Genomic DNA, 112628 nt, shown 5'->3' with positions numbered 1-112628 from the left:
CAAGATCGGCCCGTCCGACCGGCCGGTCGCCACGCTGGTCAGGGGGGCCGCGCGGCCCCCCACCGGGCCCCACCTGGCCAAGCCCCGGTGGGGCCGCAGCACGCGCCGGTAGACTTTGGGCTGGTCCGCCCGGCCGTGCGCACGTCCTCGTGCCCCCGTGCCGAGCGGCGCAACCCGCGACCGGAGGAGTGCAGTGGCAGCCAAGGACGGGGCATCAGCACCCGGGAAGTCCGGCGCGAGCTCCAGGCACGACGCCCTCATGCGCGCCTCGCTGAGCGCGGTCGCACCTGGTCAGCCGCTGCGCGACGGCCTTGAGCGGATCGTGCGGGGCAACACCGGCGGCCTCATCGTCCTGGGCATGGACAAGGCCGTCGAGGCGATGTGCACGGGCGGCTTCGTGCTGGACGTGGAGTTCACCGCGACCAGACTGCGCGAGCTGTGCAAGCTCGACGGCGCGCTCATCCTCGACAAGGACCTCACCAAGATCCTGCGCGCCGGTGTGCAGCTCGTGCCGGACGCCTCGATCCCCACGGAGGAGACGGGCACGCGCCACCGCACGGCCGACCGCGTGTCGAAGCAGTGCGGCTTCCCGGTGGTGTCGGTGTCGCAGTCGATGCGGCTGATCGCACTGTACGTGGACGGGGAGCGGCGGGTCCTGGAGGAGTCCGGAGCGATCCTCTCCCGGGCGAATCAGGCGCTGGCCACGCTGGAGCGGTACAAGCTGCGCCTGGACGAGGTCGCGGGCACGCTGTCGGCGCTGGAGATCGAGGACCTGGTCACGGTGCGTGACGTGACGGCGGTCGCGCAGCGGCTGGAAATGGTCCGCCGGATCGCGACGGAAATCGCCGAGTACGTGGTCGAACTGGGCACGGACGGGCGTCTGCTGTCCCTCCAGTTGGACGAGCTGACGGTGGGGATCGAGCAGGAGCGCGAGCTGGTCATCCGCGACTACGTGCCGGAGCCGACGGCGAAGCGTTCCCGCACGGTGGACGAGGCGCTGGCGGAGCTGGACGCGCTGACCCACCCGGAGCTGCTGGAACTGCCCATCGTGGCGCGGGCGCTGGGATACACGGGCTCGCCCGAGACGCTGGACTCGGCGGTGTCGCCCCGCGGTTACCGGCTGCTGGCGAAGGTGCCGAGGCTGCCGGGCGCGATCATCGAGCGGTTGGTGGAGCACTTCGGCGGTCTGCAGAAGCTGCTCGCGGCGAGCGTCGACGACCTGCAGGCGGTGGACGGGGTGGGCGAGGCCCGCGCACGGAGCGTCCGCGAGGGCCTGTCCCGCCTGGCCGAATCGTCCATCCTGGAGCGCTACGTCTAGGCCGCGCCCTGGCGCGGGTGACCGCGATGGCCTGCCGGGCCGCGGCGTCCGGTGCGGCGCGGGGCCGAGCGGAGGGCCACGGCCGGTACAGGAAGAACGCCGCTGGTCGGCGCCGGTCAGTCCTGCTTGAGGACGAACGAGGTGCGGGCCACCGGCATGCCGGGGGACTTGACCTCGACCACGTAGGTGTCCGGGGGCGCGGAACCCGCCGGGGGCGACTGGCACTGGCCGGCCGCGCTGAACCTGCGGTCCCAGTCCAGCGAATGCTTCGTCTCGCCCTGTGCGGGAAGCCGGAAGAAGACGTTGCCGGCACCCGTCGGGCAGTCCGCCGAGGACCACACCGCCTTGTTGCCACTGGCCTGAAGGATGGTCAGGACGGCCTGCTTCGGGCCGAGATCGACCTTGCAGGTGGTTCCGGAGATGTTGCGGGCGACCAGTTCGAGGCGGGGCTTCTCGTTCGCCTCGTACTCGTTCTTCGCGCTCCTGACCTCCCACTGGAGCGCGGACGTCGCGCACGTGGGGAGCGGGGAGTCCGCGGGGACCGCCGCCGGGCCGCCCGCGCCGCCGCCGGAGGAGCCCGAACCCCCGCCCGTGGCGCTGCCGCTGCCCGGCTCGCCGTTCTTGCCCGCGCCGCCGCCCGGGCCGCCCTCGGAGCCGGTGGTCCCACCACCGCCCGACTCGGGCCGTCCGCCCGGGGCCGCGCTGATGGCGGGGCCGGTGCCGGCCGGGCCCGGGGTGATGGAGGTGACGGGATCGGGGCGCCCCCCGCCCTTTCCGTTCGTACTCGTCTTCCCCCCGCCGGAACTGACGGTCCATACGGCGAGGAGCGCGAGGAGCGCGACGACGGACGCCAGCACAGCCCTCCGTCGCCAGTAGATGGAGGAGGGGAGCGGCCCGACCGGATTGCGCAGAGATCCCACGAACGGAACCTTACAAAGGTTCGCGGCCCGATCAGTGCCCCACATGCCGCGCAGCGGACTTGATTTGCCGATGATCATCCTGCGGGCCCAACCGGAACGGGCGGGAACCGGCCAAAGGGCTTACATGGAGATGAGTCCGGTTTCGGTACGTTCGGTACCCATGGACACCTCCGGCCTCTACCGCACCGTCACCGGCTTCGCCCACTCCGCGCCCCTGTGGGTGCAGCGGGCCTTCGAACTCTGGACGGGGTACGGCCTCTGGCTCTTCGGGGCGCTCCTCGCCGCCCTCTGGTGGCGGGCGCGCGGCCGGGGCGACGCCCGGGCGGTGGCACTGGCCCTCCTCGCGCCGACGGCCACCGTCGTCGCCTACGCCGCCTCTGAGGCCGTGAAGGCCACCGTGGACGAGGAGCGTCCGTGCCGCGCGGTCGCCGGCGCGGCGGCTTCACTGGTCGGGTGCCCGCCGCCGGGCGACGGGTCCTTCCCCAGCAACCACGCGGCCATCGCGGGCGCCGCGGCCGTGGCCCTGGTCATGGCCGCGCGCCGGCTCGCGCCGCTGGTGGTGCCGCTCGCCCTGCTGATGGCCTTCTCCCGGGTCTTCGTCGGTGTCCACTACCCGCACGACGTGGCCCTGGGCCTGCTGCTGGGCGGTTCGGTCGCCGCCCTCGTCGTCCTGGCGCTGACCGGTTCGGCGGCCGCGGGCGTCCGCGCGGTGCGGGCGGGCGGGATGCGGGCCGGTGTCCTGCTGACCGGGCCGGGACCGAGCGGTGAGTCCTCCCCCGGGGTCCGAAACGTGCCAGGATGCCGTCTGCCATGACTGCATCCCCTCCTTCCTCCCCCGACGTGTCGCCGGACCTGTCCCCCGAGGACTCCCGCGACGTGCCCGCCGGCACCTCCCACCCGCTGCACTCCCCCGTCATCTCGTGGTTCGAGGAGCACGCCCGCGACCTGCCCTGGCGCCGCCCCGAGGCCGGCCCCTGGGGCGTCATGGTCAGCGAGTTCATGCTCCAGCAGACCCCGGTCAGCCGGGTGCTACCGGTCTACGAGCAGTGGCTCGCCCGCTGGCCCCGCCCCGCCGACCTGGCCGCCGAGGCCCCCGGTGAGGCCGTACGGGCCTGGGGACGGCTCGGCTACCCGCGCCGGGCCCTGCGGCTGCACGGCGCGGCCGCCGCGATAACGGAGCGGCACGGGGGCGACGTACCGCGGGAGCACGCACAGCTCCTCGCACTGCCCGGGGTGGGCGAGTACACCGCGGCGGCGGTGGCCTCCTTCGCGTACGGGCAGCGGCACGCCGTCCTCGACACCAACGTCCGGCGGGTCTTCGCGCGCGCCGCCACCGGGGTCGAGTACCCGCCGAACGCGACCACGGCCGCCGAGCGGCGCCTGGCCCGCGAACTGCTGCCGCAGGACGAGACCACCGCGGCCCGCTGGGCGGCGGCCTCGATGGAGCTCGGCGCGCTCGTGTGCACCGCGAAGAGTCCGGACTGCACGCGCTGCCCGGTAGCCGGACAGTGCGCGTGGCGTCTGGCCGGGAAGCCGGCGCACGACGGGCCGCCGCGGCGCGGGCAGACGTACGCCGGGACCGACCGGCAGGTGCGCGGCAAACTCCTGGCGGTCCTGCGGGAGGCGGTGGGCCCCGTTCCGCAGGCCGTGCTCGACACTGTCTGGAACGAGCCGGTGCAGCGGGCCCGCGCGCTCGACGGGCTGGTGTCCGACGGGCTGGTGGAGCCGCTCGGCGGCGGCCTGTACCGGCTGCCGCAGACGCGCCCGCAGCCCTGACCGCAGAGGTGCCCGCAGAGGTGGCGGACGGCGCACGGGACGGTTCGCGAACGGACCGTGCACCGGTCCGCCACCCCCCGTAGCCGCCCTCGAAGCTGAGTCGGCAATTCCGCTTGTTGCCGGGAAACCCCAGCTCACAGGCACTGTTACACAACCTATGGGTGTCCGTGTTCCCACCGCAGGCTGGCTCGCACAGGCCCGTGACAACCCCTCCGTACCGTCGTCCCCGTAAGACAGCGGTGGAGTGGTGGGACGGAACGGGAGGCGGTCCAAGATGGCGCAGGCGCAGGGCGAGGTGCTCGGGTTCGAGGAGTACGTACGCACGCGGCAGGACGCGCTGCTGCGCAGTGCCCGGCGGCTGGTTCCGGACCCCACCGACGCCCAGGACCTCCTCCAGACGGCCCTCGTGCGCACCTACGGCCGCTGGGACGGGATCGCCGACAAGTCTCTGGCCGACGCCTACCTCCGCCGGGTCATGATCAACACTCGTACCGAGTGGTGGCGCGCCCGCAAGCTCGAAGAGGTCCCCACCGAGCAGCTCCCCGACGCGTCCGTCGAGGACGGTTCCGACCAGCGCGCCGACCGCGCCCTGCTGATGGACATCCTGAAGGTGCTCGCGCCCAAGCAGCGCAGTGTGGTCGTCCTGCGACACTGGGAGCAGATGAGCACCGAGGAGACGGCCGCGGCGCTCGGAATGTCGGCGGGAACCGTGAAGAGCACTCTGCACCGCGCCCTGGCCCGGCTCCGGCAGGAGCTGGAGAGCCGGGACCTGGACCTGCGTGCGCTGGAGCGCGGTGACCACACCATGAGGTACGAGGGGCGTGAGCGGTGCGCGGCCTGAACGGCCAAGATCTGAAGGGCAGAAGCTCTCCCCCCGTGTTCGGGGGAAGGGGAAGTCTGGTGCTGATGTCGGCGGGGACCATCATCCTCGTCGGCACAGCCGTGTTCGCGGTCGGCTGCGCCACCGGCGGCACCGGTCTGCGTGACGGCGGCCCCGCCCGCACCGACACCATCTCCAGGACCGCGCCGTCCGGCCCCTCCTCGGGCACCTCTCCGGCCTCCGCGTCCGGCACCCCCTTCAAGAAGGTGGATCCGGTCGCGCTGCTCATGGCGGACCCCAAGGTCAGCTCCGAGGTCAAGCGGGACCTCAAGCCCTGCACGGGCAAGGAGTACCCGGTGGACGTCAGCTACGGGAAGGTCACCGGCGGTCCCGTCGCGGACATCGTCGTGAACGTGCTGTCCTGCGTCGACGCCCTGGGCCGCGGCTCCTACGTGTACCGGGCGGACGGCGGCACGTACGAGAATGTGTTCGCGGACGAACAGCCCCCCGTCTACGCGGAGATCGACCGGGGCGATCTGGTGGTCACGAAGCAGGTCTACGGGAAGAGCGACGCGCTCGCCTATCCGTCCGGCGAGGACGTGGTCACGTACCGCTGGAACGGAGAGGAGTTCACCGAGCAGGACCGGGTGCACTCGGAGTACAGCAACGTGGTCGACGGCGGAGCCCAGCCCGCCCCGGCCACGAGTCAGAAGAACTGAGCACTGAGCAAGAAGAACGAGGCGAGGCTTGCGCATGGCCGAGACCCATGTCCTGTTCGTGGAGGACGACGACGTCATCCGTGAGGCCACGACCCTGGCGCTGGAGCGCGACGGGTTCACGGTCACGGCCATGCCCGACGGCCTGTCGGGCCTGGAGTCGTTTCGCGCTCGCCGGCCCGACATCGCCCTGCTGGACGTGATGGTCCCCGGCATGGACGGCGTGAGCCTGTGCCGCCGCATCCGTGACGAGTCCACCGTCCCGGTCATCATGCTGTCGGCGCGCGCCGACAGCATCGACGTCGTGCTGGGCCTGGAGGCGGGCGCCGACGACTACGTCACCAAGCCCTTCGACGGTTCGGTGCTCGTCGCCCGCATCCGCGCCGTGCTGCGCCGCTTCGACCATTCGGGAGGCCCGCACAACGGCGCCGGCGGCGGCTCCGACCACGACCCGGACGCGGAGCGCGGGGTGCTCTCCTTCGGCGACCTGGAAGTGGACACCGAGGGCATGGAGGTGCGCAGGTCGGGCGCCCCCGTGGCGCTGACGCCGACGGAGATGCGGCTGCTGCTGGAGTTCTCCTCGGCGCCCGGCACCGTCCTGTCGCGGGACCGGCTCCTGGAGCGGGTCTGGGACTACGACTGGGGCGGCGACACGCGCGTCGTGGACGTCCACGTCCAGCGCCTGCGCACCAAGATCGGACAGGACCGGATCGAAACGGTCCGGGGCTTCGGATACAAGCTGAAAGCATGAGACGGTTCACCCTCCGTACGGGGATCCGCTGGAAGATCACGCTCGCCATCGCCGCCGTGGGCGCCCTCGTCACGATCGCACTGAGTCTGGTGGTGCACAGCGCGGCCCGTGTCTCGATGCTGGAGAGCGCGCGCGATGTCCAGCTGGAGCGCGTGCAGTTCATCTCCCGCAACGCCGAAGCCGGGCGCAAGCCCCCCATGGGGGCCAAGCTCAATGACCCCGAACTGCCCGCCGAGCTGCGGCAGAAGGCGCAGTCGGGGCGGCGCGGGACCTATATCCAGGAGCATCCGCACGGGCTGCCCGAGGTGTGGGCCGCCGTACCGCTCGGGAACGGCATGGTGCTGTCGCTGCACACGCCCTTCCGGGAGAGCACGAACCTGCTCAACGACCTGGACCGGGCCCTGGTCATCGGTGGTCTGTCGGCCGTGGTCGCCGGTTCGGCGCTCGGCGTGCTGATCGGCGGCCAGATCTCGCGCCGGCTGCGCAAGGCCGCGGCGGCCTCCCAGCGGGTGGCGCACGGCGATCCCGACGTACGGGTGCGGGACGCGGTCGGCGGCGTCGTCCGCGACGAGACGGACGACCTCGCGCGGGCCGTGGACGCCATGGCGGACGCGCTCCAGCAGCGGCTGGAGGCCGAGCGGCGGGTGACCGCGGACATCGCGCACGAGCTGCGGACACCGGTGACGGGCCTGCTCACCGCCGCCGAACTGCTGCCCCCGGGGCGGCCGACGGAGCTGGTCCGGGACCGTGCCCAGGCGCTGCGCGCGCTGGTCGAGGACGTGCTGGAGGTGGCCCGGCTGGACAGCGCCTCGGAGCGGGCGGAGCTCCAGGAGGTGGCACTGGGCGAGTTCGTGAGCCGGCGCGTGAAGGCGCTGATGCCGGAGGCGACCGTACGGATCGTCGCGGACGAGGTCGTCAGCACCGACCCTCGGCGGCTGGAGCGGATCCTGGGCAACCTGCTCGCCAACGCCGCCCGGTACGGAAGGCAGCCGATCCAGGTCGACGTCGAAGGGCGGGTGGTACGGGTCCGCGACCACGGGCCGGGCTTCCCCGAGGCGCTGCTGCGCGAGGGGCCGAGCCGGTTCCGCACCGGGTCGACGGACCGCGCGGGTGTCGGGCACGGGCTGGGCCTGACCATCGCGGAGGGCCAGGCACGGGTGCTGGGCGCCCGGTTGACGTTCCGCAACGTGGCGGCTCCGGGCGTCCTGGACCGCTCGGTGACGGCGCCGGGCACGCCCGACGGCGGGGCGGCCGGAGCCGTCGCGGTGCTGTGGCTGCCGGAGCACGCGCCGACGGCGACGGGCAGCTTCCCGGTCCTGAAGCTGCCGCCGGGCTGAGGGAGGGGCACCGGGCCGTACCCGCCCGAGGTGCGTGTCCTAGGCTTCCCTGCCATGACCGACGGCACGAATCCCCCGAGCAGCCCTCAGCCCGATCCCGCCCCCGGCAGCGGTTACGGGTTCCCGCCGGGACCGCCCGCCCGGGACGGTTACGGCTACCCGGCCGGCGGCGGCTACGGCCATCCGGCCGGCAGCGGCGGCTACGGCTATCCGCACCCCGGGCAGCAGCCGAACCCCTACCAGCAGGACCCGGGCGGTCAGCAGTGGCAGCCCGCGGGCACTCCGAGCCAGCCCGAGCAGCCCGGCCCGCCGGGGTTCACGAGGCTGGCCGGCCCGGACATACCCGGTGCGGCGCAGCAGCCGGACTGGGAGGCCATGGCCGAGCGCTCCGATGCCGAGCGGCGCCGGAAGAAGCTGTGGATGCTGGGTGGCACGGTGACCGTGCTGGCGCTCCTCGCCGGTGGTGGAACGTTCTTCCTGATGCGCGGCGACGACGCGCAGGACGCCCAGCCCTCGGCCTCGGTCTCGGTCTCGCCCGAGCCGGAGGACTCCAAGTCACCGACCGCGTACACCGCCACCGTGGCGGGTGACGACACCCTGCTGCGCGACAGCTACGGCCAGACCGGCATCCGGTTGGGCTCCGACCTGAAGGTCGGCGCGCTGGGCAAGCGCTTCCAGGTCGTCGGCAGGGGCAACGGGAACTCCTGGGGCCAGTCCGCCGAGCCGGTGGTCGACGTCACCAAGAGCTTCACGCTCACGGCCCGCGCCTACAGCTCCGCGACCAAGGGATCGCGGATCGTCATGAGCCAGGGCGACGGGGAGTCCTTCTCCTTCGAGCTGGGCGTCAACGAGGTGAAGGGCAAGAAGGCCTGGATCTTCCGTGTCCAGACGGGCGACAAGGGCGCGGCCGCGACCACGCGGACGGTGACGGCGGAGGGGCTGGAGGTCTTCAAGACGCCCACCCTGCTGATGGCCACGTACGACGCGGAGAAGAAGGCGATCGCCCTCTACGTGGACGGCAAGAAGGCCGGTGAGACCGAGGTGCCGCCCATCTGGCAGGCGCCCGGCCCGCTCCAGCTCGGCCGGTCCCGACACCACAACATCTGGACCGGGCCGTGGCAGGGCGGCCTGCACAACGTCAAGGTCTACGACATGGCGTTCACGGAGGAGCAGGCCGCCGGCTACAAGCAGGGCAAGCTCTCGCCGGCGCCGAAGCCGACCCACGGCTGGCTGCTCACCTGACCTGCCCTGACCTGCCCGGACCTGCCCGGACACGGCGACGCCGACCGGCCTCACGGGCCGGTCGGCGTGGTCACGACGTGTTCGGTACGGGTCAGATGGTGACGCCGTTGGTGCGCAGGAAGGCCACCGGGTTGAGGGCGGAACCGTAGTTCGGGGTGGTCCGGATCTCGAAGTGCAGGTGCGGACCGCTGGAGTTGCCGGTGTTGCCGGACAGGGCGATGCGCTGCTTGACGGCGACCTTCTGGCCGACCTTGACCTGGATCTTCGACAGGTGCGCGTACTGCGAGTACGTGTTGTTGGCGTGCTTGATGACGATGGCGTTGCCGTAGGCGGGACCGTCACCGCCGCCGTTCGGGCCGGCCTTGACGACCACACCGGCGGCCGCGGCCTTCACCGGGGTGCCGACCGGGACGGCGAAGTCCTGGCCGGAGTGCTTGCGGGCCCACATGCTGCCGCCCTTGCCGAAGGTCGCGGACAGCGTGTACTTCTCCAGCGGCTTGTCCCACAGCCCGGCCTTCTTCTTCGCCGCCGCGGCGGCGTCGGCACCGGCGGCGGGAGCCGCCTGCGGGGCGTCGGCGAAGGCGGCGGTCGTCCCGGCCCCGAGAGCCAGCACAGCACCGAGGGTTGCGCCGACGGTGATACGGGTAGAACGGGCGATGACGCGCTTCGCGGACATAGAGCAGACCTCCGGTGCCGGGGACAGGGGCGTTCACGCCCGTCTCGGGCATGAAGTGACCCGGCACGCTCAGCCATGTGCCGGGTGGGCTCATCTTTGGTAACCCGGATGTCCGGAGTTCCCCAAACGTCCTCGTTTACTACCGGGGCTCGTAGGCGCGCCAGGGTGACGTGTCCCGTTGACGGGGTTCTCCAGGGGCTCGACCCCTCCGGAAGGGCCTTATCGATCTACGAAACCCCGTAGTATGTCCGATTTGCCCTGTGCGGCTTGTCACCGGCCGCGCCCCCGGACCCGCGCCCCTGACGTGGCCGGACGTGACGGGCACCACGCACCGGGCCGGCGGACGTCGTGCGGGCCGCCGGGCGGGGTCCGGCGGTGGACGCCTGCGCCGGGTCCTCCGCCGACCGCCCGCCGCCGGGAGGCTCCCCGGCGGCGGGCGGTCGTCCGACATCAGGAGGCGCAGCCGGTGCGCTCCTCGGCCGTCATCGCTCGGGAGCGGGCGATGAGCAGGTCGTTCTTCCCGGTGGGCGCGCTGAAGACACTGTTCTTGACGACGACATGCCGGTACCTCTTCTTGGTACCGCTCCTGATCTTGGTGTCCGCCTCGAAGTCGAGCCGCAGGTCACCGGTGGCAGTGCCCATCTCCGCCGCCCTGCTGAACCAGCCCACGTTGCAGGCCGGAACCGGCAGGCTGTTCGTCTGCGAGGCGGTGCTCGACCGCGTCCACGTCTTGGTGTACTTGGCGGTCACCGCGACCTCCGCCGCGCCCCAGACGGCGGACTTCACCGACGAGCTCACCTCGAAGCTGTCCGAGCTCGTGACCGTGTCCGACCAGGCCAGGGTGTGGGTGACCGTGGTGGACGCGTAGTTGAGGACGCGGTCGCCCACCTGGTGCTCCGGCCCGGGGGCGGCCTGGTAGGAGGAGGGGGCGTAGCTGATCCTGCAGTCGTTCTCGTAGTAGGGCATCGGCGAGATCTGGTGCACGTCGTAGCAGATCTGCAAGGCCTTCGCCGCCAGCGGGTCACTGGCCTCCAGCGTCAGGGTGCGGCTCTGGGCCGCCGCGGCCGGTGTCGCGGCCAGTACCAGCATCCCGGCCGCGATCCCCGCAAGAACCGGTACCCGTCCGATTAATGGCATGCGCGTGTTTCCTTCCAGTGGTCGTCGAAGAGGAGGGCCGGCGGGCGTCGTCCGTACCCGCGACAGCGGTGGTGCGCCGGCTCGACGGCCATTCTGGGGCGCCGCCGCCCCCGTACGTGAGTGCTAGAACATGCACATGCCGCAAGAATCCTTCCACGGTCCCGCGGGGTCGCGCCCGCACCGGGTGGCGGTCCTCGTGGACGAGAACACCAATCCGTTCGAACTGGGCTGTGCCACCGAACTCTTCGGCCTGCCCCGGCCCGAACTGGGGCGCGACCTCTACGCGTTCGCGCTCTGCACGCCGGGCGACCGCGCGGTGATGCGAGGCCGCTTCTTCACCCTCACCGAGACGGCAGGCCTCGAAGCCGCCGAGGCCGCCGACACCCTCATCGTCCCGAGCAGACCGGACGTCACCCGCCCCCGCCACCCCGCCGTGCTGGACGCCATACGCCGCGCCCACGCGCGCGGCGCCCGACTGGTCTCCTTCTGCACCGGCGCGTTCGCCCTGGCCGAGGCCGGCGTACTCGACGGCCGCCGGGCCACCACGCACTGGCAGTGCGCGGAACTCCTGCGCTCCCGCTACCCCGACGTCCACGTACAGCCCGACGTCCTCTTCGTCGACGACGGCAGCATCCTCACCTCCGCGGGCAGCGCCGCCGCACTCGACCTCGGCCTGCACATCATCCGCCGCGACCACGGCGCGGAGACCGCCAACACCATCAGCCGCCGCCTGGTCTTCCCCGCCCATCGCGACGGCGGGCAGCAGCAGTTCATCGAGCGCCCCATGCCCGAGTTGCCCGACGAGTCACTGGCACCCCTGCTGGCCTGGGCACAGGAGCGGCTGGACGCCCCGCTCAGCGTCGCGGACCTCGCGGCCGAGGCTTCCGTCAGCACCACCACCCTGCACCGGCGATTCCGCACCCAACTGGGCACCACCCCGCGCGCATGGCTGACCGCGCAGCGCGTCACCCTCGCCCGCCGGCTCCTCGAACACGGGGTCACCCACGTCGACGCCGTCGCCCGCCGCAGTGGACTCGGCACCCCGGCCAACCTCCGCACCGTGCTGCGCCGCGAGACCGGGCTCACGCCGTCGGCTTACCGCCAGCGCTTCGGCCCGGGGACCCGGTAGCCCCGGGCGCCCCCGCCCGGTCCGGTCCGCCCCGCCCACTCCCGCGCGCCCGGTGCGGAGGCGCCCCCGCGGGCAACCGCGCCAAAGGGGCGGCCCCGGAACCGTGAGGTTCCGGGGCCGCCCCTTGTGTGGTGCTCGGTCGCACCTACGCGTTACGCGCCCTTCGACAGGTCCGGTCCGGAACCCGTGGCCTCGATCGGAGGCAGGTCCGGCAGGGCCGACTTCTCCTCGCCGCGGAAGGTGAACTTGGCTTCCTCGCCCTCACCCTCCTTGCCGACGACCACGATGTGACCGGGCCGCAGCTCGCCGAAGAGGATCTTCTCCGACAGCACGTCCTCGATCTCGCGCTGGATGGTCCGGCGCAGCGGCCGGGCACCCAGGATCGGGTCGTAGCCGCGCTTGGCGAGCAGGAGCTTGGCGTCGCCGCTCAGCTCGATGCCCATGTCGCGGTCCTTGAGGCGCTCGTCGACCTTCGCGATCATCAGGTCGACGATCTGGATGATGTCTTCCTCGGTGAGCTGGTGGAAGACGACCGTGTCGTCGACACGGTTCAGGAACTCGGGCCGGAAGTGCTGCTTGAGCTCTTCGTTGACCTTCGCCTTCATCCGGTCGTAGCCGGTCTTCGTGTCGCCCTGCGCCGCGAAGCCCAGGTTGAAGCCCTTCGAGATGTCCCGGGTACCCAGGTTGGTCGTCATGATGATGACCGTGTTCTTGAAGTCCACGACCCGGCCCTGGGAGTCGGTCAGGCGACCGTCCTCCAGGATCTGGAGAAGGGAATTGAAGATATCCGGGTGGGCCTTCTCGACCTCGTCGAAGAGGACGACGGAGAACGGCTTCCGGCGCACCTTCTCGGTGAGCTGGCCGCCCTCTTCGTAGCCCACGTAACCGGGGGGCGAGCCGAAGAGTCGGGAAACCGTGTGCTTCTCGCTGAACTCCGACATGTCGAGGGAGATCAGCGCGTCCTCGTCGCCGAAGAGGAATTCGGCGAGCGTCTTGGAGAGCTCGGTCTTACCGACACCGGACGGACCGGCGAAGATGAACGAGCCGCCCGGGCGCTTCGGGTCCTTCAGACCGGCACGGGTACGGCGGATCGCCTGGGAGAGCGCCTTGATGGCGTCCTTCTGGCCGATGACCCGACGGTGGAGCTCGTCCTCCATGCGGAGCAGTCGCGAGGACTCCTCCTCGGTGAGCTTGAAGACGGGAATGCCGGTCGCGGTCGCGAGGACCTCGGCGATGAGCTCGCCGTCGACCTCGGCGACGACGTCCATGTCGCCGGCCTTCCATTCCTTCTCGCGCTTGGTCTTCGCCGTGAGCAGCTGCTTCTCCTTGTCGCGGAGAGAAGCCGCCTTCTCGAAGTCCTGGGAGTCGATGGCCGACTCCTTGTCCCGGCGCACGGCCGCGATCTTCTCGTCGAACTCGCGGAGGTCCGGCGGCGCGGTCATCCGGCGGATGCGCATCCGGGAGCCGGCCTCGTCGATCAGGTCGATCGCCTTGTCCGGGAGGAAGCGGTCCGAGATGTAGCGGTCCGCCAGCGTCGCCGCCTGGACGAGAGCCTCGTCCGTGATGGAGACGCGGTGGTGGGCCTCGTAGCGGTCGCGCAGGCCCTTGAGGATCTCGATCGTGTGGGGGAGGGAAGGCTCCGCCACCTGGATCGGCTGGAAGCGGCGTTCGAGGGCCGCGTCCTTCTCAAGGTGCTTGCGGTACTCGTCGAGCGTCGTGGCACCGATGGTCTGGAGCTCACCACGGGCCAGCATGGGCTTGAGGATGCTGGCGGCGTCGATCGCGCCCTCGGCGGCGCCCGCACCCACGAGGGTGTGGAGCTCGTCGATGAACAGGATGATGTCGCCGCGGGTGCGGATCTCCTTGAGCACCTTCTTCAGGCGCTCCTCGAAGTCACCGCGGTAGCGGGAGCCGGCGACCAGGGCGCCGAGGTCAAGCGTGTAGAGGTGCTTGTCCTTGAGGGTCTCGGGGACCTCGCCCTTGACGATCGCCTGCGCCAGTCCCTCGACGACGGCGGTCTTGCCGACGCCGGGCTCGCCGATGAGGACCGGGTTGTTCTTCGTACGGCGGGAGAGCACCTGCATGACCCGCTCGATCTCCTTCTCGCGCCCGATGACCGGGTCGAGCTTGGATTCGCGGGCAGCCTGGGTGAGGTTGCGGCCGAACTGGTCCAGGACGAGCGAGGTCGAGGGCGTGCCCTCGGCCGGGCCGCCGGCCGTGGCCGACTCCTTGCCTCCGCCGGTGTAGCCGGAGAGCAGCTGGATGACCTGCTGCCGGACTCGGTTGAGATCGGCGCCCAGCTTCACGAGGACCTGGGCGGCGACGCCCTCGCCCTCGCGGATCAGGCCGAGCAGGATGTGCTCGGTGCCGATGTAGTTGTGGCCGAGCTGGAGGGCCTCTCGGAGCGAAAGCTCCAGGACCTTCTTCGCCCGCGGGGTGAAGGGGATGTGGCCGGACGGGGCCTGCTGGCCCTGACCGATGATCTCCTCAACCTGCTGGCGAACAGCCTCGAGCGAAATCCCGAGGCTCTCCAGGGCCTTAGCGGCGACACCCTCACCCTCGTGGATCAAGCCCAGGAGGATGTGCTCGGTGCCGATGTAGTTGTGGTTGAGCATCCGGGCTTCTTCCTGAGCCAGGACGACAACCCGCCGCGCGCGGTCGGTGAACCTCTCGAACATCGTTTATCGCTCCTCAGAGCGGTCGGGCAGTTCGGGGTCGGTCCCCGCCCTGTCCTTCCGCATGCTAGTCCCGTGGGGCGGGACAGCTCATTCCAACTGCCGACATCCGTCCACGGCTCACCCCTGCATCAGCGGGAAAACCGGCTTGAAGAGCCGACAACTGCTCCAACTCGATGGTGCGAGACGATGTTCCCGCAGGCCAGGCAGATACCCGTCATGCGTGTACGCCGACGGCGAACGGAAGCCGGTCAAATCAGCGTGTCGCCCCGATCCACTAGGAATGTCTTACCCGTACGGGCCGACACTCCATGCCGGTGACGCCGGTTCCCTCCGCTGAGGGCGAACAGAGTTTCGTCTCGAATGTGGGACTCCACCGCCGCGAACGTTTACTTTCCGCACATCCGTGAGTGCGGAACGTCACATCCACCGTAACCCCGAAGCGTTTCTGCAGTTGCTCCGGACATGCCCGTAACCGTGCTGCCGACCGTCCCGCCGCCCCGTGTCGCGCCCGGGGAGGACGCGTACGCCGCCTGGTACGGCAGGGTGCTCGGGTGGACCGTGACGGGCGGGCCGCCGGTCCAGCTCGTGACCGGCGTCGGCTTCGACGTGCTGGAGCTGCCGTCGGACGCGGGGGCGGCGCTGTTGCGCCGGCCGGTCGCCACGGGTCCGGTGGCCGTGATGGGTCGCCGGATGCGGTTCCTGGTGGCTCCGGGGAGCGCAGAGGAGCTCGACGGGCTGCTCGACTGGCTGGAGTGGGGCGGGGTCGCCCTGGATCTGACCGCCCTGGGTGAGGGCGGGCGGATCACCGCCCCGGCACCCCCGGGGCCGCCCCCCGGAGGAAGCCCCCGGGGGGCCGCTGTGTGGCTGCGACCCCCCGAGCAGGGGTGTGAGGCGCTGCTGCCGGCCCTGCCGGGCCCCGGGCGGCCCGCAGGGCCCGCTCGCCGGCCCGATCTCGTACGCCTGGTCGCGGCGGCGGCGACGGAGTGCCACCGGGCGCGCCTGGGGCGGCGTACGCAAGGGGTCCGTCAGCCCTTGGCCTTCTCGTAGGCCTCGCGGATCTCGGCCGGGACGCGTCCGCGGTCGTTCACGTTGTAGCCGTTTTCCTTGGCCCAAGCGCGGATCTCGGCCGTGTCCGGGTTCCCGGTCGCCGCGGAGGCGCGGCCCTTGGCGCGGGCCGCGGTGGCGCGGCCACCGGTGCGGCGGCCGCCCTTGGTGTACGGGTCGAGCAGACCGCGGAGCTTTTCAGCGTTGGCGGTGGTGAGGTCGATCTCGTAGGTCTTGCCATCCAGAGCGAACGTCACGGTCTCGTCCGCCTCGCCGCCGTCGAGGTCGTCGACAAGAAGGACCTGAACCTTCTGTGCCACCGGGATTTCCTTTCATCGAAAAGCAGTACGCGGAAAGGAAACCGCTTTTCCCTGGAAAACACAAACCCCCCGGGAGAGGTTCAGGACCGCAACGAGGCGGGAAACGTGCGCGATTCGGACATAGGCCTCAGGACCGCGGAGCGCCGGAAAAGCTGAGGCCATCGATCAGAGGTGCAGAAGCATCCGACTGTTGCCCAAGGTGTTCGGCTTCACTCGTTCGAGACCGAGGAACTCGGCGACGCCCTCGTCATAGGAACGCAACAGCTCCATGTAGACATCGGTGTCGACCGGGGTCTCGCCGATCTCGACGAAGCCGTGCTTCGCGAAGAACTCGACTTCGAAGGTCAGGCAGAAAACCCGGCTCACCCCGAGCGTGCGGGCGGTGCTCAACAACTGCCGGAGCACCTGGTGGCCGACGCCGGCGCCCTTCAAGTCGCGGTCGACGGCGAGAGTGCGCACCTCGGCCAGGTCTTCCCACATCACATGGAGTGCACCGCAGCCCACTACCTGTGCGTCGGAGTCGCGTTCCGCGACCCAGAACTCCTGGATGTCCTCGTAAAGGACGACCGGCGCTTTGTCGAGCAGGATCCGCTGCTGCACGTACTGGTCGAGGAGGCGGCGCAGCGCGGGAACATCGCGTGTGCGGGCACGGCGGATCGTCACTGTTTCTGCATGTGCAGAGGAAAACTCTCCCATGGCTGCGGACGCTATCGCCCCGCCGGACCCGGGTGCTCGGCGGACTCCTCTTGGCCTTCTGCCGGAGCGGGGTCGCCTTCCGCCGGAGCGGGATCGCCGTCCGCCGGCGCGGCGGGTTCGGCGGACGGTTCGAGGGGAGCTTCCGCGCGCGGTTGCGCCGGGGCTTCGGCGCCGGACTCGTCGTCGTACTGGACGACCCGGACGGCGTCCCGGAGGGCTTCGCGCTGTTCCGCGGACATCATGCCGAAGAAGGCGACGAGAGCGGCGGCGGGGTTGTCGCTCGTCGACCAGGCTTCGTTCATCAGTGCGGCCGAGTAGGCGGCGCGGGTGGAGACCGCGGTATACCGATAGGCGCGGCCCTCGGCTTCCCGCCGGACCCAGCCCTTCTGATGGAGATTGTCCATAACGGTCATGACCGTGGTGTACGCGATGGACCGTTCCTGCTGGAGGTCTTCCAGGACTTCCCGAACGGTGACCGGGCGGTTCCACTGCCACACCCGCGTCATGACGGCGTCTTCGAGTTCTCCCAAGGGGCGAGGCACAACAGCACGATAGTGCGGGTTGTGCGGAATTGCCCGACCATTCACCCGGCAACGCGCGGCAGAAATCGGGCGCACGGCCCATACGGGCGCATGCCCGCGCGGAGGCGCTCCGCGCCCGGAGCGCCCCGGAACGTGTCCTATGGGTCAGGCGACGGGCCGCGCCGGATCAAGGCGCATCGGACCGCACCGCGGGCTCAACCGGCACGACCTGAAAGAGACGGCCTAGTTCTGCTGCTGGCGGGCGGCTTCGGCCCGGGCGATCACGGCGTCGACCGCCGCGTCCTCCTTGGACTTGTTGGAGCCGCCCTGGCTCTTCACGATCGTCACGACGAGGGCGATGAAGAACGCGGCCATCACGAAGGGGGGCACGAGCGCGGAGACGTAGTCCATGCCCCCAGCGTAGCCACACTCAGCCCGGCCGGGCGGGGTGGGTGAGGGGTGCACCCCCGCCACCCCGGGCCGCCGCCCCGCGGCCCGCTCCGGCCGGACGCGCTCACACGACGGCGAGCCCGGACGCCGGGGGCGGGGTGGGCTTGCGGCGTGGCGGGAAGACCTCGCCGGGAGTGGGGACGGGCCGTTCGGGGCGCGGCCGCTCCTTGGGCGGCGCGGGAGCCGGTCGCGGCGGCTCCTCCCGGCCGCCCGCCAGGGACAGCCGGCGGGCGCGTGGTGCGCGGGCCGTGGCCAGACGTCGCCGTACGGAACGCTCTGCGACGGCCCGGGCCCGTTGCAGCAGTGCGGCGGCAGCCGGATCGGACCGGAGCGCGCGCAGGGCGGCGAGGTCGTCGGGGACCGGCTCGTAGCCGCCGGCGAGGGCCTCCCGGAGCAGCTCCAGGTAGCCGGAGAGACTGCCGGGCAGAGCGTTCCGGTAGCGGGCCAGATCGTCCAGGACGAAGGCTCTGAGCCGGCCCGCCTCCCGGGCCGCTTCGTCCACCGCCTGCGCGAGGCGCAGGCAGTCCTGGACCTCCTCGGCCGCCAAGGGGGCCGAGGAGGACTGAAGGGCGTGGGCGAGCGAACGCCTGAGCACGTGCAGCTCAGCAGCGCTGAACGCCATGCCGCCGCGGGATCCGTAGGGCGTGGGCATGGGGCCGAAGATACGCGCTAATCGGACAAAATCCCCTCAGGAGGGGTGGGTGCGGCGCGGCGCGGCCGGATGTCGGCACCGGCCTCAGCCGGTCTCCTTGACCGCGCGCAGGAAGTCCGCCCAGGCGGCCTGGGTGGTGGCGAGGACCAGGTGGGCGGGGTCGACGCGGTCGGCGACCTTCACGAGGGCGCCGGGGGCGACGGCGACGTAGACGCAGGCGTCGCCGGCACCGCAGAACGAGGACTTCCGCCACGCGGGCTGAGCAGTCATGGTGTCTCCTCCGGGCACGGTGGCCGGTAATTGCGGTCAAAGGACGGTAACGCCGCGGCCGGTCCTCACCGGCGACTTTCACGCAACTCGGCGTTTCGCCGCTGCCCCGAGAGGGTCCGGATGGTACGGCTCCGCGCAGTCGGGGCCGATTCGCCCGACCCCGGCAGGGAAGCGTTCCAGGCCCCGGCAAGGGCCGTTCCCGGCCGCGGCGGGAGCCGCTTCCGGCCGCGGCCGGGCGGCGTCAGATCCGGGCCACGAAGGCCGAGACCGCCTCGTGGACCTCGGACTCCGTCCAGGACAGGCCCGGCTCGGTGACCTCCAGCTCGGTCACCGCAAGGCCCGGCGGCCCCCCGGCCGACCAGCGGCGGAAGAAGACCGTGCCGGTCTCCTCCGCCTGCCGCAGGCCCGCTTCCGTCAGCCGGTCCGGGTCGTGGGGCAGCCATACCTGGAACTGGTGGGTGTGCGGCTCCTCGGGGTGGACACGCGCCCAGGGGACGCCGGCCTTCCCGAGGGCCTCGCGCAGAGCCCGGGCGACCATTCGTGCCTGGGCCACGTACGCCGGCAGCCGCGGGAGCTCCCGTTCGAGTCCGGCCAGCGCGGCCAGGGCCTGCGGGAACTGTCGGAAGATCTGGCCCCCGTAGCGGTGGCGCCAGACCCTGGTCTCCTCCACGAAATCCGACGGCCCGGCCAGGGCCGCCCCGCTCAGGCCGCCGAGCGACTTGTAGAACGAGACGTACACCGAGTCGGCCAGCCCGGCGATCTCCGGAAGCGGGCGGCCGAAGCGGACGGTGGACTCCCACAGCCGGGCGCCGTCGAAGTGGATCACCGCCTCCCGCTCCCGTCCCGCCTCCACCACCGCCCGCAGCTCCTCCCAGGTGGGCAGCAGGAACCCGGCCTCGCGCAGCGGCAGCTCCAGCATCAGCGTGCCGAAGGGCTCGCGGACCTCTTCGACCTCCTGCGCGGTCGGCTGGCGCGCCTCGGTCGTCGGGTGCACCACCCGCAGCCCGGAGACCACCGACAGGGCCTCGCCCTCCCACATCTCCGGGTGGCTCATCGGGTGCAGCGCGACGACCGGGTTCCCGGTCCGGCCGGCCCAGCAGCGCAGCGCGACCTGCTGCGCCATCGTGCCGCTGGGGAAGAAGGCGGCGTCCTGCGTCCCGAGCAGCTCCGCGACCCGCCGCTCCAGTTCCTCGACGATCCCGTCGCCGTAGAGGTCGGCCGGCGCGTCCATGTCGTGGTCGTACGGGCCCTGGGCGAGCCGCGCCAGCGACTCACCCAGCGTCGCCTCGCGCGGACTGCGGGTCAGGGTCCGGTCGGCCGCCCGCCAGGCGGCCACGAGCCGGGCCGTGCGTCGCGTTTCGTCGTCGCTGTCGCTCATGGCCCCTGATCCTCGCCCCTCGTCCCCGACCGGCCAAGAGCCCCACGGGCTAGCATGGCGGCGTAACGTCCGGTACCCCTGCGGACTGGAACGGAAGGCATTCCCCGCGTGAATCCATCACAGCAGCCACGCCCTGCCCGGCTGGCCGTCGGCGTCGTCGGGGCGGGCCGGGTCGGCCCCGCGCTGGCCCGTGCGCTCCAGCAGGCGGGCCACCGTCCCGTCGCCGTGTCGGGCGTCTCCGACGCATCCGTGCGCCGTGCCGCGCGCATGCTGCCCGACGTTCCGCTGGTGCCGCCCGCCCAGGTGCTGGAACTGGCCGACCTGGTCCTGCTGACCGTCCCCGACGACGCGCTCCCCGCGCTCGTGGAGGGACTCGCGGAGACCGGAGCGGTCCGGCCCGGCCAGCTCCTCGTGCACACCTCGGGCCGGTACGGGACCTCCGTGCTCGACCCGGCGCGCCGCGCGGGCGCCCTGCCGCTGGCCCTGCACCCCGCGATGACCTTCACCGGAACCGAGGTCGACGTGCAGCGGCTGGCCGGCTGCTCCTTCGGCGTCACCGCCCCCGACGAGTTGCGGCTGGCCGCCGAGGCCCTGGTCATCGAGATGGGCGGGGAGCCCGAGTGGGTCGCGGAGGAGAGCCGCGCGCTGTACCACGCGGCCCTCGCCCTCGGTGCGAACCACCTGGTCACGCTGGTCGCCCAGTCGCTGGAGCTGCTGCGCAAGGCGGGGGTCGCGCACCCCGACCGGATGCTCGGCCCGCTGCTCGGCGCGGCCCTCGACAACGCCCTGCGCTCCGGCGACGCGGCCCTGACCGGGCCGGTGGCCCGCGGTGACGCGGGGACGGTCGCCGCGCACGTAGCGGAGCTGCGCCGGCACGCGCCGGGCACGCTCGCCGGATACCTGGCCATGGCCCGCACCACTGCCGACCGGGCCCTCGCGCACGGTCTGCTCAAGCCCGAACTCGCCGAGGACCTGCTCGGCGTTCTCGCCGACACGGACCCTGACGGGGGCGATCAGTGACCGAGCTGCTGCTGCACACCGCCGACGAGCTGCACAAGCTGCCGCGCACCGGGCGGCGGGCCGTGGTGATGACCATGGGCGCCCTCCACGAGGGTCACGCCACCCTGATCCGCGCGGCCCGGGAGCAGGCCGGGCCCGAGGGGCAGGTCGTCGTCACCGTCTTCGTCAACCCGCTGCAGTTCGGGGCGGGTGAGGACCTCGACCGCTACCCCCGCACCCTCGACGCGGATCTGGCGCTCGCCGAAGAGGCGGGCGCCGACGCGGTGTTCGCCCCCGCGGTCGACGAGGTCTACCCGGGCGGCGACCCGCAGGTGCGGATCAGCGCCGGCCCGATGGGCGAGCGGCTCGAAGGGGCCACCCGCCCGGGCCACTTCGACGGGATGCTGACCGTCGTCGCCAAACTGCTCCACCTGACCCGCCCCGACCTGGCCCTCTTCGGCCAGAAGGACGCGCAGCAACTGGCGCTGATCCGGCGGATGGTGACCGACCTGAACTTTCCCGTCGAGGTGGTCGGTGTACCGACCGTCCGCGAGGAGGACGGCTTGGCGCTGTCGTCCCGCAACCGCTATCTCTCCCCCGCGGACCGGCAGACCGCCCTGGCGCTGTCCCGGGCGCTGTTCGCCGGCCGCGACCGGCTCGCCGCGCAGGCGGCGCTGAGGGCCCGTGCCGAGGCCGCCCCGGCCACCGACGAGCGCGCCACCGCTCTGGCCCGGCTGGGCGAGATCCGCGCCTCGGCCGACGCCCACGCCGTCTCGGCGGCCTGCGCGGGCCTGCCGGACGCGGTCCGGGCCGCGGCCAGCCACGTGCTGGACGACGCGGCCCGCTCGGAGCCGCCGCTCGTGCTGGACTACCTGGCGCTGGTGGACCCGCAGGACTTCACCGAGGCCGGTCCCGACTTCACCGGGCGGGCCGTGCTGGCCGTCGCCGCGAAGGTCGGCACGACCCGGCTGATCGACAACATCCCATTGGAATTCGGAGCACACTCGTGAGCACCCCTGCCAGAGGCCCCGTCGGCAGCACCGGCATACGGCTGCACGCGCCGGCGCCCGGCTGGTCCCTCGACGCCGACGTCGTGGTCGTCGGCTCCGGTGTGGCGGGTCTGACCGCCGCGCTGCGCTGCGCGGCCGCGGGCCGCCGTACCGTCGTGGTCACCAAGGCCCGGCTCGACGACGGCTCCACCCGCTGGGCCCAGGGCGGCATCGCCGCGGCCCTCGGCGAGGGCGACAGCCCCGAGCAGCACCTCGACGACACCCTGGTCGCGGGCGCCGGCCTGTGCGACGAGGGGGCCGTACGACTGCTCGTCACCGAAGGCCCGGACGCGGTACGCCGGTTGATCGACACCGGTGCGGTCTTCGACACCTCCGCCGAGACCGGTGAGATCGAGCTGACCCGGGAGGGCGGCCACCACCGCAGGCGGATCGCGCACGCGGGCGGCGACGCCACCGGCGCCGAGATCTCGCGGGCGCTGGTCGAGGCCGTGCACGCCGCGGGCATAGAGACGGTGGAGAACGCGCTCGTCCTCGACCTCCTCCAGGACGCGCAGGGCCGTACGGCCGGTGTCACCCTGCACGTCATGGGCGAGGGCCAGCACGACGGCGTCGGCGCCGTCCATGCGCCCGCCGTGATCCTCGCGACGGGCGGCATGGGCCAGGTCTTCTCCGCCACGACGAACCCTTCGGTGTCCACGGGCGACGGTGTGGCGCTCGCGCTGCGCGCCGGGGCCGAGGTCTCCGACCTGGAGTTCGTGCAGTTCCACCCGACGGTGCTGTTCCTGGGCCCGGACGCCGAGGGCCAGCAGCCGCTGGTCTCGGAGGCCGTCCGCGGCGAGGGCGCCCACCTCGTCGACGCCGACGGCGTGCGCTTCATGGTCGGTCAGCACGAGCTGGCCGAGCTGGCCCCGCGCGACATCGTCGCCAAGGGCATCATGCGCCGCATGCAGGAGCAGGGCGCACAGCACATGTACCTGGACGCCCGGCATTTCGGTGCGCGGATGTGGGAGCAGCGCTTCCCGACGATCCTGGCCGCCTGCCGCGCGCACGGCATCGACCCGGTGACCGAGCCGATCCCGGTGGCGCCCGCCGCGCACTACGCCTCCGGCGGCGTCCGGACCGACCTGCACGGCCGCACGACCGTCCCCGGCCTGTACGCCTGCGGCGAGGTCGCCTGCACGGGCGTGCACGGCGCGAACCGGCTGGCCTCCAACTCCCTGCTGGAGGGGCTGGTCTTCGCCGAGCGGATCGCCGAGGACATCGCCGCGCAGGAGTACGGCGGCGGCGGCCCCGGCGTCCCGGTGCCCTCGACCGGTCCGCTGCAGCCCGCCGGGGCCCGGTACGAGGTCCAGCGGATCATGACGGACGGCGCGGGCGTGCTCCGCTCCGCCCGCTCGCTGGCGGCGGCGGCCGAGGCCCTCGAAGGGCTGTACGCCACCGCCCTGAACGATCTCGAAGCACACGGCAAGACCGCCGAACCCGGTGTGGACACCTGGGAGGCCACGAACCTGCTGTGCGTGGCGCGGGTCCTGGTCGCCGCCGCACGGCGCCGCGAGGAGACCCGCGGCTGCCACTGGCGCGAGGACCACCCGGACCGGGACGATGCCCGGTGGCGCCGCCACCTCGTGGTCCGGCTCTCGGACACCGAGAAGCGGGCCCTGGTCGTCGTACCCACCGACTCCGCGGACTTCCCGTCCGCGCACCCCCTGAGCACCCCGAGCCTGGAGCAGTGACCGTGAGCACCCCCGAACTTCCCCTCATCGACCAGAACGACGGCGGCTGCGGCGACGACTGCGCCTGCGGCGACGGCGAGGAGAGCGGCCTCGACCCGGCGCTGGCCCAGCTGCTCGCGGACGCGGGCCTGGACCCGATCGAGGTCGAGGACATCGCCCACATGGCGCTCTCCGAGGACCTCGACGGAGGCGTGGACGTCACCACCGTGGCCACGGTCCCCGAGGACGCCGAGGCCATCGCCGACTTCGTCGCCCGCGAGGACGGCGTCGTGGCGGGCCTGCGCATCGCCGAGGCGGTGTTCTCCGTGGTGTGCACGGAGGCCTTCGAGGTGGAACGGCACGCGGAGGACGGTGACACCGTCAAGGCCGGCGAGGTGCTGCTGTCGGTCCGCGCCCGCACCCGAGACCTGCTGACGGCCGAGCGGAGCGCGCTGAACATCCTGTGCCGGCTCTCGGGCATCGCGACGGCCACCCGCCGCTGGGCGGACGTCCTGGAGGGCACGCAGGCCAGGGTCCGCGACACCCGCAAGACCACGCCGGGCCTGCGCTCGCTGGAGAAGTACGCGGTCCGCTGCGGCGGCGGCGTCAACCACCGCATGTCCCTCTCGGACGCGGCGCTGGTCAAGGACAACCACGTGGTCGCCGCGGGCGGCGTCGCGCAGGCCTTCACCGCGGTGCGCGAGGCGTTCCCGGAGGTCCCGATCGAGGTCGAGGTCGACACGATGCACCAGGTACGCGAGGTCCTGGACGCGGGCGCGGACCTGATCCTGCTGGACAACTTCACGGTCCCGGAGACCGAGGAGGCCGTCACGCTGGTGGCCGGCCGCGCGGTGCTGGAGTCCTCGGGCCGGCTGACCCTGGACACCGCCCGGGCGTACGCGGAGACCGGGGTGGACTACCTGGCGGTCGGCGGGCTGACCCACTCCTCGCCGATCCTGGACATCGGTCTCGATCTGCGCGAGGCGGTGTAACCGGTGCTCCTCACCATCGATGTGGGCAACACCCATACGGTCCTGGGCCTGTTCGACGGTGACGAGATCGTCGAGCACTGGCGCATCTCGACCGACCCGCGGCGCACGGCCGACGAGATGGCCGTGCTGATGCAGGGCCTGATGGGCATGCACCCGATGCTCGGCAGCGAGCTCGGCGACGGGATCCACGGCATCGCGATCTGCGCGACGGTGCCGTCGGTCCTGCACGAGCTGCGCGAGGTCACCCGGCGCTACTACGGCGACGTGCCGGCGGTGTTGGTGGAGCCGGGCATCAAGACGGGCGTGCCGATCCTGATGGACAACCCGAAGGAGGTCGGCGCGGACCGCATCATCAACGCGGTCGCGGCGGTCGAGCTCTACGGCGGGCCGGCGATCGTCGTCGACTTCGGTACGGCGACCACCTTCGACGCGGTGTCCGCCAAGGGTGAGTACGTGGGCGGGGTGATCGCCCCGGGGATAGAGATCTCGATGGAGGCACTCGGCGTACGGGGCGCCCAGCTGCGCAAGATCGAGCTGGCCCGGCCGCGCCACGTGATCGGCAAGTCCACGGTCGAGGCGATGCAGTCGGGCGTGATCTACGGCTTCGCGGGCCAGGTCGACGGGGTCGTGGCCCGGATGGCCAAAGAGCTGGCCGGGCCACACGGGGATCCGGAGGACGTCCGGGTCATCGCGACCGGCGGCCTGGCCCCGATGGTGCTGGGCGAGTCGTCGGTGATCGACGACCACGAGCCGTGGCTGACGCTGATCGGGCTGCGGCTGGTCTACCAGCGCAACGCACCGAACTTCCAATGACGCTGCCGGGACCGGGGCCGTACCCCGTGGGTGCGGTCCCGGTCCCGTCAGGCGTGGACCTCGACCCACAGCAGCTTCCCCCCTGCCTTCCCGTACAGCCCCGTCCCGCCGAGCGGATAGCCGCCCCAGTTGGCGGCGTACGCCCGCACGAGGAACAGCCCGCGCCCCCGTTCGGCGCCCGGCCGCGGCGCCGCGACGGGTGAGTCCGCCCCGAAGGGCGGAGGGATGTGGGGATTGCTGTCCCAGACGCTGACCCGCAGCCGGGCGGACCCCATGGCCCGGAGCCGGAGGGTGTACGGGCCGTCCGAGTAGAGGTAGGCGTTGGCCAGCAGCTCACCGGCCAAGAGCTCGGCCCTCTCCACGAGCGCGCTCATCGCGTGCGTCCGGAGCACGGAGCGCAGGGTCTGGCGGGCGAGGCCGGGGGCGCGGGGATCTTGCGGGAGTTGCAGGCTGTAGGCCCACGACGGAGATACGGTGGCAGGCATGGAAGTCTCCGATCACGGAGGGGTGTTGGTCGCTTTGCGCTTGCTGCCCGGTGACCGTGCCGCTCCGTCGAGCGGGGTACTTCCGGGCGGGGTGGCCTGCGTTCCAGACTAGACGCCACCAAAGATTCTTTGCGCGAATCTAAGGTCTTCGATCCGGAATTCCCTCGTGTGAGTGAGGAGTGAAACATGGTCGCCCGCCCCGTACCAACGGCCCGTCGCGCCCGGCTCGCCGCTGAACTGCGCAAACTCCGCGAGCGGGCCGGTATGACCGCCACCGAGGCCGCGGCCGCGATCGGCACCAGCTCGGGTCAGCTGAGCAACGTGGAAACCGCCAGGTTCGGAGTGAGCCCCGACCGCGTCCGTGCCATGGCACGCGTGTACTCGGTCTGCGACGCACAACTCGTGGACGCGCTCGCCTCGATGGCCGCCGACCGTACGAACGGCTGGTGGGAGCAGTACCGAGAGGTACTTCCGCCCAGCCTCCTGGACCTGGCCGAGCTTGAACACCACTCGTTGGCACTGCGCGCCGCCTATACAGCCCACGTCCCAGGCCTTCTACAGACGGCGGACCACGCGCGGGAAGTCTTCCGGCAGGTGGTCCCGGAACTGACCCCTCCCGAGGTCGAGCACCGGGTTTCCCACCGGATCAAGCGGCAGGACGTGCTCTACCGCAGCGATCCCATCCCCTATACGGCGATCATCCACGAGGCGGCCCTGCGGATGCGGTTCGGCGGACACGCCGTCGTCAAGGGACAGCTCGTCCATCTCATCGAGATGGCACAGCGAAGCCAAGTCCGCATCCTGGTGATCCCCTTCGAGGCGGGATCATTCCCCGGTGCCGGCCAGTCGATCTACTACGCGCACGGTCCCGTGCCACAGCTCGACACAGTCCACCTCGACCAGTCACACGGTCCGGCGCTGGTGGACGCCGAGGCCCGGTTGGACGGATACCGGCTCCTCCTTGGCCGCATGGAGACCATGGCCCTCAACCGCGAGAAGAGCAGCGAGTTCATCCACAACATCCTGCGCACCCTGTGAAGGGAAGACCTCAATGTCCGTGCTCAGCTGGCATAAGTCGTCCTACTGCGGCACCGGCGAAGCCTGCGTCCACGTAGCGGCGGCCGCCCGCGACGGGGCCGTGAGGGTGGCCGGCAGCGACGCCCCCGGCGAGGACCACCTCATCGTCTCGCCGGCCGCCTGGTCCGCCTTCCTCCGAGCGGTCAAAGCCGCGCCGGGGGTGCGGGAGGGCGGGCGGCGGTAGCCGGCGAGCGTGCGAGAAGGGCCGGGCTCCGGCACCGCGAAGCCCGGCTGACGTACTCCGCACCGGCGGCCCGTACAGTTTCGGGCGCATCCGGGGAACGAGGAAAGCAGGACGTGCACGTGGGAACACAGGACCGCAGGCCGGGACACCGTCTGCGCGTGGCAGCGGTGGCACTGCTGGCGCTGGGCGGGGTCGTGGGCGGTGTCGGGGGCCTCGGCGGATACTTCTTCATACCGACCAGGGTCATTCCGTCGGACCACATGCGGCCTACCCATCCGGCAGGCGGATCGATGGACTTCAACACGCTCGCCACCGGTGTGGACCGCGGCGATGTGGTGCTCTTCGACGCCGCGGCCTGGGGCGAACGGCATCTGTCGATCGAACGCGTGATCGCGGTGGGCGGCGACCGCATCGCCTACACCCCCGGGGAGCGGACACTGACCCTGAACGGGAAGCCGCTGGACGAGCCCTACGTCCTGAACGGCGATCCGGTGGCGGGATCGCCCGGCGCGTTCGACGTCACCGTGCCCGAGGGCCGTCTCTTCCTCCTGGGCGACAACCGCGGCAACTCCGCCGACTCCCGGTACCGGTCCGAGGCGTCGGAGGGAGGCACGGTTCCCCGGGAGGCGGTGAGGGCCACGTTCATCGACGAGGGCGCCCTGCTGGTCGTCGGCCTCCGGTCAGCCGCGCTCGCAGGCGCCGGGGTGCTGTTCGCGGGTGCGGGGCTCGGCCTCGCCGCACGGCGGTCGCGCCGCAGGGCGACGGTTGCGCCACCGACCGCGGAAGCGGTGCCGGGAGTCTGAGGTCCGGGCACGGCGGCGGCTCCGGCGGGGCGGGTAGGACGCGCCGGCGCCGCCGACGGAGAGCCTGACCGCTCCGATCGCCACCGCGGAGACACCGCCCCCGCGGCTCAGCACGGGTGCGGGCGGCTCAGCATCCGCCGCAGGGCGGCCCGCCAGGGGTGGCGGGCCTCGCCGCCGTCCAGGACGGCCCGGAACTGCTGGTAGGAGCGGGCCGCGCGAACGACGGCGACATCGTCGCGCCCCGGCGGCGGGGGCATGGGGGTGCCGTGCTGGGACGCGCGGTAGGTGTCGATGAGGTACTGCTCTATCGCTGTCATGACTCCACCCTCACCCCGTCGGCCCCGTCGCGCACGACGGTTGACGGTCCACGTCAATCGTCCGGCCGCCGGGGCCCGCGGGGCGGCCGTGGGGCGGTCCTCCCGGCGCCCGCGATCACTCGTCCGGCGGCCGCGCCGAGGCCATGGCGGCCACCCGTACGGAGGCGCCGGGACGCCGGGGCGGACTTCCCCGCCGTGCGGACACGGACAGAATGGCCCGATGAGCGTCACCATCGACATCGCCGGGCTCCCCCACGAGCGGATCACCTTCGCGCCCTCCCCGCTGGCCGAGCTCAGCATGGCCCTGCACGCTCTCTCCCAGCCGTCGCACCACCCGCGGCTCGCCTCCTGGACCGCCGCCACCTCCGCCTCGCTCGATCCGTGCCTCGCGGACCGTCTGCTGGAGGCCGACTTCCTGTGGCGCACCTGCTTCTCCGACATCTTCATGGCCTTCGCCGGGATCCCCGGCGAGTCCGGGCGCCCGGCGGCGACGCTGGCCGAAGAGCTCGACGTACTCGACCGGCTGGACGACGAGCGGTTCGTGGGGGCCGCCCTGGAGCACTGCCATCCGGCGCTCTACAACGCGGGCGGCGGGCCCTCGCCGCTGGAGAACCCGGCGGCCCGCGCCAGGGCGCTGGAGGCGGCCGCCGCCCGCGGCCCGCGCCAGCTGGACTTCTCCGTACGGCTGCTGGATGACACCGCGGCCGTGCGGACGTGGCTCAGGCGGCTCCTGGAGGACTGCGACGAAGCGTTCTTCGCCCGGACGTGGGAGCGTCTGGAGCCCGGCCAGAGCGCCGACGCCCGGCACAAGGCCGAGCTGCTGCGCCGCAAGGGCCTGCCGGCCGCGCTGAAGGACGTCTCTGCGGCCCTGAGCATCGACGAGGGCCTCACCACCATCACCGCCGACAAGATGGTCCACGGGACGACCACGGCCACCGATCCCCGAATAGGCAGCGGCCTCGTCCTCGTGCCGACCAACTTCGGGTGGCCGCACCTGCTGGTGCTGCACGCACCGCGGTGGCGGCCGGTGGTCCACTACCCGCTGGACACCCATGGGCCGACCGCCGAGCCGGGCTCGGTGGAACTGCTCCAGCGGCGGATGGAGGCACTGGCGCACCCGATGCGGATGATGCTGTGCCGGAGTCTGGCCCGGGCCCCGTTCACGACGAGCGAGCTGGCGAAGGTGTACGGGATCACTCCGCCGGAGGTGTCGCGGCACCTGGCCGTCCTGAAAAGGGCCGGTCTGATGCATACACGGAGGCAGGGCCGATATGCCCAGCACCAGTTGGATCTGAGCGCTGTTGCGCGCATCGGTTCCGACTTCATCGAGGGCATCCTCCGATAGCCCGTCCGACAGGGCCAACCGGCAGGTGGATGGCTGGATTTGACCGGCCCAGAGTCACCGATATACGGAATTCATGAACCGAAATCAGCGAAAACTCTGGCCATGATGGCCACTTGCTGTCTAACGTGCGCTCACTGTTCCCCCACGTAACGCGCACCGCGTCCGCAGAACCGGTCCGCCGTGCTCCGCCGCGCTGTGCCCTGCTCCGCCTGCACTGCTCCGCCTGCCCTGCTCGCCTGTCGTGGAAGGATCTTCATGCCCTCACGCCGTATAGCCGCAGCAACCGCCGCCCTGGCAGCCGCGGCGCTCGTCTCGCCCCTGCTGCTCGCCGGACCGGCCGGTGCCACCGGGAGCCCGCGGAGCGACGCCGCCAAGGCGGACGCGCTGGCCCGGAAGCTGGTCAAGGACGCGACCGGCAAGGGAGCCTTCAACCACCTCAGGGTCCTGCAGTCGATCGCCGACTACAACAACGGCAACCGGGCGGCCGGTTCCAAGGGCCACGAGCAGTCGGCCAAGTACGTCGAGGCCGTGATGAAGGCGGCCGGCTACAAGGTCACGCGCAACGCGTTCGACTTCGTGTACGTCGAGACCCTCGCCGAGAAGCTCACGGTGAACGGCGCCACCGGGCGTGACGTCCCGATGCACCTGATGACGTACACGACGAGCACCCCCGAGGGCGGCGTGACGGCCGAGGTCGCCGTCGCCCCGGTCGACGCGGACGGGACGAACGGCTGCGAGCCGGGCGACTTCGCCGCCGGCGGCTTCACCGGCAAGATCGCCCTGATCAAGCGCGGCGGCTGCACCTTCGCGGCCAAGCAGGCCAACGCCGCCGCGGCCGGCGCGGTCGGCGCGGTCGTCTACAACAACACCGCGGGCGCCCTGAACGGCACCCTGGGCGACCCCACCGTCGGCAAGGTCCCGACCGGTGGCATCACCCAGGAAGACGGCGAGAAGCTGGCCGCCGAGGCCGCCGCCGGTCCGGTCGAGATCACCCTCGACATCCGCGAGCTCCGCGAGAACCGGACGACGTTCAACGTCATCGCCGAGACCAGGGGCGGCGACGAGAACAACACCGTCTTCCTCGGCGCGCACCTCGACTCGGTCGCGGCCGGCCCCGGCATCAACGACAACGGATCCGGCTCGGCCGGCATCCTCCAGGTCGCCCAGCGGCTCGCGAGCGAGCAGAAGAAGATCAAGAACAAGGTCAAGTTCGCCTGGTGGTCCGCGGAGGAGTTCGGCCTGCTCGGCTCGGAGGCGTACGTCGCCGGCCTGACGGACGAGCAGAAGAAGCAGATCAGGCTCTACCTCAACTTCGACATGATCGCCTCGCCGAACGCGGCGTACTTCGTGTACGACGGCGACGACTCCGACGGCGTCGGCGCGGGCCCCGGCCCGGAGGGCTCCGCCCAGTTGGAGAAGGGGATCACCGACTTCCTCGACTCCAAGAACATCCCGCACGCGGGCACGGACTTCTCCGGCCGCTCGGACTACGGCCCGTTCATCGAGGTCGGCATCCCGTCCGGCGGCACCTTCACCGGTGCCGAGGGCATCAAGACGCCGGAGGAGGCCGCGAAGTTCGGCGGTCAGGCCGGTGTCGCCTACGACGTGAACTACCACGGCAAGGGTGACGACATCACCAACATCGACCAGAAGGCGCTCGACATCAACGTCGACGTCATCGCGGACGCGGTCGGCCACTACGCCTACGACCTCGCCCCGCTGTCGAAGCCGGTCGTCTCGCAGCCGACCCCCGGCGGCAGCGGCGGTGGCGGCGGTCTGCACACCGGCCACGACGCGGTCGAGCAGTAGGAACCCACGCCGAAGGGGCGCGATCCCGCGGGGATCGCGCCCCTTCGGCGTGGGCCGGTCAGTCCGGTGCGGGCCACGCCCGCACCGCCACCGGCTGGACCAGCCAGCCGAAAGCGCCCAGGCCGGACCGGGAGGTGAGCTCCGCCGCCTCACCGGCCGAGGCCAGGGCCCGTACGTAGGCCGCCGGGTCGGAGGAGGCCAGGGCCAGCGGGGGCCGGGCGCCCGAGACCCCGAGGGCGGTCAGGGCCTCGCGCTGGGTCAGCAGGACCGCTCCCGGTCCGGCGCAGGCGTCCAGCGCCACGTGGGCGGTGATGTCGCAGCCGCCGCCCGGAACCGGTGCGACCTCCCGGCCTCCCCGGAAGCCCGTCAGGGTGCCGAACGGGGGCCTCGCCCGCCGGGTGTGGGCGTAGTCCACCGCCACCGCCAGGCCCCGCTCCAGGTTCCCGGTGGCCGCCGCCCAGGCCTCGTCGCGCGGGCGGCCGATCTCCACCCGGCCGCCGCCCGGCCACCACCGCGCCAGCCAGGCCCGGTCGGCGTCCTCCAGCGGGCCGCCCCGGCTCTCCGTGCCGTCCGGCGCGACCAGGACGTAGTGCCCGTCCTCGGCGACGTCGAGCGGGACGTTGTCCAGCCATTCGTTGGCGAAGAGCAGCCCGGTTACCCCCCGGGGCACCTCGCCGGTCCAGCGGATCCGCGCGTCGAGCCCCTCGGGCCGCTCCGCGCGCTCCACCGCGTACGGGCGCACGCGGGCCGCCGTCTCCGGGTCCAGCGCGGCGAGCACGCCGGTCAGCAGCTCGGCCCGCCCGGCCCCCACGTCGACGAGGTCGAGCTCCCGCGGGTGGCCGAGCTCCGCATCCACCCATCGCAGCAACCGGGCCACGGCGCCCGCGTACAGCGGGGAGGCGTGCACGGAGGTCCGGAAGTGGCCGGCCGGGCCGGGTCCGGCGGGGCGGACGTAGAAACCGCCGGGACCATAGAGCGCGGCCTCCATCGCGCTGCGCCACCGGACCGACGCTGCGGGTTCACCAGGAGTGCTCATCACCGAAGGCTATGCGCACCCTCCACCTTGGGGAGTACGCCCCCGCTGTCAGGTTCGGACCTCTGGTTGACTCCAGCACCTATCACCGTTCCCTACGCTGGGTTACGTGCAGCGCCTCTACGACTTCCTCCGCAGACACCCGACGGGCGTCGACAGCTTCTGGGCTGTGCTCTTCTTCGGGGTCTCGATGCTGAACGTCACGGGCGAGCCCGACATCAGCCGGACCCTGAAGATCACCGCCGTGCCGGTGGTGATCGCGCTGAGCACGGCCCTGGCTCTGCGCCGCAGGTGGACGCAGGCGATGTTCTGGCTCACCCTCGGGGCGGGCCTGCTCCAGCTGGTCGTGGGGATCGTCGCGGGGTTCTACGACATCGCCATGTTCGTGATCCTCTACACGGTGGCGGCGAGCGAGGTCCCGCGCTGGGTCTCGCGCACGGCGCTGGGCTGGGGGCTGGTGGCCGCGCCGCTCTACTTCCTGCGGTACGGCGTGGACAAGGGCGCCAACGACGTCGACAACCTCCTCTTCGCCATCTTCATGATCGTCCCGTTCGTCCTGGCCTGGGTGCTGGGCGACTCGCTGCGCACCCGGCGGGCCTATTACGCCCAGCTGGTCGAGCGCAACCAGCGGCTGGAGAAGGAGCGCGAGGCGCAGTCCAAGGTGGCCGTGGCCGCCGAGCGCGCCCGGATCGCCCGCGAACTGCACGATGTCGTCGCGCACAACGTCTCGGTGATGGTGGTCCAAGCGGACGGTGCCGCCTACGTCATGGACGTGGCTCCCGAGCAGGCCAAGGAGGCCCTCCAGACCATCTCCGGCACCGGCCGGCAGGCCCTGGCCGAGATGCGCCGGCTGCTCGGCGTCCTGCGCACCGGCGAGCCGCAGGAGTCCGAGGACTACGTGCCGCAGCCGGACGTGGAGCAGATCGAGGTCCTGGTCGAGCAGGTGCGGGCGGCCGGGCTCACGGTGGACTTCGCGGTCGAGGGCGCCCCGCGGCCGCTGCCCAGCGGCGTCGAGCTGACGGCGTACCGGATCGTGCAGGAAGCCCTGACCAACACCCGCAAGCACGGCGGACCCGACGCGAAGGCCAGCGTCCGGCTGGTCTACTTCGACGACGGGCTCGGCCTGCTCGTCGAGGACGACGGCCGCGGCGCGGCCCACGAGCTGTACGAGGACGGCGGCGCGGACGGCGCCGGGCACGGGCTGATCGGCATGCGCGAGCGGATCGGTATGGTCGGCGGAACCCTGGACGCGGGGCCGCGGCCCGGTGGCGGCTTCCGGATCAGCGCACTGCTGCCCCTGAAGAAGAGATGACGAGGACGAGGTAACTGATGTCCATCCGAGTGATGCTGGTCGACGACCAGGTCCTGCTGCGCACCGGCTTCCGCATGGTGCTCGCGGCCCAGCCGGACATGGAGGTCGTCGCCGAGGCGGGTGACGGCCTGGAGGCACTGGAGGTGCTGCGGGCCACGAAGGTGGACGTGGTGCTGATGGACGTCCGCATGCCGCGACTCGACGGCGTCGAGGCGACGCGGCGGATCTGTGAGCCGGCGGAGCACCCGAAGGTGATCATCCTGACCACCTTCGACCTGGACGAGTACGCCTTCTCGGGCCTGAAGGCGGGTGCGAGCGGCTTCATGCTGAAGGACGTGCCGCCGGCCGAACTGCTGGGCGCCATCCGCTCGGTGCACAGCGGGGACGCGGTCGTGGCCCCGTCCACGACACGGCGCCTGCTGGACCGGTTCGCGCCGATGCTGCCGACGACGGCGCAGGAGCCGGAGAACAAGGAGATCGAGCGGCTGACGGAGCGCGAACGCGAGGTCATGCTGCTGGTGGCGCAGGGGCTGTCGAACGGCGAGATCGCGGCGCGGCTGGTGCTGTCGGAGGCGACGGTCAAGACGCACGTGGGCCGCATCCTGACCAAGCTGAGCCTGCGCGACCGGGTCCAGGTGGTGGTCCTGGCCTACGAGACGGGCCTGGTCCGCGCGGGCGGCGGGGCCGGGTAGCCGTGCCCGCCGCCCGGCCCGGCCCGGGCAGTCGGCCCGGCCGGGGCAGTCGGCCCGCCGCGGGCGGTCAGCTGCCGGGGTCGACCGGCCGCTTGTAGTAGCGCCACGGAAACCACCCCGCACCAACCGGAATCCATCCTTCGGACTCCATCCGCCGGTGCCGCGCGGCGGACGGGAGCGTGATCCGGCAGTGCTCCCAGGGCTGCCCGGAGGCCTCCACCTCGTGGAAGAAGGGGCCGTAGCCCACCATGTGCCAGCCGTCGCGGCCGGCCTCTTCCAGGGCGGCCATCTCGTTGAACGCGGACAGCCCGCCGAGCGTGCGGCGCTCCGGGCCGTCCGGCCCGGAGCCGGCCGGCGGCGTGGGGTGCGCGACCGCGCCCTTGCCCGCGAAGCGCTGCTGGGCGGCCTGGCGGCTCACGCCGAGGACGCGGCCCACCGCGTCCCAGCTGTGACCGGCGGCCCTGGCGCCCTGAACGGCCTCGCGCAGCAGCCGGCTCGCCTCCTCGGCGCCGACGCGGGAGGCGTCCACCAGGCGCAGGTACCCGTGGGGGTCGTGCTCCAGCGAGTCGGCCAGCCCGTCGGGGGCGCCGAGGACGGCTGCGGCGATCGCCTCCCGGATCCGGTCCGTCTCCTCCGGGCGGAGCAGCGGTTCTTCGCTCATCGGCGCGGTCCGGCCAGCGGTTCGAGGGCGTCGAGGACGGCCTCGTCGCGACGCGCCCGCTCGGCGCGGGCCGCCGCCGACCGGGCGGCCAGGGCACCCGTGCAGGCGATGAGCGCCAGGCCCGCCGTCATCAGGACGACGTCGGTGGCGGCGGCGAACCGGGCCCCGAGCATCGTCGTCGCGGCCGGCAGGCTGACGACGAGGGGCAGCACGGCGGCCATCAGCGCGGTGGCGGGAAAGGGGTCCTGGCGCGGGGCCTTCGGTCGCGGAATCAACATGCGTCAAGGAAACCTTGACATGATCGACTTGTCAAGGATTCATTGACACTTGGGTCCGGTGGCGACGAGCGGCGGTTCAGGCGTCCGGCCCGGCCCCCGTCATCCAGCGGTCCGGGCGGGCGTGGGCCCGGGAGGTACGGGAGCGGGCCGCCTGGTCGTACAGGAGCCGAGCGGCCTCGGAAGCCGACCGGAGCCGGGCGGTGACCGTACCGTTCGCTCCGGTGTCCACATGGATGTCGGCGACGCCGCAGGCGCGGGCCCACGGACCCTGAGAGAAGCGGACACTCTGCACCTTGGCGTGCGGGACGATCTCCGTACGCCGGCACAGGCGGCCGTGCCGGGCGGCGAACACCTCCGGGGAGAGCGCCAGGGCGTACCCCTTCCACCACACCGGCACCACCCAGCGCGACCCCGCGTCCGGGGAGCCCGAGAAGGACAGACCCGCCAGGTCCACCCCGGGCAGGACCCGGGCGATCACGGCGTACGCGGCGGCCCGGGAGGCCACCGGCACCAGGACGTCGTTCTTCGACCCGGCCACGGCGAGCTCCACACGGACCCGGCCGCTGCGCCGCCACAGCAGCGGCTCCACGATCCGTACGGTCTGCACGCGCCCGGGCGGCACCGTCTCATGGGCCCGGTCCAGCATCCCGTGGTCCAGGCGCAGCCCGTCCGGGGACTCGGCCACCCGCCAGTCGTATTCGGTGAGGAAGCGGCCGGCGGTGGCCGCCCAGACACCGCCCAGCATCGGCAGCAGGGTGACGACGGCCGCCCACGGGCTGGAGCTGATCCACCACACGAAGAACGGTGCCACGATCCCGCCGGCGAGTGCGGCCCAGACGCCGAGGCTGAGCGCCAGCGACACGGCGAGCTCACGCGGGGTCACCCGCAGCAGTTCGCGTTGCGGAGCCTCACCGAGACGTACGGCCTCCTCGGGCGCGAAGCCGGCGGCGCGGGCCAGGAGCTCGGCGCGCAGGGCGACGGCCTCCCGCTCGCCGAGGAAGGCCAACTGGTCCTTCTCCTCGGCGCCGATCAGGTCGAGACGCAGGCTCGCGACGCCGGTCAGCCGGGCCAGCAGCGGGCGGGTGACGTCCACGGCCTGGAGCCGGTCCAGCCGGATGTGGGCGGTGCGGCGGAAGAGCAGCCCGGTGCGGATGCGCAGTTCGGTGTCGGTCACCGCGTAGTGGGTGAACCACCAGCTCAGGAAGCCGTACACACCGAACGTCAGGACCACGCCCACCAGCGTCACCAGCCGCAGGAGGGTGGACAGGTCCGCCACCCAGCGCACCGCCCGGTCGCCCTGCTGGGCGAGGACGCCGACGGTCGCGGCGATCGGCACCCAGGCGCGGCGCAGCGGCGTGAAGGGGTGCAGCCGGCGCTCGCCCGCCGGCCCGCCGGGTGCGGACCCGGCGGAGCCCGCCGGAGGGGAGCCGACGGGGCCGGGCCGACCGGCGCTCACAGGCCCGCCGACCTTGCCTCGCCGAGGGCGGCGAGCCGGTCGCGCAACCGCTCCGCCTCGGCCGGCGCCAGCCCCGGGATCCGGGCGTCGCTGGCCGCCGCCGCCGTGTGCAGCTGGACGGAGGCCAGGCCGAAGCGCCGCTCCAGCGGGCCGGAGGTGACCTCGACCAGCTGCATCCGGCCGTACGGGACCACGGTCTGCTCCCGCCACAGCACTCCGCGGCTGATCAGCAGGTCGTCGGCGCGCTCCGCGTACCGCCAGGACCTCCAGTTGCGGCCGATGAGCACCCAGCCCCAAGCCCCCACGGCGAGCCAGAACACCCCGACCGCCGCCCACGCCGGGCCCACCAGCAGGCCGAGCAGCAGCCCGGTCGCCACCGCCAACAGGACAGTCCAGCCCACGAGCAGCGTCCGCCGCAGGGTGAGCAGCCCACCCGGCAGCCCGACCCAGCCGGGCTCGCCCGTCTCCCCCTCAGTCCCCGTATCCATCCCCCCACCTTAGGGTCACGGCGTGACGGCCAGGCAGGGCCCACCGTGCCCGGCCTGGTCACCACGCCACCACCCGCGGCTGAGACAATGCCCGCATGACGGAGACCACGGTCGGCATCGGCGGAGCGGCGGAGAGCACCGACATGGTGCTCAACATCGGCCCCCAGCACCCTTCCACGCACGGCGTGCTGCGCCTGCGCCTCGTCCTGGACGGCGAGCGGATCGCCAGCGCCGAGCCGGTGGTCGGCTATATGCACCGCGGCGCCGAGAAGCTCTTCGAGGCCCGTGACTACCGGCAGATCGTCATGCTCGCGAACCGCCACGACTGGCTGTCCGCCTTCTCCAACGAGCTCGGCGTGGTCATGGCGGTCGAGCGGATGCTCGGCATGGAGGTCCCCGAGCGGGCCGTGTGGATGCGGACCCTGCTGGCCGAGCTGAACCGGGTCCTGAACCACCTGATGTTCCTCGGCTCCTACCCGCTCGAACTGGGCGGGATCACCCCGATCTTCCACGCGTTCCGCGAGCGCGAGGAGCTCCAAGCCGTCATGGAGGAGATCTCCGGCGGCCGCATGCACTACATGTTCAACCGCGTGGGCGGCCTCAAGGAGGACCTCCCCGCGGGCTGGCTCGGCCGGGCCCGCGCCGCGATCGCCGACGTCCGCACCCGGATGGACGTCTACGACAAGCTGGTCCGCGGGAACGAGATCTTCCGCGGTCGTACCCGCGGCGTCGGGGTGCTGTCCGCCGAGGCGGTGCACGCGTACGGCGTCTCCGGACCGATCGCCCGCGCCTCCGGCGTCGACTTCGACCTGCGCCGCGACGAGCCGTACCTGGCCTACGGTGACCTCCAGGACGTCCTGAAGGTGGTCACCCGCACCGAGGGCGACTGCCTGGCCCGCTTCGAGTGCCTGCTGGAGCAGACCCACAACTCCCTCGACCTCGCCGTGGCCTGCCTGGACCGGATGGACGCCCTCCCGCCGGGTCCGGTCAACCAGCGCCTGCCCAAGGTCCTGAAGGCGCCCGAGGGGCACACCTACGCCTGGACCGAGAACCCGCTGGGCATCAACGGCTACTACCTGGTCTCGAAGGGCGAGAAGACCCCCTACCGGCTGAAGCTGCGCAGCGCCTCCTACAACAACATCCAGGCCCTGGCCGTGCTGCTGCCGGGACAACTGGTCGCGGACATGGTGTCGATCCTGGGCTCGCTGTTCTTCGTGGTCGGCGACATCGACAAGTAGCCGAGGCCCGCAGCGCGGCCGCCCGGGGGGGGCGAGAGCCGCCCCCTCCGCGCCCGGCCCGGCCGCCCGGGGCCTGCGGGCCCGGGCGGCGCGGGACCGGGCGGCGCGGGACCGGGCGGCGCGGCACCGATGTCGGTGCGGCAGGGCACACTGGGCGGCATGTCCCACTCCCCCCGCCGGTCCTGCCCCGCCTGCGGCCGCGACTGCGCCGTCACCGCGGGCCGCATCGCCCGCCACGACCCGCCCGGCGCCCGCGGCGAGCTGGTGTCCTGCCCCGGATCCCGGGCCCAGGTGGTGCTCGGCGCCTCCGCACCGACGCTGGACGGCTTCGTGCTGCCCGAAGTGCCGGGGCAGCTCCCGCTGTTCTGAGGCGACGGCCGGCCCGGAACGGCCGCCGTGCGCCCCACCTCAGCCCTCCGTCGCGGCCAGCAGGCCGATCAGCCGCGAGCTGCTCTCGGCCCCGAAGCCCGCGTCGACCCCGCGGCGGTACAGCTCCGCGTGCGCGGCCAGGATGGCGGTGTCCACGCCCGAGTCGGCCGCGGTGTGCAGGATGTGCTCGACGCTGGCCGCGCACATCGTCAGGCGCTGGTCCTCGCCGCGGTGGTCATCGGCGTCCACGAGCGCGGCGCTCTCGGTGTAGAAGCCGCGCATGGTGTCGGCGGTGTAGCCCGCGTACGGCAGGATGTCCGACGCCGTCAGGCCGTTGGCGCGGGCCACCGCGACCGCCTGGTACCAGCCCGTGTAGGCGGTCCAGAAGAGGATCATGTTGAGCTGGTAGTAGAGCTGCGCGTAGCCGGGGTCGGCGCCGCGGTAGTCGGTGGCGGCGAGCAGGTCGAGCGCGGCGCGGTGCTCGTCGTAGACCTCGCGGGGGCCGCTGATGAAGATCGAGGACCCTTCCCGGCCGATGCCGGTGGGCGGCACGTTGACCCCGCCGGTGAGGTAGGCGGCCCCGCGCTCCCCGGCCCATCGCGCAGCCGCACGGGCCTTGTCCGGGAGATCGGAGGAAAGGTTGGCGATGACGCGGCCGGCGAGGTCGGTGTCGCCCAACGCGGCGTACATCGCCTCCACGTCGATCAGGCTGAGCACCACCAGCGGGCTCGCGGTGACGGCCTCGGAGATGTCCGCAGCGCTGCGCGCGCCGCGGGCGACGAGGTCGGCGTCCTTGCCGGCACTGCGGTTCCACACGGTGACCTCGTAGCCGGCGTCGAGGTAGGCGGCGGCCATGGCCCGGCCCATGGGACCCAGACCGACGACGGTGACCTTGGTGTTTTCCACGGAGCTCTCCCCCGGAAGAAGAAACTAGAACGAACGCTCTATCTAGCGCTCGGAACGACCGTAGCATGAGCTAGAACGAACGCTCTATCCACTTTCCCGGGTAGGATCCGGCCATGGCAGCGACAGGGACGACGACAGAGCCGGGAACGCGCGAGCGGCTGGTCCGCACCGCCTCCCGCCTCATGCAGCACGGCGGGTACGAGAACACCCCGGTCAAACAGCTCGTCCGCGAGGCGAAGGCCACCCTGGGCTCGCTGTACCACTTCTTCCCCGGCGGCAAGCAGGAGCTCGCGGTGGCCGCGATCCACTTCGGCAACGAGGAGTTCGCCGGGCTCCTGCGCGCGGGGCTCGCCGCCCGCCCGGACCCGGCCGAAGCGGTCGAGGCGGTCACCGGCCTGCTCGCGGAGGCCCTGGAGGCGTCCGACTGGCGCGACGGCTGCCCGGTGACGGCCACCGCCCTGGAGACCGTCGGCCGGCTCCCCGATCTACAGGCGGCCTGCGCGCGGGCCTTCGCCGACTGGCAGGACCTGGTCGCCGCGAAGCTCCTGGCGTCCGGCTACCCGGAGGAAGAGGCGCGCGATCTGGCGATCACCGTGATCAACACCCTGGAGGGCGCGGAGATGACCGCACAGGTCACCCGCAGCCGGACCCCGCTCCTGGTGGCGGGCCGGCACCTGGCCCGGCTGGTGGCCTCGTACGGGCCCTGACCGGGGAGGAGAGGGGGTCAACCCCTCAGGAGATGGCGGTGCGCAGCCGGACCACGTCGATCGGCTCGGTCTCGTCGTGGGCCGTCAGGTCGATGACCTGGCCCACCGAGCGGGTCTCGTCGGTCGGCGGCTTGAACTCCGGTCCGGCCGACTCATCGGCGGACTCCGCCTTGTGCACGGCCAGCGCCTCGGCTCCCACCACGTCGGCCAGGTCCTCGCTCTGGACCGCCTCGATCGCCGCACGGGCCTGCGCCGCGTTCTTGGTCCCGAAGAAGTCGAAGCCGCCCTCGACCCGGGAGGCGGTACGCCGCTGGGCCGCGTAGGGGGCCACTGCGGCCGCGGGACGGCGGGCCGGTACCGAGGTGGCGGCGGTGGCCGCCGGCGGCGGGGCCGTGGGCAGTTCACGCGCGGCCCGCGCCGTGGGCAGCGCCCGCTCCTGGGCCTTGCGGGCCAGCGCCACCATGGCCGCGTGGGCCCGGGCATAGCCGACGGAGGTGGGCGCGCCCGCGGAGGTGCGCTCCTCGGAGACGGCCGGAAGCTGCTTCTGGTCGGCCGGGGCCGTGGGCGAGGACGCCTCGATCTCCAGCAGCCGGCCCTTCTCCAGGGCGCTGGCGCGCTCCGTCTCGGCCGTCGCGTACCGGCGCAGCAGGGCCGCGTGCTCGCCCCGCAGGCCGGCGAGTTCGACGCGCTTGGCCCGCAGCTTGGCGTCGAGCCGGGCCCGCAGCATCCGGGCCTCTTCGAGGTCGGACTCCAGCTCGGCTATCCGCTCGTCCGTGCGCCACTCGTCCTTGACCCGCTCGCGGGCGAGCTCCGCGACCCGGCGGCCCGCCGCCCGGTCCCAGGCTCGCATCACGACGGCGCCGGCGATCCCGGCGGCCGCGGCGAGGGTCGCGAGCAGCCTCAGCGTGGTGGCGTCGACGGGGCCGGCCAGCAGCCAGGCGGCGCCGGCGCTGGCGACGGACACACCGGCGACGGCCGTCGGCGTGAGCAGCCGGTGCAGGGGTTCGGGATTGCGGTGGCGTCCACGGGGCATGGCCTGAAATTTACAGGGCGTAGAGGTCGTGTGGGGTACCCACCCGGCAATCTGTTCCCGGGTAGTTACCCCACATTTCTCCATCAACCAGTTGGCACTACTTCTTCACGAGGCCCTTCGACTCCAGGTAGGCCTTCGCGACGTCGGCGGGCTTGGCGCGTTCCGCGTCCACCTTCCGGTTCAGCTCGATCAGATCGGCGGTCGTGAGCGCCTTGGTCAGTGCGTCGAGCGCGGCCGCGACCTCGGGGGCTCCGGCGTCCTTGGCGTTGACCACCGGCAGCACGTTGTCCGCGTTCTGGAGCTTCTTGTCGTCCTCCAGCAGGACCAGGCCGAAGCTGTCGAGGGTGGCGTCCGTGGTCGTGGTGAGGACGAGCTGGTCGACGCCGTCCTTGACGGCCTGCTTGGCCTGCGGGGTGCCGACGCCCTTCGGGTCAATACCGGAAACTTGAATTCCGTATGTCTTCGTCAGCCCGGGCCCGCAGAAGGGACGGACGGAGCATTCGTCACCCGCCGCGATCTTCACCTTCAATCCCGACTTACCAAGATCGGAAAGGGACTTGAGGTTGTTCTTCTCGGCGAATTCCCTGGTCACCGCGAATGCGTTCTGATCGACCGCCGGACCGGCGGGCAGCACCTTCAGCCCGAGCGGCGCCGCGAGCTTCTCCAGGCCCGCCACCGTCGCCGCGACGTCACTCGACGCGACCGGAGTCTCTTCGGGCGCCTTCGGCCCGTTCACCTTGGCGTTCAGGAACTCCGCGAGCGTGGCCGCGTACTCCGGGACGACGTCGATCTCGCCCTTCTCCAGGGACGGTTCGTACAGCTCGCGGTTGTTGACCGTCTTGACGGACGTGCTGTAGCCGGCGTCCGCCAGGACCTGCGCATACAGCTCCGCCAGCACGTTCGACTCGGTGAACCCGGCCGCGCCGATCACCAGGCTGCCCCGGCCGCCCCCGGCGGGGGCGGCGGAGGAGCCGCCGTCCTTGCTCTTCTCCAGGCTGTCGCCCCCGCAGGCGGCCAGCGACACCGTCAGGGCCAGGACGCCCAGGGACGCCCCGAGGACGCGCGAGGTCTTGGTCATGGAATTGCTCCGTTCGGAGTGGGTAAGGGGAATCAGCGGTGGGCGCCGACGTGGGGCAGCAGCCGTTCCGCCGCCACCAGCACGCCCTCCACCAGCAGGGCCAGGGCGGCCACGAGCAGGGCCCCGGCGACGACCTGCGGGGTGTTGTAGGTGTTGAACCCGGCGGTGATGATCCGGCCGAGACCGCCCTGCCCGACCATGGCGGCGATCGTGGCCGTGGCGATGACCTGGACCGAACCCGACCGCAGCCCGGTCATCACCAGGCCGCGCGCGAGCGGGAGTTCCACCCGCCAGAAGAGCTGACCGCCGGACATGCCCATCCCGCGGGCGGCCTCCACCACCGAGCGGTCCACCTCCCGCATGCCGACGTACGCATTGGTCAGCAGGGGCGGGACGGCGAACAGCACGAGCGCGGCCACCGTCGGCAGGTAGCCCGCGTTGCGCAGCGGGGAGACCATGAAGAGCGCCAGCACCGCGAAGACCGGCACCGCCCGCCCGACGTTGGAGACGTTGACCGCGAGCGTGCCGCCCCGGCCCAGGTGGCCGAGGTACAGGCCGACCGGCAGCGCGATCGCGCAGGCGATCGCCAGGGCGAGCCCACTGACGTAGACGTGCTCGCCGAGCCGGTGCCAGACGCCGTCCTCCCCGGCCCAGTTGGCACCGCTCGTGAGCCAGTCCCAGGCCCCCGTCACCGCACCCATGCCCTCACGCGCCCTTCCCGCGGGCGGCCGGCCTGCCGCCCGCCCGGGTCCAGGGCGTCAGCAGCCGCTGCAGGCCGAGCAGCAGCAGGTCCGCGACGAGCGCCAGCAGCACGCACAGCACCGACGCGGTGAGGACCTGCGCCTTGAACGAACTGCTCACCGCGGGCGCGATGAGGTTGCCGAGGCCGCCCTTGCCGACGATGGAGCCGACCGTGGTGAGCGCGATCGTCGAGACCGTCGCGATCCGCACGCCGGCCAGCAGCGCGGGCAGCGCCAGCGGCAGTTCCACCTGCCACAGCAACCGTCCGGGGCCGTATCCCATGCCGCGCGCGGCCTCCCGGACCTCCTCGGGAACGGCCTCCAGGCCGGCCAGCGCATTGCGGACCAGGATGGTCAGCGAGTACAGCACCAGCCCGGTCACCACCAGCGCCGCCGACAGCCCGAACACGGGCAGCAGCAGGGAGAACATGGCCAGCGAGGGGATCGTGTAGAGCAGGGTGGTGAAGGTGAGCACGGGCGCCGACCAGCGCCGACCGCGGCGGGCCAGCAGGGCGAGCGGCACGGCCACGACCAGGCCGATCAGGACGGACACCCCGGTAATCCACACGTGCTCGACGGTGGCGTCGGTGAGTTCCCGCGAGCGCGAGGTGACGTAGTCCCAGCAGATCCAGTCGTTCGCCACCAGGCAGTTCTGCCCCGCCACGCGCCTCACCCCCCGCCCTCACACGTACACACGATCGATCCCACTGCCTTGGACGACCCTAACCCCCATCGCGGCAGATGGCCGGAATCCTTCGCACGAGGACGCCATGACCTTCACCTGCGGACGGCGCGCGTGAGGAAAGATGGATCCGTGATCCGATTCGAGCATGTGACCAAGCGCTACCCCGACGGGACGACGGCCGTCGAGGACCTGTCCTTCGAGGTGGCGGAAGGAGAGCTGGTCACGCTGGTCGGACCGTCCGGCTGCGGCAAGACGACCACGATGAAGATGGTCAACCGGCTCATCGAGCCGACCTCCGGCCGGATCCTGCTGGGGGGCGAGGACATCGCCGCCGCCGACCCGGTCGAACTGCGCCGCCGCATCGGCTACGTCATCCAGCAGGTCGGGCTCTTCCCGCACAAGACCGTGCTGGAGAACACCGCGACCGTGCCGCAGCTGACCGGCACCCCCAGGGCCGCCGCCCGCGCCAGGGCCGCCGAGCTGCTGGAACTGGTCGGACTGGACCCGTCGGTGTACGGGAGCCGGTACCCGCAACAGCTCTCCGGCGGGCAGCGCCAGCGCGTCGGCGTGGCCCGCGCGCTCGCCGCCGACCCGCCGGTGCTGCTGATGGACGAACCCTTCGGCGCCGTGGACCCGGTGGTGCGCGAGCGGCTGCAGAACGAGTTCCTGACCCTCCAGAAGACCGTGCGCAAGACGATCCTGCTGGTCACGCACGACCTGGAGGAGGCCATCCGGCTCGGCGACCGGATCGCGGTCTACGGGACCGGCACCATCGAGCAGTTCGACCGCCCGGCGGCGGTCCTCGGAGCCCCGGCCACCCCGTACGTGGCCTCCTTCGTCGGCGCCGACCGGGGGGCTCAAGCGGCTCGCCGTCACCACGCTCGGGACCGGCGACCTCGCACCGGCCGGGGGGACCGGCGCCCGGGGTGTCGGTGGAGCTCGGCGCGACGCTGCGCGAGGCGCTCGCCGCCCTGCTGCAGGAGGACTCGGGCCGGATCGGCGTGACGGACCCCGACACCGGCGAGCTGGCCGGCGTACTGACCCCGGAAGGCGTCCACCGGGCCCTGCGCCGGGCCGAGTTGCAGCAGGCGTGAGGAGGCGGCACGGCAGAGGGGCCCGACCTCCCGGTCGGGCCCCTCTTCACGCGGTCGCACCGCACGGCCGTCAGGCCTGGATGCGGCCGCTCATCCACATCAGCATCGGCGGGATCTCCCGGCGCCAGGTGTTGAAGTTGTGGCCGCCGCTGTCGAGGATGATGGACGAGACCCGGTCCGGGCCCTGCACCTTCTTGATGAACTTCCGGGTGTCCGCCAGGTTCGGCTCACCCTTCTCACTGCTGGTGACGAGGAAGGACGTACCGGCCGGCTTCTTGTTCTCCATCACGTGCAGGATGTCCGCGCGCTTCTTCAGCTTCTCGTCGCCGTGGAAGAGGTCACCGGTCGTCGGGTCGTCGGGAGCGTCGTAGTACGCGGACAGCCCCGCCGCGGCACCGTAGGTCTGCGGGTAGTGCGCGGCGATCTTCAGAGCGCAGTAACCGCCGGTGGAGTTGCCGATGAAGCCCATGTTCTCGGGCTTCCGCCCGACCCGGAAGGTGTCCTGGATGGCCTGCGGAAGGTCCACCCCGAAGAAGGTCTCCGTCTGCGGGCCTCCGGGGACGTCGACGCACTCGGTGTCCCGTGGCGGCGCCACCGTCGGGCGCAGCATGACCAGGATCATCGGCTTCATCTTGCCCGACTTGGAGAGGCTGAAGGCCTTCATCGGGTAGTCGAGCCCTTTGATCAGGTTCTCGGCGGTGCCCGGGTAGCCCGTCAGGACGACGGACGCCGGAAAGTTCTCGTCCTTGTGCTGCGGCTGGAAGTACTCCGGCGGGAGCCAGACGTAGCCGGGGCTCGTTATCTTCGACTTCTGCCCCGATATGGCGACCTTCAGGATCTGACCGCCGACCTGGGGCTTGGCGCCACCGGGGACGTCCAGCTTCTGCTTGTCGACGACCTTGATGTCCTTGCTGCTCATGGAGTGGTCGACGACCTTGCCCATCGACGTCTCCCGGCCGAACAGGTCCGCCCAGGAACCGTAGAACAGGAAGGACTTGTTGGCCGCGAGCCCCACCGCGGAGAACAGCGCCAGCTGGGTCGCCAGCAGGAGCCCGACACGGCCGGCGACCGTACGCCAGCTGCGGCCCGAGAGCTTCGGCCAGAACCAGATGGTGGCCGCGAACAGCAGCACACCGGCGAGGACGGCCAGCGCCAGGACCGTATTACTGGTGAGACCCATGAGCAGTCAGTCGACTTTCTGATGGCAGGACTGGAAATTTCCGGCGGAAGAGTGAACCCGCTGTCCGTCGATGCCGTCCTAGGGGACGCACCACACACCGGAGGCTGTCGCGGCCTTCGGCCACATGATCTCTCGCGGAGCAACGGGAAGCGATGTCTAGCAGGATAGATGGCGATAAGTCGGGACAGGTTCCGAGCAGGGTCCGCCGAATCCTCAGGGGCCCACAGCCGGAGTCGGTGCCCGGCCTGGTAGGTACGGCCGTCATGATCGTCGGCCTTCTGGACATCGCGGCGGGCGTCTTCCCGCGCTTCCGGCACAGCCGGATCCACGCGGTCACCGAGGTGCTGCCCGGCTCCCTCGGACCGTTCGCCGCCGCCCTGTCCATCAGCGCGGGCGTACTGCTCCTGCTGCTCGCCCACGGCCTCAAGCGGCACAAGCGGCGCGCCTGGCGGGCCGCCGTCGTCCTGCTGCCCGCGGGCGCGGCCGCGCAGTTCATCTACCGCCACTCGATCATCGGTGTGGTCATCGCGGCGGTGCTCCTCGCGCTGCTGCTGCGCCACCAGGGCGAGTTCAAGGCGCTGCCGGACCCGCGCAGCCGCTGGAAGGCACTGGCGAACTTCGTCCTGATGAGCGCCGGCTCCATCGGCCTGGGCCTGGTCATCGTCAACGTCCACCCGGGCAAGGTCGTCGGCACCCCGAGCCTGTACGAGCAGATCACCCACGTCGTCTACGGCCTCTTCGGCTTCGAGGGCCCCGTCGACTACGCCGGCCGGGTGTCCTGGACCGTCGGCTACTCCCTCGGCGCACTCGGCATGCTGACCGCCCTCACCACCATCTACCTGGCCCTGCGCCCCGAGCACCCGGCCGCCCGGCTCACCGCCGACGACGAGGGCAGGCTGCGCGAGCTGCTCGCCAGGCACGGCGGACGGGACTCCCTCGGCCACTTCGCCCTCCGCCGTGACAAGGCCGTCGTCTTCTCCCCCAGCGGCAAGGCCGCCGTCACCTACCGCGTCGTCTCCGGCGTGATGCTCGCCTCCGGCGACCCGATCGGCGACGTGGAGGCGTGGCCCGGCGCGATCGAGCGGTTCATGGAGGAGGCCAAGGCCCACTCCTGGACCCCGGCGGTCATGGGCTGCAGCGAGACCGGCGGCGAGGTGTGGACCCGCGAGACCGGACTCGACGCCCTGGAGCTGGGTGACGAGGCGATTGTCGATGTCAAAGACTTCTCCCTCTCGGGCCGCGCCATGCGCAATGTCCGCCAGATGGTGAAGCGCATCGAGCGCAACGGCTACACCACCAAGGTCCGCCGGGTCAGCGAACTGACCGACGCGGAGCTGGAGCAGGTCCGCGGCGCGGCCGAGGCCTGGCGCGGCACCGACACCGAGCGCGGCTTCTCGATGGCGCTCGGCCGCGTCGGCGACCCGGGCGACGGCGACTGCTTCATCGCCACCGCACACCGCGTGGAGGAGGGCGACACCAGCCCCTTCGGCGATCTGAAGGCCATCCAGCACTTCGTGCCGTGGGGCAAGGACGGCATGTCCCTGGAGCTGATGCGCCGCGACCGCGGCGCCGACCCGGGCATGAACGAACTGCTGATCGTCGCCTCCCTGGAAGCAGCCCCGGCCCTCGGCATCGAGCGGGTCTCGCTGAACTTCGCGATGTTCCGCTCGGCACTGGCCCGCGGCGAGAAGATCGGCGCCGGCCCGGTCCTGCGCATGTGGCGCAGCCTGCTGGTCTTCCTCTCGCGCTGGTTCCAGATCGAGTCGCTGTACAAGTTCAACGCAAAGTTCCGCCCCCGCTGGGAGCCGCGCTTCGTGGTCTTCCGCGCCACCCGCGACCTGCCCCGCATCGGCTTCGCCGCCATGCAGGCCGAGGGCTTCGTGACGCTGGCCCTGCCCCGCCTCTTCGCCGCCCGCCGCCGTCCCAAGCCGGTCCGCACCTGTACGCACAACCTGGTGGCGTCCGTCCCGAAGCAGGCCGAACGCGAGGTCCAGGCCGCCTAGCAGCCACCCGTACCCGTACACCCGCACCGCACCCGCACCCGCGACATCCCCGAAGGCCCGGCCGGCGACCGACCGGGCCTTCGGCGCACCCCGGCGGAGCCCCGGGGCCCCTCCGTCCCCGCCCGCCGGAACACGTCAGGGGCTGTCATATCCAGGTCAGCCCTACCCTTGACCCATGAACACCAAGCGCGGAGCCATCGACCGGGGCCGGGTCGCAGGACTGCCCGAATGGGACCGCTGCGCGGTCATGGGCGTCGTCAACGTGACCCCCGACTCCTTCTCCGACGGCGGTCGCTGGTTCGACACCACCGCCGCCGTCAAGCGCGGGCTCGACCTGGTGGCCCAGGGCGCCGACCTCGTGGACGTCGGCGGCGAGTCCACCCGTCCCGGCGCCTCCCGCGTCGACGAGGAGGAGGAGCTGCGGCGTGTCGTCCCGGTGGTGCGCGGCCTGGCCTCCGAGGGCGTCACCGTCTCCGTCGACACCATGCGGGCGACCGTCGCCGCCCGGGCCGTCGACGCCGGAGCCGCCCTGGTCAACGACGTCAGCGGCGGCCTCGCCGACCCCGGCATGATCCCGGCCGTCGCCGCCGCCGAGGTCCCCTTCGTGGTCATGCACTGGCGCGGCTTCAGCGCCGACATGAACAGCCTCGCCGTCTACGACGACGTGATCGCCGAGGTCACCGCCGAACTCCGGGCCCGGATCGACGCGGTCGTCGCCGGCGGCATCGCCCCCGAGCGGCTCCTCGTCGACCCCGGCCTTGGCTTCGCCAAGAACGCCGACCACGACCTGGCCCTGGTCGCGCACATGGCCGACCTGCGCGCCCTCGGCTTCCCGCTGCTGGTCGCCGCCTCGCGGAAGCGCTTCCTCGGCCGGGTCCTGGCCGGCGGCACGGACGCCGCCCCGCCGCCGGCCCGCGAACGGGACGCCGCCACGGCCGCCGTCTCCGCGATCGCCGCGCACCAGGGTGCCTGGGCCGTACGGGTCCACGAGGTACGGGCGACCGCGGACGCGGTTCGGGTGGCCCGCGCCGTGGAAGGGGCACTCTGACCCTCATCGACCGACAAGGAGAACAGTGAGCAGAACCGACATCGAAGCGGTCGAAGAGGTCAACACGGCCTTCTACGAGGCAATGGAGCGGGGGGACTTCGACGCTCTGTCGGCACTCTGGCTGGAGGACGAGATCTCCTGCGTGCATCCCGGCTGGCCGGTGCTCTCCGGCCGGGGCGAGGTACTGCGCTCGTACGCGCTGATCATGTCCCACACCGAGTACATCCAGTTCTTCCTCACCGACACCAAGGTGGCCGTCATAGGTGACACGGCACTGGTGACGTGCACCGAGAACATCCTCAGCGGCGGACCCGCCGAGGACGGCGGAGAGCTCGGCCCGCTCGTCGGCCAGCTGGTCGTCGCCACGAATGTGTTCCGACGCACATCGGGGGGCTGGCGCCTGTGGTCCCACCACGGTTCTCCCGTCCTCACGGAGTCCGACGAGGACGACGAGGACCCCTCCTCCTGACCCCTACGGCGGGGGCCGGACTGTTTCGCAGGTAAATTCGAAGTCGGACGACGCCGACCGCACTCGGCGCAGGCCCATGGCCCCGGGGAGCACCGGGACCGGAAGCACTTACGAAAGCAGGAGTGATTCGCGTGGATTGTGTCGCGCTGCGCGGCCTCAAGGCTCGCGGGCACCACGGCGTCTTCCCCCGGGAGCGCGAGGAGGGCCAGACCTTCATCGTCGACCTCGTGCTGCACCTCGACACCCGCCCGGCGGCGGCCGGGGACGACCTGGCGAAGACCGTGCACTACGGGGTGGTCGCCGAGGAGGTCGTCGACGTCGTCCAGGGCGAGCCCGTCGACCTGATCGAGACCCTGGCCGAGCGGATCGCCCAGCAGTGTCTGAAGCACGAAGCGGTGGCGCAGGTGGAGGTCGTCGTCCACAAGCCGGACGCTCCCATCACCGTCCCGTTCGACGACGTGACCATCACGATCACCCGGAGCCGCGCATGAACAACGGACTGAACGCTCAGAGCGACCCCACCGTCCAGCCGGTACCCGCCTCCGTCGTCGAGGCGGTCGACGCGGCGGACGTGACCCTGTCCAACCCCAAATGGGCCGTCATCGCGCTCGGCGCGAACCTCGGCAACCGCCTGGAGACCCTCCAGGGCGCCATCGACGCCCTCGGCGACACCCCCGGCCTGCGGGTCAAGGCCGTCTCCCCCGTCTACGAGACCGAGCCGTGGGGCGTCGAGGCCGGCTCGCAGCCCTCGTACCTCAATGCGGTCATCGCGGTGAAGACCACCCTGCCCCCGTCCTCGCTGCTGGAGCGCGGGCAGGCCATCGAGGAGGCCTTCGACCGCGTCCGCGAGGAGCGCTGGGGCCCGCGCACGATCGACGTCGACATCGTGGCGTACGCCGACCGCGTCTGTGACGACCCGGTCCTCACCCTCCCGCACCCCCGTGCCCACCAGCGCGCCTTCGTGCTGGCCCCCTGGCACGACATCGACCCGGAGGCCCAGCTCCCGGGCCGGGGCCCGGTCGCCGGCCTCCTGGCCGGAATCGGCCTGAGCGGCGTCACGCCGCGCCCCGACCTGGAACTCCACCTCCCCGAGTAGTCGTTAGTAGCCTGTTCACGGCTACTCGCTGAAAGTGGGGACGGGCAAGTGAAGCAACTGAGGCCGGGGGTCCTGGCGGGCATCTTCGTGGTCGCCGGGGTCCTGTCCTGGGCCGGTGCCCGGCTGTGGAACGCGTACGGCACCCTGCCGGGCGTTCCGCTGGCCGCCCCGATCGTCCTGGGGGCCATTGCCGTGGTGCTGCTGGCCACCGCACTGTCCCTGAAGGCCCGGCTCAAGGCCCAGCGGGAGCGCCGCCCGGGCGCGAAGGGCGTGGAGCCGCTCATGGCGGCCCGCGCGGTGGTCTTCGGACAGGCCAGCGCGCTGGTGGCCGCGCTGGTGGCGGGCATGTACGGCGGTGTGGGGGTCTTCCTGCTGACCGACTCCCTCGATGTCCCCGCCCGCCGCGACCAGGCCTGGTACGCCGGATTCTCCGTCCTGGCAGGCATCGCGGTCATCGCCGCCGCGCTCTTCCTGGAGCGCGTCCTGAAGCTCCCCGAGGACGAGGACCCCGCCCCGGAGACCCCCGCCCGGGCGTAGGGCGTCCCGTTCGCCGTCAGGCCTCCCACGGGGCGCGGACCAGGTGCCCGTTCACCAGGACGTCAGGATGGGGTGCGCGCCGGAAGCCCACAGCATCGGTCCCCCTCCGCGAACTGAAGTCTCGGAGGGGGACCGTAGCGGACAGCGCTGACAGTGCCGCTAGCGAGCCATGATGAGGCTCATCGCCTCGGCCCGGGTGGCCGTGGTACGGAGCTGGCCCCGAACTGCGGACGTGGTGGTCTTGGCGCCCGGCTTGCGGATGCCGCGGACCGACATGCACATGTGCTCCGCCTCGATCACCACGATGGCCCCGCGCGCATCAAGGATCTCCATGAGGGAGTCCGCTATCTGCGTCGTGAGGCGCTCCTGGACCTGCGGTCGTCGGGCGTAGACCTCCACAAGGCGGGCGAGCTTCGACAGGCCCGTGATCTTGCCGTTCTCCGACGGGATGTAGCCGACGTGCGCGACTCCGTGGAACGGCAGCAGATGGTGCTCACACAGGGAAACGATCTCGATGTCCTTCACCAGGACCATCTCGTCATGCCCCAGGTCGAACACCGTCGTCAGTACGTCCTCCGGCTCCTGCCACATGCCGGCGAGGATCTCCCGGTAGGCACGCGCCACGCGCGCCGGCGTCTCCAGGAGGCCCTCGCGGTCCGGGTCCTCGCCGACCGCGATCAGGAGTTCACGGACCGCAGCCTCCGCGCGCTTCTCGTCGAACTCGCCGATCCTGCCCTCGCCACCGGTCAGGGTCACTGGGTCGGTCATCTCATCCTCGTTCCTGTCCGCACACGCGGTCGTACTCATGTGCCGCGCCCCCCAGGCTAGAGCCTGGGGGGCGCGGCTTCCATTCCGGGTGGATCGACCCTCCGGCTACTCCGGGAGGTCCTCCGGAGCCACCTCGATGCCCTTCTCCGTGGAGACCGGCGTGACGGCGGACGTGCCGTTCGCCGCGTTCGTCAGCTGCAGCTCCTTGGGGGAGAGCACCGGCGGACGGGTGGAGGGGGTGCGGCGGGAGGATCCGGTCCACGCGGGGCGGGCCGGACGCTTGACGATGGTCGAGAAGATCTCGGCGATCTCCTCCTTGCCCAGCGTCTCCTTCTCCAGCAGCGCGAGGACCAGGTTGTCGAGGACGTCGCGGTTCTCGACGAGGATCTCCCAGGCCTCGTTGTGCGCGGTCTCGATGAGCTTCTTGACCTCTTCGTCGACCAGCGCCGCGACCTCTTCCGAGTAGTCCCGCGGGTGCGACATCTCGCGGCCCAGGAACGGCTCGGTGTTGTCGCCGCCGAACTTGATCGCGCCGAGGCGCTCGGTCATGCCGTACTGCGTGACCATGGCCCGCGCCGTGGCCGTGGCCTTCTCGATGTCGTTCGCCGCGCCCGTGGTCGGGTCGTGGAAGACCAGCTCCTCGGCCGCGCGCCCGCCCAGCATGTACGCCAGCTGGTCGAGCATCTCGTTGCGCGTGGTCGAGTACTTGTCCTCGTCGGGCAGGACCATGGTGTAGCCCAGGGCCCGGCCGCGGGACAGGATCGTGATCTTGTGGACCGGGTCGGAGTTCGGCGAGGCCGCCGCGACCAGGGCGTGTCCGCCCTCGTGGTACGCGGTGATCTTCTTCTCGCGGTCCGACATGATCCGGGTCCGCTTCTGCGGGCCCGCCACGACACGGTCGATCGCCTCGTCCAGGACGTGGTTGTCGATCAGCTTCTTGTCCGAGCGGGCCGTGAGGAGCGCGGCCTCGTTGAGGACGTTGGAGAGATCGGCACCGGTGAAGCCCGGGGTGCGGCGGGCGACGGCGCCCAGGTCCACGTCCGGGGCGACCGGCTTGCCCTTCTGGTGGACCTTGAGGATCTCCAGACGGCCCTGCATGTCGGGACGGTCGACCGCGATCTGCCGGTCGAAGCGGCCCGGGCGCAGGAGCGCCGGGTCCAGGATGTCGGGCCGGTTCGTGGCGGCGATCAGGATGACGCCGCCCTTCACGTCGAAGCCGTCCATCTCGACGAGCAGCTGGTTGAGGGTCTGCTCGCGCTCGTCGTGGCCGCCGCCGAGGCCCGCACCGCGGTGCCGGCCGACGGCGTCGATCTCGTCGACGAAGACGATCGCCGGGGCGTTGGCCTTGGCCTGCTCGAACAGGTCGCGGACACGCGAGGCACCGACGCCGACGAACATCTCGACGAAGTCGGAACCGGAGATCGAGTAGAAGGGAACACCCGCCTCGCCCGCGACGGCGCGCGCGAGCAGGGTCTTGCCGGTGCCGGGCGGGCCGTAGAGGAGCACGCCCTTGGGGATCTTGGCGCCGACGGCCTGGAACTTCGCCGGCTCCTGGAGGAACTCCTTGATCTCGTGGAGTTCCTCGACGGCCTCGTCCGAGCCCGCGACGTCGGCGAACGTGGTCTTCGGGGTGTCCTTGGTGATCAGCTTGGCCTTGGACTTCCCGAAGTTCATGACTCGGGAGCCGCCGCCCTGCATCTGGTTCATCAGGAACAGGAAGACAACGACGATGAGGACGAAGGGCAGGAGCGAGAGCAGCACGCTCAGGAACGGGCTGGTCTTGTCCGGGGTGACGGAGTAGCCGTCCGGGATCTGACCGGCGTCGTACTTGGTCTGGAGGGTCTGGGCGAGCTGGACGCCCTGATCCCCGATGTAGTTGGCCTGGAACTTGGTGCCGTCGTGCTTGCCGAGCTTCTCGCCTTGCTTGAGCTCAATCTTGATCATCTGGCTGTCGCCGGTGGTCAGCTTGGCTGTCTCCACCTGGCCAGTGTTGATCGCCTTGATGACCTCGCTGGTGTCCACCGACTTGTAGCCGCCGCCGGAGCCGACGACATTCATCAACACGACCACGGCGAGGACGGCCAGCACGATCCACATGACCGGCCCACGGAAGTATCGCTTCACGTCCATCCATACGGGGCGCCAGGCGCCCCGTCCCTCCTGCCCGTAGGTAAATGCTGCTGTGTGAGTAAAGACTGTTCTTCGGAATGTACCCCTGAATTGTCACCCGCGGCCCGTGGGACGGGTGACAGACCCGCCTTCCCCTGCTCCAACGGCGGGAACCGCCCCCGGGTTCCCCGGCCGGGCCGGTGGTTCCCAGGGGGCCGGTCGGGGTCAGCCGCCGTAGACGTGCGGGGCGAGGGTGCCGACGAACGGCAGGTTGCGGTACTTCTCCGCGTAGTCGAGGCCGTAGCCCACGACGAACTCGTTGGGGATGTCGAAGCCGACCCACTTCACGTCGATCGCGACCTTCGCGGCCTCGGGCTTGCGCAGCAGCGTGACGACCTCCAGAGAGGCCGGCTGGCGGGAGCCCAGGTTCGACAGCAGCCAGGACAGCGTCAGCCCGGAGTCGATGATGTCCTCGACGATCAGGACGTGCTTGTCCTTGATGTCGGTGTCCAGGTCCTTGAGGATCCGCACCACGCCGGAGGACTGGGTTCCGGCGCCGTACGAGGACACCGCCATCCAGTCCATGGTGAGCGGGGTGGACAAGGCGCGCGCCAGGTCCGCCATCACCATGACGGCGCCCTTGAGCACGCCGACGATGAGCAGGTCCTTGCCCGCGTACTCCGCGTCGATCTTCGCGGCCAGCTCGGCCAGCTTCGCGTCGATCTCTTCCTTGGTGATGAGCACCGACTGGAGGTCGTTGCCCATGTCCTTCTCGTCCACCCGCATCACTTTCGTTGTCGGCCGGGGCTCCGGGGTGGCCCCCGGAGGACTCAGCCGTGTTTCAGCACCAATCAGCCCTGCCGGATGACAAGTCTGCCACCCTGGCGCTGGGCCTCCACCCGGCCGGGCAGGTTGATGGCACCCTGACCGCGCCATCCGGTGATGAGGCGGTCGACTTCCTCGATGTGGCGCGCGAAGAGGGAGCCCGCGGGGGAGCCGGCGGCGACGACGGCCCTGCGCAGCACCCGGCGGCGGACGGCCGGGGGGAGGGCGTACAGCTTGGCGCACTCCAGGCGGCCGTCCTCGTCGCGTACGCCGCGGTCCGCCTCGGCGGCCCAGGCGTCGAGCGCGTCGGCGTCGTCGCGGGAGAGCTGGGCGGTACGGGCGAGGGCCTCCACGACACCCTTGCCGAGCGCCTTCTCCAAGGCGGGCAGTCCCTCGTGGCGCAGGCGGGAGCGGGTGTAGGCGGGGTCCATGTTGTGCGGGTCGTCCCAGACGGCCAGGGACTGCACCATGCACGCCTTGCGGGCGGTCTGCCGGTCGACCTGGAGGAAGGGGCGGCGGTAGCGGTGGCTGCGTCCGGGACCGCCGGAGACTTCGGCCATGCCGGAGAGCGAGCGGATGCCGGATCCGCGGGCGAGTCCCAGCAGGACGGTTTCCGCTTGATCGTCCCGAGTGTGGCCGAGCAGCACCGCGGCGGCACCGAGGCGGTCGGCGGCCTCGTCCAGGGCGCCGTAGCGGGCGTCGCGGGCGGCGGCCTCGGGGCCTGCGCCGCGGCCGACGCGCACGGCGACGGACTCCACCGGGTCCAGGCCGAGGGAGGTCATGCGGGCGACGACTTCGGCGGCCCGCTGGTCGGAGCCGGCCTGCAGTCCGTGGTCGACGGTGATGCCGCCGGCCCGGATACCGAGTTTGGGGGCCTCGAAGGCGAGGGCCGAGGCGAGGGCCATGGAGTCGGCGCCGCCGGAGCAGGCGACGAGCACGAGTGGCGGGGTGCCCGAGCCGGTGCGACGGTCGGCACGGGGGATGCCTCCGGACGGAGTCCGGGGGAGGTCGGTGAGGTCGGTGAGGACGTCGTGGAGTACGCGGCGGACCGCCAGGCGTATCGCCGCGACCGCAGGATGGGGACCCATGTCCGGTGCCCTTCGATGGAGTTGGGATGCCTCGGAGGCTTCGGTTGGTGTGCGGGGGCGCTTGCCCGACTACCCCCGCAGAACGGAGAGGATGTCACTCAGAGTGCGTCGATGGTGACAGAACCGAGCCGTTCCCCGAGCATCGCACGCCCTTCTACGGCTCACGGTCCCTCGGACGGGTGATGCTGCTTCCCCCAGTGAGACATGTTTAGGCCTCTCCGTCACGTGTGGCGCGGGTGAACGTGGGAGAAGCGCCGGGACCGTGCGGCACGGGCCCGCCGGCGCGCGGCGGGCCCATGCGCCCGGGTGTCAGCCCTCCCGGTCCTCCCCGCCGGTCTCCCCTCCCGTCTCGCCCCCCTTGCCGTGGACCCGGGCCACCCAGTCCGCGGGCCGGTCGATCTCCGCCTTGGTGGGCAGCGTGTTCGGTGAGGTCCAGACCCGGTTGAAGCCGTCCATGCCCACCTGGCCGACGACGGCACGCACGAAGCGCTCGCCGTCGCGGTACTGGCGCAGCTTGGCGTCGAGGCCGAGCAGCTTGCGCAGGGCGGCGTCGAGCCGACCCGCTCCGCTGGCGCGGCGCTGCTGGAACTTCTCCCGGATCTCGGCGACCGAGGGCACCACCTGGGGGCCGACGCCGTCCATGACGAAGTCGGCGTGGCCCTCCAGCAGGGACATGACGGCGGTGAGGCGGCCGAGGATCTCGCGCTGCTCGGGGGTCTGCACGAGCTCGACGAGGGAGCGGCCCTCGTCTCCGCGCTCGGCGTCGGGGCGGGCGCCGGCGAAGGACTGGGCGGCCTCCCGGATGCGTTCGAGGACGGTCATCGGGTCCACGTCGGTGGCGCCGAGAAACGTCTGGATCTCGCCTTCGAGGTGGGCCCGCAGCCACGGGACGGCCGTGAACTGGGTACGGTGCGTCTCCTCGTGCAGGCAGACCCAGAGACGGAAGTCGTGCGGGGCCACCTCCAGCTCGCGCTCGACGTGCACGATGTTCGGGGCGACGAGCAGCAGCCGGCCGCCCGCCGCGGAGGCCGGCAGGTCGCGGGAGACGGGCGCGAAGGTCTCGTACTGCCCCAGGACCCGAGAGGCCAGGAAGCTGAGCAGCATGCCCAGCTCGACGCCGGTGACCTTGCCGCCGACGGCCCCGAGCACGGCTCCGCCGGGGGCGGCCGCGCGGCGGTCCTGCATCTTGCCGAGGAGCGGCATGAGCAGCTCCCGGAATCCGGCGACGTTGGCCTTGACCCAGCCGGCCCGGTCGACGACCAGGACGGGGGTGTCGGGGACGGCGGCGCCGTCCGGGATCATCCGGGTGAACTCGCGTACGTGCCGTTCCGAGGTCCTGGCGTGCCCGCGCAGCTCGGCGACGACGGCCCGTGCCTCGTCCCGGGTGACCTCCGGGCCGGGACGTACCAGCCGGGTCGCGGTCGCGACCGCGAGGTTCCAGTCGACCATCTCCGCACCACTGATGCTCGTCATGCGTCAACCGTACGTGGGGGAGGCGTCCGGCGGACCCCTTACGGAGCGCCCGCGACAGCTGCGGCCAGCTTGTCGAGGCCCTTCTCGGCACCCTGGGGGCCGGGGCTGTTCGCCGTGAGGAAGGCGAAGGCGAGGAGCCTGCCGGCGGGGTCGACCACGGTGCCGGACAGGGAGTTCACTCCGGTGAGGGTGCCGGTCTTGGCGCGGACCAGGCCGGCCGCCGGGGAGGTGCCCGCGTTGCGGGCGCGCAGGGTCCCGGTGAATCCGGCGACGGGCAGCCCGGTGAGGACGGGCCGCAGCTCGGGGCGCTGCGGGTCGGCGGCCTTGGTGAGCAGGCCGGTCAGCAGGCTTGCGCTGACCTTGTCGGCGCGGCTCAGTCCGCTGCCGTCGGCGAAGCGGGAGCCGCTCGTGTCGATGCCGAGGCCGGCGAGCCGTTCGGTGACGGCCTTCTCGGCCCCCTCGAAGCTGGCGGGCCGGCCGGAGGCGAGGGCGGTCTGCCGGGCGAGGGCCTCGGCGATGTCGTTGTCGCTGTTGGTCAGCATCCGCTCGACGAGGCCGGCCACCGGGGCGGACCGGGTGACGGCCAGCGGCTGGGCACCGGCGGCCGGCCTGGCCCGGGCGGGTTCCCCGGTGACCGTGATGCCGCGCTCCGCCAGCAGGGCGCCGAAGGCGCGGGCGGCGGCACCGGCCGGGTCGTCGGTGCGGTCCACGGGCCCGGAGACGGAGTCGTCGGGGCGGCCCTCGTCGGCCGCCAGTGCGGTCACCGGGGCGATGTTGGGGTTGACGCCGATCGGGTGCCGGACGGGGCCGCTGTAGAGGCTGTCGTCGTACCCGAGGGTCACGGTGTCGGTGCCGGCGGCCTTGAGCGCCTGCGCGGCGTCGGCGGCGAGGACGACGAGGCTGCCGCCGGCACCGGCGGGGTTCTTCCGCTTCGCGGTGAGGGAGGGGTCGCCGCCGCCGACGAGGACGATCTGGCCGGGGGCGGCGCCGGGCACGACGGTGGTCCTGATCCGGTGCTCGGGCCCGAGCGCGGCCAGGACGGCGGCCGCGGTGGCGATCTTGACGGTGGAGGCGGGCGTCATCGCGGTCCGCGCCCCGGACTCGTAGAGCACCTGTCCGGTGGCGGTGTCCACGACGGAGGCGGTACGGACGGTGCCGAGGGCCGGATCGGCCAGCAGCGGGCCCAGCCTGGCGGCCAGTGTGCCGGCCGGTGCGGCCGCGGCGGCCTGCCCCTGCGGAACGCCGGGCCCGACGGCGGCCAGGACCCCGGGGGCACTGGGCGCGGCCTGCGGAAGGCGCTCGGCGCCGGCCGCGCCACCGTGATCTGCACCACCCGTGCGGCTCCAGGAGGCAGCCGCGTCCCGCTCGGCCTTACGCTGGCCGGAGTCCCACGGACCGGCGGCGGTCACGGCTGCCACCGACAGGGCGAGGCCGGCGACGGCCGCACCCGCGGTGAGCTGCCACGTCTTGACCAATGGCATCTCGGACCAGCCCCTTTCGCGATCACACATATGCGTGAGGGACACTTAACCACTGCGTCTTGCCGCGAGCATGGCACCCCACCCGAGAGGGACGGGCCGGACGCGCACGCAGTTGAATCAATGCCGTCTCGAAGCAATGAAGCTGATCATGGAGGAGCAGGACGTGGAGTTCGACGTCACCATCGAGATCCCCAAGGGTTCGCGGAACAAGTACGAGGTGGACCACGAGACCGGCCGGATCCGTCTGGACCGTCGCCTCTTCACCTCGACCAGCTACCCGGCCGACTACGGCTTCGTCGAGAACACCCTCGGTGAGGACGGCGACCCGCTGGACGCGCTGGTCATCCTCGACGAGCCGACCTTCCCGGGCTGCCTGATCAAGTGCCGCGCCATCGGCATGTTCCGCATGACGGACGAGGCGGGCGGCGACGACAAGCTGCTCTGCGTGCCGGCCTCCGACCCGCGCGTCGAGCACCTGCGCGACATCCACCACGTGTCCGAGTTCGACCGCCTGGAGATCCAGCACTTCTTCGAGGTCTACAAGGACCTGGAGCCGGGCAAGTCGGTCGAGGGCGCGAACTGGGTCGGCCGCGCCGAGGCCGAGGCCGAGATCGAGGCCTCGTACAAGCGCCTGGAGGCGCAGGGCGGCCACCACTGAGCCCAGGCTCGGTGGTAGCAGGGCCGGGGCACTCCCCCGCGCCCTCCGAAGCATGACGGCGGGCGGCATTCCCTCGGGGATGCCGCCCGCCGTCGTGCTTCCGGGGGAGCCAGGTTTCGACGGGGAGGAAACGGTTCCGCATACTGATGATCCGGGTGATCACGAACAGGAGGACGCGTGGCGGAGGCCGACGGGGCGGAGGACAAGAAGCCCCAGTCCGACGAGGCGCACAGCGCCTTCACGCCGCCTCCGGGCATGGAGCCGGACACGGCCGACGACGACCAGCCCACCTCCGAGTTCGTCCGCCCGCCGAACACCGGTCCGGCCCCGCCCGAGCCGGAGGGCTCGGCCTTCGCCGCGCCGGCCACCTACAGCGCCGCGCAATCCCCTCCCGCCTACACCCCCGGCCAGGGCTTCCCCGCCGTCCGGCTGAAGGAGTCGCCCTGGCAGGACCGCATGCGCACGATGCTGCGCATGCCGGTGGACGTGCGCCCCGTACCGGACCTCGTGCAGCGGCCGAGCGAGGCGGGGCCCGCCGTGGGCCGCGTGCTCGACCTGACGCTGCGCATCGGCGAGCTGCTGCTGTCGGGCGGCGAGGGCTCCGAGGACGTGGAGGCGGCGATGTTCGCCGTGGCCCGCTCCTACGGGCTGGACCGCTGCGAGCCGACAGTCACCTTCACCATGCTGTCGATCACGCACCAGCCGTCGCTGGTCGACGATCCGGTCTCGGCGAGCCGGACGGTGCGCCGCCGGGGCACCGACTACACCCGTCTGGCGGCGGTGTTCCGGCTGGTGGCCGACATCAGCTCGCCGGACACCGACATCACGCTGGAAGAGGCCTACCGGCGCCTCGCCGAGATCCGGCGCAACCGGCACCCGTATCCCACGTGGGTGCTGACGGCGGCCGCGGGGCTGCTCGCCGGGGCCGCCTCGGTGCTGGTCGGCGGCCGGGTGCTGGTCTTCTGCGCGGCCGCGCTGGGCGCGGTCCTCGGTGACCGGCTCGCGTGGCTGTGCGCCGGGCGCGGGCTGCCGGAGTTCTACCAGTTCGTGGCCGCCGCGATGCCGCCGGCCGCCTTCGGGGTGGCGCTCAAGCTCGCGGAGATCGAGGACATCAAGGCCTCCGCCGTGATCACCGGCGGACTGTTCGCGCTGCTGCCCGGGCGGGCCCTGGTCGCGGCCGTGCAGGACGGCCTGACGGGCTTCTACATCACCGCGGCCGCCCGGCTCCTGGAGGTCATGTACCTCTTCATCGGCATCATCATGGGCGTACTGGTCGTGCTCTATCTCGGCCTCCAGCTGGGCGCCTCGCCCAAGCCGGAGGAGGTCCTCCAGATCACCGAGCGGCCGCTGATCCAGATCGCGGCGTCGATGGTGCTGGTCTTCACCTTCGCGATCCTGCTCCAGCAGGAACGCTCGACCGTCTGGATCGTGACCCTGAACGGCGGGGTGGCGTGGGTGACGTTCGGAGCGCTGCACTACGCGGGCGGGATCCCGCCCGTGCCGGCCACCGCCGTCGCGGCCGGACTGGTGGGCCTCTTCGGCCAGCTCTTCTCCCGCTACCGCTTCGCCTCCGCCCTGCCGTACGTCACGGCCGCCATCGGGCCGCTGCTGCCGGGTTCGGCGACGTACTACGGGCTGCTGCTGATCGCCGAGGACCGGCTCAACGAGGGGCTCGGCTCCCTGGTGAACGCCGCGGCCATCGCGCTGGCCATCGCGATCGGGGTCAACCTGGGGTCGGAGACCTCCCGGCTGTTCATGCGCATCCCGGGGGCGGCGAGCGCCCGGAGCCGCGCGGCGGCGAAGCGGACCCGGGGCTACTGACGGCCGCCGGCGGCCCTGCGCTCGGGTGTCGGGGACGCGGAACGGGCCGCACCCCCTGCCCCGGTGGGGCGGGCGTACGGCCCGTTCGGCGCGTGCGGTCTCAGCGCTTGGCGTGGCGCCCGCGCTGACCCGGGGCCTGCGGGCCGGTGCCGTCGTCGGCGGCGACGGCCTCCGGGGCCCGGCCGGCGGCCGCCTTGGCCTCCTTGCGGGCCTTCAGCACCTCGAAGGCGACCGGGATGACGGACAGCAGGACGATGCCGACGAGGATCGGCTCGACGTTGTCCTTGATGAAGGAGATCTGCCCGAGCCAGTAGCCCGCGACGGTGACGCCCGCGCCCCACCCGATGCCGCCGATGATGTTGTAGGTGAGGAAGGTGCGGTACTTCATCGTGCCGGCGCCCGCGACCATCGGGGCGAAGGTGCGGATGATCGGCACGAAGCGGGCGAGCACGATGGCCTTGGGGCCGTGCTTGTCCATGAACTCGTGCGCCTTGTCCAGGTTCTCCCGCTTGAAGAGCTTGGAGTTCGGACGGTTGAAGAGCTTCGGCCCGAAGAACTTGCCGATCATGTAGCCGACCTGGTCGCCGATGATGGCCGCGGCGACGATGAGGGTGCAGACCAGCCACAGCGGCTGCTTGATGTACTGCCCGTCCGCGACCAGCAGACCGGCGGTGAACAGCAGGGAGTCGCCGGGGAGGAAGGCGAAGAGACCCGACTCGGCGAAGACGATGACCAGGATGCCGATCAGACCGAAGTGCGAGATCAGGTAGTCCGGGGACAGCCACTCAGGGCCGAGCGCAAGCGTATACACGGGTTCCGGGCTCTCCTGGATCGAGGGGGACGTGCCGATGGGGGCGGTTTCAATTATCAACGCACACGACCCCCGCCCGGTTCCAGGTACCGGCGGGGGTCGCCTGCGGGATATTCCGCTTACACCTGGCGCACGGCGTTCGCGAGGATCGCGTCGCGCAGGTGCGCCGCGAAGCCCGGCTTCATCGCATCGTAGAACGCCGTGAAGCGCTCGTCCGCCACGTACATCTCGCCGAGGCAGGTGTGCATCTCGTAGGGGCAGTCGTAGAACCACGTGTGGATGTGCAGGCGGTGCTCCTCTGCGAGGTCCATCGCACGCTCGCCGTCGGCGGCTTCGCCCGCCTCCATGGCCGCCGCGTAGCGGCGGCCCCATGCGGCGGACTCGTCCTGGATCCGCTGCCAGTCGTCCTTGGTGTACGAGGCCGCCCGGCGCTGCGACTCGGCGTACGCCTCGGTGTCGCCCCAGCGCTCCTCGGCCTCCTGTGCGTAACGCTCCGGGTCCTTGTCCCCGAAGACCTCGAACTTCTCCTCGGGCGTGAGGTTGATGCCCATCTTCTTCGCCTCCATGGCGTGCTCAACGGCCTTGGCCATCTGCTGGAGCCGGGCGATCCGGTCGGTCAGCAGGGCATGCTGCCGGCGCAGATGCTCCTGTGGATCCGACTGCGGGTCGTCCAGCAGGACCGCGACCTCGTCGAGGGGGAAGCCGAGCTCCCGGTAGAACAGGATCCGCTGAAGCCGGTCCAGGTCGGCGTCGTCGTACCGCCGGTGTCCCGCGCTGCTGCGGCCGCTCGGGGAGAGCAGGCCGATCTCGTCGTAATGGTGCAGGGTGCGCACCGTGACGCCGGCGAAACCGGCGACCTGGCCCACGGAGTAGCCCATCGCTTCCCTCCTCTGCTCGGGTACGCCCTTCACTGTGGTTCCTCACGCCGCGTGAGGTGCAAGCCCTTTCCGCCAGCTACCTGCTCAGGCCCCGGTAGCGGCCCACCGCCAGCGGGAAGAAGACCGCGAGCAGCAGGAGCGGCCAGGCGACCGCCGGCAGGGCCGCGTGGTCGGCGGCCCACGAGGGCGCGGCCGCGGCCGGATTGCCGAACAGGTCGCGGACGGCCGTGGCCGTCGCCGAGAGCGGGTTCCATTCCACCACCGCTCCCAGCCAGCCCGGCATCGACTGCGGCGCGGCGAACGCGTTGGACAGGAAACCCACCGGCCACACCAGGATCTGCACCGCCTGCACCCGTTCCGGCCGGCCCGCGACCATGCCGAGCCGGATACCGATCCACAGCATCGCCAGGCGCAGCAGCAGGACGGTGGTGCCGCCGCCGACCAGCGAGCGGACCGCGCCCCACACTTCGGCGCGGCCGCGCGGGTCGAGGCCGGTGGTCGGCTCGTCCAGGAACAGCACCTGCGGGTCCGTGATCAGGGAGGCGGCGAGGTCGAGCCGGCGCCGCATACCGCCGCTGTACTGCCTGACCGCCTTCCGGCCGGTGGCCGCGAGGCCGAAGCGCTCCAGCAGTTCGTCGGCGCGCCGCCCGGCCCGGCGCGCGCCCAGGTGGTGGAGGCGGCCGAACAGGTCCAGGTTCTGCCGGCCGTCCGGCCCCTCGCCCCGCCCGGCACCCCGCCCTTCACCTAGCCCATGGCCTTGGTGCCGTCGATGGATTCGCGGACGATGTCCGCATGGCCCGCGTGCCGGGCGAACTCCTCCACCAGGTGCAGCAGCATCCAGCGGACCGAGACCTTGGCGTCCTTCGGGAACCACGGCGCCGGCGGCAGCGGAAAGGTGGCGTCCAGGCTCGGGACGGCGGCGACGAAGGCCTCCGTCTCCTGTCGGATCCCGTCCCAGAACTCCAGGACCGAGGCCACGGACTCGCCCTCGGCGAGCCGGAAGGCGTTCGCGTAGTCCTCCTCGGTGCGCTGCCGTTCGTTCGGCTTCCGCTGGGCCATGCGCAGCCAGCTCAGCTCGCACTCGGCCACGTGCTTGAGCAGCCCGGACAGGCTGAGCTCGCTGGCGCTGGGGCGGCTCGCCGCCTGCTCCTCGTCCAGCCCGGCCAGCGTCCCGCGGATCGCCGCGCGCTGGGACTCGACGAAGGCGAGGAGCGTGCCGCGCTCGTCGCCGAGGACCTCGGTGGACATCTGAGTCATGACTGACCGCCTCCGCGTGCTGTCGCCGGGGGCCTCTCCCCCGACACCCCCACGCTACGCAGGGATGCGGTCGGTTCCTGTCCTAGTTGGCGGCTCCGTCGGGGGCGTCCTCGTGGTCCGGGCGGATCGCGGGCAGCTCCGTGGCCGGCTTCGGCAGCAGCGCCTTGGTGAGGTCCTGCCTGCCGGTCGGGTCGAGCCCGTACATCGCCTCGTAGATCTTGCGGACGGCCGGACCGGAGGCACCGGAGCCGGTGCCGCCCTGGGAGATGGTCATGACGATCGCGTAGTCCTCGGTGTACGAGGCGAACCAGGAGGTGGTCTGCTTGCCCTGGACCTCGGCCGTACCGGTCTTGGCGTGCATCGGGATCTGCTTCTGCGGCCAGCCGCCGAAGCGCCAGGCGGCGCTGCCGTTGGTCGCCACCCCGGCGAGGGCCCGGTCGATGTCATCGCGCGTCCTGGCGTCCATCGGGAGCCTGCCGGCCTCCTTGGGGGCGATCTCCTCCACCGACGTCCCGTCGGCGCTGACGATCGCCTTGCCGACGCTCGGCCGGTGCAGGGTGCCGCCGTTGGCGATGGCCGCGTAGACCGACGCCATCTGCAGCGGGGTGACGAGGGTGTCGCCCTGACCGATCGAGTAGTTGATCGCGTCACCCTCGCGCAGCTGGTTGCCCTGGCGGCAGTTCTCGTAGGCGATCCGCTCGGCGAAGCTGCCGTTCTTCTTGCCGTCCCGGCACCAGGCGTCCTTGTTGGCGTCGAAGAAGTCCTGCTTCCACGCGCGGTCGGGGATCCGGCCGGGCACCTCGTTGGGCAGGTCGACGCCGGTGCGCTTGCCCAGACCGAACGCGTGGGCCGTCTTGAAGAACCAGTCGTTCGGATCCTTCTTCGGCTTGATGCCCCCGTCCTTCTTCCACTCCTGGTCGGCGAGCAGGTAGTAGACCGTGTCGCAGGAGACCTCCAGGGCCCGGCCGATGGTGATGTCGCCGTGGCCCTGCGACTCGAAGTTCGTGAAGGTCTGGCTGCCCACCGAGTACGAGCTGGGGCAGGGGTAGCGGTTGTTGAAGGGGTAGCCGGCGTTGACCGCGGCGGTGGAGGTGACCACCTTGAAGATGGAGCCCGGCGCCGCCTGCCCCTGGATCGCCCGGTTCAGCAGCGGGTAGTTGGACTTCTTGTCGGTGAGGGAGGCGTAGTCCTTCGCCGAGATGCCACCCACCCAGGCGTTCGGGTCGTAGGTCGGGTTCGAGGCCATCGCCACGATCCGGCCCGTCTTGGCCTCCATCACCACGACCGCGCCCGAGTCGGCCTCGTAGTTGCGCCCGGTGTTCCTGTCGTGCACCTTGCGCGCTTCGATCATGGCGTTGTTCAGCTCGCGCTCGGCGACGGCCTGCACCCGGGAGTCGATCGAGGTCACGACGTTCGAACCGGGCTGCGCCGGGTCGGTCCGGCCCTGCCCGATCACGCGCCCGAGGTTGTCCACCTCGTAGCGGGTGATGCCGGACTTCCCGCGCAGTTCCTTGTCGTACGTGCGCTCCAGACCGGAGCGGCCCACCTGGTCGGAGCGCAGGTACGGCGAGTCGGTCTTCTTCGCCTTGGTGATCTCTTCGTCGGTGACCGGGGAGAGGTACCCGAGCACCTGAGCGGTGTTGGCCTGGTCCGGGGCCGCGTAGCGACGCAGCGCGGTCGCCTCGGCGGTGATGCCCGGGAAGTCCTCGGGGTGCTCACGGATCTGCAGGGCCTGCTCCGTGGTCGCCTCGTCGCTGACCGGGATCGGCTGGTAGGGGGAGCCGTTCCAGCAGGGCTGCCTGGTCTTGGAGTCGCAGAGCCGCACCTTGTCGATGACTTCCTGGGGGTCCATGCCGAGGACCCCGGCGAGCCGGGTCAGCACGGACTTGCCCTTGTCCTTCATGGTCAGCAGCTCGGTGCGGCTGGCGGAGACCACGAGGTGGGTCGCGTTGTCGGCGAGCGGTACCCCGCGCGCATCCAGGATGGAGCCGCGCACGGCCGGCTGGACCACCTGCTGGACGTGGTTGTTCTTGGCCTCGTCGGTGTACTCGGAGCCGTTGCGGATCTGGAGGTACCAGAGCCGTCCGCCCAGTGTGAGCAGGAGGGAGAAGACCACGACCTGGATGACGACGAGCCGGTTCTGGACCCGAGGGGTCCGGCCGGTCTCCGGTATGTTGCTCAACTCGATCTCCCCCGGGCGGCTGCCTACGCCCGGTCGAGTCTAGGGGTGCGCGGACCCTCGATCAGAACGGGAAGGCGGTCCGCCCGTGCTGAACGGAGATCCACTTCTGGGTGGTGAACGCCTCGACCGTGGCCTCGCCGTTGAGCCTGCCCAGGCCCGAGGCCTTCTCCCCGCCGAACGCGGCCAGCGGTTCGTCCCCGATCGTGGAGTCGTTGACGTGGATCATCCCCGTCTCGATGCGCTGGGCGAAGCGGACGCCCCGCTCCACGTCCCGGGTGTGCACGGCGCCGCTGAGCCCGTACGGGGTCGCGTTGGCCAGCCGCACCGCCTCGTCCTCGCCGTCGAAGACCACCAGCAGCGCCACCGGGCCGAAGATCTCCTGGCCCAGGAGCGGGGAGTCCTCGGGGATCCCGGCGAGCACCGTGGGCTCGACCAGGTTGCCGCGCGTAGACCCCCGTACGAGTGCCTGCGCGCCGGATTCCACGGCCTGGTCCACGAGTGCGGTCAGGGCGTCGGCCTGGAAGGAGTTGATCAGCGGGCCGATGTGGGTGTCGGCCTCGCGCGGGTCGCCCGTCCTCAGGCCACGCACGCGGGCGGTGAACTTCTCCGTGAACTCCTCGGCGACGGACGCGTCGACCAGGATCCGGTTGGCGGCCATGCAGACCTGGCCCTGGTAGACGAATCGGCTGAAGACGGCGGCGTCCACCGCGTAGTCGAGGTCGGCGTCATCGAGGACGACGAGCGCACTGTTGCCGCTGAGCTCCAGGACCGTGCGCTTGAAGTGGCGGGCGGCGATCGCGCCGACGTGCCGGCCGACCCGGTCCGACCCGGCGAAGGAGATCACCTTGGGGACGGGGTGCGTCAGGAGCGCGTCGCCTATCTCGGCGATGTCGGTGACCAGCACGTTCAGCAGGCCGGCCGGGAGCCCCGCGTCCTCGAAGATCTTGGCGATCACGCCGCCGCCCACGACGGGGGCGTTCTGGTTCGGCTTGACCACGACCGCGTTGCCGAGGGCCAGGGCCGGCGCCACCGACTTCAGGGTGACCAGGAAGGGGAAGTTGAAGGGGCTGATCACGGTCACGACGCCGACGGGCAGCCGCTGGACCCGGTTCTCCTTGCCCTCCACGGGCGAGGGCAGGATCCGGCCCTCGGGGCGGACAGCCAGCTGGAGCGACTCGCGGATGAACTCCATCGCGAGGTGGACCTCGTACTCGGCCTTGGGACGGGTCCCGCCGAGTTCGTCGATCATCGCCTCGACGATCTCCTTCTCGCGCTCCTCGGTGATCCGCAGGGCGCGCTCCAGAACCGCGCGTCTGACGTACGGGCTGGTCGTGGCCCACTCCCGCTGGGCGCGCTCGGCGCCGCGGTACGCCCGGTCCACCTGCTCGACGGTGGCCACGGTGATGGCCGCGAGCTTCTCACCGTTGTACGGGTTGACGTCGATGATGTCCCACGAACCGTTGCCGGCCAGCCATTCGCCGTCGATGTACTGGTGAGCGAGGTCGCTGAATATGGACATGCCATCCCTTACTGCGAGCGCGCACCCGTGCGCTGCACCGGAGACCGATCGGTCATCATGCACTGATCAGACGTCATACTACGTGCGGATCAAGACAGTTGGAGTAGGCCGCGAAGAAGATCCCTGGTCCGGTCGGGATCGGGGCAGTCGGCCTGGAGGCGCTCCATGGCCCGTTCGTACTGCCCCACTTCCTCGCCCTTGTCCAGGTAGAGGGCACTGGTGAGCTGTTCCAGATAGACGATGTCCTGGAGGTCGGACTCGGGGAAGCGGAGCAGGGTGAAGGCTCCGCTCTCGCCCGCGTGCCCGCCGAAGGAGAAGGGCATCACCTGGAGCTGCACGTTGGGCCGCTCCGAGACCTCGATGAGGTGCTCCAGCTGACCGCGCATGACGTTGCGGTCGCCGTACGGGCGGCGCAGCGCGGCCTCGTCGAGCACGGCGTGGAAGACGGGTGCGTTCTCGGAGACGAGCACCTTCTGCCGCTCCAGGCGCAGCGCGACGCGGCGGTCGATCTCGGCGGCGGTGGCGCCGGGCATGCCGCGACTGACGACGGCGTGGGCGTAGGCCTCCGTCTGGAGCAGGCCGTGGACGAACTGCACCTCGTAGATCCGGATGAGCGACGCGGCACCCTCCAGACCGATGTAGGTCTGGAACCAGCCCGGCAGCACGTCGCCGTAACTGTGCCACCAGCCGGTCGCGTTCGCCTCGCGCACCAGACCCAGCAGGGACTCGCGCTCGGTGCTGTCCGTTACTCCGTAGAGCGTGAGGAGGTCCTCGACGTCCCGCGCCTTGAAGCTCACCCTTCCCAACTCCAAGCGGCTGATCTTCGATTCGGATGCGCGGATCGAGTAGCCGGCCGCCTCACGGGTGATGCCGCGGGATTCTCGGAGTCGCCTGAGCTGGGAGCCCAGGAGGATGCGGCGCACCACAGAACCGCTTGCTTCTGCGGTCACTCGTACTGCCCTCCCCATCGCATTGGTGTGCGCGTGGCGTGCGCGTGCCCGGGGCCCCCGCTCCCCAGAGGCCGCAAGTCTGCCACCAAAACGCATCGGGCCGTACTCGTTCTGTAACGGAATCCCGTCTTCGGGAAAAGAAGTCCGTAAGTATGCGTAGGAAGAAATGAGCAAGAACCGTCACGTGAGTGGACAGGTCCGGCGCGTGCACGTGCATCTGCCCTTGCATCCGGCCCGGGCATTCGGAACGATGGTCCCCGCGCACCTGCGTGCTCTTCGCGCCGGCGCGGGACCCACCCCGCAGTTCTCTTTGGACACAAGCCACCGCTTCGTCCGCGAATCCCGGGAGTGCCTCGCATGGGGACGAATGGATCGACCATGCTCGAGCCGTTACGGCAGGGGCTTCCCCCGGTCGACCCCACGGCTGTCTCCGGGTCCGCCTCATGCGCTCTGCCCGCGCGGTTCGACGCGGTGCGCGGCGCCCGCACTTTCACCCGCTCGACGCTGTCCCAGTGGGGCCTCGACGACCGCTTCGACGACGTGGCCCTGGTCGTCTCCGAGCTCGTCACCAACGCCCTGCGCCATGCCCTGCCCGAGGAGTCGCGGGGGCCGGACGCCGAGCCGGGGCCGCCGGTGCGGCTGCACCTGATGCGGTGGAGCACCCGGCTGGTGTGCGCGGTGCGCGACCCCAGCGAGGACCGGCCCGGCGGGGCGTTCTCGCCGGAGCGGACCGAGGAGAACATCGACCTGGAGTCCGGGCGCGGACTGTTCCTGGTGGACTCGTACAGCGACAGCTGGGGCTGGCACCCGCTGGCGGGGCGGCTGACCGGCAAGGTGGTCTGGGCACTGTTCCTGCTCCACGACTGAGCCGGCCGGGCCGGCCGCCGGACGGCCTGCTTCAAGACGACTGGCCGGGACCGATCACTGCGATCGGTCCCGGCCAGTGCACGTGCATGGCTTGATGAGTGCGCCGTTCCGTCAGCCGATCAGATGATCGAACTCGCCGTCCTTGACGCCCAGGAGCAGGGCTTCTATCTCGGCCGGCGTGTAGACAAGCGCCGGACCGTCCGGGAAGCGCGAATTGCGCATGGCGACGTCGCCTCCCGGCAGCTTCGCAAACTCCACGCAGGAACCCTGCGAGTTGCTGTGTCTGCTCTTCTGCCACGTCAGCTCAAACAAGGAAGCGAGTTCTGCAGCTGCCATCCCGTTGTACGCGTGGTCCACAGGAAGCCCCCGATAGTGCAGATGTCAACTCCACCGGATCATAGCTGTGTTCATCAGCTGCTGCATGCGCAGATGCACGTGCACGCGGGGTGTTCCGATGATCACAGACAGGTCCGCCCGATCGCCGGGCCGGAGCGGCCGGAGTACCCCCACCCCCCGGAACCGGCCCATGACGCCGGAAAGGGGCGGCTTTCAGGATCTCTTCAGATTTGTCCGGAGCGCCGTCCTGCCTGTTCCATGGGCCGGGCGCGCGAGGGATCCCGAAGAGAAGCCGGACCGTCCGAGAGGGGAACACTTTGCTCCGCAACGCCGTCCAGCCCTGGCACCTGCTCATCGTCCTGGTGGTCCTGCTGCTGGTGTTCGGTTCCAAGAAGCTGCCCGACATGGCCCGCTCACTGGGGCGGTCGATGCGCATCCTGAAGTCGGAGGCCCGGGCCCTGCGCACGGACGAGACCCCGTAGCCGAGCCCCTACGGCAGGGGGCGGCGGCGGCCGCCCATGTGGGCCCGGTCGGCGGCCGCGGTGCCGTCCTCCCAGCCCGCGTGGTCGGTGGCGCCGCGCAGCCGGGTGGTGGTGGTCCGGGGGAACATCTCCTCGGCCCGGGAGGTGACCGCCACATCGCGGGCCACCAGAGCCGGCAGATGGTCCGGGGCCTCCGCCGCCGCGTGCTCGGCCGTCTCGGCGAGCCGGTGGCCGAGCCGACTGGCGTAGGCCAGCAGGAAGGACTGCCGGAAAGTCTTGGTCCGCTTGCGTCCGCCCGACCGCTGCGCGGCCTCCGCACGGGTCATCGCGGCCGTTCCCTGCACCAGGAGCGAGGTGTAGAGCAGCTCCACCGCCTCCAGGTCGCTCTCGAAACCGACCACCGTGGAGAACTCGAAGCCGCTGTTCCACACCGCCCGGCAGCGGTTGGCGGTGGCCACCGCGTCGAGGAGTACCGCCTTGGCCTCCTCGTACGGCGGCTCGACACCGATCCGGCAGGCCGCGGGCACCTGGGCGGGCCCTCTGCCGCTCGCCGCGAGCAGCGCCTCGTCCACGGTGTGCCGGGCCATCAGCTCCTGGGCCTTGGCACTGAGCGCCTCGGCCTCCTGCGGATAGGTGGTCGCCTCGGCCTTGGCGAGCAGGGCCCGGATCCGGCCCAGCATGCGCGGCTCGATGTGGGCGTGCTCCGCGAGGGCGTCGACCGGGTCGCCGGGCAGCGGACCGATCGGCTCGATCGAGGGCAGCCGGACCAGCAGCCGCAGCACCTCCAGGAATGCGGTGGCCAGGGTGAACCGGTCGGCGCGTTCGCGCCCGGCGAGCGCCTCGGCGTACGCGTCGTCGTCCGTCCACCAGACCTCGCCGGCGTCCCAGCGGGCCGGGAGGCGGGCGTAGCGGCGCGCCTCGGCGGCGATCAGGTCCCCGGCGATCCGCAGGTGCCGCTCGCCGAGGTCCCGGCGGACCAGCCGCAGCACGTCGGCCGGCCGCCAGCCCCGCTCCCACCCCTGCCGTACGTACGCCTCCCCGCGCGCGAGCAGCTCGCGACCCACGCCGGGCCAGCGTCCGGAATCGGCGACCAGCAGCGAGGCCCCGGTGTCCAGCCCGGCGTCGTCCAGGGCGTGGAGGGCCGCGGCGAAGGCGCGGTCGACGGTCTCGGCACGTTCTGTCACGCCTCTCAGCTTGGCATGTCCCGCTTCGCGTCCCGTTCCCGGTGGCGGCCGGGGCCCGCGGCACGGTGCCACGCGGCCGGGGCCCGGCGCGCGGCCGCTGTCGGCCCCCGGTGGGACACTCGCACCCATGAGCGACCGCACTCCCCGGTGGGCCCTCGCCGAGGACGGCGACGGGTGGTGGCACGCCGCGCCCGTGCACCCCGCGGAGGCGACCCCGGCGAGCGCGCATCCGACGGCAGCGAACCCGCTCCGCGTCCGCGACCCCGCCGACGCGGTCCGCTCCGCCCCGCCCGGCACCCGCTGGGTCTGGCGGTCCACCGCCGCGGTCTACCCCCGGCTGCTCGCGGCCGGTGTCCGCGTCGAGCGGTGCCACGACATCGAGGACGCCGAGCTGCTGCTGCTGGGCCACGAGGGCCGCTCCGGCGAGCCCCGCTCGGCCGCCGCCGCCTGGGCCCGGCTGAACAACGCCCCCGTGCCACCCGATCCGCCGCAGCGCGCCGCCGCCCCCCGCGCCCAGGACTCCCTCTTCGACCCGCAGCCCGCCGCGGTCTCCCTGGACGCCCTGCTCGCCGTCCACGCCGACCAGGTGAAACGGCTCGACGCGACCGCCCGGCCCGACCGGATGCGGTTGCTCGTCGCCGCCGAGTCCGCCGCGTTCCTCGTCGCCGCCGAGATGAACCGCGCCGGTCTGCCCTGGCGGGCCGACGTGCACCGGGCCCTGCTGACCGAGCTGCTCGGCGAACGGTACGCGGGCGGCGGTGAGCCCCGCCGCCTCGCCGAGCTGGCCGACCGCGTCTCGGCGGCCTTCGGCCGGCGCGTGCGCCCCGACCTGCCCGCCGAGGTCGTCCGGGCCTTCGCCAAGGACGGGATCAAGCTGAAGTCCACCCGCCGCTGGGAGATCCAGGAGCTGGACCACCCCGCGGTGGAACCGCTGATCGCGTACAAGAAGCTGTACCGGATCTACACCGCCCACGGCTGGTCCTGGCTCGGCGACTGGGTCCATGAGGGCCGCTTCCGACCGGAGTTCGTCCCCGGCGGCACGCTCACCGGCCGCTGGGTCACCAACGGCGGCGGGGCCCTGCAGATCCCGAAGGTGATCCGCAAGGCCGTCGTCGCCGATCCGGGCTGGCGGCTCGTCGTCGCCGACGCCGACCAGATGGAACCGCGCGTGCTCGCCGCGATCTCCCGCGACCCCGCCTTCATGGAGGTCGCCGGGCGACCCGAGGACCTCTACACCGCCGTCTCCCGCCAGGGCTTCTCCGGCGACCGCGAGAAGGCCAAACTGGCCGTCCTCGGGGCCGTCTACGGGCAGACCTCCGGGGACGGCCTGAAGAACCTGGCCGCGCTCCGCCGCCGCTTCCCGCAGGCCGTCGCATACGTGGACGACGCGGCGAAGGCCGGCGAGGAGGGCCGGCTCGTGCGCACCTGGCTCGGCCGCACCTGCCCCCCGCCCGCCGGCTCCGGCGAGGGCGACGAGGCCGGGGACGGGGGCGTCGACCCGGGGGAGGGCGAGCTGGTGGGCGAGGCCGGCGCCCGACCGGACCGGGAGGACGCCCGACCCCCGGGCCACGCCTCCCCCCATGCCCGGGCCCGCGGCCGGTTCACCCGGAACTTCGTCGTCCAGGGCAGCGCCGCCGATTGGGCCCTGCTGCTGCTCGCGGCCCTGCGGCAGGCGACCGCCGGGATGCGCGCGGAGCTGGTCTTCTTCCAGCACGACGAGGTGATCCTGCACTGCCCGGCCGAGGAGGCCGGGGCCGTGGTGGAGGCGATCCGCGCCGCCGGCGACCGGGCCGCCCGGATCTGCTTCGGCGACACCCCGGTCCGGTTCCCGTTCACGACGGCGGTCGTGGAGTGCTACGCCGACGCCAAGTGACACCCCGGCCCGACCCGGCCCTCGGCCACCGGACCGCGCTGCCGCCCTTCTCGTCGGGCCCCGCGGTTTCAGCCCGTGCCCGACCCGGCTCCCGTCCCGCCCCGCTCCGGTTCGGCGGCCGGCAGGTCGTTCAGCGCCGGGTGCCAGACCGGTGAGGTGACCAGGGCCTTCAGTCGGGCGCTGTCCAGGGGCGGGGCGGGCCGCGAAACGGCCGCCCCCTTCTGCGCCGGGGCGTTCCACTCGGAGACCTCGACCAGGAAGCCGGCCGGGGTCACGAGGACGGCCCGCCAGCACTTGGTGTCCACCCGGCGGTCCGCGTACTCGTACCCCTTGTGGACCAACAGCTTCGAGCCGTCCGGCAGCCGCTCGGTCCGGCAGTCGTCGTATCCCTGGATGCTCCTGTCCCCGCACCGGGTGAGCTGGTCGGCGTGGCTGCCCCCGGGGTCCACCCGGGAGAGGCTGAGGGCCACGGCCGCCTTGCCCCTCCCGTCGTCGTACACGCCGGAGACCGCCGCTCCGCCCTCGCTGTCCGTGCCGCGCGCCACCGTGGCGGTCAGCGCCCCGCCCCCGCCCGACAGCGCCTCCTCCAGGTCGGCCATCATCCGTTCGGCGCCGACCGCGCCGCTGCCGGTCCGCGGCTTCCCCGCCCAGCCGTCCGGCGCGCCACCGGACCCGCCCGAACCGCCCTCCGGCATCGGCCGCGCCACGGCGTGGCCCGGGTCGACGCCGCCCCCGCCGCCGAGGAGCCCGCCGACGGATGCGCCCGCCGTCGCGATCAGGGTCAGGGCCAGGGCCAGCACGGCCCCTCCGGCGACGGCGGCCCGGCGGCGCGCCACCAGGCGGCGGCCACGTGCCTCACCGGCGTCCGCCAACGCGTGCCCGTCGGCCGTGAAACCGGCCCCCGCCTGCCGGAGGGCCGTACCGAGATCATCTTCGAACGACATGGGGCATCGGGCCTTCCGTTGCGCGGGTGGGGAGGGGCGGTGCGGGAGCACAGGGCGCCGGCGCCCTCAGGGCTCCGCGAAGCCGGCCGGGCCCTCGCCCAGCTGCTCCCGCAGCCGGGCGAGCGCCCGCGAGGTCCGGGTACGGACGGCCGCCGAGCCGGTGCTCATCGCATCGGCGGTCTCCTCGACGCTGCGGTCCTCCCAGTACCGGAGCACCAGCACCGCCCGGTCCTTGGGCGCCAGCCGCTCCAGCGCCCGCAGCAGGGGCATCCGCGACAACGGATCTCCCCCGCCGACCATGACCGCTCCCGGGTCGCCGGACTCCCCCGCCGGGCGCTCCGCCGCCGGGCGCTCCCCCGCCGGGCGCTCCCCCGCTGGCCGGCGGCGCCGGTGCGTCAGATAGGCCCGCACCAGCACCGTCTGCGCGTACGCCGCCGGATTGTCGATCCGGGAGATCCGGCGCCAGTGCAGGTACATCCGGCCCAGGGTCTCCTGCACCAGATCCTCCGCGAGACGGGTGTCCCCGCCCGCCAGCAGACATGCCGACCGGTACAGGTGCTCCGACCGGCCCGCCGCGAATTCCCGGAACCCGTCCCTGCGCCCCTGTCGCATCCGCTCCCCCTCGCATCCGTCCCACTCCACTGACGCGCCGGACCCCCGGGAACGTTTCACCCCTGGGCGGAGTCCGCTCGGCCCAGGTCGTGGAAGTACACGTGGAACTGCTCGCGCACGAAGCCCTCCGCCTCGTAGAGCTCCTGCGCGATCGTGTTGTCGTAGGCGGTCTCCAACTGGACGCCCGCCACCCCGGCCGCGCGGGCCCGGCCCAGCACCTCGCGCAGCAGCGCCCGGCCGGCCCCGGTGCGGCGGCCGGAGGGGGCGACGTAGAGGTCGTTGAGGATCCAGGCGGTGGTCAGCGACAGGGAGGAGAAGGCGCGGTAGACCTGCGCGAAGCCGACGGTCCCGTGCCCGGGGACGTCGGCGAGCAGTACCAGGGACTCCTCCTTGGCGATGCGCTCGGCCAGGAAGACCCGCGGGGCGTCGGGGTCCTTGACGTCCACCTCGTAGAAGTCGAGGTAGCCGCGGAAGAGCTCCGCCGCCGTCTCGACGTCCGCCTCGCCCGCGGCGCGAACCGCCACCGCGGAGTGCGGACCCTCGTGTGTCGACCGACCGTTCATGCGCGTCTCCCTGGCTCTCGGACGCGGTGGACCTCACCGCGAAGGGCCAACGCTACGACGGGAGTTCGCTCCTCCGACCATGAGCTGCCCGGGATCGGGCAGGGCGGGCAGGGCGAAGGGCGCGGTCGGGCCCTTTCCCGGGGGATACAACCTTCCCGTAGCGGCTCCCGCACCCCGCAATCGCTCCCGCCGATGCGGCGGAAGGAGCCGGCCCCTGCTCGGCCTTCAGGTCGGCCACCAGGTGGCGTGCCTGGGTGACCTGTTGCAGCTGTTCGTGCAGGACCCGCAGCCGCAGGTCGGTGAGCCGGTCCACGGCAGTCTCCGGGTCGGCGGCCAGGACGGCCGTCCGGTCGCCCTGCGGCAGTCCGAGCCGGAACAGCCTCTCCTGGGCCGTTTCGACTTCTTCCCGCGGTACGTGGAGGAGGACGTGAAGGTCCTCGCCCAGTGTTCCCGGATTCCGCAGGCAGTGGCGGTATATGCGCTCTTCCGTGGCGGTTAGTCCGAGCATGAGCAGGCTGGCGCCGTGCACTTTGCCCCGGTCGGCCGTGCGATCGATCACTGCCGGGCGACTGGCCGGAAGCCGGGCAGTCCGACATAGAGGACAGCAGTTAAACGCAGGTGAAAAATGGACTCCGCCAAAGCGGTAGGAAATGACATGAATCACCAACATTCAACGAGGGAGGCCGCTTTGAAGTCATTGGCCGAAAATCGACCACTGGATTTCTCCTGCCTCACCAGCCGCGAGGTGGAAGCGCTCCTCCTGCTCGCCTCCAGGGAGCAGAACCGCCGCCTCGCACGGCACCTCGGTATCGCCGAACGCACGATCCGCGCCCACACCGCGAGCATCGTCCGCAAGCTCCGGCTGAAGTCACGGTTCGAGGCGGCGATCGTCGCCCATCTGCACGCCGACGACATCAGGCAGCTGGAGACCACCCGGCGCAGCGCCGCCTGACCAGCGCCCGGACACACCGCCCGAGCAGGAAGGGCCGGTCCCCCTCGGTAGGGGGACCGGCCCTTCCTGCGTGAACCCGGTCGCCGCTACGGCAGCGCGCTGCTCACACCGTCCACGATCATCATCCACATGGGCTGGCCGCCGGTGCCGAAGGCCGAGGCCAGCGCGTAGCCGACCGACGCGTCCAGCGGCCGGACCTCCACGTCCTCCCGCCACTCCGCGAGGACCAGCTCGTCGCCGTCGGAGGAGAAGCCACCGATGTGCGCGCCGTCGCGGATCAGCCTGCTGCTCGGGATGGAGTCCGGGACGAGCCGGTAGCGCACCCCCTCGAACTCCACGTCCACCCGGTACGACCGCCTGCCCAGGCCGGCCTTGGCCGGCTTCAGCTTCGCCTCCCGGCCGTCGATCCGCAGGGTGAGGAAGGCAGCGTCGCGGGTGCCGATCGCGATCTGCGCGTCCGCCTCCGAGGTTGGGTCCCGCTCCAGGACCACGGAAGGGATCCCCTCGCCGTCGACCTCCAGGCGGAGCTGACCGTCCTGGTGGACGGTGATCCCGCCGAAGCGGGTGTCCTCGATGGGGGGCGGGTTCCGGTCTGCATCGTTCATGGTCAGGTCCTTCGGTGCGGGTGGGGCAGGAGGTTCGTCGCGGCGGGACCGACGGCCGGGCGCGGGGCGCGCGCCCGGCCACCGGAAACGTTTCAGCGGGCGGAGGCCAACTGGGTCGCGGCCAGTTCGCGGTAGGTGTCGTTGCGCTCCAGCAGCTCCTCGTGCGGGCCGTGGTCGCCGACCCGGCCGTCGTCGAAGAGGACCAGCCGGTCGGCGGTGGTCACCGTGGACAGCCGGTGCGCGATCAGCAGGACCGTGCAGTTCTCTGCGGCCTGCTCGACCGTCCTGCGCAGGGCGATCTCGCTGAGCCCGTCCAGATGGGCCGTGACCTCGTCCAGCAGCAGCACCTGCGGCTTGCGCAGCAGCGCCCGGGCGATGGCGAGGCGCTGGCGCTCACCGCCGGAGAGGGCGAGGCCGCGGGTGCCCACCTCGGTGTCGAGCCCGTCCGGGAGCCCCGCGACGAACGCGTCGAGCAGGGTCTTGCGGAGCACCTCGGCGATGTCCTCGTCGCTCGCGTCGGGGGCCGAGTACAGGAGGTTCTCGCGCAGGGTCCCGGCGAGCATCGGGGAGTCCTGCTCCACGTAGGCGATGCGGCGGCGCAGGTCGGCCCGGCTCAGGGAACGGATGTCCGTCCCGTCGAGACGGATGCTGCCCGCGTCGCTCTCGTAGAAGCGCTGGATCAGAGGGAACACCGTGGTCTTTCCCGATCCGGAGGAACCGACGATCGCGGTGACCGCGCCCGCGGGCGCGGTGAAACTGGTCCCCTTCAGGGTAGGCGTACGGCCCTGATAGGCGAACTCCAGCCCCTCCACGACCACTTCCGGCGGCGGCCCGGAGGGCGTCGCAGGCGTCAGGTCCACATCGTCCTCGGCTCCATCTGCCGGACTTCCTCGATCCGGGCGAGGGCGCCGTCGTCGGCGTCTGCACCCTGGCCGGCCCGTGGGGCGCCGCGATCGGTTTCGTCGTGCGCAACCAGCTGATCGCGGTGATCGGCCTGGTGGTGTGGGGCACCCTCGGCCAGCTGATGGTGCTGAGCCAGTTCCCGAAGGTGGGCCGCTTCCTCCCGGACGGCGCGCAGCTGGCCGTGCTCGGTGACCGGCTCACCCTCCCGAGCGCCCTGGACGCCCCGTACGGCCTCCTGGTGCTGGTGGCCTGGTGCGCGGCACTGGCCCTGCCGGCCCAGCGGATGTTCACCAGCCACGACGTCTGGCCCCGGCCCGCACGGCCGGGCGCGAGCGGACCCCGGGTCCTCGGCCCGGGGTCCGCTCGCGGCCCTGGATGATGTGCCGTCAGTCGGCGGATTCGGTGGTGCCGTCCGGGTGGACCAGGATGCGGATGGCGCCGCCGTACCGGTCGTCGCTGATGGTCGCCGCGGCCGGCCCGCCCGTCTGCTGGGCCCGCTGCTGGAGGATCGAGATGACGACCTCCTGGATGTCGACGTACGGCGGGGCCGTGACGGGAACGCCGTCGACCAGACCGGCGCTGTGCGAGAAGACGCGGACCTCGGCGACCGAGTACGTGGGCTGCATGGGGCGGGAGCCTTTCAGGAGCTCGCGGCGAAGGCGCCGCCGGAAGGGGAGGCCACGGCGTAGGTGCCGCGGGAGACACGCAGCAGACGACCCGACCTGGCCAGGGCGGACAGGGCGTTGCTGACCGACTTCGCCGCGTCCCGGTACGCGCCGCGGGGCAGCGCCAGGAGCACGTCCCGGGCGGTGAACGCCCCGGGGAAGGAGGTCACGGCATCCTCCACGGCCCGCCGCAGGCTGAGCGCCGGAAGCGGGGTGTAGGGGAGCCCCGCGCCGGGGACCGGGTCCGGAACGGAGCGCAGCCGCGGGTCGTACGGGCCGCCCACCGCCCGGAACCGGTCGGCGTACGCGCTGCGCGGCGTCCCGGCCGCGTACCGCTCGATGTGCGTGCCGAGGACGCCCAGGGAGGCGTGGACTGCGGACAGTTCCGGCCCGTACGGGGTGTCGGCCCCCGGGTCGCCCGGATCCGACGGGGTGCTCAACACCGCCGTGAGGACCTCGATCCGGCGAATCGATTCGGCAAGCCGGTGCAGCAGGGGCTCGAAGATGTCCTGGCGCAGCGCGGAGAGCGGATCGCTGGCCGCGAGTTCCACGCTCACCGATCCGGTGAGGCCGTTCGACTCCGGGAGGCTGGTGAGGTCGTCGCCCGAGGCCGCCCGCCACTCCTCCAGGCACCGGCGGGCCTCCCCGATCGCCGCGCACATCTCCGGTCCGATGCCCGCGGTGGGCATGCGCACCAACATCGCCGCGACCAGCCCGGTGACCTCGAGCGTGGGCAGCACGGAGCGGAGTACGGGGCCGAGGACGGCCTTCTGTATGGCGCGGGCCGGATCGTCGAGCGAGAAGCCGATCCGTTCGCCTGCCGGGGCCGCCATCGATACCTCGTATGTGTTGACCTGCTGTTGACCGGTCCGCGGCTCAGTGCGTGCCGTGGACCGGTGTGCCTTGCCGTTCACCGCGGCGCCCGTGGGGACCACCGCCGCGACCGGGCCCGCCGCCGAGAGGGCCGGCCGGTTCGCCCGATGCTCCTGGAGCGCGTGGAACCCCTGGAGGACCAGGACGTCCTCCACGTCCGCGGCCCGTCCGCCGCCCTCGCCTCGGGGCGAGAGCCGCCCCTGCGCGTCGCCGATGCCGATCCTGCGTCTGATCCAGCGCCGGTCCTGCCGGGTGGTGGCGGCCGCGTACCCTCCGGGATCGGACTGGACGACCGCGTCCCGCAGGCACTCCGCCCAGAGCGGGCAGGAGGAGCAGAGCTGACGTGCGGCATGGGTGAGGGCCTGGAGCCTGCGCGTCTGGAGCGGAGGCCCGGCGGCCCTGCCGACGGGTGGGTTGATGAGCAACGGCTGCCCGAAGATGTCCGGCCGTCTTTGGCAGGGCAGGAGGACGGAAGCACTCGCCGCCTGCACACCGGTGGGCGACGCCGTACGTACTGTCGTGACCATGAAGACTCTCCCCCGAGACGATCATGACTCGGGGGGACTATAGAACAGGCCGAACATCGTTCGCAAAATTGTCTCGAAAGCGCCGATGTGCATAAAACATAAGGGCAGTGATGATCCATCAGCCTAACTAACCGTCCGTGTCGACAGCCGGTACCCGGCGTCGCGAGAAGCGTCTCCACGAGCCGGTCCGGCGCCTCAGCGCCGCCAGCCCGCCGCCCCGCGCGACCAGCACCAGGGCCAGGCCGGCGAATCCCATCGGCACGGAAGCGGCCGGGACCACCGTTCCCACCGCCGAGGTCACGACGAGCACCATGTCCGCGAGGACCACGGTCACCCCGCGCCGACCCGGATGGATCCGGGGGATCCAGGCACCCAGCAGGGCCATCAGCGACAGCGCCCAGTACCCGAACACGGCCTGCCCGCCCAGCACTCCGTTCGCCGACCCGCCCGCGATCTCCCCGGCGGCCCCGAAGTAGCCGGCGAGCGCCGCGGTCACCAGGGTCGACGCGAGCGCGAGCAGGAGCTGGCCACGCCGACGCATCAGCCACAGCAGCCCCGCGAGCACCACCAGCCCGCTGACGGTGACGAACGAGGCCATGCTGGTCGAAGCGAGCGCGAACAACGTGTAGACACCGGCCACCCCGAAGACGAGCCGGCGCAGCAGCCGCACGGCCCAGGCGTCGTCGCGCTCCTGCCGCAGGAAGCGGCGTACGGAGTCGCGGAAAGGTCGGAACATCACGGGCCCTCCATGCCGGGTGCGCTCTGCCGCCCGACCTCGGGCGGCGCGGCCGACGGCCCGCCGACGGCCGCCGGCTCGGGGGTCACGGCCGGGGTGATGGTCTCCGGCTGCTTGAAGCCGAGCTGCCAGAGCGGGGTGGGCAGGGCCTTCGGAGAGGCCTGCCGCTCGGGCGCCTCGACGGCCCCGGCCGGCCCCTGACCGGGAGCGACCTCCTCGATGATCCCGTCGATCTTCGCCTGCCGCTCCTCCGGGGTGAGCTTCGCGAAACCCTCCGGGTCGATGTACCGGGGCAGGGTCGGATTGTCGAACTGCGCAACGGCCCGCACCTCATTGGTCCCGGCCTCGTTCCGCGTCACCTCGGGCCAGCTCTGATTGGCCTCGTAGGCGAAGTGGATGTTGTGCAGACCGACCTCGGCGTTCCTGCACAGCTCGCCGGACTCCTGGGTATGCAGGATGGACCGGGTGTTGGCGTCCTGCCCGAACACGATGACCCGCCCTTCGGCGAGCCCCGCGTAGGTCTTGGAGATCTTGCCCCAGACCTCCTTCGCGTAGCCGGGGTGGAATCCACTCTCCGCGCCACCGAGGGCCTCAATGACTTCAGGTTCCCAGAGGAACATGTCGTCCAGCTCTGCGCCTCCCCGCGTCGTCTCCAGCGTCTGGGCGGAACCCGGGTTGGCCTTGTTCTGCTGGGCCGCCCACTCCTCCGCGATGAACCGCTGGGACAGGAAGGGGACGTCCCAATCGTTCAGCGGCGCCTCCGGATGCTCCAGACCGAACGACCAGAAGACACTGATCGGCTTCGTCCCCTCGGCCGGGGTGAGCTTCGCCGCATCCTCCGCCAGAAGATCGATGTACTGCTTCTCCTTGGATGCCCGAAGTTTGCCATCGGAGTCCAACTCGTCCTTCAGTCCCGCCGCCTCAGCAGCGGCACTGATGCGTGCCACTACCGATTCCGGGTCCGCACTGGCTTCCTCGGATTTCGCCTGGCGGTCGTTCGCCAGGGCCAGGGCGCCTTCGGCTATCAGCTCTGGTATCGGTGCCGAGCTCATCGTCAGTTGACCTTCAGAGGACGGGGGTACACGCGCAGGCTCATGTTCACCACTCCACTGCGGGATCCGTCGGCGGTACCCATCGCGGGAGTGAGGGACAGGCTGACGAGCGTGCCCTCAGACGCCGGCAGCTCCCAGTAGGCGATGCGGTAGGGACGCTTTTGGGCCAGTCGCGTCTCCGGCTTCGGCACGACGTACTTGCCGAGTTCGTCGGGAAAGTCGGCCGAGTCCCACCCTCCGTCCCAGGCCGGCTCACCCAGAACCGACGATGCTGCGTCGCGATAGCGAGGCCAGACCTCATCGGCCTCGGCGAGAAGCCGAGGATTTCCCGAGGGACCACCGACGGCCGAACCACCCCATACCCAGTGGGAAACCGACGTCACGGGTGCCCAGCCGCCGCCCGTTGCATTCAGCACCAGCTCACCGCCGGTATCGGTGCGCACGTTCAGGACGTACTCGAACTGGGTCGGCGTCCACCCGAACTGCGCACACCACATGTCCAGGCCCTTGCCCGGCAGCGGAGGCCCGTTCCAGACGGTCTCCCAGTCCACGCCCGCCAGCCCGCGCAGCTCCGTGGCCAGCTCCTGCGGCGTCCGGTCCACCGGGCGTTCGAAGGGGGTACCCATGTTCCTGTCTCTCTCTCACGTGTGCACGCAACACCAACCGCTCCGGCCGCGGACCGGATCGTGTTCAGCCGGCCCCGGAAGGCCGGGGTGATCGTTCCATCTTCCGTTCCACGCCCCGCTCCGGCCCCTCGACATCAGGCCCGCAAGGGCCGGGGTCAGCACGAGGCGCAGCTTGAGCGACGGGGAGTCGCGGCAAGGGCGAGGGGTCATGCCAGACCGTCCATACCTGCGGCCTGGGGACGGGTGTCAAGGATCGGACCGGCCTTGGGTCCGGCTGCGGGGGTCACGGCCGGGGACCGGACGCGGATACACGTCGAGGTCCATGTTGACGACTCCGATGCTCGACCCGTCGGCCGTGCCCAGGCCAGGCGTGATGCGCAGACTGACCAGCGTCTCCGCCGACCCGGCAAGCGCCCAGTAGGCCATGTGGTACGGGTCCTTGTCCTCGATCCGGTCCCGCTGCTGGGGAATCGCGTATTCACCAAGCTCCTGCGGGAAGGAGTCGGAGTCCCAGGCCCCCTCCCAGGCCGGCTCGCCCAGCACCGAGGAAACGGCATCGCGGTAGAGGGGCCACGCCCGGTCGGCCTCGGCCAGCACTTCCGCGTTGTGTTCCGGGCCGTTGACCGACACGGCACCCCAGACCCCGTGGGAAACGCTCCTCACCGGCGCCCAGCTCCCGCCCGTTGCATTCAGCACCAGCTCACCGCCGGTATCGGTGCGCACGTTCAGGACGTACTCGAACTGGGTCGGCGTCCACCCGAACTGCGCACACCACATGTCCAGGCCCTTGCCCGGCAGCGGAGGGCCGTTCCAGACGGTCTCCCAGTGCACGCCCGCCAGCCCGCGCAGCTCCGTGGCCAGCTCCTGCGGCGTCCGGTCCACCGGCGGTTCGAAAGGGGTACCCACGTCGCTTGCTCTCTCTCGCGTCTCGTACGTCACAGCAGCCATCCGGGTCCACCGACCGGATCGGGGTCGGCAGGACCGTGGAAGGCGAGAGTGATCGTCCCACCCCCCGGCCCCCGGCCCGTCCGGCAGTACAGGTCGAGGACGATCACCGGCGCGAGCGGGTTCGCCCAGCGCCACTGCGCGAGCCGGTACGGAGCCTTGCGCTCCAGCCGGTCCGCCGCGTCGCCCCAGCGGCCCGGCGCAGGCGGCTCCGGGAAGTCGGGACTGTCCCAGGCGCCCGCCCAGCCGGGCGCGCCCAACGCGGCGGTCAGCTGCGCGAGGTACGCCCCGTACCGGTCGAGGGCGACCTCCATGACGCCCACGTCGTCGGCTCGCGCGTCCGCCCGGACCCGCCAGGCCGTGTACGACGCGCGGGTCACCGGCCGGCCGGAGCCGCCGGAGGACGCCAGGTGCAGGCGGCCGCCGCCCGGCGTGCGCACCCACAGGCCCGCCTGGGGCCACAGCGGCGTCCAGCCGAAACCCGCGCACCACTCGGCGAGCAGGGCCTCGTCCTCCGGCAGGCCCGCCCATACGGCGCGCCAGTCCACGCGCAGCAGCCCTGCCAGCTCGGCGGCGAGCTGCTGCGGCGGGTGGTCGGTGATGACACTGGCCATGGTTCAGGGCTTCCTAGTGGGATACCCGGCCGCCGCTGCCGTCTCGCGGCGGCGGGGGCTGGTACGGCTGGGGCTGTTGCTGCGGCTGGGCGGGCGGAGTGGGTGCCTGCGGCGGGCGCGGCGCCGGCGGCCGGGCCACCGGACCGTCGACGATGCTGACCCGGCCGGCCGGTCGGGCCGCCTGCTGCGGCGCCGGGGCCTGCTGGGGCGCGGGGGCGGGAGCCGAAGCGGGAGCCGGCTGGGGCGCGGGAGGCGGCCCCTGCTGCGGCGCGGGCGCTTGGGAGGCGCTGACCCGGCCGCTGCGGCGTCGCGGCTGCGGCTCGGTGGCGGTCTGCTCCTCCGTCTCCCGCTCCTGCCTCTGCTTCATCTGGTCGTAGTTCTGCTTCTGGAGCGCGGCAGCCATCTGTGTGCTCTTGCGCTGGTTCCGCTTGGTGCTGCTCGGAGCGATCCAGCCGCCCTTCTGGAGCTTCCCGCCGAGCACGGCCTTGTCCATGCCCCGGCCGACGTTCCCGGCGGCCCGACCAGTCACCCGGCCCGCCACCCGGCCCGCACCCGCGGCAGCATTGCCTGCGAGGCGCTGGCTCTGAGCGCCTAGCTTGCTGGTCAGCGAGTTCGCCATGTCGCCCGCACCGAGTGCGTCCTCCGCGCCTGCGATCTTCGGGCTGTAGCTGCCCGAGAGCAGCTTCTTCAGCATCATCACGACGGCGATCGTGACGAGCAGGAGCATCAGCAGCTGCATGCCGAGGGAGATCTTGGCCGGCAGGATCATCTGGTACAGCACCAGCAGAACGCTGAGGATGACGCCGAATCCGGCCCGCAATACGAAGCTGTGGATGAACGTCTCCATCCATCCCTTCAGCAGTTTCTGCTGGGACGGGTGAATGCCGAGTGTGGCGACCAACGGAAGCAGGATGATCATGATCAGGGTCACGGCGTGCCACAGCAGGGTGAGCGCACTGAGGACGATCACCATGAGGCCGACGATCAGAGCCGCCATCAGTGAATAGAAGGCGAGCCCGACACGCGCTCCGGCGTTCTTCCCCGCCCAGTCGTTGAAGGCGACCGGATAAATGTGCTTGTCCGGGGCCTTGCCGGGATAGCCCTGCCCGTCACCGCCCGCGATGTCCATGCGGATCGGGACCCATTCGTCCTCCTCCTTGTTCACCGGGCTGCTGTCCGGTGGAGGAAACGCGTCGATATTGGTCGTCGACTGCGACACCGCCTGCCGGACCCGGAGGTCCTCGCACCGTGCGCCCTTGCCGTAGTTGCAGGTGGTACTGGTGCTCTTCGGCAGGCACGCGCCGTTGTCGATCTTGCCGGCGTCATTCTTGAAGATGCAGTTCGTGCCGTGCTCGCCGAACTGCCCCAGGGCCCACGGACGGAATGCCAGCGTGTCGTACATGGCGCAGCTGGAGATGCGCAGACCGCGGTTGTCCGTCACGCTCGGGTCGAGGTCGCAAGGGGATTGCATCTGCCCCGCCGTGCCCGCGAGCACTGCCTCGGTGAGCATCGAGTTGAAGTTGCCGATCCCCGCGTCCGCCTCGGTGATGACCTTGTGGTAATTGCCGCCGGTCAGCATGACGACCACAGCGACCGTCGTCAGCGAAGCCCAACCGACGCCCGACCATGCTTCACGCATCTCACCCCTGCGCCACTTGGTGAAGACCCAGAGGCCGGTGAGTGCGATCATGACCGGCACGGCGGGAATGAAGACGTTGTCCTTCAGGGTCGTCACCACGTTGTCGCGACCCTCGTACAGACCACTGAGCGGGCTCGGGTTCGAGGCCAACTCCTTGATCGAGATGGACGTACGGGTCAGGATCTTGGTCCCGTTGAAGACCATGTTGGCCAGGCCGTTGTTGACCAAGTCCATGACCGAGCACTTGTCGGCGCCGCCGCCAGCCGTGTCGTTGACCTGCGAGGCGTTGCCCCTGCCCCGGTGGGTCATCGTCCAGTTCAGGCCGCGCATGGCGTTGAGCTCGTAGAAGGTGTATCTCTGGGGAGCCTCGGGCATCCTGACCGCTCCGGTGACCATACCCGTGGTGTCGTTGAGGTTCTTGGCGCGCTTCGCCTTGTCCTCCCACTGGTTGACGGCCGGCATGATCGATTCGCCACTCGCGCCCGGGCTGTCATGGATGTAGCTGTCGTCCCCGGTGAAGTCGCAGGCGAAGTCGATTGCCTGTGCCGTGTTGGGCGTGGCGAGCGACAGTGCGAGCAGCGCGAGGACGAGGAAGGCCCCGACCCGGACGGCACGTCCGACGCGCCGCATCCAGCTGGCTGGAGACGGGGATTCCGGGATGGACCCACGTGTCTTGGCGCTACGGCGCAAGGACATCAGCTTCCTTCGGGAGTTGCGCGACGGGGGACTGTGGAGTCGGTGACTACGAGCGGCTGTAGTCCGTGAGGAGGCAGCCGTCGGCCATTCCCTTGTGCTGCTTGAAGCCGCTCGGGATCTCGTACGCGCCGGAGCAGGTCAGGACGAGCAGCTTGGCCTTCAACAGCGCCTCAGTGGTCCGATTGCCCTCCGGCACGAGTGCGAAGTCCTTGCCGAGCAGCACGTCGTGGTTCTTGCCCCCCTCCGACGCCTTGCGGTTGGCGGCCTGGAACTTGGACATGTCGGAGATCGACAGCAACGTGATCCGGCGGTTCGAAGCGTCGTCGCACAGGGCGCGCTCCTTGATCGCCCAGGCAGGATCCTGGGCGAAGGCCTCCCAGCGGTCCTTGCCCTCGTCGTCGGGCCGCAGGTTGTCGCACACGGCATGCTGGTTGATCAACTTCTGGATGGAGGCGATGTCACCGGCCGCGGGCAAGCCGAGTTCGTCCGCCGGGTCCCCTCCGCAGCCCGCCAGGGCGGTGAGGGCGACCAGTGCCGCTGCTGCGGCGAGGGTCCTGGTCTGACGCATGGTGGTGTCTCCTTCGGTACGGATTTCGCAATGTTCTGGACGGGGCGGCACGGTCACGCCGGGGCGGTCTCCCGCGCCGCCTCCGCCGCCTGGCCGGCCTCCTGCATGAAGGTCCAGTCCCACACGCTGAGCGGCGGGTCGATCGCCTGCCGGGCGGGACGGGTCGTGCCGTTGGTGTCGGTGGCGGCGAGGATCTCCTTGAAGACCAGGTCCACCGCGACCGTGCCGACCCGCTTGTCGACGTCGCGCTGCAGGCAGACACCGGTACGGAGCTCCTGCAGGGCCGAGATCACCTTCGCGTCGTTGTCGGGCCGGCCCAGCAGCGGGGCCACCATCGAGGCCTCCTGCGCCGACTTCTGCTTGAACGCGAAGACCGTGTGGATCTGGTTGGCGCCACCACTGCGCGCCTCGGAGTCCTCGATCTGGACGAGGTCGATGGCCTGCTGCGTGATCAGCACGGTGACCGCCAGGTAGGAGCGGCCCTGCTTGAGCGCGCGTCGCATCAGGTCGCGGCCGCTCTCCGTCGCGGTGACCACGTACGCCTCGTCGACGAACAGGGCCTTGGGCCGCAGGCCGATCTCCCCCGTCACCGGGTTCTTCTCGTAGCCCACGTCGAGCATCTGGCTGCCCAGTTCCACGACCGCCATCAGCGCCGTGGCGGCCAGCCGCTCGGCGGGGTTCCAGTTGCGCGGGTCCGAGGAGGACGGGGACTGGAAGCCGCGCAGGGTGATCACCGTGCGGCGCTTGCGCATCGCGGACAGGGTCTTCGGGCTCTCGGCGAAGGCCAGGCGCGCGTACGGCAGGGTCCGCAGCTCGGTGAGGAGCATCTGGGCGAGCTTGAGGTCCTTGACGGCCTCGCGGTCACCGCTGGACACCGCCTGGTCGTAGGCGTTCACGACCTCGTCGACGACCTGCCACAGCGTCGGCCGCGGCACCCGCTCCTCGGCCTCCCGCGCCGTCAGGCCCTGCTCGGTGGCCTGCCGGATGGCGGAGTTGTACCAGCCGACGACGGTGGCCATGGCCTCGATGACGGGCAGGCGGACGCGCTGGTAGTCCTCGTCGCCGAGGAAGCCCCGCAGCATCGACTCCGCGAGCAGACGGCCCGAGGGCACGTCGCGGGCGACCACCCACGGGTCGAGCACGCCGGCCTGACCCTTGAGGAGGTCGACGACCTCGGTCTCCGCCCAGAACTCCGGATTGACCGGCTGGAAGCGGCTGCCCTCGGTCGCGAGGAGGCCCGCCTCGGCGTCGTAGGCGAAGGCCGGGTCGTTGACCTGCGCACCGAAGGCCAGGTAGTAGCAGAGCTGCGCGAAGTCGGTCTTGGGGTCGATGACCAGGCAGCGCACTCCCGACTCCGACTCCTCGTAGAACTTCTGCAGCGCGAGCGAGGACTTGCCGCCGCCGGACGCGCCGACGATGGCCAGGCCACCGCCGTCGTTGCGGGCCGGGCCGACGTGCAGGGAGTAGTGGACGGGCATCTTGCCCGCCCAGCCGACGAGGTTGCCGACCCAGCCGAGCTGCTTGCCCGAACGTTGCTCGGGGTTGTCGCCGAGTTCGGTGCCCGCGGTGGGCAGCCCGGCGCCGAGCTGCTCTACCTCCTGCAGCCGCAGGTACGGGGCGATCGGCAGCTTGGGGGCGTCGCCCGGGAGCTGGGACTGCAGGAGGCGCCACTGCTGGCGGGTCGGCCGCAGCAGGGTGACCTTGAGGTCCTGCTTGAACTGCATCTCCAGGATGCGGCGGCGGCGCTCCAGCTCGCCGAGGTCGGGCGCGGAGATGGTGAAGCGGATCTGCGCCTCCATGCCCGGCATCTTGTGCTCCTCGACGTCGTCGACGAGGTGCTGGGCACGCGTGACCTGCTGCGCGAGCTGGGTGCCGGGCGACCGGCCGGAGTTGGCCATGTCGTTCATCTCGTCGACGAGGTTGCCGCTGATCTTCTTCGCCCGGTCCTTGAACTTCAGGTACGGGATCAGCGTGAAACGCATGTCGATCTCGACCGGGAAGTCCACGTGCTGCGACGCGTAGCGCGCCCAGGCGGTGGACTGCCGGAAGCGGGTCTCCGTGGGCCAGCTCGCGGCAACCAGGGTCGTCGTGTAGCTGGTGTGCTGCTCACCGGTGAACTCGTCGTACTGGTGCAGCACGATGTGCGTCTTGTGGTTCTCGCCGGAGAAGTCGACGACCAGGTCGAACTGGTCGGGTCCCCAGGAGCGGGAGCCGAGCACGGGCTCCGGCGGGACGGCCAGGTCACCGTGGAGCGGCTTGCGAATCAGCCAGACCAGTTCCTCGCGAGTCAGCGGGACCCCGCTCAGGCCCTCCAGGCTCTCGTGGACCTCCCGCGCGACCTGGGTCCACTGGGCCAGCAGGCCCGGCGACAGGTACTCGTCGTGGACGCCGGTGGCCGCGGCCGCGACCTGATCGGCAGTGCCGCGCACGGCCGCCGTCAGCCCCGGCTCCTCGACGGGGTCGTCACCGCCGGGAAGGACCCCGGTGCCGTTCGCACCGCGCTTCAGCGAGCCCAGCTTGACCAGCAGGATGTTGCGTTCGCGGGTCGCCCCGATGCGCTCCTGGTACTCGGCCTTGCGCAGGTTGTACGCCTTGTAGTTCTCGGTCGGGTCCCAGGCCACCGTGTTGAGCCGGTCGGCCCACTCCACCGCCGTGATCGGGCGGTAGACCTTGCGGTAGTGGCACTCGACGTTGCGGTCGCCGCGGGCGAGGTTGAGCAGACCGCGGGCCGGGCCCTCGGCCATGGCCTGGAGCTCGCCGGCGTTGAGGTACTCGTCGATGGCCGTGGGGAGCACGAGCCCGGTCCAGACCGATTCTCCGTGGACGAAGATCATGTCGTCGGCGTAGCGGTAGGGCAGCCGCAGGTCCTCACGGCGCGCGGACTGGCCCGAGCGGTTCCGGGAGCCGCTCTGGTGCTGCGTACCGCCGCCGGAGGCCTGGCCTTCCTTGTTCTTCTTGGAGCCGGCGGAGGCGATGATCATCGCGATCACGAAGAAGGCGACCGCCCCGCCCAGAAGGATCATCATGATCATGAGGGATTCATCCTGCGGTCTCGGAGTGTGCGGTTTCGGGAAGGCGCGGGTACGGCTGCTCGGAGCGGTCCACCGCCGCGAACGAGGAACCGTGCTGCGCCGCCGCGGCCAGGGCTTCTTCGTACTGGCGCTGCCAGCGCGGCGAACCGGGCTGCCAGAGGATCACCTGCCAGCGAAGCTCCGCCGGCTCCCGGTCGGCGGCCAGGCCTTGGAGCCGCTTGGGCTGGAACCAGTAGTCGGCCCAGACCACCACCTGCTGGCTGAGCGTGAGCGCGGAGGGCAGCGGCCGGCCCCACACGAAATAGACGCCGACCGGCGGTCCGATGTAGAGGACCGACGTCACCACCGAGAGGCCCAGGAAGGGCAGGAAGGCGGAGAGCGAGAGCAGCGTCACCAGCCACAGGAGGCCGAAGCCGAAGGCCGCGCCGAGGGCGGGCAGCAGCAGGCCCGGAAGCGGGATGTTGCCCCAGTTCCAGATGCGCTTGGGACGGTTGAGCAGGTCCGTGTGGTCGTAGGCGACCATCGGCTCGGGTGCGTCCTGCGTGTCCTGCGCCATCAGCCGGTCCCCCTCTCTGACGTGGTTGCGGGCCGCGGGTCACGGGCGGGCCGGGCGGATGCACCGGCCGCTCCCGGGATCAGCCCTTGGCGCCGCCGCCGCCGATCTGGCTGCCGAGGTCGATGAGCAGGCCCGCGAGACCGGTCGCGCCACCGATGATCAGGGCGGCGAGCGCGATCATGCCGAAGCCCTGGAAGGCCTCGCGCATGCCGTCCCCGCGCTTCATGGAGAGCAGCATCCGGATGCCGAGGATCAGCAGGGCGCAGATCGCCACGGTGGTGCCGATGCCCGTGAGGATCTTCTGGATCTCGCCGAACATGCCGTTGAGGGTGGTGGCCGCCAGGTTCATGGCGTGTTCCTTTCGCTGAAGTGCGGGGGAGGGGTGTGGGAGGTGCGTCTGTGGGGGCGCGGTCAGGGCGCCTTCGGCGTGGGCGAGGTACCCGGAGCGGGCTCACCGCCGGCCGGCGGGTTCTCCTCCGGGACGGGCGCCTCGGAAGCCGTCGTCCCGGCGTCCGCCCTGCCGCCCGTCGGGTCGAGGACCCCGCCGCGGACGTCCTTGATGAACCAGCCCTGGGCGGTGTTCACGAGCGTCAGCCGGTAGGAGCGCTTCACGCTGGTGGTCGGGGGCGGGGTGCCCTTCGCGGGAGCCGCGGCGGCGGCGCCGCCCCAGACGACCGTCACCCGTGCCTGCACCGCCTGGCCCTGCCCGTAGGTGATCGTCGCGTTGGGTTCGCTGCCCTCGGGGGCCAGCGCGACGACCTCCTGCACTTCGGGCGCGGCCAGCGCCCCGGCCAGGCCCGTGGTCGCCGACTGGCTCGCGTCGGGGGTCGTGAAGCGGGTGAGTCCGGTGGCGTCCGAGGCGCCCCAGGCCTTGAAGAAGCCGGGCAGCACCTGCGCCTTGAGTTGGTTGGAGAGCTCCTGGTCGACGACCTCGCCGTCCTGCTTGACAGCGGGCGCGCTGCCGCGCGAAGCGAGCGGCATCTCGCCGACGTTGCCCGCGATGCGCAGCCCCGACCCCGTCGCCGGGTCCTTCACGTACACCGGCACGGACAGCGTGGTGAGGCGGCCGGTCGACAGCTTGACCTGGATCCCCAGGTAGCGGCCGTTCGCCCCGAACTCGGGAAGCTCCTCGACCGTGCCGTCCCACTTGGCGTGGCGGACGCTCTGGGTGCCCTGGCCGGTCATGCCGCAGTCGCGGTCCACACCCGAGGAGGCGTAGCGGGTCAGGGCGTCGCGGCGCTTGTCGGCGTTCTGCGGCGAGTACGTCATGCAGAGCGTCACATACTCCTCCGCGAACGTCGCGGCGGCGGCGATCGGGAACTCGGAGAGCCGGTAGCGCTCCACGTCCTTCGCGCTGAGGTCTGCGTCGGCCACCGCGACCGACGACTTGCCGATGACCAGGCCCGCGACACCGCACGAGCCCAGCGCGAAGGCACACGCCGTGATCAGCAGGGCGGCGCGTACCGCGACGTGCGTACGCCGTCCCTGTGCGGGCAGCCGCCCGCCGGGTCGCGGCACCTCGAACCCGGCCCCGCCGACGGCGCGGGCCCGGCTCCCGGAGGATGCCGCCGAACCGGCGGCGGGACCAGCGGCGGGACCAGCGGCGGCGGTCGGCACGGAGGAGTCGGCGGGCCGGGCGTCGCCTCCCACGGAAGCGGCGGCAGCCTGCGCGGGCGCGGCGGCCGCACGTCCGCCGCCCTTCTTGCGGCCTTCCCGCTCGGCCTTCTTCTGCTCGTACGCGGCCTTGCGCTCGGCCCGCTTCGCCTCCTGGGAGGCCTTGCGCCGGTCCCTCTTCGACGCGGCCGACGGCTGACTCACCTGCGGCGGCAGGACCGGCACGGCCGCCTCGCCCGGCGGCACGGGGCCCGGCCGCGCCGAGCGCACCCAGGCCGCGGCCACCTGCGCGCGCACGGCGTCCGAGGACTGCTGGGGCGGCGCGGGCGGGTTGTCGGCGTAACCGTAGGGGGCGGCGGCCCGGGGGGACTGCGGCTGCGGCTGGGCTCCGGTGGGCCATCCGGCTGCGGACCGGCCCTGCTCCCCGGAAGTCCGGTCTCCGTCGACCCCGCCAGCAGAGCTGTTGTGGTCCGTCATCGAGTCCGCCTCTCCCCCGCGTGTGAGCCCCTCCGCCGGCCGACCGGTTGGCGGGCCTCCTGCTGAGGCCAGGTGCGGAACGGCAGTGTGGCAAATGAAGACGACAACGCCTCCCCCCTTTTCCCCGCGGGGAAAGAGTGAGGAAAGACGGGGAAAGCACGAGGAATTCCCGAACGGGACTCCCGGGCGGACGGAAGGGGGCGGGCCGTCCGGCACTCGGCACAATGAGCGGTCGCGTCCGGGCAGCGGGCGCCACCGATCCGTCCCCGACCCTGCGAAGGACGAGAGTTGAGCGAGCAGTACGCCCTCCCCGAGGCGCCCGCGGACCTGGCGCCCGGCCCCGCGACCGAGGCGCAGCACGCCTGGATCGCCGGCTACGAACCCGGCAACCCCTGGCAGTCGAAGCTCTGCCTGAGCACCCCGCAGGGCACCGTCTCCTACCCCCTGACCCCGCACACGATGCCCGAACTGCTGGAGGGCCTGGTGCTGGTGGCCCAGGCCCAGCAGGGCACCGCGGGCACGACGGCGCCCGCCGACACCCCCGAGGGCGAGCCCGACGGCGCGGTGGAGGAGGCTCCGAGCACGAGCCTGCACGACGGCCGCGCCGCCCGTATGACGGGCTGGGCCGTGGTCCACGACCTGTGGGAACGCGGCGACACCTCGGTCCGCTTCATCATGGGTGCGGCGGTGATCGGCCTGCTGGTCCTCGGGATCGTCCTGTCCTGACCGCATGTCACGATGCCCCACGGACACCGAGCGAGGAGCCTGCACAATGCTGAAGGAAACATCGGGCCGCACGGCCCAGGACCTGGCCGCCGAACTGGCGGGCCTGCGCGGGATCGACTGGGCCTCGGTCTGGGCGGGACCACCGCAGGGCGGCTCCCCGGAGTTCCGCAGGTGGTGCGAACGCTACGCCTGGGAACCGCAGAACGTGGAGCGCAACCTCGTCGTGCACAGCCGCTCCGGCGGCAGGTGGACCTTCGAGTCGAACGGCAACTGGACCCCCGTCTTCCGCCTGACCCACTGGGCGTGGCGGCTCGGGGCGGACGAACCGTCCGAGAACCCCGCCCTGCTGGCCGGGGCCGCGGACGAGTGGCCCGCCTTCCTCCGGGCGGCCGAAAGCGTACTGGGGCCCGCGGCGTGGAACGGCCCCTGGGACGCGCCGGACTTCCCGGAGCCGCCGGAGAAGGGGCTCTGGGAGAGCCGCGACTACCGCCTCGAGACCCGCACCCCCTACCGGATGGCCTTCTGGGAGCCGACGGGCGAGCACCCCGGCCAGGCGGTGATCGTGCTCGTGCAGTCCGTGTCGTTCGCGGCGTGGACCGCCGACACCCCCGGCGGCTCCCGTATCCGGCTGACCGTCCACGCCCCTGAAGGCTCGCGGAGGCTCAGGTGAGACCCGATGCCCCACCCACCCCGGAAGAAATAGCCCGGGCCTTCGTCCTCGCGCAGGCGCAGGCCGACGCGGAGCCCACCGAAATGGAGGATGGCAACCGGCTGGCGCTCCGGATCCACCAGGACTACCTGGCCACGGTCCCCGAGGGTGAGAAGGGACCGGGTCTCCTGGCGTACATCGCGAATCTGGCGGAGACCGAGTCCGTCACCAATGAAGGGCGGGGTCCAGACCGCGCGTTCTGGTCGTACGTGTCGCAGCTGGACGGTGTGGACGAACCGGTGCCCAACCGCTTCCTGGCCCGGGCGTGCGGGGAATCACGTGGTCTCCAGGTACTGGAGGACACCCCGGCCGGCCACCTGCTCAATGCGTACTGCCTAAGCAACGTGAAGGTGGTGGACTCACTCGCCCAGCACTTCGACTTCGAACCGGAGGACCTGGACGCCGTTCACGGCACGGCGTGGGACCGCCTCTCGGAGCGATACGCCGAGGCGACGACGGGCACGGTGGTCGCCTTCGCGGCCGATATCACCAAGGGTTCGGTGCTCGGCAAGACCGAGGTCCCGGAGCTCCTGCGGAACGCGGCAGTGGGCAAGGACGGCATCAAGTTCGCCACGCCGCTGCCCCGACACGAGCACCTGCCGGCGGACATCGACGCCTTCATCACCAACGACCCCGTCAGGTGCCAGCTGGTCATGGAGGACTACCACCCCGACGCGTCCCCGCGGGACTTCGCCGCCAAGCTGGAGGCCATCGACGTCCCCGAGGACCAGAAGGAAGCCCGCGCGGCGATCGTGGAACGGCTGTCCCAGGCCGCCGCCTACCCGGACCTGGTGCAGGAGACCCCCGAGCCCGGCCCGAAGGCCGCCCTGACCGACTCCTTCCTGCCCGGGATGAACGTGGGGCACAGCATCGTCCCCGCGGCCCGCGGCGTCCCCACCGGCCACGGGGCGGGGGCGCATGTGCCGCCGACCCCGCAGCTCGCCCCGAAGCCCGCCGGCGTCGAGCACTGACCGGTCGCACCGGGCGGCGCCACCACGGCCGTTCGGCGGGACCGGCCTACGCCTCCGGCTCGTACTCCTCCAGCGGGAGCGGGTCGAACGGATAGGCCGTATGCCCGCCGACCTTGGGCGAACACGCCGCGAACGGACCCAGGTCCGTGTCCATGAGCACGCGCAGGTGCGGGTCGGCATGGTGGAGCCACCAGGTCGACATGCCGAGGGCGGTGTCGTGCCGGAGGTGCTCCCAGGCGAGCCAGAGCCCGGAGAGCCGGGCACCCGCCTCGGGGTGCTCCCACCAGCGAGGACACCAGGTGGCGGAGGATCCGTTCAGCCGCCGGCGGACCATCGGGGCGAGGTACTCGGAAACGAAGGCGAAGACGTCGGGGAAGTGGAGGGGAACTTCCCCGCCACTGTCCGGCCGTTCTGCAGGCGTCGTGCTCATGGGGTCTCTTCCTCGGGTGCGTCGCCGGTCAGTGTTCCATCCCGGCGGACTTGGGGGCGGCCTCGATCACGGGGTTGATCACACCGTGCGTGCTCGCGCTCACCGCTCGGGGGGCCGGCACCTTGATGGCGCGGGGGATGCTCACGCCGGGGAGGAAGCCGTTGGCCGGGGTAGGCACACTGGCTTCGGGCCTCTGGGCTCCGTTCGGCTCCGCCACCGTCCGCCCGGCCTCCGGTTCCCCGACCGCCGTGTCGGACTCCTCGCGGGCCGTCCCTTCCTCTGCCAGCTCCGCGTAACTGGCCGCCGACGAAAGCCGGGCGACGGCCGCGGCACGCGCCTCCCGCTGGTGCTCCGGCACCTCGATCGCAGCGAGCCTGGCCGCGAAGAGTAAGGGGGTCGTACCCTTCACGGCGTAGTCCTCCATGCGGAGGTCACAGCGGACGGCCGGGTCCGCCATCAGGTCGTACATCTCTGCCGGAAGGTGCGCCTGACGCGGGAACTCGATGGGGAATCCCACCGCGTCCTTCCCCACGCCCTCGGGCCCGACAACCTTCGGCATCTCCGTCTCCCCCAGGATGGACCCGGCGCCGATCTCGGCCGCGAAGACGGCGACCTGTCCCTCGGCCGCTTTGGCGTACTGCCCCGAGGCGGCCTCCCAGATCCCGGCCGGAGCGTCCTGGACGGCCTGCTCCGTCAAGTTGAACCGTCTGACCAAGGCCTGCTGTACGTTCCGGTCCCACAGCTCGTACGACTCGAGCTTGCGACCCACCGGCGAGTCCTCCAGCACCTGGTAGCCCCGGCTCTCACCGCACGCCTGGGCGAGGAAGCGGTGCCCCACCTCGCGCGGCGCTCCCTCCGGCTGGGAACGCCAGGACCAGAGCGCACGCACCTCTCCCCGGTCCGCTGCGGTGGGCGACTCCGTCAGTGCGACGTGGGTGCTGTAGGCGAGCACGTCGGGGAACATGTCCTTGCCGCCCGCCGCCTGCCAGTCCCGGTACAGACGGTCGACGGCCTGCGCGACCTTGTCCGGGGCGAGGGGGCGGTGCTCGTAGTACGCCTCCTCCGGCTCCATGGCGCGGTCGATCTCTGCTTGTGTCGGGCGAAGGAACTCCGTCACCGAGCCCTCGCAGTGAACTCGGCCGGCGGAAAGACCTCGAGCGAGACGGCCGTGCCACCCGGCGTGTCCGCGGTCCAGGTGGGGAAACTGACCGTCTGGGACAGCACGAAGTACGGCTCTCCCGGCACCGCACCCGCCGGCGCCCAGTAGGCGAAGCGATAGGGCTCGCGGTTCAGCATCCGCTCGTCACGGCCGTTCCAGTACCAGTGGCGCGGCGGTTCCGGGAAGTCCGAGGCGTCCCAGGATCCCGTCCAGGTGGGCAAGCCCAGCACGCCCTGCGCCACCTGGAGGAAGGAGGGCCAGCTCGCTTCGACGGCCGAGAACACCTCACCGTTCTCCGCAGCGGTCTCGGCCTTCAACTGGTACGCGTAGTGCTCCAGCGCAATCAGCGGCCCCCCCATGCCTGCCCGGTCGAAGAACGTCCACCTGCCCCCGCCCGTTGTCCTCACCCGCAGCTGCCGGTCGAAGGTCAAAGGGTCCCAGCCATTGCGGTCACACCACTCGGCGAATTCCGTGGATCCGCCCTGCGGCGACCCCGACCACACCGACGGCCAGTCGTCCACGGCCTTCATGTTCGCCAGTTCGGCGGCCATGTCCTGCGGTGTCCGGCCGGTCTCCTCGGTCAGCATCCTCGTCCCCTTCGTCGGCGTCGGCGTCTCAACGTGGGTGCTCGACCGTACCTCCGGAGCACCGAGGCCCCGGACGGGCAGAAGCCGTGAGGGTTCCCGCCCCACCTTCACGCATTCTTTGCACTGGCTTCGCAGGTGCGATCCCCTGCCGGGGCCCGGCCTTTCCTCGCTCTTTCCTCGGTTTTCCTCGCGGGGAAAAGGCCTGCGTCTTCCGTCGTCCCTCCCCCTACCGTGTCCGGGCGACCTGACTGAGGGAGGCCCGGGACGGTGGAGTCACCTGCCGAGAACAAGCGAAGCGCGGCACTTGCCCTGGCGGTACTGGGAGTTCTGCTGATCGCCTCCCTGGTCGTCCTCCTCGTCTTCGACGGCGAGGACGACGCGGACGCCTCCGCGGCCGGCAAGGCACCCTCGGCCTCCGCTCAGGGCAAGGGCGCCTCCGCGGCCGACGGCGCGAACGGTGGTGCGGGCCAGCAGGCCGGCGCGAACGGCGCCGACTCCGTGCCGCCCATCGTCCAGCCGGCGGAACTGGCCGAAGCCCACCGGGCGATGGCCGCCTACATGGCCGGCCTGAGCACGTACACGTACACCGACCAGAGCGCCGCCTGGTCCAAGCCCCTGCTCGACCTCACGGTCTCGGACGAGCGGATGAAGGGCCTCACCGCCCTCCCCACGGGCAAGGCCTGGGACACCTGCCAGGTCGCCCGCTGCTCCTCCACCGGCAAGGCGAGCGTGGTGCGCGACGGCATGATCGCCCAGGACCTGGTCAACGGCGGCGGCAGCCTGGTCTCCAGCGTGGTCTCGCTGACCTCCGTGCGCTCCGAGAACGGCAAGCAGACCCTCACGGAGACCAACTCCTGGCTGGTCAGCGCCCGTAAGGACGCCGGCTCGTGGAAGGTGTCGGGCTTCGACCTGCAAGGCCTGGGCAACGTGGGCGCGGACGAGAAGGCAGGGAACTGATACCCGATGGTGGCTCCTGCCGTACTCGCGGCCGCGTCGAAGGCCGCCAAGGTCGCCAAGACGGCCAAGATGGCCGCCCAGATGGCCGGCGGCCAGGGCGGGGGCGGCGGCAAGAAGAAGAACAACGGCAAGATGCTGCTGCTCGCCGGCCTCGGCGGACTGCTGCCGATCGGCGGCGCCGGGCTCATCGCCCTGATGCTGATCGGCGCGCTCGTCGGTGGTCTCGGCAGCGGCGCCGCGCAGGCGGCCTGCGGCAACTACGCCGAGAACGCGGGCCACGGCAACACCGGTGACCAGGCGGCCACCAATCCGATCATGCCCGCGGGCACGATCTACCTGCCCAGTGAGACGGCCCGCAACGAGATACCCCCGCGGATGATCCTCGCGGCGATGCGCGCCGCCGCCCGCTACGAGGGGCTGGACTGGACGCTCATCGCCGGCCAGATGTACCAGGAGACGAAGTACGGCCAGGACCCGTCCGCGGCCCCCGGGGGCAAGAACAGCGCGGGCTACATGGGCCTGCTGCAGTTCGGCCCTCCCGCCTGGAAGGACTACGGCGACGACGGCAACGGCGACGGCAAGAAGGACCTCTACAACATCGACGACGCGGCCTACGCCGCCGCGAACTTCCTCCACGCCCTGAAGGCCGAGACGCAGCCCTGGAAGGCCCTGCTGCGCTACTCCGGCTCGCTGGAGAGCAACACCGTCTACCCCCGTGTGGTCCTCACCCAGGCGGCCCGCTACCGCGGCAACCTCACCGGCGAGAAGAGCCTGATCGAGGGGTGGTACGCCCACCTGAAGGCGACCGTCGAGAAGAACCCGAACTTCCCCACCCTGGGCCAGCAGTCGGACATCCCCGCCCCCGTCGGCAACGACGCGCAGCCGACCGAGGCCCTGAGCATCACGTCGGCCTCGCCCCGCTCCTGGTCCACGCCGCCCTACCCGGGAGACGCCGCGGCCACCACCCGCGCCGCCGCGGACCCGGGCAGCCGGGTGTCCGCGGACCCGGGCGCCCGGATCGAGACCGTCGCCTTCTCCCGCCCGATGATCAAGCCGGCCGCGCCGCCGAGCCAGGACGGCAAGAACTGGCAGTGGCCGCTGAAGGAGGGCACGTACACCGTCGGCACCAAGTACCACGCCAACGGTTCCAGTTGGAGCCTCGGCTACCACACCGGCCTCGACCTGCGGGCGACCTCCGGCACCCCCATCTACGCCCCCGCCGACGGCAAGGTCATCAAGGTGACCAGCGGCGGCTCGTACGGCAACGAGACCCACATCGAGCACGCGGGCGGCGTCGTCACCCTGTACGCGCACCAGACCAAGGCGATGGTGTCCCAGGGCGCCTCCGTCAAGCGCGGCGACCAGATCGGCACCGTCGGCAGCACGGGCAACTCCAGTGGCCCGCACCTGCACTGGGAGGTCCGCGTCCCCGGTGTCGACAACCCCTTCGTCCCCGGCCAGGACAACGGCCCCGGCATGATCGACCCGGAGGGCTGGCTGCAGGGCAAGGTCTCGGCCACCCCGGACTACGGCACCGTGCCCGGGGGCGGCGGCGACACGGCCAAGGACGCCACGTACGCCTCGTGCGCCAAGGACGGCAAGGGCACCGCGGTGCCCCCGGACGGCGCGGGCGTCACCGGCGTCCTGCCGGGTGCCGACGACCCGGTCGTCCGGTCCGCGCTCCGCTGGGCCCAGCGGGGCATCGGCCGCCCGTACGTGTGGGGCGCGCCCCGGCTCCAGGGCAACAACCCGGTCTCCTTCGACTGCTCCAGCTTCACGCAGTGGATGTACTACCAGGCCAGCGGCGGAAAGATCGACATCGGTACGGTCACCTACACCCAGGAGAAGAACCTCCGCGCGTCGAAGATCGACCTGAGTCAGGCGCAGCCCGGGGACCTCATCTTCTTCCGGCCCGGCCCGAGCGGTTCCGAGCACGTCGCGGTCGTGTGGGACCCGGCCGGCAAGAAGATCCTGCACGCCCCGCGCGTGGGCAAGAACGTCGAGTTCAGCACCTGGGACGTGCAGGGTCAGATCACCGGCGTGTACCGGGTGCCGATCCCGGCGGGCACCAACCCCGTCGAGAGCGGCGGCGAACACGCGTAGCGGACCGCACCGGCCGGAACCGGCGCGCCGCACGACCCCTCAGCAGCAACGGAACGGATACCTCTTCCGTGCCAGATCCGCTCCAGCGGAAGGAAAGTCCTGACCATGGCCTCACCCCAGCAGAAGAAGCCCCGCGCCGACGAGGACTGGACGATCGAGATCGCCTGCCTCGTCGGAGGCCTCCTGGCGCTTCTGTGCGGTGCGTGGCTCGCCGCGCGCCTCGGTTCGTCCTTCGGCGACCACCCGGCGCCGCCGGGCAACCCGTTCTCGTTCGCCGTCTCCCTGGTCATGGGTGACTACTCCTGGCCGCACGGAGCGGCGAACGCCATCGCGGCCGCCGAGGTCCTGCTGCTCGCCGGAGCCGTGACCGCCGCCTATCGGCTGCGCCAGCGCCTGCGCAACAAGCCCGACGTCGACGGCGCCGCCCAGCACCTCGCCAAGGGCGAGGAGCTCGGCAAGCTCACGATGAAGGGTGCCGCCGCGACCGCCGAACGCCTCGGTGTGGACAGCGGCTCCCCGGGCGTCTTCATCGGCCGCTCGCTGCACGGGCGCCAGCCCCTGTTCGGCTCCTTCGAGGACATGCACGTCGACATCTGGGGTCCCCGTACGGGCAAGACGACCCGGCGCGCCATCCCCGCGATCCTCGACGCCCCGGGCTCCGTACTCGTCACCTCCAACAAGCGCGACATCGTCGACGCCACCCGGGGCCCGCGCCAGGCCCGCGGCCAGGTCTGGGTCTTCGACCCCCAGCAGGTGGCGCAGGAGCCGCCCACCTGGTGGTGGAACCCGCTGTCGTACGTGACCGACGTCGCCAAGGCCCGCAAGCTGGCCGACCACTTCGCGTCGGGCTCGCGGGACGCCGACGCCTCCACGGACGCGTTCTTCGACCCCGCCGGACAGGACCTCCTCGCCAACCTCCTGCTGGCGGCGGCCACCGCCAAAGCCTCCATCACCCAGATCTACACCTGGCTGTCCAACCCGAAGGACGACACCCCCGAGCGCATCCTGCGCGGGGCCGGACACCTGATGCCGGCCGACGCCCTCTCCGGCGTCATCACCGCCCCGGACAAGCAGCGCAGCGGCATCTACGGCGTCGCCCAGCAGATGGCGTCCTGCCTGATCAACCCCGAGGTCAACAAGTGGGTGACGCCGCTCTCCGCGACGGACGACCGCCCGGAGTTCGACCCGCGCGAGTTCGTCCGCGCCGACTCCACCCTGTACTCGCTCTCCCGCGAGGGCACTGACTCCGCCGGCCCGCTGGTGACCGCTCTGACCGTGGCGGTCGTCGAGGCCGCCGAGGAGTACGCCACCACGCAGCGCGGCGGCCGGCTGTCCCGCCCGCTGGTGGGGGTCCTCGACGAGGCCGCGAACGTCTGCCGCTGGCGCGCCCTGCCCGACCTCTACTCGCACTACGGATCGCGCGGCATCATCCTGATGACGATCCTCCAGTCCTGGGCCCAGGGCATCGAGGTGTGGGGCGAGCGCGGCATGGAGAAGCTCTGGTCGGCCGCGAACGTCCGCGTGTACGGCGGCGGCGTCTCGGACACCCGCTTCCTCGGCGACCTCTCGGAGCTGGCCGGCGAGTACGAGCTGCGCGAGTTCACCACGTCCCGCGCCTCGGAGACGGGCGGCTGGTCGGGCCATCGCACCCTGAACGAGTCGGTACGCCGCGACCGCGTCCTGAAGGTCTCCGACCTGGGCGCGATGCCGCCCGGCCGGGCCCTCGTCCTGGCCTCCGGCATCAAGCCGGTGCTGGTCGAGACGATCCCGTGGTGGCAGGGCCCGTACGCCGCCCAGGTGAAGGCCTCCCTGACCCGCCACGACCCGGGCGCCCGCGCCTGAACCCACCCACACCGCAGCCCCGGGATTCCTTCCCGGGGCTCCTCTTCGTTCACGCCGTACCCTCGGGGCAACAGAAAACCCCAGGCCGGATTTTCTCCAGCCTGGGGTCTGTCTGAGCCGCCTTCGGGATTCGAACCCGAGACCTACGCATTACGAGGCCCCACAAGATCATCCCGGCTGGTGCCGGACGATGCCGCAGAATCCCGTTTCCACAGGTCAGAGACCTACGCCCCGCAACCCACGTGCCGCCCAATCCACCCTGTCCCACCCAGTCCGCTCACGCACCGCTCACGCAGATCGCCGCAAGGAGCTTCCGGCGTGCGACACCGTCGGCACCCAGACCGCATCTCGCAAAGTGTGACGTAGCGCACCTCTCAAAGCTAGGCTGAACAGCCTTGCACAGAGCGGCTGTTGGGAGCGTTGGTGAACAAAGGCGGGCAGGGCGGCATGCCTCTGGAAGTGCAGCACATCAGGAGTGCCTTGCTTCGAGAATTTCAACACCGGATCTCCATGGACGATTTCGAAAAGAAGGACCCTAAGGAGCACGAGACAGCACTATTGTCACGGGCGGTGTCGGCCAAGGCGGCCCGAATTCTCGCGGACTGCAACTCAGATGAGGCGGCAGCTGGAGTAATCGACGGCCGAGACGATTTCGGAATCGATTGCGTCGCATTCTCCGCCTCAGGCTCCGAACTCTGGCTAATCCAGGCCAAATGGAAGGATAAAGGGACGGCCGGGTTCGACACAGAAGCCGCCCTTAAACTAGTACACGGCCTGAAGAAATTCGACAATCGGGATCTCGATCATTTCAACGAGCGATTGCAGCTACTGGCGGATCGTGTACACGGTGTCCTAAGGCTCCCAACCTGCAAGGTCAACCTGGTTGTGGCACTCATGGGCGATGGTCGGCTCTCCATCGAAACTCGCAATATCCTTGACGAGGCTGCTCAAGAATTCGGTGGACTCGGGCGCACTGTCGAGTACCAGGTTGTGGATCAGAGAGACTTCCATCGGGCGATCCGAGAGGACCTCGAGCCGCAGCCGATCACGCTCAGGGCGACCATGGATCGGGAATGGTACACCCGCGAAACCCCGTTCAAGGCGGTAATCGGCGAGGTCAGCGCTGATCAGCTGGCGAGTTGGTACGGCGGAAAAAGCGATGGCGAAGGGCACGAAAAGGGACACGGCGAACGCCTATACGATCGAAATGTCCGCCGCTCTTTGGGGCTCACTGGCGTCAACCAAACAATGGTGGACTCTATGTTGGAGGACCCCGAAGGGTTCCTATATCGACACAACGGCATCACAGTGCAGTGCGACCGGATCGAGCAGGAATACCACTCCAAGCGAGCAGTAGGCCAGCCGACCACCCTAACCCTGACCAACGCCAGCGTGGTCAACGGCGCGCAGACAGTCACCTCAGCGTTCCGCGCGAACGAGATCAACCCCGAGGCGGTCGCAGAAGCCTACATCCTGGTGCGCATCATCTCCCTGGAGGGTGCACCTGAGGGCTTCGGACGTTCCATCACCAAAGCCACGAATACGCAAAATCACATGGAGCGACGGGATTTCATCGCAATCGATGCAGTCCAAAGTGAAATCCAGAAAGATTTCCGCCTCTCGCTGGACAAGGAATACGTATTCCGACGGGGCGAGTTGGATCCTGCTCCTGAGTCGGGTTGCTCAGTCACAGAGGCCGCCATGGCTCTCGCCTGTATGCACAGGGACTCGTCACTTGCTGTGCGGGTCAAGGGCTCCACAAACGCACTTTGGATCGAGGGGCCAGGCGGGGCTTATACCCGGTTGTTCGGGCAGCAGCCGGGCGCCCAGCAGATCTGGCGCGCCGTCCAAGTATTCCGGATCGTGCGTGACCAATTGACAGAGCTGCGGACCAAGCTCGCTGGCCGCCCCGCCGCAGTGGCAGACAACGGCGCACTTCTTGTTGCCCACATGGTCTTCCAACGCATCGGCAGGGGCAGCCTCGACGAGTCAGATGGCGAATGGAATGACGTCCTTGCCGGGGTGCCAGAACAGGTCCTTGCCGTACTGGTCTGCCTGATCAGCATGGTCGACACCCTCTTTACGAGCAAGAGTTACGTGACCAGCACCTTCGCCAGCCAGGAACGCTGTGCACAGCTCGTTGCCGCTGTCCTCAGCATGCTTGAGGGCGGAACCGGACCAGAATCCCCCATGAAACGGAAGGCCCTCCTGGAGGGTGCTGTACAGAGCCGACAGCGACGACCCCAGACGGTTCGATTGCTCGTCGACTACGAAGCAATTAAGGACAGCACCCCCCTCGAATATGCACCTAGCGCCGCGGAGGAGCTAGCCATCGGCAGCTGGCTCGACGCAGACCCTCGGCGACGTCGAGCCAGCTGGGTGAACGACCGGAAAACTCCGATCCTCTGGGAGGCCGACGGCCGACGCTACTCGCCGACTGGGCTGGTCTCCCATATTTGGAACGAAGCCGATTGGAAGGAGCAGTGGAGCGCTGTCCAGGGACCCAAGCAGTGGCGGGTACCGAGCGAGGGGACACTCGTAGAGATCGCTGAGCGACTCTGGCGGCGGATTGCTGCCGGGGACGGGATGGAGGACCGGAATTTGGAGTGATTCCCTTCACCCGTGGGCTCCACGAGGGCTGGCCGGCTTGCCGAGCCAGCCCTCGTGGAGCCCTGTCCGCCCACTCACCACTCACGCGTCCGGCTTCGCCGGCCAGCAACTCCCACCTGCTCAGCAGCAGGGATTGCCTCCCACCACCAGGGGTGGTCCAACTTGTCGGCACCGCCGGTTTGAGACACCCGGCACTTCCCTGGCCATCAGCTGGACTCAGCCTCGACATCCAGTCGCACACCGTGGAATGCGCCAGCGATGATGCTGTCCAGGCCCTTACCATCGCCGACTACCTCAGCCACGACCTTGCCCAGCTCCCCGGGAGCAGCGAGCAGCATGTCCAGGACTCGATCGCGGACCTTCTCGGACTTCAGGAAGTTCTCCAGGCTGTTTTCCAAGGCCCGCGACCTCAGAACCTCATCGGACTTCGCAGCATTGATCACCAGGGCCATCAGTCCAGCGACCGCAGATTCCGACAGGTCGTCAAACAGGTTGTTTAGGGTGTCGATAACTTCCAGCAGCGGGACCATCTTGGGGTCCTTGACCCTGGCCGTACCCAGCGCGCTGGGGCCTGTAAGGTTGCCGCCCTTCCTGGTGACCGAAGCGTTCGTGGTCCCCTTGTCCTTCTGCTCGATCGCGACCAGTCGGGCGCTGGAGATATCAACCTCGTCATGGGCTCGCTCGGCCTTGATCCACTGGGCAAGCTCCCGACAGAAGGCGCAGAGGTCTTCCAGCGGTGAGCCGGAGTAGTCGTATACCTGGGACAGGAAGTCGTACAGGCGCACGAACGAGGAGGTGTTCTTGCGAAACTGCTCGAGCCGTTCCACGGCCTGCGTAGCCTCGTCGGCTTGGGCCTGAGCCCATGCCTGGGCGAACCGGTTCTGCGCCCGGCTCATTGCTGCGGTGATCTCGTTGCGATCACCGCGTTGGGCGCCCTGGACGAACTGAGTCACGTCCTGGGCATCGAAGATGCCGAAGGTTCGCAGCCCCATCGCCAACACATGCAGCTGATTGGGGTCGGTCTCGGTCTCGATTTCGGCCTCTTCGTAGAACTGCGCGAACGCTGCCTGGATGTCCTTGGGCTCGTTCGTGAAGTCCAGGATGAACACCCGGTCCTTGACCATGCCGCCAGACCGGAAGGTGCGGTTTAGGCGTGAGAGCGTCTGCACTGCCTGGATGCCGTCCAGACGCTTGTCGACATACATCGCGCACAGCAGTGGCTGGTCAAACCCCGTCTGGAATTTGTCCGCGGCTATCATCACGCGGTAGTTCGGCTCGGCGAACGCCTCGGCCAGGTCCGGGCCGGCACCCGGATTCATCTTGGCCTCGGAGACCTCATCGTGGATGCCGTACTCCGGGTCATCGAGGGTGCCGGAGAACGCGACCAAGGTACCCAGGTCATAGCCCTTGGACTTGATGTGCTTGTCGATCGCCAACTTGTACCGCAGCGCGTGCTTGCGCTCGGAAGTGACGATCATAGCCTTGGCATGGCCGCCCAGCAGGCCGGCCACGTTGGCCCGGAAGTGCTCGACGATGATCTCGACCTTCTGAGCGATGTTCGTCGGGTGCAGCCGCACGAAACGCTTGAGGGCCTTGGCTGCGGCGGTCTCGTCGACGAGGTTGTCCTCCTCGTCGACGGAGACGTTGACCCCGTTCTTCTTGATCGCCTCGGCGATCTGGTAGACGGTCCCATAGCTCTGGTAACGCGGCAGAACATCCAGGATGAAGCCCTCCTGGATGGCCTGCTTCATCGAGTAGACGTCGAACGCGGACGGCTTCGCCTCAGGCGTTACGCGGCGCCCGAACAGCTCGATGGTCTTGGCCTTCGGGGTAGCGGTGAACGCAAAGAACGACACGTTTGGAGTCGGCATGTCGGCCAGTGCGTTGATCGTGTCCTCGGCGTCCACCTCCACACCCTCGTCCAATTCCTGCCCACCGGAACGCAACACCTGACGAACCTTCTTGGCCGTTGCGCCGGCCTGAGAAGAGTGCGCCTCGTCCGCGATGACCGCGAAACGGTGGCCAGTCAGCGAATCCTCCTCGGAGAGGAGCTTGAGTACAGCTGGAAAGGTCTGGATGGTCACCACGACGATGCGGCGGCGGTCCTGTAGGGCCTTGAGCAGCGCACGGGACTTGGAGCCTTCGCCGGTGCGGGCCTTCTTGTCGACGTTGTAGACGTAGTCAGGCTTGCCTTCGATCTGCAAGATCGCCCGCTGCATCTGGTCATCCAGCACCGTGCGATCTGTGATCACTAGGACCGTGTCGAACGTCTTGCGGCCGGTTTGATCGTGCAGGTTCGACAGGTGGTGCGCTGTCCATCCGATGGTGTTCGTCTTGCCCGATCCTGCCGAGTGTTGGATCAAGAAACGGCCACCCACGCCTTCAGTTGCGATCTGGTCGATCATCCGCGAGACGGCCTTCCACTGGTGGAAGCGCGGGAAGATCACACTGGTTGACGTCTTGCGCTCACGTGTGATCGCGTTCGTGACGGCCTTGACGTCCACGAACAGCATGGACCCGAGGATCTCCAGCCAGGTGTCACGGGCCATGACCTGCTCCCACAAGTACGCGGTGGCCGGCCCGTCCTCGTTGACTGGGTTGCCCGCTCCCCCGTCGCTGCCCATGTTGAATGGGAGGAAGTGGGTGTTCTCACCCTCGAGGTGGGTCGTCATCCGAACCTCAGACTCGGTGACCACGAAGTGCACGAGCGCTCCGGTACCGAAGGCCAGCAGTGGCTCTCCCTTGGGATGGCGATCCTGGGCGTACTGCTTGACTGCAGCGTCGATCGACTGCTTGAAGTTGGTCTTCAACTCGAACGTGGCCACAGGGATGCCGTTGACGAACGCGATCAGGTCGATGCTGTCGTGTGGCTTCTGCCGGGAGTAGTGCACTTGCCGCATGATCCGCAGGCGCACCTTGTCGTAAGCGGCCACGCGGGTGGCGTTCGTAGGGTCGGAGGGCCGCCACTGCACCATCTTCAGTTCGTCGCGCAGCCCAACTGGGACGTCCGATCGCAGCAGCTGGAGGGTCCCGCCCGGGCCGCCACCTCTGTTGTCGAGCGGCGTCGAGCGCAACTGCACGATCAGGTCCAGCAACGCCTGTTCTGCCTCTTGGGCCCGCGGGCCAGAACCGATGCCACGCTGCCACGCCTGCGGGTCCTGGTCCTGAAACCACCCGACGACATCATCCGGAAACAGGGCACGTTCGGCGTCGTACCCCTCGCCGTTGGGCGAATACAGCCACCCGCTGGCAGCCAAGTACTCACAGATGCGCTTCTCGAACTCCGACTCGTACGTCAGGTCCACCAACGCTCAAACCTCCATCGGGATGTCCATCTGGCCGGTCACGGCCGCCGTGATGAGCGCCCTACGACGCTCCCTGGCGAGTTCGATGTGCCGCTGCGTCTTTGCGATCAAAGTGTCGATGTCTGCAATTTCAGCGTCCAGGCGTTTGAGGACGCGACACTGTTCAGCGATCTCGGGAACATCCATTGGGAGATTTACAATTTCATCCCTTGTGATGTTCAGCATCGATGAGCTCGCGCCAGTAGCATTCATCTCGATCAAGTCCCTGATTCGCCGGCTAGCCATCAGATAGGCGACATAACGCGGCAAAGCCTTGGACCCGTCAAGGGCAAGGGCGTAAAGCTTGTCGCTTAGCATCAGCCGCGGATAATCCCCGGATACCACTGCTGCGCTACCGACTAGGTCGCGAGTGTTAGCTCGCGAGACCACGAGATCGCCACGCCGCACAACGGTCGACGGTCGCGGCACCAGATCTTCTGGCAGTTCCTTGTTTTCCTCCGGGCGGAAGACCCCACGGTTGGCTGCCCCTGCCTTCAGAACTGCCCAGGTCTGGATACCATCACCAGGCCACGGAAGGCACTGCGGGCTCCAGCCCTGCCGAATGGACTGCACCAGGTGCTTCAGCCGTGTACCAGGCACCGCTGGCACGACCCCTGCAAGCTCATGCTCCACGACAGCTTGGCGTCGTTCCTGCAGCAGTCCAACGAACCGGTCCTGCGCAGCAATGAGACTGTCAATCTCTCCTGTCTCACGATCCAGATGATCAGCAATGAAGCGTTGCTCTGGACCGGAGGGAAGCGGTATCGGAATAGCGGCCAGCTTCTCGGCCGTCAGATGCGGCATGGAGACGACGTTGCAGTATCTCCGAATGAATCCAGTAGCACGGAGGGCGATCAGATAGTAGGCGAGAAATCGTCCATCGTTATCCCCGTTCGACCGGATGCGGTTAATCGAGTTCTGGAACCCCCACCCATCGAGGTCTCCACGGATGTACGCGGCACGTCCGAAGCCACCCTGTCCACCCTCGACCACGACCACGTCGCCCTGGCGGAGGGTGAGGTCGCGCAGCTCTCGGGGTGAGAACCACATTTCCTTGACGTCATCCAACGCGAGGACACCATCAGGCTGGACGTTGGCCGCCCTCATGTACGCAGCAAGGACATCCTGGCCAGTGTCTTTTGTCTGCAGCATCTTGCCCAGAGTGACGCTACCCAGATGCTTAACCTGACCGATTGCCCATGGCGGATTGGTGTCTCCCCAAGGAAGGGGGGTGCTCACTTGCTCTCCTCCACCTTGCGAAGCAGGCCGAGGATCTCCTGCAGGGAATCCTCGAGGTCAGCGTCGATCTCAGAAAGGCTTCGCGGGGGAACGTACTTGTAGAAGTGGCGAGGGAAGGGGATCTCGTAGCCCACCTTGGTCTTGGAGTAGTCAACCCAAGCGTCATCGAAGTGTGGCTTGACCTCCTTCGTGAAGTACGCCTTGGTGGTGGCGTCCTTAGCGTCATGGCCCTTGGGGTGCCCACCCCAGCCGAAGGGAACGATCTCAGAGTCACGAAGGGAGATGTCAGGCTCCGGCTCACCCTTGTTCTTGCCGGACTGGACACGGCAGATCTCGGCATTCTCGTCGCGCTCGCCGAGGGTCTGCCACAGCGCCTTGCGCTGCGCGGAGGTCAGGCCAATTCCGCAGGAACCGAAGTGCTTGCCCAGGTCATTGAGGAAGTCCTCGCGGTTGAGGTACTGGCCCCCGTTGAAAGACTTCAGGGAATCGATGAGGCCGTCGATCTTGCCGAGGGTCTTGTGCTCAGCAACCAGGGCAACACGTTCGGGTGTGGTCTCGAAGTTCAGACGAAGGGGCCGCTCGACCGTGATCTGCCAGAAGGCGAAGTCTAGATTGTCGAAGATCTTGGATGTGTCCGAGGACTCCATGTCCGCATACTGTTGCAGCACCCTCTCGCGAGCGACATCCCCAACTTCAACTCGCTTAGAGCCAACGGACTTACGCATCTTGACGCCCAGCGCAGTCGCATCGACAAGCTGTACCTTGCCCTTACGCTCGGGGCGCTTGGCATTGTCGAAGATCCACAGATAGGTAGCGATGCCAGTGTTGTAGAACATGTCGTTCGGCAGCGCCACGATGGCTTCGATCAGATCGTTCTCTAGCAGCCACCCGCGGATCTCGCTAGAGCCGGACCCAGCGGCACCGGAGAACAGTGGCGAGCCGTTAAGGACGATGCCGGCTCGAGCACCGCCGTCCTCGCTGTCGGCCGGGTTCATCTTGGCGATGGCATGTTGCACGAAAAGCAGGGCCCCGTCCGAAGTGGGGGGAAGGCCGGCGCCGAAGCGACCAGCGAAGCCCCTCTTGTGCTCCTGTTCCACAACCTCGGCATCGTTCTTCCAGTCCACGCCGTACGGCGGGTTGGACAGAATGTAGTTGAACGTATCGTCCGGGAACTTGTCCTTGACAAGGGTGTTGCCCAACACGATGTTCTGGGGGTTCTGCCCCTTGGCCAGCAAGTCGGAACGGCACAGGGCGTAGGACTCGGGACGCAGCTCCTGCCCGTACAAGACGAGCTCGGCGTCAGGATTCATGCGGTGCAGGTGTTCCTCTGCCACGCTGAGCATGCCCCCGGTACCGACGGTGGGGTCATAGATACTGCGGATCGCTTCGCCGGACAGGCCGTCGTCATCCTCGGCAAAGAGCAGGTCGACCAGCAGGTTGATAGCGTCGCGTGGAGTGTAATGATCGCCGGACTCGGCGTTGGAGGACTCGAAGTCCATGTAGATGAGATGCTCGAACAGCTCGCCCATCTTGGAGTTCGGCACGGCATCGGGGGACAGATCGAGGTCGCGGAACTGGCGGACGATCGTGGGGAGGATGCCGCCCTTCTTCATCCGGTCGATGTGCCGAGGCAAGTCGAAGTTCGTGAAAACGTCGATGTCTTTACTGAACCCGTACACGTATTCCAACAGGTCATCGACCATGTCCTTGCCGGAGTCGTATACCGAGGCCAGGGTGTGTTCGGTCGTGTTGTAGAACTTCACGCCACCGGTGACAGACTTGATCATCTTAACGCGCACAGTCTCGTTCGACTGAGTGGCAATGAGCTCAGCGACCCGGGCGCGCTGGGGCGCCATCACGCACTCCAAGCGGCGCAGGATCGTCATGGGCAGGATGACGTCACCGGCCTCATTGCGGGCATAGACGCCGCGCAGGGTGTCGGCGATTGCCCAGACGTCCTTCTTCAGGTCGACCACTTGCGTTTCCTTCCGGGCGCGAATGCACAGGGGGCGCCCACTGAGGGCTGATCAGTGAGGTGCCAGCTCACGGTCAAAAATGTAGATGGTGCCATCGACGGGATCGAGGCCACTTGGGCGATATAGTCCGGTTTGGGCGAAAGGTACATTCGAGTTGAGTACGCACCTGGCACTCCCTCGACGTGAAGGAAGTCACATCGAGGGCGTACATGGCTGGCCGAGGCACCTTACGACGGTGCCGCAAACGAGGCAGCCAGCCCCTATAGCGCGGCGCCGCGAATCACACTTTGATCGCTCGCGGATCTGACTGGCCTGACCCCGTCGCTGGCGTCTCGCCGTGCTCCAGGTAGGCAGTCAGACCCCTCCCTCGGGCTTTGATGCCAGCAGCGATGCGGCGCGCGAGGCGGGGGATTGTGAGGTCCGGCACCTGGTCGGCGTCGTGGAAGTCGTAGCCGCGGAGCTCATCCGCTTGCAGAGCGATCTTCCGGCAGTCGTCGGTGCTCAGGTGGCCGCCATCGAAGAGGTAGAGGACCTTGTCTCCCTCGCCGGGGTTCGGTGCCCAGTCGACGACGAGGAGGCGGCCGATGTGCGGTGCGATGCCAAGTTCCTCCTGGATCTCGCGCACGCAGGCTTGCCGGGGCGACTCCCCCTCCTCGACGTAGCCGCCGGGGATGTCGCGGTAGTCCTTGTAGGACGGCTCGACGAGGAGGACTCGATCTTCTTCGTCGAAGAAG

At 70.8% G+C, this 112628-nt stretch carries 109 protein-coding genes and 2 pseudogenes (1 of these 111 running past the window's edge); 47 read left to right on the top strand and 64 right to left on the bottom strand.

What is annotated here, in order from left to right; all coding sequences use genetic code 11:
• Positions 1-193 precede the first annotated feature (193 nt).
• On the top strand, positions 194-1318 hold the full coding sequence (gene disA / locus R4Z63_RS18040; RefSeq protein ID WP_037921241.1) for a DNA integrity scanning diadenylate cyclase DisA: 1125 nt from the start codon (positions 194-196) through the stop codon (positions 1316-1318).
• 116 nt (positions 1319-1434) lie between these two features.
• Here disA and R4Z63_RS18035 read toward each other — a convergent pair whose 3' ends face one another.
• Positions 1435-2238, bottom strand: a complete 804-nt coding sequence (locus R4Z63_RS18035; RefSeq protein ID WP_384454791.1) for a hypothetical protein — start codon at positions 2236-2238, stop codon at positions 1435-1437.
• A 160-nt stretch (positions 2239-2398) separates the two neighbouring features.
• On the opposite strand from R4Z63_RS18035, the gene R4Z63_RS18030 reads away from it, so the two are divergent.
• The 7 genes from R4Z63_RS18030 to R4Z63_RS18000 all read left to right on the top strand — a co-directional run bounded on the left by R4Z63_RS18030 (position 2399) and on the right by R4Z63_RS18000 (position 8880).
• Complete coding sequence (locus tag R4Z63_RS18030; protein WP_384454794.1) at positions 2399-3052, top strand: phosphatase PAP2 family protein; 654 nt, start codon at positions 2399-2401, stop codon at positions 3050-3052.
• Positions 3049-4014: an HhH-GPD family protein gene (locus R4Z63_RS18025; protein WP_037921238.1), complete on the top strand. Its 966-nt coding sequence runs from the start codon at positions 3049-3051 to the stop codon at positions 4012-4014. The genes R4Z63_RS18030 and R4Z63_RS18025 overlap by 4 nt, the downstream gene beginning before the upstream one ends.
• Before the next feature lie 274 nt (positions 4015-4288).
• Positions 4289-4855 carry a SigE family RNA polymerase sigma factor gene (locus R4Z63_RS18020; RefSeq protein ID WP_384454799.1) on the top strand — a complete coding sequence of 189 codons (567 nt, stop codon included), beginning with the start codon at positions 4289-4291 and terminating at the stop codon, positions 4853-4855.
• Between the two features lie 65 nt (positions 4856-4920).
• Positions 4921-5553, top strand: a complete 633-nt coding sequence (locus R4Z63_RS18015; RefSeq protein WP_384454802.1) for a hypothetical protein — start codon at positions 4921-4923, stop codon at positions 5551-5553.
• Positions 5554-5587: 34 nt separating this feature from the next.
• Positions 5588-6301, top strand: coding sequence for a two-component system response regulator CseB (gene cseB, locus R4Z63_RS18010; protein ID WP_037921234.1), 714 nt, complete (start codon positions 5588-5590; stop codon positions 6299-6301).
• On the top strand, positions 6298-7638 hold the full coding sequence (gene cseC, locus R4Z63_RS18005) for a two-component system sensor histidine kinase CseC (protein ID WP_037921232.1): 1341 nt from the start codon (positions 6298-6300) through the stop codon (positions 7636-7638). The genes cseB and cseC overlap by 4 nt, the downstream gene beginning before the upstream one ends.
• A 54-nt stretch (positions 7639-7692) precedes the next feature.
• Positions 7693-8880 carry a LamG-like jellyroll fold domain-containing protein gene (locus R4Z63_RS18000; RefSeq protein WP_384454806.1) on the top strand — a complete coding sequence of 396 codons (1188 nt, stop codon included), beginning with the start codon at positions 7693-7695 and terminating at the stop codon, positions 8878-8880.
• A gap of 91 nt (positions 8881-8971) precedes the next feature.
• On the opposite strand, the gene R4Z63_RS17995 is transcribed toward R4Z63_RS18000, so the two are convergent.
• The gene (locus tag R4Z63_RS17995; protein ID WP_037921230.1) at positions 8972-9556 is read right to left on the bottom strand and encodes a M23 family metallopeptidase; all 585 of its coding nucleotides are present in this window, start codon (positions 9554-9556) and stop codon (positions 8972-8974) included.
• A gap of 450 nt (positions 9557-10006) precedes the next feature.
• Complete coding sequence (locus R4Z63_RS17990; protein ID WP_157840232.1) at positions 10007-10693, bottom strand: hypothetical protein; 687 nt, start codon at positions 10691-10693, stop codon at positions 10007-10009.
• A gap of 136 nt (positions 10694-10829) precedes the next feature.
• Between R4Z63_RS17990 and R4Z63_RS17985 the strand changes: the two genes are divergently transcribed.
• A complete protein-coding gene (locus tag R4Z63_RS17985) occupies positions 10830-11822 on the top strand; it encodes a GlxA family transcriptional regulator (RefSeq protein ID WP_384456641.1) in 993 nt (330 codons plus the stop codon).
• 152 nt (positions 11823-11974) lie between these two features.
• Here the strand turns inward: R4Z63_RS17985 and R4Z63_RS17980 are convergent, their stop codons facing one another.
• Positions 11975-14500, bottom strand: coding sequence for an ATP-dependent Clp protease ATP-binding subunit (locus R4Z63_RS17980; RefSeq protein ID WP_037921221.1), 2526 nt, complete (start codon positions 14498-14500; stop codon positions 11975-11977).
• Positions 14501-14974: 474 nt separating this feature from the next.
• Between R4Z63_RS17980 and R4Z63_RS17975 the strand changes: the two genes are divergently transcribed.
• Positions 14975-15547 carry an SCO3374 family protein gene (locus R4Z63_RS17975; protein WP_052030521.1) on the top strand — a complete coding sequence of 191 codons (573 nt, stop codon included), beginning with the start codon at positions 14975-14977 and terminating at the stop codon, positions 15545-15547.
• On the opposite strand, the gene R4Z63_RS17970 is transcribed toward R4Z63_RS17975, so the two are convergent.
• From R4Z63_RS17970 to R4Z63_RS17940, 7 genes are all read right to left on the bottom strand, one after another.
• Positions 15526-15864 (bottom strand): histone-like nucleoid-structuring protein Lsr2, encoded by a 339-nt coding sequence (locus R4Z63_RS17970; protein ID WP_037921217.1) that lies wholly within the window; start codon positions 15862-15864, stop codon positions 15526-15528. The two genes, R4Z63_RS17975 and R4Z63_RS17970, sit on opposite strands and share 22 nt — an antisense overlap.
• A gap of 165 nt (positions 15865-16029) precedes the next feature.
• Positions 16030-16560, bottom strand: a complete 531-nt coding sequence (locus R4Z63_RS17965) for an amino-acid N-acetyltransferase (protein ID WP_037921215.1) — start codon at positions 16558-16560, stop codon at positions 16030-16032.
• Between the two features lie 11 nt (positions 16561-16571).
• Positions 16572-17102, bottom strand: coding sequence for a BlaI/MecI/CopY family transcriptional regulator (locus tag R4Z63_RS17960; protein ID WP_384455484.1), 531 nt, complete (start codon positions 17100-17102; stop codon positions 16572-16574).
• A 222-nt stretch (positions 17103-17324) separates the two neighbouring features.
• Complete coding sequence (locus R4Z63_RS17955) at positions 17325-17492, bottom strand: hypothetical protein (RefSeq protein ID WP_030027391.1); 168 nt, start codon at positions 17490-17492, stop codon at positions 17325-17327.
• 103 nt (positions 17493-17595) lie between these two features.
• Positions 17596-18183, bottom strand: coding sequence for a hypothetical protein (locus R4Z63_RS17950; RefSeq protein ID WP_037921210.1), 588 nt, complete (start codon positions 18181-18183; stop codon positions 17596-17598).
• Positions 18184-18267: 84 nt separating this feature from the next.
• Positions 18268-18453 carry a DUF397 domain-containing protein gene (locus tag R4Z63_RS17945; RefSeq protein ID WP_037921209.1) on the bottom strand — a complete coding sequence of 62 codons (186 nt, stop codon included), beginning with the start codon at positions 18451-18453 and terminating at the stop codon, positions 18268-18270.
• A gap of 241 nt (positions 18454-18694) precedes the next feature.
• Entirely contained in the window at positions 18695-19831 is a 1137-nt protein-coding gene (locus R4Z63_RS17940) for a threonine aldolase family protein (protein ID WP_384455480.1), read from the bottom strand.
• 108 nt (positions 19832-19939) lie between these two features.
• On the opposite strand from R4Z63_RS17940, the gene R4Z63_RS17935 reads away from it, so the two are divergent.
• From R4Z63_RS17935 to R4Z63_RS17915, 5 genes are read left to right on the top strand one after another with little or no spacing between them, the layout of a single operon-like run.
• On the top strand, positions 19940-20851 hold the full coding sequence (locus tag R4Z63_RS17935; protein ID WP_384455477.1) for a Rossmann-like and DUF2520 domain-containing protein: 912 nt from the start codon (positions 19940-19942) through the stop codon (positions 20849-20851).
• Positions 20848-21840, top strand: a complete 993-nt coding sequence (gene panC, locus R4Z63_RS17930) for a pantoate--beta-alanine ligase (protein WP_384455474.1) — start codon at positions 20848-20850, stop codon at positions 21838-21840. Before R4Z63_RS17935 ends, panC begins: the two co-directional genes overlap by 4 nt.
• Positions 21837-23573 (top strand): L-aspartate oxidase, encoded by a 1737-nt coding sequence (locus R4Z63_RS17925; RefSeq protein WP_384455471.1) that lies wholly within the window; start codon positions 21837-21839, stop codon positions 23571-23573. Before panC ends, R4Z63_RS17925 begins: the two co-directional genes overlap by 4 nt.
• A gap of 2 nt (positions 23574-23575) precedes the next feature.
• On the top strand, positions 23576-24544 hold the full coding sequence (gene nadC / locus R4Z63_RS17920) for a carboxylating nicotinate-nucleotide diphosphorylase (RefSeq protein ID WP_037921199.1): 969 nt from the start codon (positions 23576-23578) through the stop codon (positions 24542-24544).
• Between the two features lie 3 nt (positions 24545-24547).
• Positions 24548-25357 (top strand): type III pantothenate kinase, encoded by an 810-nt coding sequence (locus tag R4Z63_RS17915; RefSeq protein ID WP_037921197.1) that lies wholly within the window; start codon positions 24548-24550, stop codon positions 25355-25357.
• Between the two features lie 47 nt (positions 25358-25404).
• Here the strand turns inward: R4Z63_RS17915 and R4Z63_RS17910 are convergent, their stop codons facing one another.
• On the bottom strand, positions 25405-25842 hold the full coding sequence (locus R4Z63_RS17910; RefSeq protein ID WP_384455467.1) for an ATP-binding protein: 438 nt from the start codon (positions 25840-25842) through the stop codon (positions 25405-25407).
• Between the two features lie 186 nt (positions 25843-26028).
• Between R4Z63_RS17910 and R4Z63_RS17905 the strand changes: the two genes are divergently transcribed.
• The 3 genes from R4Z63_RS17905 to lepB all read left to right on the top strand — a co-directional run bounded on the left by R4Z63_RS17905 (position 26029) and on the right by lepB (position 27906).
• Positions 26029-26880, top strand: coding sequence for a helix-turn-helix domain-containing protein (locus R4Z63_RS17905; RefSeq protein WP_037921193.1), 852 nt, complete (start codon positions 26029-26031; stop codon positions 26878-26880).
• Positions 26881-26893: 13 nt separating this feature from the next.
• A complete protein-coding gene (locus R4Z63_RS17900) occupies positions 26894-27103 on the top strand; it encodes a DUF397 domain-containing protein (protein WP_037921191.1) in 210 nt (69 codons plus the stop codon).
• A 158-nt stretch (positions 27104-27261) separates the two neighbouring features.
• On the top strand, positions 27262-27906 hold the full coding sequence (lepB, locus tag R4Z63_RS17895; protein ID WP_384455463.1) for a signal peptidase I: 645 nt from the start codon (positions 27262-27264) through the stop codon (positions 27904-27906).
• Between the two features lie 107 nt (positions 27907-28013).
• Here lepB and R4Z63_RS17890 read toward each other — a convergent pair whose 3' ends face one another.
• Positions 28014-28223: a hypothetical protein gene (locus tag R4Z63_RS17890; RefSeq protein ID WP_037921189.1), complete on the bottom strand. Its 210-nt coding sequence runs from the start codon at positions 28221-28223 to the stop codon at positions 28014-28016.
• Positions 28224-28443: 220 nt separating this feature from the next.
• Between R4Z63_RS17890 and R4Z63_RS17885 the strand changes: the two genes are divergently transcribed.
• Together R4Z63_RS17885 and R4Z63_RS17880 are read left to right on the top strand one after the other, a co-directional pair.
• Positions 28444-29568 carry a DUF5937 family protein gene (locus R4Z63_RS17885; RefSeq protein WP_037921186.1) on the top strand — a complete coding sequence of 375 codons (1125 nt, stop codon included), beginning with the start codon at positions 28444-28446 and terminating at the stop codon, positions 29566-29568.
• A gap of 255 nt (positions 29569-29823) precedes the next feature.
• Positions 29824-31377 carry a M28 family metallopeptidase gene (locus R4Z63_RS17880; RefSeq protein WP_384455459.1) on the top strand — a complete coding sequence of 518 codons (1554 nt, stop codon included), beginning with the start codon at positions 29824-29826 and terminating at the stop codon, positions 31375-31377.
• A gap of 58 nt (positions 31378-31435) precedes the next feature.
• Here the strand turns inward: R4Z63_RS17880 and R4Z63_RS17875 are convergent, their stop codons facing one another.
• Positions 31436-32413: an SAM-dependent methyltransferase gene (locus R4Z63_RS17875; protein ID WP_384682709.1), complete on the bottom strand. Its 978-nt coding sequence runs from the start codon at positions 32411-32413 to the stop codon at positions 31436-31438.
• Between the two features lie 106 nt (positions 32414-32519).
• Here R4Z63_RS17875 and R4Z63_RS17870 point away from each other — a divergent pair, with 106 nt between their 5' ends.
• Complete coding sequence (locus tag R4Z63_RS17870; RefSeq protein ID WP_384447469.1) at positions 32520-33722, top strand: sensor histidine kinase; 1203 nt, start codon at positions 32520-32522, stop codon at positions 33720-33722.
• Positions 33723-33739: 17 nt separating this feature from the next.
• Positions 33740-34414 carry a response regulator transcription factor gene (locus tag R4Z63_RS17865; RefSeq protein WP_037921177.1) on the top strand — a complete coding sequence of 225 codons (675 nt, stop codon included), beginning with the start codon at positions 33740-33742 and terminating at the stop codon, positions 34412-34414.
• 67 nt (positions 34415-34481) lie between these two features.
• On the opposite strand, the gene R4Z63_RS17860 is transcribed toward R4Z63_RS17865, so the two are convergent.
• The 4 genes from R4Z63_RS17860 to R4Z63_RS17845 all read right to left on the bottom strand — a co-directional run bounded on the left by R4Z63_RS17860 (position 34482) and on the right by R4Z63_RS17845 (position 37297).
• A complete protein-coding gene (locus tag R4Z63_RS17860) occupies positions 34482-35075 on the bottom strand; it encodes a hypothetical protein (protein ID WP_384447464.1) in 594 nt (197 codons plus the stop codon).
• Entirely contained in the window at positions 35072-35353 is a 282-nt protein-coding gene (locus tag R4Z63_RS17855) for a hypothetical protein (protein ID WP_384447461.1), read from the bottom strand. The genes R4Z63_RS17860 and R4Z63_RS17855 overlap by 4 nt, the downstream gene beginning before the upstream one ends.
• Before the next feature lie 76 nt (positions 35354-35429).
• Positions 35430-36809 (bottom strand): PH domain-containing protein, encoded by a 1380-nt coding sequence (locus R4Z63_RS17850; RefSeq protein WP_384447458.1) that lies wholly within the window; start codon positions 36807-36809, stop codon positions 35430-35432.
• A complete protein-coding gene (locus R4Z63_RS17845; protein WP_384447455.1) occupies positions 36806-37297 on the bottom strand; it encodes a PH domain-containing protein in 492 nt (163 codons plus the stop codon). The genes R4Z63_RS17850 and R4Z63_RS17845 overlap by 4 nt, the downstream gene beginning before the upstream one ends.
• A gap of 95 nt (positions 37298-37392) precedes the next feature.
• On the opposite strand from R4Z63_RS17845, the gene R4Z63_RS17840 reads away from it, so the two are divergent.
• Together R4Z63_RS17840 and R4Z63_RS17835 are read left to right on the top strand one after the other, a co-directional pair.
• Positions 37393-38535, top strand: a complete 1143-nt coding sequence (locus tag R4Z63_RS17840; RefSeq protein WP_384447452.1) for an NADH-quinone oxidoreductase subunit D — start codon at positions 37393-37395, stop codon at positions 38533-38535.
• A gap of 159 nt (positions 38536-38694) precedes the next feature.
• On the top strand, positions 38695-38904 hold the full coding sequence (locus tag R4Z63_RS17835; RefSeq protein WP_037921587.1) for a hypothetical protein: 210 nt from the start codon (positions 38695-38697) through the stop codon (positions 38902-38904).
• Between the two features lie 39 nt (positions 38905-38943).
• Here R4Z63_RS17835 and R4Z63_RS17830 read toward each other — a convergent pair whose 3' ends face one another.
• Entirely contained in the window at positions 38944-39810 is an 867-nt protein-coding gene (locus R4Z63_RS17830; protein WP_384447448.1) for an NAD(P)-dependent oxidoreductase, read from the bottom strand.
• Positions 39811-39923: 113 nt separating this feature from the next.
• On the opposite strand from R4Z63_RS17830, the gene R4Z63_RS17825 reads away from it, so the two are divergent.
• The gene (locus R4Z63_RS17825; protein ID WP_384447445.1) at positions 39924-40517 is read left to right on the top strand and encodes a TetR/AcrR family transcriptional regulator; all 594 of its coding nucleotides are present in this window, start codon (positions 39924-39926) and stop codon (positions 40515-40517) included.
• A 25-nt stretch (positions 40518-40542) separates the two neighbouring features.
• Here R4Z63_RS17825 and R4Z63_RS17820 read toward each other — a convergent pair whose 3' ends face one another.
• From R4Z63_RS17820 to R4Z63_RS17805, 4 genes are all read right to left on the bottom strand, one after another.
• Positions 40543-41550 carry a hypothetical protein gene (locus R4Z63_RS17820; protein WP_384447442.1) on the bottom strand — a complete coding sequence of 336 codons (1008 nt, stop codon included), beginning with the start codon at positions 41548-41550 and terminating at the stop codon, positions 40543-40545.
• 97 nt (positions 41551-41647) lie between these two features.
• Positions 41648-42628, bottom strand: coding sequence for an ABC transporter substrate-binding protein (locus R4Z63_RS17815; RefSeq protein WP_384447439.1), 981 nt, complete (start codon positions 42626-42628; stop codon positions 41648-41650).
• A gap of 32 nt (positions 42629-42660) precedes the next feature.
• Complete coding sequence (locus tag R4Z63_RS17810) at positions 42661-43329, bottom strand: ABC transporter permease (RefSeq protein ID WP_037921166.1); 669 nt, start codon at positions 43327-43329, stop codon at positions 42661-42663.
• A gap of 4 nt (positions 43330-43333) precedes the next feature.
• Positions 43334-44032: an ABC transporter permease gene (locus tag R4Z63_RS17805; protein WP_384447436.1), complete on the bottom strand. Its 699-nt coding sequence runs from the start codon at positions 44030-44032 to the stop codon at positions 43334-43336.
• 150 nt (positions 44033-44182) lie between these two features.
• Between R4Z63_RS17805 and R4Z63_RS17800 the strand changes: the two are divergent.
• Positions 44183-45147, top strand: a pseudogene (locus tag R4Z63_RS17800) (ABC transporter ATP-binding protein).
• Between the two features lie 70 nt (positions 45148-45217).
• Here R4Z63_RS17800 and R4Z63_RS17795 read toward each other — a convergent pair.
• Positions 45218-46327 carry an alpha/beta hydrolase gene (locus R4Z63_RS17795; RefSeq protein WP_037921158.1) on the bottom strand — a complete coding sequence of 370 codons (1110 nt, stop codon included), beginning with the start codon at positions 46325-46327 and terminating at the stop codon, positions 45218-45220.
• Between the two features lie 152 nt (positions 46328-46479).
• Here R4Z63_RS17795 and R4Z63_RS17790 point away from each other — a divergent pair, with 152 nt between their 5' ends.
• The 6 genes from R4Z63_RS17790 to R4Z63_RS17765 all read left to right on the top strand — a co-directional run bounded on the left by R4Z63_RS17790 (position 46480) and on the right by R4Z63_RS17765 (position 51480).
• A complete protein-coding gene (locus tag R4Z63_RS17790; protein ID WP_037921155.1) occupies positions 46480-48330 on the top strand; it encodes a phosphatidylglycerol lysyltransferase domain-containing protein in 1851 nt (616 codons plus the stop codon).
• Between the two features lie 175 nt (positions 48331-48505).
• Entirely contained in the window at positions 48506-49378 is an 873-nt protein-coding gene (gene folP, locus R4Z63_RS17785) for a dihydropteroate synthase (protein ID WP_037921142.1), read from the top strand.
• 25 nt (positions 49379-49403) lie between these two features.
• Positions 49404-49847: a nuclear transport factor 2 family protein gene (locus R4Z63_RS17780; protein WP_384447427.1), complete on the top strand. Its 444-nt coding sequence runs from the start codon at positions 49404-49406 to the stop codon at positions 49845-49847.
• Between the two features lie 131 nt (positions 49848-49978).
• Positions 49979-50338 carry a dihydroneopterin aldolase gene (gene folB / locus R4Z63_RS17775; protein ID WP_384447424.1) on the top strand — a complete coding sequence of 120 codons (360 nt, stop codon included), beginning with the start codon at positions 49979-49981 and terminating at the stop codon, positions 50336-50338.
• Positions 50335-50943 (top strand): 2-amino-4-hydroxy-6-hydroxymethyldihydropteridine diphosphokinase, encoded by a 609-nt coding sequence (gene folK, locus R4Z63_RS17770; protein ID WP_037921136.1) that lies wholly within the window; start codon positions 50335-50337, stop codon positions 50941-50943. The genes folB and folK overlap by 4 nt, the downstream gene beginning before the upstream one ends.
• Positions 50944-50991: 48 nt before the next feature.
• Positions 50992-51480, top strand: a complete 489-nt coding sequence (locus R4Z63_RS17765; protein ID WP_037921133.1) for a DUF3180 domain-containing protein — start codon at positions 50992-50994, stop codon at positions 51478-51480.
• Between the two features lie 159 nt (positions 51481-51639).
• Here R4Z63_RS17765 and folE read toward each other — a convergent pair whose 3' ends face one another.
• The 6 genes from folE to dacB form a co-directional block, all read right to left on the bottom strand.
• Complete coding sequence (gene folE, locus R4Z63_RS17760) at positions 51640-52248, bottom strand: GTP cyclohydrolase I FolE (protein ID WP_037921130.1); 609 nt, start codon at positions 52246-52248, stop codon at positions 51640-51642.
• A gap of 105 nt (positions 52249-52353) precedes the next feature.
• Positions 52354-54378 (bottom strand): ATP-dependent zinc metalloprotease FtsH, encoded by a 2025-nt coding sequence (gene ftsH, locus R4Z63_RS17755; protein WP_037921127.1) that lies wholly within the window; start codon positions 54376-54378, stop codon positions 52354-52356.
• Between the two features lie 204 nt (positions 54379-54582).
• The gene (hpt, locus tag R4Z63_RS17750; RefSeq protein WP_030010907.1) at positions 54583-55143 is read right to left on the bottom strand and encodes a hypoxanthine phosphoribosyltransferase; all 561 of its coding nucleotides are present in this window, start codon (positions 55141-55143) and stop codon (positions 54583-54585) included.
• Between the two features lie 65 nt (positions 55144-55208).
• Positions 55209-56270, bottom strand: coding sequence for a tRNA lysidine(34) synthetase TilS (gene tilS / locus R4Z63_RS17745; protein ID WP_037921125.1), 1062 nt, complete (start codon positions 56268-56270; stop codon positions 55209-55211).
• Positions 56271-56579: 309 nt separating this feature from the next.
• Positions 56580-57743, bottom strand: coding sequence for a zinc-dependent metalloprotease (locus R4Z63_RS17740; RefSeq protein WP_052030443.1), 1164 nt, complete (start codon positions 57741-57743; stop codon positions 56580-56582).
• A 38-nt stretch (positions 57744-57781) separates the two neighbouring features.
• Positions 57782-59224 (bottom strand): D-alanyl-D-alanine carboxypeptidase/D-alanyl-D-alanine endopeptidase, encoded by a 1443-nt coding sequence (gene dacB, locus R4Z63_RS17735; protein WP_384447417.1) that lies wholly within the window; start codon positions 59222-59224, stop codon positions 57782-57784.
• A gap of 163 nt (positions 59225-59387) precedes the next feature.
• Here dacB and R4Z63_RS17730 point away from each other — a divergent pair, with 163 nt between their 5' ends.
• Positions 59388-59882: an inorganic diphosphatase gene (locus tag R4Z63_RS17730; protein WP_030031597.1), complete on the top strand. Its 495-nt coding sequence runs from the start codon at positions 59388-59390 to the stop codon at positions 59880-59882.
• A gap of 177 nt (positions 59883-60059) precedes the next feature.
• A complete protein-coding gene (locus R4Z63_RS17725) occupies positions 60060-61703 on the top strand; it encodes a threonine/serine exporter family protein (RefSeq protein ID WP_384447414.1) in 1644 nt (547 codons plus the stop codon).
• A gap of 100 nt (positions 61704-61803) precedes the next feature.
• Here R4Z63_RS17725 and R4Z63_RS17720 read toward each other — a convergent pair whose 3' ends face one another.
• The 7 genes and pseudogenes from R4Z63_RS17720 to R4Z63_RS17690 all read right to left on the bottom strand — a co-directional run bounded on the left by R4Z63_RS17720 (position 61804) and on the right by R4Z63_RS17690 (position 69318).
• On the bottom strand, positions 61804-62514 hold the full coding sequence (locus R4Z63_RS17720; protein ID WP_037921116.1) for a VTT domain-containing protein: 711 nt from the start codon (positions 62512-62514) through the stop codon (positions 61804-61806).
• A gap of 119 nt (positions 62515-62633) precedes the next feature.
• Positions 62634-63392 carry a MerR family transcriptional regulator gene (locus R4Z63_RS17715; RefSeq protein WP_384447411.1) on the bottom strand — a complete coding sequence of 253 codons (759 nt, stop codon included), beginning with the start codon at positions 63390-63392 and terminating at the stop codon, positions 62634-62636.
• Between the two features lie 76 nt (positions 63393-63468).
• Positions 63469-64233 carry an ATP-binding cassette domain-containing protein gene (locus R4Z63_RS17710; RefSeq protein WP_384447475.1) on the bottom strand — a complete coding sequence of 255 codons (765 nt, stop codon included), beginning with the start codon at positions 64231-64233 and terminating at the stop codon, positions 63469-63471.
• Positions 64137-64649, bottom strand: coding sequence for a DinB family protein (locus R4Z63_RS17705; RefSeq protein WP_037921113.1), 513 nt, complete (start codon positions 64647-64649; stop codon positions 64137-64139). The genes R4Z63_RS17710 and R4Z63_RS17705 overlap by 97 nt, the downstream gene beginning before the upstream one ends.
• A gap of 100 nt (positions 64650-64749) precedes the next feature.
• Positions 64750-66831: pseudogene (gene mrdA / locus R4Z63_RS17700) on the bottom strand (penicillin-binding protein 2); the annotation flags it as partial.
• Between the two features lie 61 nt (positions 66832-66892).
• The gene (locus R4Z63_RS17695) at positions 66893-68350 is read right to left on the bottom strand and encodes an aldehyde dehydrogenase family protein (protein ID WP_384447409.1); all 1458 of its coding nucleotides are present in this window, start codon (positions 68348-68350) and stop codon (positions 66893-66895) included.
• Positions 68351-68439: 89 nt separating this feature from the next.
• The gene (locus R4Z63_RS17690) at positions 68440-69318 is read right to left on the bottom strand and encodes a Sco1979 family transcriptional regulator (RefSeq protein WP_052030441.1); all 879 of its coding nucleotides are present in this window, start codon (positions 69316-69318) and stop codon (positions 68440-68442) included.
• 360 nt (positions 69319-69678) lie between these two features.
• Between R4Z63_RS17690 and R4Z63_RS17685 the strand changes: the two genes are divergently transcribed.
• Positions 69679-70167 (top strand): ATP-binding protein, encoded by a 489-nt coding sequence (locus R4Z63_RS17685; protein ID WP_384447406.1) that lies wholly within the window; start codon positions 69679-69681, stop codon positions 70165-70167.
• Between the two features lie 111 nt (positions 70168-70278).
• On the opposite strand, the gene R4Z63_RS17680 is transcribed toward R4Z63_RS17685, so the two are convergent.
• On the bottom strand, positions 70279-70524 hold the full coding sequence (locus tag R4Z63_RS17680) for a DUF397 domain-containing protein (protein ID WP_030656519.1): 246 nt from the start codon (positions 70522-70524) through the stop codon (positions 70279-70281).
• A gap of 296 nt (positions 70525-70820) precedes the next feature.
• On the opposite strand from R4Z63_RS17680, the gene tatA reads away from it, so the two are divergent.
• Positions 70821-70985, top strand: a complete 165-nt coding sequence (gene tatA / locus R4Z63_RS17675) for a Sec-independent protein translocase subunit TatA (protein ID WP_037921107.1) — start codon at positions 70821-70823, stop codon at positions 70983-70985.
• A gap of 8 nt (positions 70986-70993) precedes the next feature.
• On the opposite strand, the gene R4Z63_RS17670 is transcribed toward tatA, so the two are convergent.
• Positions 70994-72169 (bottom strand): DUF2786 domain-containing protein, encoded by a 1176-nt coding sequence (locus R4Z63_RS17670; protein WP_037921106.1) that lies wholly within the window; start codon positions 72167-72169, stop codon positions 70994-70996.
• Positions 72170-72296: 127 nt separating this feature from the next.
• Between R4Z63_RS17670 and R4Z63_RS17665 the strand changes: the two genes are divergently transcribed.
• Positions 72297-74042, top strand: coding sequence for a bifunctional 3'-5' exonuclease/DNA polymerase (locus R4Z63_RS17665; protein WP_384447403.1), 1746 nt, complete (start codon positions 72297-72299; stop codon positions 74040-74042).
• Between the two features lie 68 nt (positions 74043-74110).
• On the opposite strand, the gene R4Z63_RS17660 is transcribed toward R4Z63_RS17665, so the two are convergent.
• The 3 genes from R4Z63_RS17660 to R4Z63_RS17650 all read right to left on the bottom strand — a co-directional run bounded on the left by R4Z63_RS17660 (position 74111) and on the right by R4Z63_RS17650 (position 76161).
• Positions 74111-74986: a hypothetical protein gene (locus tag R4Z63_RS17660; RefSeq protein WP_384447401.1), complete on the bottom strand. Its 876-nt coding sequence runs from the start codon at positions 74984-74986 to the stop codon at positions 74111-74113.
• A gap of 66 nt (positions 74987-75052) precedes the next feature.
• Positions 75053-75598 carry a SigE family RNA polymerase sigma factor gene (locus tag R4Z63_RS17655; protein WP_384447399.1) on the bottom strand — a complete coding sequence of 182 codons (546 nt, stop codon included), beginning with the start codon at positions 75596-75598 and terminating at the stop codon, positions 75053-75055.
• A 56-nt stretch (positions 75599-75654) separates the two neighbouring features.
• Entirely contained in the window at positions 75655-76161 is a 507-nt protein-coding gene (locus tag R4Z63_RS17650) for a GNAT family N-acetyltransferase (protein WP_384447397.1), read from the bottom strand.
• A 262-nt stretch (positions 76162-76423) separates the two neighbouring features.
• Between R4Z63_RS17650 and R4Z63_RS17645 the strand changes: the two genes are divergently transcribed.
• Both R4Z63_RS17645 and R4Z63_RS17640 read left to right on the top strand, forming a co-directional pair.
• Entirely contained in the window at positions 76424-76660 is a 237-nt protein-coding gene (locus R4Z63_RS17645) for a hypothetical protein (protein WP_384447395.1), read from the top strand.
• 189 nt (positions 76661-76849) lie between these two features.
• Complete coding sequence (locus tag R4Z63_RS17640) at positions 76850-77113, top strand: LuxR C-terminal-related transcriptional regulator (RefSeq protein WP_384447393.1); 264 nt, start codon at positions 76850-76852, stop codon at positions 77111-77113.
• A gap of 86 nt (positions 77114-77199) precedes the next feature.
• Here the strand turns inward: R4Z63_RS17640 and R4Z63_RS17635 are convergent, their stop codons facing one another.
• Together R4Z63_RS17635 and R4Z63_RS17630 are read right to left on the bottom strand one after the other, a co-directional pair.
• A complete protein-coding gene (locus R4Z63_RS17635; RefSeq protein WP_384447391.1) occupies positions 77200-77718 on the bottom strand; it encodes a hypothetical protein in 519 nt (172 codons plus the stop codon).
• A 92-nt stretch (positions 77719-77810) separates the two neighbouring features.
• Positions 77811-78578 (bottom strand): ABC transporter ATP-binding protein, encoded by a 768-nt coding sequence (locus R4Z63_RS17630; RefSeq protein WP_384447389.1) that lies wholly within the window; start codon positions 78576-78578, stop codon positions 77811-77813.
• Between the two features lie 104 nt (positions 78579-78682).
• Between R4Z63_RS17630 and R4Z63_RS17625 the strand changes: the two genes are divergently transcribed.
• Entirely contained in the window at positions 78683-79000 is a 318-nt protein-coding gene (locus R4Z63_RS17625) for a hypothetical protein (protein ID WP_384447387.1), read from the top strand.
• Positions 79001-79007: 7 nt separating this feature from the next.
• Here R4Z63_RS17625 and R4Z63_RS17620 read toward each other — a convergent pair whose 3' ends face one another.
• The 13 genes from R4Z63_RS17620 to R4Z63_RS17560 all read right to left on the bottom strand — a co-directional run bounded on the left by R4Z63_RS17620 (position 79008) and on the right by R4Z63_RS17560 (position 93241).
• Positions 79008-79247, bottom strand: a complete 240-nt coding sequence (locus R4Z63_RS17620) for a hypothetical protein (protein WP_052030430.1) — start codon at positions 79245-79247, stop codon at positions 79008-79010.
• Between the two features lie 14 nt (positions 79248-79261).
• Positions 79262-80686, bottom strand: a complete 1425-nt coding sequence (locus tag R4Z63_RS17615) for a WhiB family transcriptional regulator (RefSeq protein ID WP_384447385.1) — start codon at positions 80684-80686, stop codon at positions 79262-79264.
• Between the two features lie 127 nt (positions 80687-80813).
• Positions 80814-81422 (bottom strand): hypothetical protein, encoded by a 609-nt coding sequence (locus R4Z63_RS17610; RefSeq protein WP_052030428.1) that lies wholly within the window; start codon positions 81420-81422, stop codon positions 80814-80816.
• Positions 81422-82474, bottom strand: a complete 1053-nt coding sequence (locus tag R4Z63_RS17605; protein ID WP_384447382.1) for a hypothetical protein — start codon at positions 82472-82474, stop codon at positions 81422-81424. The genes R4Z63_RS17610 and R4Z63_RS17605 overlap by 1 nt, the downstream gene beginning before the upstream one ends.
• A 2-nt stretch (positions 82475-82476) precedes the next feature.
• The gene (locus R4Z63_RS17600; protein WP_384447380.1) at positions 82477-83100 is read right to left on the bottom strand and encodes a hypothetical protein; all 624 of its coding nucleotides are present in this window, start codon (positions 83098-83100) and stop codon (positions 82477-82479) included.
• Positions 83101-83346: 246 nt separating this feature from the next.
• Complete coding sequence (locus R4Z63_RS17595; protein ID WP_384447378.1) at positions 83347-84006, bottom strand: hypothetical protein; 660 nt, start codon at positions 84004-84006, stop codon at positions 83347-83349.
• A 29-nt stretch (positions 84007-84035) separates the two neighbouring features.
• Positions 84036-84659 (bottom strand): hypothetical protein, encoded by a 624-nt coding sequence (locus R4Z63_RS17590; RefSeq protein WP_384447376.1) that lies wholly within the window; start codon positions 84657-84659, stop codon positions 84036-84038.
• Positions 84660-84672: 13 nt separating this feature from the next.
• Positions 84673-86928, bottom strand: coding sequence for a hypothetical protein (locus R4Z63_RS17585; protein ID WP_384447374.1), 2256 nt, complete (start codon positions 86926-86928; stop codon positions 84673-84675).
• Between the two features lie 112 nt (positions 86929-87040).
• Positions 87041-87562: a hypothetical protein gene (locus tag R4Z63_RS17580; protein WP_384447372.1), complete on the bottom strand. Its 522-nt coding sequence runs from the start codon at positions 87560-87562 to the stop codon at positions 87041-87043.
• 53 nt (positions 87563-87615) lie between these two features.
• Positions 87616-90594 (bottom strand): ATP-binding protein, encoded by a 2979-nt coding sequence (locus R4Z63_RS17575; protein ID WP_384447370.1) that lies wholly within the window; start codon positions 90592-90594, stop codon positions 87616-87618.
• A 7-nt stretch (positions 90595-90601) separates the two neighbouring features.
• Complete coding sequence (locus R4Z63_RS17570) at positions 90602-91150, bottom strand: hypothetical protein (RefSeq protein WP_052030413.1); 549 nt, start codon at positions 91148-91150, stop codon at positions 90602-90604.
• Positions 91151-91229: 79 nt separating this feature from the next.
• Positions 91230-91499 carry a TrbC/VirB2 family protein gene (locus R4Z63_RS17565; protein WP_037921078.1) on the bottom strand — a complete coding sequence of 90 codons (270 nt, stop codon included), beginning with the start codon at positions 91497-91499 and terminating at the stop codon, positions 91230-91232.
• Between the two features lie 62 nt (positions 91500-91561).
• A complete protein-coding gene (locus R4Z63_RS17560; RefSeq protein WP_384447367.1) occupies positions 91562-93241 on the bottom strand; it encodes a conjugal transfer protein in 1680 nt (559 codons plus the stop codon).
• A gap of 288 nt (positions 93242-93529) precedes the next feature.
• On the opposite strand from R4Z63_RS17560, the gene R4Z63_RS17555 reads away from it, so the two are divergent.
• Genes R4Z63_RS17555 through R4Z63_RS17545 form a run of 3 tightly spaced genes read left to right on the top strand, consistent with a single transcriptional unit; the run spans position 93530 to position 95647 of the window.
• Positions 93530-93967, top strand: a complete 438-nt coding sequence (locus R4Z63_RS17555) for a hypothetical protein (RefSeq protein WP_052030408.1) — start codon at positions 93530-93532, stop codon at positions 93965-93967.
• Between the two features lie 46 nt (positions 93968-94013).
• Positions 94014-94637, top strand: coding sequence for a hypothetical protein (locus R4Z63_RS17550; RefSeq protein WP_384447365.1), 624 nt, complete (start codon positions 94014-94016; stop codon positions 94635-94637).
• Entirely contained in the window at positions 94634-95647 is a 1014-nt protein-coding gene (locus R4Z63_RS17545) for a hypothetical protein (RefSeq protein ID WP_384447363.1), read from the top strand. Before R4Z63_RS17550 ends, R4Z63_RS17545 begins: the two co-directional genes overlap by 4 nt.
• A 46-nt stretch (positions 95648-95693) precedes the next feature.
• Here R4Z63_RS17545 and R4Z63_RS17540 read toward each other — a convergent pair whose 3' ends face one another.
• From R4Z63_RS17540 to R4Z63_RS17530, 3 genes are read right to left on the bottom strand one after another with little or no spacing between them, the layout of a single operon-like run.
• Positions 95694-96077 (bottom strand): DUF4913 domain-containing protein, encoded by a 384-nt coding sequence (locus tag R4Z63_RS17540; protein ID WP_037921074.1) that lies wholly within the window; start codon positions 96075-96077, stop codon positions 95694-95696.
• A 28-nt stretch (positions 96078-96105) separates the two neighbouring features.
• Positions 96106-97194, bottom strand: a complete 1089-nt coding sequence (locus R4Z63_RS17535) for a hypothetical protein (protein ID WP_384447360.1) — start codon at positions 97192-97194, stop codon at positions 96106-96108.
• On the bottom strand, positions 97191-97823 hold the full coding sequence (locus R4Z63_RS17530; RefSeq protein ID WP_384447358.1) for a hypothetical protein: 633 nt from the start codon (positions 97821-97823) through the stop codon (positions 97191-97193). The genes R4Z63_RS17535 and R4Z63_RS17530 overlap by 4 nt, the downstream gene beginning before the upstream one ends.
• Positions 97824-98090: 267 nt before the next feature.
• On the opposite strand from R4Z63_RS17530, the gene R4Z63_RS17525 reads away from it, so the two are divergent.
• The 4 genes from R4Z63_RS17525 to R4Z63_RS17510 all read left to right on the top strand — a co-directional run bounded on the left by R4Z63_RS17525 (position 98091) and on the right by R4Z63_RS17510 (position 105335).
• A complete protein-coding gene (locus R4Z63_RS17525) occupies positions 98091-98780 on the top strand; it encodes a hypothetical protein (protein ID WP_384447356.1) in 690 nt (229 codons plus the stop codon).
• 6 nt (positions 98781-98786) lie between these two features.
• Positions 98787-100883: a peptidoglycan DD-metalloendopeptidase family protein gene (locus R4Z63_RS17520; RefSeq protein WP_384447354.1), complete on the top strand. Its 2097-nt coding sequence runs from the start codon at positions 98787-98789 to the stop codon at positions 100881-100883.
• Positions 100884-100988: 105 nt separating this feature from the next.
• Positions 100989-102725: a type IV secretory system conjugative DNA transfer family protein gene (locus tag R4Z63_RS17515; RefSeq protein WP_037921063.1), complete on the top strand. Its 1737-nt coding sequence runs from the start codon at positions 100989-100991 to the stop codon at positions 102723-102725.
• A gap of 423 nt (positions 102726-103148) precedes the next feature.
• On the top strand, positions 103149-105335 hold the full coding sequence (locus R4Z63_RS17510; RefSeq protein WP_384447352.1) for an AIPR family protein: 2187 nt from the start codon (positions 103149-103151) through the stop codon (positions 105333-105335).
• Between the two features lie 206 nt (positions 105336-105541).
• Here the strand turns inward: R4Z63_RS17510 and R4Z63_RS17505 are convergent, their stop codons facing one another.
• The 4 genes from R4Z63_RS17505 to R4Z63_RS17490 form a co-directional block, all read right to left on the bottom strand.
• Complete coding sequence (locus tag R4Z63_RS17505; RefSeq protein WP_384447350.1) at positions 105542-108640, bottom strand: type I restriction endonuclease subunit R; 3099 nt, start codon at positions 108638-108640, stop codon at positions 105542-105544.
• A 6-nt stretch (positions 108641-108646) separates the two neighbouring features.
• Positions 108647-109918, bottom strand: a complete 1272-nt coding sequence (locus R4Z63_RS17500) for a restriction endonuclease subunit S (protein ID WP_384447348.1) — start codon at positions 109916-109918, stop codon at positions 108647-108649.
• Positions 109915-111894: a type I restriction-modification system subunit M gene (locus tag R4Z63_RS17495; protein WP_384447346.1), complete on the bottom strand. Its 1980-nt coding sequence runs from the start codon at positions 111892-111894 to the stop codon at positions 109915-109917. The genes R4Z63_RS17500 and R4Z63_RS17495 overlap by 4 nt, the downstream gene beginning before the upstream one ends.
• Before the next feature lie 280 nt (positions 111895-112174).
• A protein-coding gene (locus tag R4Z63_RS17490; protein ID WP_384447344.1) for an NUDIX domain-containing protein crosses the window boundary here: on the bottom strand, positions 112175-112628 show its 3' portion. The gene runs 59 nt beyond the window's last position; 454 of the gene's 513 nt are visible here — the last part of the coding sequence; the start codon falls outside the window, past its right edge — the gene reads right to left on this strand; its stop codon occupies positions 112175-112177.

The organism is Streptomyces sp. PL-29, from assembly GCF_058344425.1.
Note: the sequence above shows the minus strand (reverse complement) of the source record. Positions and strands in the feature narration are given on the sequence as shown.

Coding starts and splice junctions, on each gene's coding strand:
- R4Z63_RS17985 (WP_384456641.1), top strand. CDS start 10,830: ATGCCGCAAGAATCCTTCCACGGTCCCGCGGGGTCGCGCCCGCACCGG.
- R4Z63_RS17865 (WP_037921177.1), top strand. CDS start 33,740: ATGTCCATCCGAGTGATGCTGGTCGACGACCAGGTCCTGCTGCGCACC.
- R4Z63_RS17990 (WP_157840232.1), bottom strand. CDS start 10,693: ATGCCATTAATCGGACGGGTACCGGTTCTTGCGGGGATCGCGGCCGGG.
- R4Z63_RS17600 (WP_384447380.1), bottom strand. CDS start 83,100: ATGGGTACCCCCTTCGAACGCCCGGTGGACCGGACGCCGCAGGAGCTG.
- R4Z63_RS18020 (WP_384454799.1), top strand. CDS start 4,289: ATGGCGCAGGCGCAGGGCGAGGTGCTCGGGTTCGAGGAGTACGTACGC.
- R4Z63_RS17570 (WP_052030413.1), bottom strand. CDS start 91,150: ATGGCGCAGGACACGCAGGACGCACCCGAGCCGATGGTCGCCTACGAC.
- R4Z63_RS18000 (WP_384454806.1), top strand. CDS start 7,693: ATGACCGACGGCACGAATCCCCCGAGCAGCCCTCAGCCCGATCCCGCC.
- R4Z63_RS17885 (WP_037921186.1), top strand. CDS start 28,444: ATGAGCGTCACCATCGACATCGCCGGGCTCCCCCACGAGCGGATCACC.
- R4Z63_RS17890 (WP_037921189.1), bottom strand. CDS start 28,223: ATGACAGCGATAGAGCAGTACCTCATCGACACCTACCGCGCGTCCCAG.
- ftsH (WP_037921127.1), bottom strand. CDS start 54,378: ATGGACGTGAAGCGATACTTCCGTGGGCCGGTCATGTGGATCGTGCTG.
- R4Z63_RS17950 (WP_037921210.1), bottom strand. CDS start 18,183: ATGCCCACGCCCTACGGATCCCGCGGCGGCATGGCGTTCAGCGCTGCT.
- R4Z63_RS17695 (WP_384447409.1), bottom strand. CDS start 68,350: ATGTCCATATTCAGCGACCTCGCTCACCAGTACATCGACGGCGAATGG.
- R4Z63_RS17795 (WP_037921158.1), bottom strand. CDS start 46,327: ATGGGTCTCACCAGTAATACGGTCCTGGCGCTGGCCGTCCTCGCCGGT.
- R4Z63_RS18030 (WP_384454794.1), top strand. CDS start 2,399: ATGGACACCTCCGGCCTCTACCGCACCGTCACCGGCTTCGCCCACTCC.
- R4Z63_RS17980 (WP_037921221.1), bottom strand. CDS start 14,500: ATGTTCGAGAGGTTCACCGACCGCGCGCGGCGGGTTGTCGTCCTGGCT.
- R4Z63_RS17540 (WP_037921074.1), bottom strand. CDS start 96,077: ATGAGCACGACGCCTGCAGAACGGCCGGACAGTGGCGGGGAAGTTCCC.
- R4Z63_RS17840 (WP_384447452.1), top strand. CDS start 37,393: ATGACGGAGACCACGGTCGGCATCGGCGGAGCGGCGGAGAGCACCGAC.
- folP (WP_037921142.1), top strand. CDS start 48,506: ATGAACACCAAGCGCGGAGCCATCGACCGGGGCCGGGTCGCAGGACTG.
- R4Z63_RS17940 (WP_384455480.1), bottom strand. CDS start 19,831: ATGAGCGACAGCGACGACGAAACGCGACGCACGGCCCGGCTCGTGGCC.
- R4Z63_RS17685 (WP_384447406.1), top strand. CDS start 69,679: ATGCTCGAGCCGTTACGGCAGGGGCTTCCCCCGGTCGACCCCACGGCT.
- folK (WP_037921136.1), top strand. CDS start 50,335: ATGAACAACGGACTGAACGCTCAGAGCGACCCCACCGTCCAGCCGGTA.
- R4Z63_RS17530 (WP_384447358.1), bottom strand. CDS start 97,823: ATGCTGACCGAGGAGACCGGCCGGACACCGCAGGACATGGCCGCCGAA.
- R4Z63_RS17615 (WP_384447385.1), bottom strand. CDS start 80,686: ATGGTCACGACAGTACGTACGGCGTCGCCCACCGGTGTGCAGGCGGCG.
- R4Z63_RS17585 (WP_384447374.1), bottom strand. CDS start 86,928: ATGCGGCGCGTCGGACGTGCCGTCCGGGTCGGGGCCTTCCTCGTCCTC.
- R4Z63_RS17995 (WP_037921230.1), bottom strand. CDS start 9,556: ATGTCCGCGAAGCGCGTCATCGCCCGTTCTACCCGTATCACCGTCGGC.
- R4Z63_RS17835 (WP_037921587.1), top strand. CDS start 38,695: ATGTCCCACTCCCCCCGCCGGTCCTGCCCCGCCTGCGGCCGCGACTGC.
- R4Z63_RS17965 (WP_037921215.1), bottom strand. CDS start 16,560: ATGGGAGAGTTTTCCTCTGCACATGCAGAAACAGTGACGATCCGCCGT.
- R4Z63_RS17515 (WP_037921063.1), top strand. CDS start 100,989: ATGGCCTCACCCCAGCAGAAGAAGCCCCGCGCCGACGAGGACTGGACG.
- R4Z63_RS17900 (WP_037921191.1), top strand. CDS start 26,894: ATGTCCGTGCTCAGCTGGCATAAGTCGTCCTACTGCGGCACCGGCGAA.
- R4Z63_RS17665 (WP_384447403.1), top strand. CDS start 72,297: ATGAGCGACCGCACTCCCCGGTGGGCCCTCGCCGAGGACGGCGACGGG.
- R4Z63_RS17910 (WP_384455467.1), bottom strand. CDS start 25,842: ATGCCTGCCACCGTATCTCCGTCGTGGGCCTACAGCCTGCAACTCCCG.
- R4Z63_RS17955 (WP_030027391.1), bottom strand. CDS start 17,492: ATGGACTACGTCTCCGCGCTCGTGCCCCCCTTCGTGATGGCCGCGTTC.
- R4Z63_RS17855 (WP_384447461.1), bottom strand. CDS start 35,353: ATGTTGATTCCGCGACCGAAGGCCCCGCGCCAGGACCCCTTTCCCGCC.
- R4Z63_RS17880 (WP_384455459.1), top strand. CDS start 29,824: ATGCCCTCACGCCGTATAGCCGCAGCAACCGCCGCCCTGGCAGCCGCG.
- R4Z63_RS17520 (WP_384447354.1), top strand. CDS start 98,787: ATGGTGGCTCCTGCCGTACTCGCGGCCGCGTCGAAGGCCGCCAAGGTC.
- R4Z63_RS17635 (WP_384447391.1), bottom strand. CDS start 77,718: ATGAACGATGCAGACCGGAACCCGCCCCCCATCGAGGACACCCGCTTC.
- R4Z63_RS17560 (WP_384447367.1), bottom strand. CDS start 93,241: ATGACGGACCACAACAGCTCTGCTGGCGGGGTCGACGGAGACCGGACT.
- R4Z63_RS17790 (WP_037921155.1), top strand. CDS start 46,480: ATGTCTAGCAGGATAGATGGCGATAAGTCGGGACAGGTTCCGAGCAGG.
- R4Z63_RS17580 (WP_384447372.1), bottom strand. CDS start 87,562: ATGCGTCAGACCAGGACCCTCGCCGCAGCAGCGGCACTGGTCGCCCTC.
- R4Z63_RS17565 (WP_037921078.1), bottom strand. CDS start 91,499: ATGAACCTGGCGGCCACCACCCTCAACGGCATGTTCGGCGAGATCCAG.
- cseC (WP_037921232.1), top strand. CDS start 6,298: ATGAGACGGTTCACCCTCCGTACGGGGATCCGCTGGAAGATCACGCTC.
- R4Z63_RS17810 (WP_037921166.1), bottom strand. CDS start 43,329: ATGGGTGCGGTGACGGGGGCCTGGGACTGGCTCACGAGCGGTGCCAAC.
- R4Z63_RS17650 (WP_384447397.1), bottom strand. CDS start 76,161: ATGAACGGTCGGTCGACACACGAGGGTCCGCACTCCGCGGTGGCGGTT.
- dacB (WP_384447417.1), bottom strand. CDS start 59,224: ATGCCATTGGTCAAGACGTGGCAGCTCACCGCGGGTGCGGCCGTCGCC.
- R4Z63_RS17605 (WP_384447382.1), bottom strand. CDS start 82,474: ATGAGCTCGGCACCGATACCAGAGCTGATAGCCGAAGGCGCCCTGGCC.
- folE (WP_037921130.1), bottom strand. CDS start 52,248: ATGACCGACCCAGTGACCCTGACCGGTGGCGAGGGCAGGATCGGCGAG.
- R4Z63_RS17590 (WP_384447376.1), bottom strand. CDS start 84,659: ATGGCCAGTGTCATCACCGACCACCCGCCGCAGCAGCTCGCCGCCGAG.
- R4Z63_RS17660 (WP_384447401.1), bottom strand. CDS start 74,986: ATGTCGTTCGAAGATGATCTCGGTACGGCCCTCCGGCAGGCGGGGGCC.
- R4Z63_RS17655 (WP_384447399.1), bottom strand. CDS start 75,598: ATGCGACAGGGGCGCAGGGACGGGTTCCGGGAATTCGCGGCGGGCCGG.
- tilS (WP_037921125.1), bottom strand. CDS start 56,270: ATGGGTCCCCATCCTGCGGTCGCGGCGATACGCCTGGCGGTCCGCCGC.
- hpt (WP_030010907.1), bottom strand. CDS start 55,143: ATGCGGGTGGACGAGAAGGACATGGGCAACGACCTCCAGTCGGTGCTC.
- R4Z63_RS17845 (WP_384447455.1), bottom strand. CDS start 37,297: ATGGATACGGGGACTGAGGGGGAGACGGGCGAGCCCGGCTGGGTCGGG.
- R4Z63_RS17550 (WP_384447365.1), top strand. CDS start 94,014: ATGCTGAAGGAAACATCGGGCCGCACGGCCCAGGACCTGGCCGCCGAA.
- R4Z63_RS17690 (WP_052030441.1), bottom strand. CDS start 69,318: ATGGGGAGGGCAGTACGAGTGACCGCAGAAGCAAGCGGTTCTGTGGTG.
- R4Z63_RS17620 (WP_052030430.1), bottom strand. CDS start 79,247: ATGCAGCCCACGTACTCGGTCGCCGAGGTCCGCGTCTTCTCGCACAGC.
- R4Z63_RS17875 (WP_384682709.1), bottom strand. CDS start 32,413: ATGAGCACTCCTGGTGAACCCGCAGCGTCGGTCCGGTGGCGCAGCGCG.
- R4Z63_RS18025 (WP_037921238.1), top strand. CDS start 3,049: ATGACTGCATCCCCTCCTTCCTCCCCCGACGTGTCGCCGGACCTGTCC.
- cseB (WP_037921234.1), top strand. CDS start 5,588: ATGGCCGAGACCCATGTCCTGTTCGTGGAGGACGACGACGTCATCCGT.
- R4Z63_RS17715 (WP_384447411.1), bottom strand. CDS start 63,392: ATGGGCTACTCCGTGGGCCAGGTCGCCGGTTTCGCCGGCGTCACGGTG.
- R4Z63_RS17905 (WP_037921193.1), top strand. CDS start 26,029: ATGGTCGCCCGCCCCGTACCAACGGCCCGTCGCGCCCGGCTCGCCGCT.
- R4Z63_RS18015 (WP_384454802.1), top strand. CDS start 4,921: ATGTCGGCGGGGACCATCATCCTCGTCGGCACAGCCGTGTTCGCGGTC.
- R4Z63_RS17825 (WP_384447445.1), top strand. CDS start 39,924: ATGGCAGCGACAGGGACGACGACAGAGCCGGGAACGCGCGAGCGGCTG.
- R4Z63_RS17705 (WP_037921113.1), bottom strand. CDS start 64,649: ATGACTCAGATGTCCACCGAGGTCCTCGGCGACGAGCGCGGCACGCTC.
- R4Z63_RS17945 (WP_037921209.1), bottom strand. CDS start 18,453: ATGACTGCTCAGCCCGCGTGGCGGAAGTCCTCGTTCTGCGGTGCCGGC.
- R4Z63_RS17860 (WP_384447464.1), bottom strand. CDS start 35,075: ATGAGCGAAGAACCGCTGCTCCGCCCGGAGGAGACGGACCGGATCCGG.
- R4Z63_RS17820 (WP_384447442.1), bottom strand. CDS start 41,550: ATGCCCCGTGGACGCCACCGCAATCCCGAACCCCTGCACCGGCTGCTC.
- R4Z63_RS17815 (WP_384447439.1), bottom strand. CDS start 42,628: ATGACCAAGACCTCGCGCGTCCTCGGGGCGTCCCTGGGCGTCCTGGCC.
- R4Z63_RS17610 (WP_052030428.1), bottom strand. CDS start 81,422: ATGTTCCGACCTTTCCGCGACTCCGTACGCCGCTTCCTGCGGCAGGAG.
- R4Z63_RS17575 (WP_384447370.1), bottom strand. CDS start 90,594: ATGATCATGATGATCCTTCTGGGCGGGGCGGTCGCCTTCTTCGTGATC.
- R4Z63_RS17740 (WP_052030443.1), bottom strand. CDS start 57,743: ATGACGAGCATCAGTGGTGCGGAGATGGTCGACTGGAACCTCGCGGTC.